The organism is Acinetobacter halobius (assembly GCF_044130335.1).
Lineage (GTDB): Bacteria > Pseudomonadota > Gammaproteobacteria > Pseudomonadales > Moraxellaceae > Acinetobacter.
Genome location: NZ_JBIQOD010000015.1, coordinates 1 through 82,334, shown reverse-complemented (window position 1 = coordinate 82,334; position 82,334 = coordinate 1). Strand labels below are relative to the sequence as shown.

The following is an 82,334-nucleotide window of genomic DNA, read 5'->3' as shown; positions in this document are numbered from 1 at the left end:
TTCTTCGCACATACAGTTGCAATTGCAGCTGTTAAAGTTGTTTTACCATGGTCAACGTGACCGATTGTGCCCACGTTAACGTGTGGCTTATTACGTTCAAACTTAGCCTTAGCCATGTTCATCTTCCTCGTTTACGTCGAACACAGGTATAAACAACTCAGTATCGACACATCGCCTAAAAAAATCAGACACCAAATACTTGAAAAGCAGACTAATAAGCCTGCTTTCTTAAAACTTGTAGATAATCTACTAAACTGTAATCTGGAGCTCTTATCGAGATTTGAACTCGAGACCTCTCCCTTACCAAGGGAGTGCTCTACCACTGAGCTATAAGAGCAAATATAAAACTTCAAATGGAGCGGGAGACGAGGGTCGAACTCGCGACATGTAGCTTGGAAGGCTACCGCTCTACCAACTGAGCTACTCCCGCACGATGTTGGTACAAAGACCACTTTTTGAAGTCTTAAAATTGGTGGTGAGGGAAGGATTCGAACCTTCGAAACTTTCGTAGCGGAGTTACAGTCCGCCCCCTTTGACCGCTCGGGAACCTCACCATTTTACACTTACTTCAGTGTCGCTCTTTACTTAACTTACTCAACTCTCTAAGATGGTGCCGGCACACGGATTCGAACTGTGGACCTACTGATTACAAGTCAGTTGCTCTACCAACTGAGCTATGCCGGCGTTTCTTAGTGTTTCGTACGTTTCGTATCGGAACGGTGTGCAGTTTAGCAAAACTCAAAATCCTTGCAAGTGTTTTTTTCAAAAAAAACGTCAAAAACTCACAAAATCAATCCGTTTGATGATAATTCAACCGCTTTGATCACTGCGCGAGCTTTTATTTGGGTTTCATTCCACTCAGATTCAGGATTTGAGTCATAAACAAGCCCTGCTCCTGCTTGTACATAGACCTTATTTTCACGAATCACGCAGGTACGAATCGCAATCGACATGTCCATTTCACCATGCCAGCCCAAATAACCAACAGCACCACCAAAAATTCCACGTTTTACGGGCTCAACTTGGTCAATAATTTCCATTGCTCGAATTTTAGGTGCACCTGAAAGAGTGCCTGCAGGGAAAGTTGCTTTAAAAACATCCAATGCATCCACATCATCACGGACTTCGCCTTGAACATTGGACACAATATGCATGACATGTGAATAACGTTCGATCACCATTTGATCTGTCACTTGCACTTTTCCAATTTTTGAGACGCGACCGACATCATTTCGCCCCAAGTCAATCAACATCAAATGTTCTGCAATCTCTTTTTCATCCGATAATAAGTCTTGCTCAAGAGCTAAGTCTTCTTCTTTGGTTTTACCACGTGGGCGTGTTCCTGCCAGCGGACGTACCGTTGCAATGCCATTTTCAAGACGCGATAAAATTTCAGGGGACGAGCCGACAATATGAAAAGGCTGATTATTTTCCAAAGTTTGCCCTTGCACCAAGAACAAGTAAGGCGATGGATTCAAATGACGTAGTGCGCGATATACTTGCAGAGGTTCTCCATCAAAGTCAGAAACCATGCGATGCCCTGGTACGACCTGCATCACATCACCCGCACGAATATACTCTTTCACCGTCTCAATGGATTCTAAGAATTTCTGTTTTCCAGTGAGTGACTCAAAATGTGGTGCAGTATGTGGAGTCGCTTTAAGACTAATTGGTGTTGCCAACAAATCCTCTAGAACATCTAGTTGCTGCTGTGCTTGCTGATAAGCCTCCGCATTATTGACATCAGCATGCACGATCAGGAATAAAGTATCTTTTAAATTATCAAACACAATTACTGTTTTAGACAGCATCATCCAAATATCTGGTAAGCCTACAGGATCCGCTTCTGGCACGTTATTTAAACGTGGTTCAATATAACGTACTGCATCATAACCAAAGTAACCCACCAAGCCCCCTGTAAAGCTTGGTAAAGCAGGTAAATCTGCTTGGGTTGGAACTTTATATTGAGCTTGAAAATCACGGATATATTGAAAAGGATCTACGCAAGGCTGCTTTTCTATCGCTCCATCGGCTTGTTGAATGGTGAGCTCACCTGCGTTGCACGAGAAAACTGTCGATTCACCTAAACCAATAATCGAGTAGCGCGCCCAGTTTTCACCACCCTCCACGGATTCAAACAAATAGGCTTGCTTATGCTCTTTTAGGCGAGCAAAAACAGATAATGGCGTCTCGGTATCGGCTAAACGCTGACGATAGACAGGAATTAGGTTATAACCTGAGTTTTTGAGTTGATCGAATTGAGCTTGTGTTGTCATGAGTGTTTCTCTATTTTTTCAATATGGCGATATCAGTTTTTAAAATTAGCAGGTTGAGTTTCGCCATCGAAAAGCCATATGTTTACTCATGTTCATTCCTTCGTTTACAAAGTTACCCAATCAGCTCACACAGATTATCTACCACTTGTTGTGGCTGACAGTCTAAAATATTTTCACCATGATTATAGCCATAGCTGACCACAACACAATCAATACCCGCACGGCGTGCAGCCTCAACGTCATTGGATGAGTCCCCAATCATTAAGACCTGGTCTTTGTTTTGCGCATATTGTTCAACACAGTGTAACAACTGACGCGGATGAGGTTTGCGCTCTTCAAAACGATCTCCACCGATGACATCAGCAAAATAATGACTCATCCCCAAATGATCGACAATGGCGCGAGCAGGTTGTTCAGGCTTATTGGTCACACAAATCATGGTTTTCTTTTGCGCCAAGCCCCATTCCAAAAATGGCACAATGCCATCAAAAGGTAGCGTTTCCGCACATGGGTCAGCATTATAAATCTTTAAAAACGTATCCAATAATTGTTGTTGCTGGGCTGGATCAACTTCACCAGTCAAATGCTTCAAGGTACTTTGACAAAACAGAGCCGTTCCTTTTCCTATCCAGATCCGCACCTGTTCTTCCGTCACGGTTGGTAGTTGCATGGCATTGAGACTCATGTTCATGGCACGATGTAAATCTGTTGCAGAATCCACCAAGGTTCCATCTAAATCAAAAAGTAAAACTTCTCGTTGCGCCAAGTTAGCAATATTCATTCACCCTCACCCATTTTTATCATGTGCTGCCCAAAAACAATCAAGGCATGCTGTTGCATGCCTTGATTGTAGTGTGATCTGAATCTTATTTGAACATCAGCCACGCAATAATGGCTAAAATAATCAAGACAATGATCGAGATCAGCCCAACAGAGGCATTCTTTTGCGTCTCAGCCGCTTGAGCAACGGGTGTTGAAACTTCACTAACCTCAGTTGGGGGCTCATTTGAAGCAGTAACATCTACACCTTCAGGAATAGGCGCAGGTTTAGGAATACCGACATTTTGCGGCATACCATCACGTGTTAGGCTTACATTAGCATCGCGCTCTTTCAGCTCAGGCATTCCCTGATCATTCATTTGCTGTGCTACTGTTTTGGGTTGCTCAGGTTCTGCTTGTGCTGTTTCCGAAGTAGCAACAGCTTCCGATGGCTGAGCAATCGTCTCTTCTACCACAGTCGCACCCAACGTCGCATCATCTACTGACTCAACCACCTGCTCAAGTGGCTTTGCAGGCTCAAGTACTGAAAACTTTAAGCTGGCAAACTGGACAATATCACCCTGCTTTAACAAGGTCTCTACAGCAATTTGCACATCATTGACAAACGTGCCATTTGACGAACCGAGATCTTGTAACCAGAGTGCTTGCTCTTTCAGTAAAAAGGCTGCGTGCTTACGCGAAATTTCAGATTGTTGTAATAAGATATCTGCAGTCTGATGACGACCCACCAACATATCACGATCAATATTAATTTCTTGACCAGTTAACTCACCAGAAATTGCTTGTATTTTCCAAGTCATGACTTATCTCTCTATGTGCTGATTTATCATAACACAGTGAATATTCTTTACCATTTTGCCTTTTATGCAGATGAAGTAAAATCATCTATGCTGTATTTAACTGTAAATCCTCAGATTTTAAAGTAAGTTGTCGAGACCGAATTTTGTGTCATCTGCCCAAGCATGGCACCTTGCATCCGATCAACACTTAAATTCTTCCATACAGACTCAGGTTGCTGCACTTGTGGCAACTGACTTGACGTGGTCTTCTGAGGCACTTTAGCAATGGGTTGTTTTTGAATCACAGGTTCAATCGCAACAGGTGTTGTTTCTACCTTAGGTTGAGTTGCTGTCGGGCTGCTCGGTACACGCTGATAAGATTGTGGCAAGCTTGGTTTCGTTGAGCTAACAGGCAAACGTTGCTGGAAGACATCATCGACATTTTCTGGTAATTTTGAAAAACTACCATCTTTATCCATAGCCAACTGCAAACTGTATAACTGACTATAGCGCTGTTGGGAAAGGCGACGTGCTGACTCAGCATCACCAACAATCGTTGGATGAATGAAAACCAACAAATTGCGTTTCTGATCCGTCTTACCATCTGAACGAAATAAGCGCCCCAAACCAGGAATTGCACCTAGACCAGGAATTGACTGGCGTGAATAGGCTGTATTATCAGAAATCAAACCACCTAGAACAATGGTATTACCATGTTCTGCCAAGACTGAAGTCTTGATCGCACGCTTACTGGTAACCAAATCTTGCGCTTCACCCTTATTGGTTTTGACATCTGAGACTTCTTGTTCAATCTCTAAACGGATCGTTCCGCCTTCCCCAATATGTGGCACCACCTTAAGCGTTACACCCACATCTTTACGTTCAATCGTTGTATAGGGATTGGCTGTGCCTGAAGATGTGGTAGAAACCGAACCCGTCACAAACGGTACATTCTCCCCCACAACGATATAGGCTTCTTCATTATCCATAGTCACAATAGACGGTGTGGAAAGCAGATTCGACTTGGTTTTACTCTTTAAAGCCTGAATCATGGCACCATATAATTGGCGAGAACCATCACTGCCTTCTTTGTAATCACCCAAAATGAGTGAAGCACCAGCTCCAATTGCACTGGCTGCCCCTGCACCACCACTGGCTAAATAACCCGCCGCAATACTTTGTAAACTTGAACCAATATTGTCAAAGTTAATAATTCCCACACCACTGCTTAAATCACCCATCGCCCATTGTACGCCCAGTTGATCTGCATCATTTCCTTCCACTTCAAGAATAGTTGCTTCAATCAGGACCTGCTGACGACGAGTATCCAATTGCTGAATAGCAGACTCAATTTCACGCATGAGCTGTGGATCGGCTTTAACAACCAACGCATTTTGTGAGCTATCAGCAATAATACTCACTCCATTACTATTAAAACTGGTGATGTTGTTTTGATTGCGATTAGACTGGCTATTTAAGTTAATACTGGGTGTAGAAATCTGTGAAGACGAACCCTCACTGTTATTATTTTGACTAAAGGCCGCATTAGTGTTGCCACTATTATCAGCAGACTCGTTACTATTGACTGCTTGTCCCGAAACTAAGCCTTGTAAAATCTCAGATAAGTTTTTGGCGCTGGCATATTTTAAACGAAAAACCTTCAAGCCACCCAGACGTTCCGCAGCAGGCACATCGAGCATCTCGATCATTTGGCGAATACGTTTACGTGTAGCGGTATCCCCTTTTAAAATAATCCGATTGGTGCGGTTATCTGCAATAATACGTATTCTTGAGCCTTTTAAGTCCTTGATGGAACCTGTGCCGCTCATACTCTCCAACAACCCTATCATCTCTTCAGCTTGACTCGACTGTAACGACACCGCTTCAATGTCATTTTGTCCCGTACCATCCAAATTACGGATAATGGTTTCAAGCTGATAAATATTGCTAGCACGATCGGAAACAATCAGTGCATTGGTTCCATTCACTGCCGATAAATGTGCAAATTGTGGCATCAGCGGGCGTAATGCTGGAATTAAATCATTGGCATTGGTATTTTCCAGCCAAATCACCCGCGTCACAATCTGATCACCTGTGGCGCGGTGACGTGCATCATAGGGAATGCCTGAGCTTTTTACATTGCTATCAGGCACAATTTTAATGGTTCTTCCAGATGGTATTGCCACTACACCATTCACATTCAGCACCCCTAAGAACAAATCATAAACTTCTTCTTTGTTAAGTGCTTTGTTTGAAATGACCGTAACATTGCCACGAACCCTTGGATCCACCGCAAAATTTTTCCCAGTGATATCTGCAACTTCATTAATAAATGCAGTTAAATCTGCATCGCGTAGATTAATTTTCCATGTTTGCGCATAACTGGCTGTGCTCACCGTGGCAAGCAAAGGTGCTGCAATTGTTAGTGCCCATGCTGAGCGGTGATTCAATAAAGCCATAAATCCAAATCATTCCTAACTGATACTGGTGATGCTTGATCACTGAAAATTTTGTTGTACCGTAATGATACGATCACCACGTTTCACTTCTATTTTTACTTGTCCTTCACGACGCGCACGCTCCAACAACTGCGCATCATTTTGCCCCTGTCCGATCGCTTGACCGTTTAAAGACATAATCTGATCTCCCGCCTGCAAGCCTAAACGACTACGTAGTGCAGCAGGGGTTTGTTCCGTCACTTGATAACCTTGGCCAGCATTATTGTTGGTACCGACACCCAAATCCTTTAAATATTGCTCGCGATCTTGTTGTAAGCCCTGTACTGCCTGGCCTAATGCTTGCTGCTCTTGACTCACAGGAGGAACTGCAACAGGTGCAGTCGTCGGAGCCACAATTTGCTGATCTAGATTATCAATTCCTTGGAACAACAATTCTCGGGTTTGCCCACTGTTATTTTTGAGAATCGCGCGGTCCCAATAGACCTCAGCCAAATAATATGAACTGCCTTCTATGCTTTCCCCCACCCGATAACGATCTGCTACATTATTTGACTTAATCACAGCAGATGAAAACTGACTAGGTTGCCCAACCACCACACCTTGTAGCTGTAGATTGAGCTGATCATCTGCAGGATTCTTACTTTGCTCTGCAAATAACGCAAAATTGGTAATATTCGGGACTTGGGGTTGCTGTGAACCCAATTCAACACGTGGCATTTGCATAACTTGTGGTGGCGCTACCCAGAGCCAAAATAAGCCAGCCAACTTCCAGCATAGTGCCAAGATCAAAAGCATTAAACACAGTGGTGCTAGGCGCTCAAACTGTTTAAGGTTCAGCTCTGGTAATTTCTGTAGATCAAAACCCATTAAAAGCCCCCATTCAGCAGAGGCTGACGCGAACTCACCACATAACTATCTAGACCTGCTTTACCTTGATAAGATGGCACATTTAACATTAAACGTTGGGTTAATTGCACATCCAGCATCAAGTCTGGATCAACCGTTAAATTCATGAGTTTTTGTTGACGTTGATCCTGCAAATTAATCATGAGTTTATTTTGATCTTGCGATAACTTTCCTGCCAACGATGGAATTTGCATTTGCTGTGGACGTTGCGCAAAGATATACATCAATTCCCCTCCAGCCCACTGCATGCCACCACCTACCTGACTAAAACCTTGCTCTTTTTTATAATTAAAATCAATTTCTTGCAACTGGATTGCATTGCTAGGCCATTGCCAATTGGCGATCGACTTTAAAGTTTCTGGAGCAATTTGTCCGTTCAAATCCCGCACGATGACTTTTTTCCCGAAACCATAGGCCAACACACCATCCAGTTTGGTATTGGCACTATAAATCTCAACATTGGCGCCTGCACGCAGTAACAGTAAATCTAAAGGTCGGGTTGTCCAAACAACGGTTCCACGTAATTTTCCAGTTTGCCAATCGGCCTGTCCATGCCAAAGATTACCGCTGACATTCTGCAAAATCTGATTGTTTTTATAAAATTTTGCAATGAGCCATGCTGCCGGTATTTGCAGCAAAACGAAGATTAAAAATACTACAACTGTAAACATCCACCACGTGACGTATTTAGGTTTTGTGATTCTCCCACCACGAACTTTCAATTATTCTTCCTTGCTTCATTTTTTGTCTTTCTTTGATAGACATTATGCATAATTTTACAACAACACCAAACGTTAACTACAAAAAAAACCAAGCATATAATGCTTGGTTTTCGCAGTTTATGTCACGTCTGTGACAAGGCGATGACTTAGATTAGAAAATCTTCTAGCTTCGCACCTTTTTCCAACTGAGCCACTAACCAGCGTGGTTGCTTACCACGACCTGTCCATGTTTCAGCAGCATTACTTTTGTTACGGTAACGTGGCTCGACAGACTTACGCGTGCCTTTCTTACGCTTCGTTGCACCAAACTCTAAAATTTGTTCGATGCTTAAACCTACATTTTCTGCAATTGCAATAATTTGGGTATATGCATCTTCAACTGCTTGATCTTTTTTAGATGCAATTAAAGCTTCCGCTTCGATTTGTAGACGCTTTAACTCTTCTACGGATAAATTACTAATATCTGGCATACATTAACTCCATTAACCAACATTTTATTTACTGAGCCTATTTAATAATATTTTGATTAGACCAAAGACTCAACTCATCCATGACTTAAACAACAATACTTAGACAGTATTTATATAGTCTAGCGACTTTTAAAATAAATAAAAAGACATTTATATTTTATGTCCGATGGTTAACTCGAATTCTTTGAGTTTATGACGCGTCAGTTCAGGGATTAATGTTTTCTGCATATTCACCTTATCGACACAAACAATAACCGCTTCCGCTTCTGCAACGATAGATTGTTGTTGCTCGCTCCAGAGTAAATAATGCATACGAAATGCACTATTTCTAAGTTCTTCAATCCGTGCACCGATGCTTAATTGATCTGGATAAAATACAGGTTTTAAATACTTGCACTGATTTGATGCGACCACAGTCAGTATGTCCGAAGATAAAATACCTGTCCGCTCAATATAGGCCAAACGAGCACTTTCCACATAACGGTAATACATGACGTTATTAACATGACCAAAGGCATCCATATCTCCCCAAGCCACCTGTTGGGTATAAACCAATGGGTAATCTAACAGGCTCCGCATTATCCACCTATATTTTCATTTCGACAAAATTTGCATTATTTTCAAAAATTAAATTTAACTGTTTAATTAAATCCTCATCTCCGTTTAAGGTCGACTTGATTCTTAAATAGTTCATTAATACATTATCTGGATATAAATTTAATAACTCATCGGCTTGGTCTTTGTTCCCTAAAGCCGTATAAATATGCCATTTTGCAAAACTCAAAACGGGCACACTCATATACTTCGCTTCCCATGCTTCGATATGCTGTTGTAAATCGACATAATCAGGTAGCTGTTTCAAAAGTTGCTGTTGAAACCACAAATAAAATACTTCTGCATTAAACTGTTGATTGAGCAAATGAATCGACAGAATTTCATGTTGTGCACTCAAATCAGGCATGCGCGCTAATAATTTAAGCCATAAAAGTTGAATATCATAACTGCGGGTAAAAATCTGATCCGATAGATCTAAATAGCGCTGTTTTAAATCTTCTAAATTGTCATAGCTGGCTTGATCAAATTTAATCAACAAACGTTTCAACCATGCTTTCTTCACATCCTGATCCAAATGACCATATTGGGTTGAACGCAAATACAGCCATGGAAACTGAACCGCGAAACGCCCCCACAACTCTTTTAAACAGGATTCATAAGCTGTTTGTACATCCTTTAGCCATGGTGAAAGTTCATGTTGATTAAGAAACTCAAGATGAGTGAGTGCTTGTTCCGCATCCTCTTTCGCTAAAAAGAGTTCAATACGCTGAAGTTCAGCCAGTTCAAAAGCCATTGCATTGCTTTGACTTAGTGCACTGAGTGCTTCTGGAAACTGCGCCTTCATCAAGTATAAGCGCGCATCAATAATACTTTTGAGCAAGCCCGACTGAGCAAACGCATTTTGAATAAAGGCCTGCTGATCTCGACCTGCATCTAACAACCAGATCACAGCCAATTGCTCGTAGGGATGTAAATTTTTAAAATCAAAAACCGTTTCTGCTTTACGTTTTTCCCGACTAAGATAACGTTTCAGCCCGAGCCAACATAGGTGCAAACCAAGACTCAGTACGGCTAATGCAAGAAACATCACCCAAAGATTGGTTTGCAATTGCCAGTCATGCCAAAATACATAGACATAGCCTGCACCATGTCCGTAACTCAAAACACTCAGTACAGCAATCGCAATTAAACTCACCAAGCCATAAGCAGTCAGTATTTGTTTCATCTCATTACCCCAGCAACGCACGTGTGCCTAAAATCGGGGTGGGCACGACCATCAAAGTCTTTAATTTATTCAATTGTTTTAGCAGTTCTTTAGCTTTAGGATCTGGTAGCTGCTGAATGAGCAACATAACCTCAGTCAAATCTTTTTGGTATTCGGTGTATTGTCCTGAAATTAAGGCTTGGCGGGCCAATAACAAACGCAATTGGGCCTCTTTCAAAATAATCTGGCGTTGCATTAACGCTGTTGCGGGTGCTTGAGCAGGTTCAAGCTTAAACCATTGTTTCCAAAAGGGTTCAGACGAATCACGTACGGTGCTTAACTGTGGTTGCTGTATTTCACGATTTAAAGCCAGATCAATCTGTTGCAGTTGACGGTTAATTTGTGCTTGCTGTTCATTGCGCTCAGCCACAAATTTCTGAATGGTTTGCATATCTCGCGCGATGACCTGATGCAGACTTTGCTTCAACGCCACAGCCAAGTTATATTTTTCTAGTTGCATATCTAAAAAGGCCAATTTATCGGTGGCCACCACATACTGCTGTTGCTTTAAGGCAAACTCCACCAAGTCCAGTTGTTGTTTGATAAACAAAATTGGATCAATACCCTCAACCACTTCTTCAGTGAGCTGACTACTCGTCGCATTCGCTACTGCAGGACTCTGCTTCAAAGTTTCTTTTTGACGTTGCATGGCGACAACTTGATCGTTCAAATTAGCACTGCGCTGCTCGATTTGGTGCATCTCACTCAACAAAGCAGTTTGCTGTGTACTCAGCCCCCACACGTCATAACTCAGCTTCGCAACCCACGCCAACGCAGCCATTAACACCACTATAAGAATCTTCTTCATGCGTTCCCTTGCCCACTGCATAACAACTGTACAATCGTGGCTGTCTTTAAGTCTTTCAGTACACTCACTTTAAACTGTACATACATTTGCTGTTGAGACTGTTTCAAGATGTGAGCCAAACGTTCACCTAATACCAAAAAGTGTCCTTTTTGCAAAAGTTGAATGTTTGTGTCTAGCAGAGCTAACCAATTCAGCCAACTAGCCTCACTACTGATCAGCGCAACATAATCATTATGTTCTGATAAACATTGAACCAATTCAGCCTGTTGCTGCAAAGTTTGATGAGGACAACGGCGTTCATATAGCACAAAGTTCAGTATAAAACGCCCGTGTTGCATTAAGGTGTCCATCATAAACTGACGCCCACCCTCGCCACGCCAAAATGCAATGCTCGCATCACCAGCCAAGTTCTGCAAAACAGGTAATTGTAACATCCCTTCTGAGCTTTCCACCTCAGGCACCACACTGTCCAAACCATATTCAGCCAAAGCCTGCGCTGTTTTTTGTCCAACAGCAATCCACTGAAGATGCTTTAAGTCAGACAGAGCTAACCCACTGTGCACCAATTGATCCATACCAAACTGTACAGCACTTGGACTAACCACGACCACAACCTGTACCTGAGGCAACTGATCATACAAATGTGCCAAGTCTGTATCCCATTGCCTTGGAATGAGTTCCAATAAAGGCAGAGAGTAGACCTCAACCGCCTGTTGCTCTAGCACTTGAGTCAGGCTTTTCGCCCGATCGACTGGACGCGTATTAATAAACAACATCGTAACCAATATTAATGATAAAAAGCTTTGAGCAAGTCACCAGCGCCTTGTGCCAATAGCTCTTGCGCCAGTACAACCCCTAAATGCTCTGCTTCAGCAACATCACCTGTCACTTGTGCTTTCAGTAAGGTTTGCCCATCGACACTGCCCACGCGGCCTTCAAGCTGAATGCGGTTATCTGCTAAAGTGGCATAACCTGCAATCGGTACCTGACAGCCACCTTCAAGATAAGCATTGAAAGCGCGTTCAGCACGTACACAAGTATCTGTTTCTAGATGTAGTAAGGGATGAATCAGGTCCAAGACTACTTGATCATTTCCACGACACTCTAGCCCTAAAGCCCCCTGACCCACAGCAGGTAAACTCAACTCTGGTTGAATGGTATGGCGGATACGCTCTGCCAAACCCAAACGTTTTAATCCTGCACTGGCCAAAATGATGGCATCATACTGACCCGCATCCAGTTTAGATAAACGTGTTCCCACATTGCCGCGTAAGTCGATAATGTCTAGGTCTGGTCGTTGTTTTAAGATTTGGCATTTACGGCGCAAACTCGAAGTACCAACCTTTGCCCCTTGTGGCAATGCATCAAAACTCGCATAACTATTCGACACAAAGGCATCTAAAGGATCTTCACGCTCACAGATGACCGCCAGTGATAAGCCTTCAGGCAAAGCCATTGGAACATCTTTCATCGAATGCACTGCCAAATCAGCACGACCATCCAATAACGCTGCTTCAAGCTCTTTGACAAATAAACCTTTGCCACCAATTTTTGCCAATGGCGTATCTAAAATTTTGTCCCCTTGAGTAACAAAAGTTACCAACTCTACGGTGAGCCCCTCATGCAATGCTTCTAAACGAGCACGAATATGTTCAGCCTGCCAAAGAGCAAGTGGGCTTTGTCGAGTAGCGATCTTTAGGGTTTTCATAAATTTTAGTATGTGCCAATAAGAATGAAACTATCTTAAACTGAATTTCCCCCATTGGAAATGTATTCAGCCTAAAGCACTGAGTCTCATTTCTTGCAGCATTACCGATGGCTTTAAGTTAGAGCTTATGTAAGCGCTCACGCAATCCTGGCAAATGCCGTCGGCTGACTGCCAAACGTTCATCTAGCTCACGGCAACGCACTTGATACTGTCCAGAGTTAACCACCTCTAACCCTTCTAAAAAGTGAACTGAAACCAAAGCATTGCGGTGGATGCGAATAAAGGCATCCCCAAACTCATGTTCTAAGTCTTTTAAGGTTTCATCAATTAAAACACTGCCATTTCTATGACGGACAGTGACGTATTTTTGATCCGCTAAAAAATAATAAATATTTTCAACAGGAACCAACTCCACACCACGATAGGTTTTCGCTGCGATTTGATGTCGCTTTACATTAAATTCGTCCATATTTTCTTTTTGTTTTATCTCGCTCATTTGAGCTTGGGTTAATTTAGTGAGGTGACCAAGCACCTGTTGCAATTCCTGTTGCATCACTGGTTTTAATAAATAGCCTTCAGCATGTGACTTAAATGCGTCAAGCGCATGTTCATCGTAAGCTGTACAAAACACCAAAGCAGGCATGGGCTCAAGCTGACGCAAAAAATGCGCACAGGTTAAACCATCCATTTCTGGCATTTGAATATCCAAAAGTACAACGTCTGGCTCATATTGTTGAGTGAGTTCTATAGCTTGTTGACCATGCGATGCGGTTGCCACCACCTGATGTCCAAGCTGACTCACCAATCGAGATAAACGTTCAATTGCTAAAGGCTCATCATCACAAATTAGGATGTCCATTTATCTCCCCCCAACAGTCACCTTGTTTATTTTTATAGGTTCACTGTGGCTTATTTATATTGATACTGCACAACAGTGGTATACATTCCTTCCCCTGCATAAGTTTGAAAACTGACACTACGCCCAAAATATGCTTCTAGACGCTGCTTCACATTTTCAATGGCAATACCATGTCCCTGTCGTTTATGAATTGTTTCCTTTGTAAATGGGTTAGTTATCACGATATTAACTTGATTTTGCAATATTTCAATCAGTACACTTATCGTACTCTTAGTTAAAAATTTTTCAACTCCATGAAAAATACTATTTTCAAGTAAAGGTTGTAAAGTTAAGAGTGGAATATGTACCTGCGGACATAACTCGGCATGTTCGATTTTCCATTCAACCTGTAAACGATCTCCCAAACGAATTTGCTCGATTGCCAAATAGCGTTGACATAGCTCAATTTCATCACTTAACTTCACCAACTTCAGCTCTTGAAAGCTGGCTCTAAACAGGCGCGACAAGTTGAGTAACATTTGCTCTGCTTTATCTGGATCAATCGCAATTAAACTGACAACATTATTTAAACTATTAAACAAAAAATGTGGATGAATACGGGCTTGCATAGCTTGTACCCGCGCATTCAGTTCACTATGTTGCTGCCTGAACCACTGCTCTCTTAAATATAGATAACGAAAACAAAAAGTCCCCAACAGCAGACCATAACCCAAATGTAGTGCCACATCCTCGAATAAAACTGGCGAAGTTAAACCTTTGAGACTAAAATTGATGCCAAAGAAGATCAGTATATTAAGACTCAGCGTGGTTGCCAAAACAATGATCTGTAATAAAAAAAAGCCTGACAATAAAGTCATACCTAAACTTAAATTTTGCAACTTTTTTTGAGCATACTGCATCAGTGCGGTAAACGACAGCAACACCCAATTAATGTAAAGCATATAACTCAGCACATGCCCAAACACCAAAGCTGACCAAGACTGTGCTTCGGCCAAAGCCAACAGCATAGCCAACAAATTTCCACCAACAAACAGCTCCAGCAAATGTGGCCATTGCACAATTTTACTAAATAAATAGGAAATATTGGGCTTGGTCATACTGGAAGTTAAACTTTGCGCATCTTGAACTTCGGCAAGTTGTCTTGAATTTGTTATACTCATGCGAGTTCTACCGCTTTTTATCTTATTGAGCCGACATGACCACATCTTCTAATTCCTCAAATCCGTCACAAGCCCAAACTTCGGGTATGTGGGGCGGTCGTTTCTCTGAAGCTACTGATGCCTTTGTTGCTGAATTTACAGCATCTGTACAATTTGACCAACGCTTTTATAAACAAGATATTGCAGGCTCTATTGCCCATGCGACCATGCTTGCAAAAGTTGGCGTTCTGACCGAACAAGAACGTGATGACATCATCAATGGCTTAAACACCATTCAAGCTGAAATCGAAGCGGGTCAGTTCGAATGGCGTATTGACCTAGAAGATGTGCACATGAATATTGAGTCGCGTTTGACTCAACGGATTGGCATCACAGGTAAAAAGCTCCATACAGGTCGTAGCCGTAACGACCAAGTGGCAACCGATATCCGCCTCTATGTTCGCGATGAAATTGATGCCATTTTAGAATTACTAAAAAAATTACAAAAAGGTATTTTGAGTATTGCGGCTCAAAACACGCATACCATTATGCCAGGTTTCACCCACTTACAAACAGCACAGCCTGTGACTTTTGGTCACCACCTATTGGCATGGTTTGAAATGTTAGTCCGTGACTCTGAGCGCCTCATTGACTGTCGTAAACGTACTAACCGTATGCCTTTAGGTTCAGCAGCACTGGCAGGTACCACTTACCCCATCGACCGCGCATTTACAGCAGAGTTATTGGGTTTTGAGGCTGTTTCTGAAAACTCGCTTGATGCAGTATCTGACCGTGACTTCGGTATTGAGTTCAATGCTGCGGCTTCGCTGATCATGATGCACTTATCACGCATGTCAGAAGAACTCATTCTATGGACATCTGCTCAATTTAAGTTTGTAAACATTCCAGACCGTTTCTGTACGGGCTCATCCATCATGCCACAAAAGAAAAACCCAGATGTGCCTGAGTTAGTACGTGGTAAAACAGGCCGTGTCTATGGCGATTTGATGAGTTTGTTAACACTCATGAAAGGTCAACCGTTGGCGTATAACAAAGACAATCAAGAAGACAAAGAACCTTTGTTTGATGCGATTGATACCGTGCGTGGCTCGCTCATGGCTTTTGCAGACATGATTCCTGCTTTGGTGCCAAACATCGACATCATGCGTGAAGCAGCGCTTCGTGGCTTCTCAACCGCAACCGACTTAGCTGATTACCTTGTTAAAAATGGTGTGGCTTTCCGTGATGCACATGAAATTGTGGGTAAAGCTGTTGCTTTAGGTGTTCAAGAGTCCAAAGACCTCTCTGAATTGACTTTAGAACAACTTCAACAGTTCTCTGACTTAATTCAAGCTGATGTGTTTGAAAAAGCGCTGACCCTTGAAGCGTCAGTCAATGCGCGTAACCACATTGGTGGAACTGCACCTGCGCAAGTAGAAGCTGCCATTGAACGTGCCCATGCGCGTTTAGAAAAACTTTATGCTCAATAAGGACGTCTAGATATGACTCGACAAGTTTTTTGCCGTAAATATCAAACAGAAATGGAAGGTTTAGACTTTGCACCGTTTCCAGGTGTAAAAGGTCAAGAGCTTTTTGAAAGCATCTCCAAGCAAGCTTGGGGAGAATGGTTAAAGCACCAAACCACTTTAATCAATGAAAAGCGCCTAAATGTGTTTGAACCAGATGCAAAAAAGTTTCTTGAAGAACAACGTGAGAAGTTCTTTAACAATGATGAAAGCTTAGAAAAAGCAGAAGGCCTAAAGCCTGAGGCGTAATAAAGCGGAGTACTGCTCCAGCACGCCGTAAGACAAGCGAAGCGCATCGTTTCAAATGCCATGAAAGAGTCTGTAAAAGGACTCTTTTTTTATTTGCATGTCGATTGACTAAATCAATCTCTAAAGTAAAAAAGAAGATAGATGACACGTGGATGACTTAATTACTGTTTAAACCGATTATTTGTATCCAAATGATTGAGTGTAAACATAGCGCTACAGAACCTGTATAAAACTCAACATTACACTACAAGAACCTACATGACGCAGAAAAACATCTTTCCTATAATGACATTCAAGGATAGAGGGAAACCTCTTATCTATAACGATAAATATCCCCGATTTTAGTCTCAGATTTCCCCCAAAATCTGAGATTTTTTTTATCCAAAAATTAAGCAACCATAAAAAAGCACAACCGAAGTTGTGCTTGAAAAATAAAATTCGCTTTTTTATTTTTGGATATGTTTTTCAACTTCTTCAAAACTGGTATGACGCACATCCAAGCCTTTCACCATGTAAATCACTTGCTCAGAAATGTTACGCGCATGGTCGCCAATCCGTTCTAATGAACGTAATACCCACATCACATTAATCACGCGCGCAATATGACGCGGGTCTTCAATCATATACGTCATCAAAGTACGCGTTGCAGACTGATATTCACGGTCAATATCAGCATCGGCCATCATCACCCGTAACGCTTGCTCAGCATCCAAACGCGCGAACGCATCTAAAGCATCATGAATCATGACACGAACTTGGTTACCAATATGACGCGTTTCCATATAACCACGTGGTGATTCGCCATCTTCACATAAACTTTGCGCAATACGAGCAATTTTCGCAGCCTCATCACCAATACGCTCTAGATCAGTATTGGCTTTCGACATTGCAATCACCATACGCAAATCAATCGCAGCAGGATGGCGACGGGCTAAGATCAAGGTCAATGCTTCATCAATTTCACGCTCTAATTGATTCACTGCATTGTCTTTAAACTGTACATCTACCGCTAAGTTGGCATCGGTGTCGAGTAAAGCATGAATTGCATTTGCCACTTGTTGCTCTACCAAACCACCCATGGTCATAAATTTAGTATTCACATCCTGCAAATCTTCATTGAACTGTGAAGAAATGTGATGGTTTAAAACAGGACTATTTGGCAAAGGACGTACTCCACAGCAACATCATGAGGGACTAAAGTTTGAGCGATATTAAAACATATCAATTATGAAGATTTGATGACAAGAGCTCATTCTGAGCTTGTTTTGTCGATCCACAATGCTTTCATTTTTCGCATCTCATAGTCAGTCAACTTACCCACAGATGCCTTTAAATGCAAGATAATGCGCAAATCACCTTTCAAGTATCCGCATTGTATTTTGATTAAAACAGTATGCCTTCCCCATGAATGTCCATTTTTAGCACTAAGCTTTTAACCAAATTGACATGCATCGAATTCAATTACACCTGTCACAACTTAGCTTTCGCCAACATCATCAAAAGCAAAAGTTTATTCAAACGAATTGTTATTAGTTTCGTATATTTTTTATTGCATACATTACACTGACATATCTTAATGCATTCATTATGAAGTAAATATTTTCCAGCGTCATAAACCCTGAACCACATTCATTCACAATACTACACATTAAAAATCTGATTCCTCTATAAAATGAGGCGTGGAGAAACGGAGTGTCTCTATATCTTGTTGTCGCTGAACTGAGTTTTCTAAATCGAGTTGCTGTGAATCATTTTTCTTTCTTTTCACTTAAAACATATACGCTCATATTTTTGTGCGTAATGCTGGCTGCCTGTCAGAAACCAGAGCCAGTGAGTTTTCAGGAACCAGCTAGAATTGAAGCGTTTTCGTCACAAACGATGGATCTCACAGATTTGTGCCAAAAAATTGGCAAAAACATGTCCGAAATAGATGCTCAGCGTACCACTTTTGCTTTAGAACAAATCAACCAAGACTTGAAACTATGTCTACCTTTACTTGATTTCCAACAGCAAAAACATTTATTGAGTTTATCTAATAAAATGTACAGTGACTTCTTAGCCGTCGATCGTACGCCACAGCAACAACGTGCTTTTGAAAGTTATGCTTTAGAAATGGCACAGCACCCGACCATTCAACAGAGTCTTTTTGAACAATTAACGCTTCGTGACCAATACTTAATCAAACATCAAGGCCAATCTTATGTGGAGTTATTCGACGCAGGCGAAGGGGAAGTCCATTACCGCCGCAGCCCTGAATATTTAGCTAAAATTTTTGCACCCTATTTACCTGTTGCAGAGCAAGCGTTTATTGAACATTTAGCAGCACAAAATCAGTACCCTGCCGTGATCGACCATCAAGTTAAAATTGATGCTAAAGAAATTGCAGATCGTGCATTGTATTGGGAAAGTTATTTAAGACAATATCCTCAAAGTAGCTATCATCAAGATGCCCGCCATTTATTGAATCTATATAGCACCTTGCTGTTTATTGGACCAAATACTCAAGCTGTTTATGATGGCTATACCGTACAAAGCAGTTATTTAGAGGAAATTGAGCGTCTTGCTGAACTCAAAAATTCAGTAGTCACCGATCATGCACGTTTATTTTTGAAATTTATTGAACTTAGCCCTGAACAAAGAACAGCTCAAATCATCTTGCCTGCTTCCACTCATCCGCAGCGTTTAGGTGCAGAGCAATTATTACAAACTCAACTCGCTCACTTTATTCAACTCCGTATGGTTCAACCCGACCAAGGCAAAGACTGCTTAAGTGATGCCATTTGCCTGAACCGCTAACATATACGCTCTCAAATTGTGCTCATATTTTGAGTAAAAAGATCGCTGTTTTTGCTTAACATGCATGTTAAGATGATGCATCGCTTGACGGAGCGCGAGTAACAACTCGCTGAGATCATCTAAAGCTTTTTATGAAGTTTTGAAGATGAGTACCGTTGAACCTGATCAGGTTAAGACCTGCGTAGGAATCAAGCCATCTAAAAACTGAACGCCTTTCATTGAACTATTTCCAGTAGAAATACATTCGTTGCATTTGTATCCACAAATCAACAACACATAGAAATAGCTTCAATTGCCATCGTTTTTGGTCGTGCTTGATTCGTTGATGTCATTCATAAGGATCATTGCAATGAACCATTTAACGAATCTTTCCGCTGAAATTTCAGCACAACATGAACAAGATGCCAAAGACCTGACCCGTATCTTGCCTGCCTCTAAAAAAGTCTATATCCAAGGTTCGCGCCCAGACATTCAAGTCCCCATGCGTGAGATTGAACTGACCGAAACTCCAACAGGTTTAGGCGGTGAGTACAATCCGCCTGTCATGGTATATGACACCTCTGGCGTATATACCGATAGCAATGTCAGTATTGATCTGAATAAAGGTCTACCAAATGTTCGTGAAAGTTGGATTGAAGAGCGCGACGATACTGAAATATTAGACTGCCTCAGCTCAAGCTTTGGTCAAGAACGTTTACGGGATATTCGTACCGCTGAGATTCGCTTTGCGCATATTCAAAAACCGCGTCGTGCCAAAGCGGGCCACAATGTCACGCAGATGCATTATGCTAAACAAGGCATCATTACGCCTGAAATGGAATACATCGCTATTCGTGAAAATCAACGTCAACGCGAAGGGGTCGATGCACGTCAGCACGTGGGGCAAAACTTTGGCGCGCATAATTTGATGGAAATCACACCTGAGTTTGTGCGTAAAGAAGTGGCTGAAGGACGTGCGATTATTCCTGCCAATATTAACCACCCTGAAATTGAACCGATGATCATTGGTCGAAACTTCTTGGTGAAAATCAATGCCAATATTGGTAACTCGGCTCTCGGTTCTTCAATTGATGAAGAAGTCGCAAAAATGACGTGGGCAACCCGTTGGGGTGCAGACACCATCATGGACTTATCGACCGGTAAAAATATCCATGAAACCCGTGAGTGGATTATCCGTAACTCACCTGTTCCGATTGGTACCGTGCCTATCTATCAAGCTTTAGAAAAAGTCGATGGCGTGGCGGAAGACCTTACATGGGAAATCTTCAAAGACACGCTGATTGAGCAAGCGGAGCAAGGTGTAGACTATTTCACCATTCATGCGGGTGTCTTATTACGTTATGTACCGATGACTGCAAATCGTCTCACTGGCATTGTCTCTCGTGGCGGTTCGATCATGGCGCAGTGGTGTTTGGCCCATCATCAGGAAAACTTCCTCTATACACATTTCGATGAAATCTGCGAAATCATGAAAGCCTATGACGTGTCATTTAGTCTCGGTGATGGTCTACGTCCAGGTTGTATTCAAGATGCCAATGACGAAGCACAGTTCTCTGAGTTACGCACATTAGGTGAGCTCACTCATCGTGCGTGGAAACATGATGTTCAGGTGATGATTGAAGGGCCAGGGCATGTGCCTATGCATATGATCAAAGAAAACATGGATCTGCAACTTGAAGTTTGCCAAGAAGCGCCCTTCTATACTTTAGGTCCATTGACCACCGATATTGCCCCAGGTTATGACCATATTACTTCTGCGATTGGTGCGGCGATGATTGGTTGGTACGGGACTGCCATGCTGTGTTATGTCACCCCCAAAGAACACTTGGGCCTGCCGAACAAGAAAGATGTCAAAGATGGCATCATCACCTATAAAATTGCAGCGCATGCGGCAGATTTGGCCAAAGGTCATCCGGGTGCGCAAGTCCGTGACAATGCCCTGTCTAAAGCACGTTTTGAATTCCGCTGGGAAGATCAGTTTAATTTAAGCCTTGATCCAGACACGGCGCGTAGCATGCATGATGAGACTATGCCAAAAGAAGCACACAAATCTGCACACTTCTGTTCGATGTGCGGTCCGAAATTTTGTTCGATGAAAATCACCCAAAACGTCAGGGATTATGCACAAAATAAACAGAACACTGAACTGAATAAAATTCAGCAAGAAGAGGTTGAATCAGGCCTCAATAGCATGAAAAAACAGTTCCATGCAACAGGACAAAACTTGTACCAAAAAGTGTAAGTTCATAAAAAACCTTTTGTAATCATGCGATTCTCAGTTAGGATGAGGTGATAAATTTCATCCTGATTGAGCTTTATGAACATAATTAAGCAAGCTACATATCACCGTGAAGATGTCCAAATTGTAGACAGAACCTTTCTGTTTCGGGGTTTTATCCAAGTAGAAAAAGTAAATTTACGTCATCGTCTGTTTAATCAAACTGAGTACACCTCTGTGATTTCACGTGAGCTCATTCAGCGCCCTGAAGCGGCTGGTGTCTTGATTTATGACGATACACAACAAAAATTTGCACTGATTGAACAGTTTCGTATCGGCGCTATGGATGACCAAGATTCAGCTTGGCAGCTAGAAATTATTGCAGGGGTTTTAGATGGAGATGAATCACCCGAAAGTTGTATTCGTCGCGAAGCACTAGAAGAATCAGGTTGTCAGATTGAACAATTACAACATCTGTTCAGCTTCTATCCTTCTGCGGGCGCCTGTGCTGAACTGTTCCATCTGTATAGTGCTGCAGCCAATTTACCTGAACAAGGCGGTGTCTTCGGTATGCCAGATGAAGGTGAGAACATTTTATTGCACCTAATTGATTATGCGCAGATTGGTACATTACTTTCCAATGGTCGGCTCAGAAATGCGCCTGTCATAATGGCCTTGCAATGGCTACAACAACAGATTAAAACGACAAGGAATGTCTAAGGGGTCAGACATGACTTTAAATAATGAAAAAAATTGGATCATTGTCCAAATTTCCGATACGCACTTGATGGATCAAGATCATTTGGAATTTGTACATATGAATCCAGAGCAAAGCTTTCATCATGTGATGCAACACATTGTTGAACGCCATCCAAAAATTGATGCCATCGTCCATACAGGCGACTTGGCACAGGTTCCCGTGCCTCGGACTTATCAGCGCTATCTAGACTTTATGCAAAGTTTAAAGACGCCGTTTTACCAAGTGCCTGGCAATCATGACAATATTGAACACTTCCCTTTTCATGAGCAACAGAATAAAGCTCACGTTATTCACTTTGGTCCGTGGAGCGTAGTCTTACTCAATAGCGCAGTAAAAGGAAAAGTTGATGGATGGGTGGATGAAGCTCAGTTGATTCAGTTGGAACAGATTTTACAAGAGTTTGCACAACAGCATATTCTCATTGCTTGTCATCATCATCCCTTTGAAATGCAGTCCAAATGGATTGATCAGCATAAACTCAAGAATACCCCAGACCTCACTGCTGTGTTGGCACGACATACCAATGTCAAAATTGTCTTATCAGGTCATGTACATCAAGAATCATGGCGTGAATGGCACAATATTCAGTTTTATTCGACACCTTCAACCAGTGTGCAATTTAAGCCTTTAAGTGATCATTTTGCTTTAGATGAGCAAGCACCTGGTTATCGTATTTTACAATTAAATGCAGATGGAACACACGAAACACAGGTACAGCGCGTGTCACACGCGCAACAAAAAATAAATGTTGAAATTTCAGGTTATTAACTTTTCATTTTTCTCGTTTTCAATTACCTTAGTTGCTCTTACGAAAAAGTGATCAATTTAATCCAAACATCAAAGACTATCAAAATACTTAAAAAGTCTATATGATGACGACCCCCGAGGGTGGAATCTACTCGAGGGTGGATAAAAACACTTGCATATCACCATATTTTTTGCGTATTGAATACGTATATGATGAGGATTGCCCTAAATGGCGAATGACAACCAAAATACTGTCTTAGACGAACAAACTGATGTTGTAGATGAAAAATCTACAAAACGCGTGCGCAAAACTAAGCCCAAAGCGACTGACGGTGGTTCTACTGCTAGCTTATTTGGTATTGAACCTTATCAGCCGAAAAAAAATGAAGAATACATGTCTGAAGGTCAGCTGGAGCACTTCCGCCAGATCTTATTGGCTTGGAAAGCAGAGTTGATGTCAGAAGTTGACCGTACACTCAACACCATGCAAGACGAAAACACCGCTTTGCCTGATGTGAATGACCGTGCGACACAAGAAGAAGAGTTTGCAATTGAACTACGTACACGTGACCGTGAACGTAAACTCATCCGCAAAATCGAACAATCAATTGAAGCGATTAAAAACGACGACTATGGTTTCTGTGAAACCTGTGGTATCGAAATTGGTCTGCGCCGTTTAGAGGCTCGCCCAACTGCAACTTTATGTATTGACTGCAAAACGTTAGCAGAAATCAAAGAGAAGCAAAATAACGGTTAATCATGTTATTTAATAATCCTCCCCCAACCCCTCCTTTACAAAAGGAGGGGGACAACAGGATGGCTTATGTGGGTCGGTTTGCGCCATCGCCAACCGGCCCTTTGCATTTTGGTTCACTCATTACAGCCGTTGCCAGTTATTGCGAAGCAAAAGCACATCAGGGCTTATGGTTAGTACGCATTGAAGACACTGACATTCCCCGCATTTATCCTGGCAGTGAAAGCCATATCTTGCGTTGTATCGAAGCTTTCGGCTTTCAACCCGATGCAGAGATCATTTTCCAAAAAGATCGTCTCGATCTATACGAAAACGTCATTCAACAATTGCATCAACTCCAACTGGTCTATGCCTGTCAATGCACCCGCAAAATACTCGGTTCTAATCACATTTATGCAGGTACTTGCCGTGACCTTGCTCTGCCTTTTGAGCAACAAGCCATTCGCGTCAAAGTGGAAGATCTCGAGATTTGTTTTGATGATGCGCTGCAAGGCAGACACTGCTCGCAGCTGGCACATGAGCTCGGTGACTTTGTACTGAAACGCCGTGATGGCATTATCAACTATCAGTTAGCAGTCGTAGTAGATGACTACCTACAAGGTATCACCCATGTGGTTCGTGGTGCAGACCTTTTAGACAATACCGAGCGACAAATTTATTTAGGTCAGCTCTTAAATTACCCGCATCTTAACTATATGCATCTGCCTTTAGCCATGAATGATCAAGGGCAAAAACTATCTAAACAAAACATGGCACATGCACTCGATCTCAACCAAGCACCTGCTCTACTCGCTCAAGCGATACGCGCTTTAAATCAGCCAGCTGTCGAGTTAGACCACCCTGAACAAATGTTGCAACAAGCCATCGCACAATGGGATGTTTCGCTAATTCCGCATTGCACCACCCTGCACGGCACCTATGTATAGCAAAACGATTACGGCAGAAACTCAACACTAGGCATAGCATTCAACGTTTCAATTAAAGCAAATTCAAAACTGATGTAAACCATTACAGTTATATCCATCATAAAAGCATGAGGGATAAATGCACTGATGAAAAACAGAATTTAGGAACAGCTCAAACGCTATTCGCATAACAAAAAACATGTCCAGTATGCAAATAACATGATGAAAGAAGAATCAAGCTTAGAAGCTTGATTCTTCTTTCGTTGGGTTAGTGCTTTGTGTGCTAGCATCAATTTTTAAAATCAAACTAATCATCACTGCGCACATAATCAGAGATGAACCACCATAACTAATGAAAGGCAGGGTTAGACCTTTGGTTGGGAGCATCCCCATATTCATACCTGCATTGACCAAAATTTGCAGTAAGAAAATAATTGACACCCCATAAGCCAAATACCCCGCACGCAGGTACTGGTTTTTCAGTGCACGATGACCAATTTTGATACAACATACCAACATGGTAAAGGACAGAATTAAGACTGTCGTAATTCCGAAAAAACCAAACTCTTCACCTAAAATAGCCAGCATGAAGTCAGTATGAGCTTCTGGTAAATACGCCATTTTCTGCACGCTATGCCCAAGCCCTACACCAAACCACTCCCCACGCCCAAAGGCCATCAAGGCATTGGAAAGCTGATAACCCGTACCTAGTGGGTCTTCCCAAGGGTTAGAAAAGGACATTAAGCGCTCAAAACGGTAAGGCTCAAACACAATCAAAAAGACAAAGGCCGCAAAGATTGCACCAAAAGCCATACCAAACTGAATGAGGGGTGCGCCAGCAAGAAAGAAGATGCCGAGCATCATCAAGCTAATCACTACGGTTGCACCTAAGTCGGGCTCCGCAATAATCAAACCCACCGTCAACAGCATAATGATGCCGAGACGGATCAAGCCTTTGATGTTGTTCCTTACCTCTTCAGCACGGCGTACCACATAGTCCGCCGTGAAAATCGCCATCATTACTTTGGCAACCTCAGAGGCCTGCAAGGTGAAGCCCGCAACACGAATCCAGCGGGTCGAACCATTCACCTCTGTACCAACAACCAATACCGCGGCCAGCAGTAAAATGGTTAAGATCCACAACGGAAAAGTATTGTTAAACCAGACATTGAGTGGTATTCGATAGACGGCGTAGGCTAAAACACCCGCTACAACAATGGAAATCCCATGACGCAATACGTAGTGGAATGAATTCTCATGAAGGCGTTCAGCATACGGCATAGAAGCCGAAGCTACCATGATCGAGCCTAAACACAACAACGCTATCACACAAAAGATCAATACATTACGCGGTGTCACTTCACTGGGTACACGTGGCGCCCAACGGCTATAAAACTGGTTAATTTTATTGATCGTTGTCTGAGCAAACTCAGCCATCTCAATTTCCTTATTATTTTTAGTGGAGTTCTTGCACACAAGCGACAAACTGATGTCCGCGCTGTGGGTAACCACTGAACATATCAAAACTTGCACATGCAGGTGACAATAACACGACATCGTGGGCTTGGGTATGTTGTTGGCAAAGTGCAACCGCCTGCTCTAAAGTGTCAGCATGCAGTAAAGTCGTTGTTCCTGCCACGGCTTTTTCAATCAATACTGCATCTTCACCAATCAATACCGCCACTTTCACATATTTGCTCAAAGCTTCACGTAAGGCACTAAAGTCTTGCCCTTTACCTTGACCACCTAAAATGATCGCAACTTTGCCACCTTTGGCCGCAATTGCTGCACCTAAGCCATCAATTGCCGCTAAAGTTGCGCCGACATTGGTTCCTTTAGAGTCATTATAGTAACGGACCCCCTCAACGTCTTTCACAAACTCACAGCGATGCTCTAAGCCTTTAAAGCTTTTCAGCGTTTCCAACATCGACTCAAGCGGAAGATTAATCGCTTCACCCAAAGCTAAACAGGCTAAAGCATTGGCAACATTGTGTGTGCCTTGAATATACATCTCTGCACTATTCAATAACCGTGTGCGGCCACGAGCCAACCAAATCGTACCATCATCATCTCTTAACACACCGTACTGATTCATATCAGGAGCATTTAAACCAAAGCTTTGCATTGGTGTAGCATCAGGTACCAAAGGACGAGTGAGCGAGTCATCACGGTTATGAACAACTTTTTTCACACCTTGGAAAATACGATGCTTCGCGGTGTGATAACCCATCATATCGCCATGACGGTCAAGATGGTCTTCACTCATATTCAGCACCACCGCAACCTCAGCCTGTAAATTTGATGTGGTTTCTAACTGGAAGCTGGATAACTCCAAAATATATAGGTCTGGATCATCCTTGGTTAAGTCTAAAGCTGGACGGCCAAGATTGCCTCCCACCGCGACTTTCACACCTGCATGTTCAGCCATCAGCCCAATCAAGGTCGTCACGGTACTTTTTGCATTAGAGCCTGTAATCGCCATAATCGGTTTATCGGTTGCACGGCGTAGGATTTGAATCTCACTCACCACAGGAATGCCTTTGGCAATCGCAGCTTGAATTTCAGGTAGTTTCGGATCAAGCCCAGGACTAATAATGATTTCTTCAGCAGACAACAACAGCTCTGCGTCAAACTGACCAAAACTGGTTTGTACCTCTGCTGGAATTTGGTCATGACCGGGCGGGGTCGATCGAGAGTCCGTTACTGCAACGCGGTAGCCTTGGTTATGTAAAAAATTGACCGCTGCAACACCTGAAATACCGAGTCCTGCAACGACCTTAAGTCCACCACGTTGTATTAACATTTTCGCCCCATGCTTGGTCTGAAATTTATCTGCGGAAATGTTAGCACTTTGCTGTTTTGAATGCTTTTTCTGTTTTGACTTTCCCGCACTTTTTTTGTGTCAGTGCGTAAAAAAGCCGTCCCTATCGGACGGCTTTTTTATTTGTGAGTAAAAATCGTTTTATTTCCACTTCACCGCCTGAACTTCAGGCTTTTTTGCACTGCTGTCTTCTGTCGCTGGGCAGGCACAATTTCCACCACACCCACCAGACATCGCAGGTTTTAACCACGCTGCTAAACGCGTCCAACCGCGTGCTTCACATAGCTCCGCCAAGGATGTGAAAACTGAACCTGATGTCTGAGGAAATACTTTCTTAAACACCACCACCGCACTCCAGATCACTAGAGCAGCAACAATTAGAACTTCAATCATCTCAATCTCCTCGCCTATTTACACTGATTAGCCCAAATAGTGCGTTGCAATTTGATAGGTCAGGAATGACATTAAATAAGCCAAACCAAACAAGTAAATGGTCATAAAACTCACGGTTTTCCATGAACCTGTTTCACGTTTGACCGTCGCTAAGGTAGCCAAACAGTGCGGTGCATAAATAAACCACACCAGTAAAGATAGTCCTGTCGCTACCGACCAACCGAGCTCACCACCACTACTGATCAGTGAAGCCAAGCCTTGTGACATGGCATCATCATCGACAGCAGATAAGGCATATACCGTACCTAGAGCTGCCACCACCACTTCACGGGCTGCCATGGCTGGAATCAAAGCAATACAAATCTGCCAGTTGAAGCCCAGTGGCGCAAAAATCGGTTGCAGTAAATGACCAAGCATGCCTGCAAATGAATAATCAATTTCAGGTAAAGTCGCGCCTTCAGGGGCTTGCGGGAAAGTACACAAGAACCACAGCAAAATAGACAAGGCGAAAATGATACCACCTACACGACGTAAGAAGATCTTGGCACGGTCAAGTAAACCAATCCAAATATTCTTCAAGTCAGGGAAACGATAGCTTGGTAACTCCATCATCAACATATGTTGTGACTTGTCTTTCTGGAAAAATTTCAGAACGAAAGATACACACAGTGCACTCACAATCCCTGCCATATATAAAGCGAACAACACCAAGCCTTGTAAGTTAAACAAGCCCCAAACGGTTTGATTGGGGATGAATGCTGCAATCAATAATGCATATACAGGCAACCGTGCTGAGCAAGTCATCAACGGTGCAACAAAAATCGTGGTCAAACGGTCACGGGGATCGCTGATGGTTCGTGAAGCCATGATGCCCGGAATCGCACAAGCAAAACTAGACAAGAGTGGAATAAAGGCACGTCCTGAAAGACCTGCCTTATACATCAGTTTATCCAGCAAGAATGCAGCACGTGGCAAATAACCTGATTCTTCCAACACTAAAATAAAGAAGAATAGAATCAGAATCTGTGGCAAAAATACCACCACACCACCTGCACCTGCGATGATTCCATCCACCACTAAACTGTTGAGTAAAGGTTGACTAATCACCCCACCTGCGGTTTCACCCAACCAGCCAAAGAAAGTTTCAATCCCATCCATAAACGGCGCTGCCCAAGCAAAAACCGCTTGGAAAATAATAAACATCATCACAGCGAGGCTGACTAAACCGAGAACAGGATGCAAGAAAATTTTATCCAGAAAATCTGTTCGTTTGTCTTCTTCATCAACATACTGCACCACATCGTGCAATACATTCTCAACCTTCTGATGCGCCGTATCACCTTTTAAACCTGTCAACTCAGTATAAGGCACAGCATATTTACCCTGCTCTAAAGCACTGAGGAGACTTTCAATACCCGAGTTACGTACTGCAACGGTTTCAACAATGGGCACACCCAAACGCTCAGAAAGCTTTTGGGTATTGATTTGCATCCCACGGCGACGTGCTTCATCCATCATGTTTAAAACGATTAACATTGGACGACCCAATGCAATCAGTTCAATCACTAAACCAAGGTGAAGTTTGAGGTTGGTTGCGTCAACAACGCACAAGAAAGCATCTTGCTGACCTTCATCAGCAATTTTCCCCATCACCACGTCACGGGTAATCATTTCATCAGGGCTGGTCGCATCTAAGCTATACGTCCCTGGCAAGTCCAGAACGCGAACCGCTTGACCTGAAGGCAAACTAAACTGACCAACTTTACGTTCAACCGTTACACCCGCGTAGTTGCCGACTTTTTGACGGGTTCCAGTCAGATGGTTAAATAACGAAGTTTTACCGCAGTTAGGATTACCTACAAGGGCAACACGCAAGGCATCACTCATCTAGGTGCTCCTTCGACTTGAATTTCAATTTTTTCAGCTTCAACTTTTCTTAGGGCGAAACGTGTAAAACCCACTTGGATTAAAATGGGATCGCCTCCAAAAACGCCTTTGGTAATCACCTGTACTTTAGTACCTGCAACAAATCCTAGTGTTTCAAGACGACTAGCCACCAAGTCAGTCTGAGCTTCGCCATCCAAAGTACGATTCACTTTGCTAATGATGGCAGTTTGTTTGACTTTTAAATCAGATAAACGCACCGCATCCAACCCTTTAATATTTTGAACAGTATACAAACAAATGAGAATAATTACCAAATCAGATTCGATAATGATTCGCATCTGTTATAACACATCGACAAGCGAGAATGATTACACTACATTGAATAAACCCCAATCATTGTTTTGTATTTTTTGCTGATGTGCTGAAAAGTTATGCTAAATAAAAAACCGCGTATACCTGCGCCTGTTCAAATTCCAACCCAGCTCAGCTTTTTACATGGCTTTAAAGATTACCTCATTGCACAAACTGTCAGTCCGCATACGCGAAATGCTTATCTTTCCGACTTACTACAATGTAGTGAGTGCTGTGCTGTGAGCATGCCCGAATGGAGCAGTGATGATATCGCTGATGTTTTACTGGCACTTACGAAACAAGGCAAAAGTCCACGTTCAATTGCGCGCTGTCTATCCGCCATGCGTTCTTTTTTTAAGTTTTTACGGGAACAAAAACTACGCTCCGACAACCCCGTCGCACTGCATAAAACGCCCAAAATTGGCCGCGCACTGCCTAAAGATTTATCTGAGCAAGACGTGGATGCCTTAATTCAAGCACCCGATATTGAAACCGCTCTCGGACTGCGTGATCGTGCCATGTTTGAAGTACTGTATGCTTGTGGACTACGTGTATCTGAGCTACTTAACCTCCGCCTAGACTTAATCAATTTAAAACAAGGCTATTTAAGAATTACTGGTAAAGGCAATAAAGAACGACTGGTGCCTTTAGGGCAAATCGCAGTGGAATGGGTCGAGAAATATCTGCAAGAGTCTCGCCCACAGTTATATAAATCTGCAACCGACTATCTGTTTCTCACTCAACATGGGGGCATTATGAGTCGGCAAAATTTTTGGTACGCTATTAAACGCTATGCCTTACAAGCAGGGATTCAAGCAGAACTCTCGCCACACACCTTACGCCACGCTTTTGCAACCCATTTACTCAACCACGGTGCGGACTTGCGTGTGGTACAAATGCTCCTAGGACACAGTGATCTGTCGACAACACAAATTTATACCCATGTCGCACAAGTGCGTATGCAGCAACTGCATGCCATGCATCATCCACGTGCTTAAAGCCATTAACAAATATGCATGGAAGACTATTTTTAGCAGGAAGGCTACGAAGTATTACCGAGTCTTCTGCTTTTTTTGCTATGCTTGGCGCTCTGTTTTTATAAAGTCAAAAGAAAAAGGGTTATCTATGTTATTTACCCGTAAGCCATTGTTCATTGCCTGTGTCCTTGCCTCCTCTGTTCTGGTCACAGCATGTTCAAACAATACTGAAGAAAAAAAACAAGACTCTTTAACAGCAAGCGCTCCGGCCACGGGTGAAGCATCGACATTGTCGGAACGCAATGCGAAACAACGTTTAATTGACACGCTTCAAAAGCATTTCAAAACAGCCAACATCAATGCCAAAATCATTGACATTAAAGCCACCGAAGTACCCAACCTATTTTGGGTGAATCTTGAAGGAATGAGTTCTGTCTATACCACAGCAGACGGCAAATATATTATCCAAGGGGATGTGATTCGCTTAGGCGATAAAACCCTCCACAATGTTAGTGATAACCTACAAGCTGAGGCCAATAAAAAGCTATTAGCAGAACTGAAAACTGAAGATCTACTGGTTTATAAAGCCAAAGGCAAGACCAAACATGTGGTTTATGTCTTTACCGATGCCAGTTGTCCTTACTGCCATAAACTGCATGAGCACATCCCTGAAATCACAGCTCAAGGTGTCGAGGTGCGTTACATTGCATGGCCACGTGGCGAGCAGTTCATGCCTGCTATGGAAAGCGTGTGGTGTAGTGCAGACCGTCAAGCTGCGTTTGATCAAGCCATTTCAGGTGTTCAACTGCCACCTGCAACTTGTAAAAATCCAGTGCGGGATCAATACCAATTAGGTCTAAACATGGGTGTAAATGGTACGCCTGCGATTTATAACGAAGATGGTGAATATCTCGGTGGCTATTTGACACCAAGTGAATTATTAAATCGACTTAAATAACTAATTTTTATTTGTTATTTAACTAATATTTATAGTTAAACATAAAGTTATTTCTTTCCTAGAGTCTCACAGTTTTTTTAGCTATGATCTAAGCTTGATTTAATATTTATAAGTAAATTGGAGTGTGACGTGAAACCAGTTCGTCTGGCAATCCTCGGTCTTGGTACTGTGGGTGGTGGTGCCCTTAAACTACTAAAAGAAAATGCTGCTGAGATTAAACGTCGCACCGGTCGAGAAATTCAAATTACCTATGTCGGCACACGTCGTCCACGTCCAGATTTAGAGCTTGATCCAAGTATTAAACAAAGCTCAGATTTGTTAGATATTGTGCGTCAACCTGATGTCGACGTTGTAGTTGAAGTTATGGGTGGCATCCACCCTGCTTATGAAGTGATTAAGGAAGCCATTCTTCACGGTAAGCAAGTCGTTACAGCAAACAAAGCCTTACTGGCTGAACATGGCAATGAGCTGTTCAAACTGGCAGATGACAATGCGGTGCAAATCGCCTATGAAGCTGCAGTTGCAGGCGGTATTCCGATCATTAAAGTCATGCGTGAAGGTTTAGCTGCCAACCGTATAGACTGGTTAGCAGGTATTATTAACGGGACAGGAAACTTCATCCTGACTGAAATGCGTGAAAAAGGTCGTGCTTTTGCAGATGTGCTCAAAGAAGCGCAGGAACTCGGCTATGCCGAAGCAGATCCAACCTTTGACGTTGAAGGAATTGATGCTGCACACAAACTGACACTATTGGCATCTATTGCCTTTGGTATCCCGCTTCAATTCGATAAAGTCTTTACAGAAGGCATCAGCAAGGTCACTGCGCAAGATGTAAAATATGCTGAAGAACTGGGTTTCCGTATCAAACACTTGGGTATTGCCCGTCGTGCTGAAAACGGCATTGAACTCCGTGTACATCCAACGTTGATTCCTGAAGAGCAATTGATTGCCAATGTGAACGGTGTGAAGAATGCCGTATTGGTTCAAGCACATGCTGTCGGCCCAACATTGTATTACGGTGCAGGTGCAGGTGCAGGCCCAACTGCTTCTGCCGTGGTTGCAGACGTGATTGATATTGTCCGTGACATTTCTTATACCGAAGATGGTGCAGGAACAATTCCGCAATTGGCTTTTGAAGCATTAGCAGACTTACCTATTCTGCCACGTGAAGAAATGACCACAGGCTACTACATCCGTATTAATGCTGAAGATCAAACAGGTGTTTTGGCCGATGTCACCACAATTCTAAGCCGTGCTGGTATTAGTATTGATGCCATCATGCAGCAATCTCGCTTAAAAGACCTGATTCCAATCGTGATTTTGACTGATCCAGTCAAAGAATCAAAAATGGATGAGGCTCTTGCTCAAATTCAAGCCTTACCCGTCATTCATGGCGAAATCGTGCGAATTCGTTTAGAATCGCTTGATAATTAATCGGGTTGAGGGAAAGGCGCTTGTTCTCCCCTCACCAAGCTCTACACACAATTGGAACATCATCATGTCGAATGCCAATCGTTATACTGGTTTAGTTGACCGTTATCGCGACCGTTTACCAGTGTCTGCAACTACTCGCGCTATTTCTTTGGGTGAAGGTAATACGCCACTGATTAAACTTGAGAACATTCCACGTTTAATTGGCAAAAATGTTGAAATTTATGTGAAGTACGAGGGCTTAAACCCGACTGGTTCATTTAAAGACCGTGGTATGACCATGGCAGTCACTAAAGCCGTTGAAGAAGGCTCAAAAGCGATTATTTGTGCATCTACAGGGAATACCTCTGCAGCGGCAGCAGCTTATGCTGCACGTGCTGGCATCAAAGCATTCGTTTTAATCCCTGAAGGCAAAATTGCCATGGGTAAAATGGCACAAGCGATGATGTATGGTGCGATCACCATGCAAATCCGCGGTAACTTTGATGACGGTATGCGTCTGGTTAAAGAAATTGCAGATAAAGCGCCAGTAACCATCGTAAACTCAATCAACCCATACCGTTTGCAAGGTCAAAAAACCATTGCTTATGAAATCGTCGATGAGTTAGGTCGTGCACCAGATTACCACTGCCTACCAGTAGGTAACGCAGGAAACATTACTGCACACTGGATGGGTTATACCGAAGCAGTTGCCAATCAACCTGCAGATCAATTTGAGCAAGTGATTTACAATGCTGAAACTGATCAATTCACAGGTCCAAAACCTGAAGGCCTACCAACCATGGTGGGTTACCAAGCAGCAGGTGCTGCACCTTTCTTACGTGGTGCACCCGTTGAAAACCCTGAAACAGTTGCAACAGCAATTCGTATTGGTAACCCACAAAGCTGGAACCATGCGAAAGCAGTGGTTCGTGACTCTCAAGGTTGGTTTGACGAACTGACTGATGCAGAAATTTTAGAAGCACAGCGTTTACTTTCAATGTATGAAGGTGTCTTTGTAGAACCTGCTTCTGCAGCATCTATTGGTGGCGCAATCCGTGACATCAAAGCCGGTAAAATTGCAGAAGGTTCTGTGATTGTCTGTACCGTGACAGGTAATGGTCTAAAAGATCCTGATACTGCGATCAAGCAATGTTCTGACGCAGTTATGCTTTCAATTGATGCAACTTTAGAACAAGTTCGTGATTCAATTTTGTCGAATATGTAAGCTGAGTTAAAAGAAGAAGCCCTGCATATGCAGGGCTTTTTTGTGACTCAATTTTTGTTGTTGAGTGAACAAAAACAAAGTCAGGTTAAATACGTTTTGGTAATTGACTTGCCCAGTTCATTAGGCGCGTTGCATCATTGGTACGTGCTGCAGAGGAGTCCGCGCCCAATAATACCACCACTGCTGGACGGTTATTTAAAGTGGTATGCATCACCACACAACGACCAGCTTCATTAATGAAACCTGTTTTTGAAATATTAATATTCCAGCCACCATTACGAACTAAGGCATTGGTATTATTTGATTTTAATACACGATAACCCAAGTTAAAATCATAGCTTGCTGTGGTTGAGAACTGACGAATCAGACCATATTGTGATGCGGCATTAACCAAAATACCCAAGTCACGTGCTGAAGCCACATTACCCGGATGTAAACCTGTTGACTCCATATAATGCGTTGAATTCATGCCCAAAGATTTTGCTTTGGCATTCATCGCAGCAACAAAAGCTGAACGTCCACCTGGATAAGTCCGAGCAAGTGCTGATGCTGCAGGATTTTCTGACTTCATTAAAGCAAATAACAAAGCCTCTGCACGGTTCATACTATCACCCGCACGTAGAGATGAACTTGAACTTTTACAGCCTGAACACGAAAAGTCTGCTTGCTGTAAAGTAATGTTCTCAGACATATTTAAACGTGCATCTGAAATCACCACCGCGGTCATCAGTTTGGTAATGGACGCAATTGGCAGAGCGGTATTACTGTTTTTACTGTACAGCACCTCCCCAGTATTGCCATCCATGACTAATGCTGCACGTGCATTGACAGTTGGTTGGTTAGAATATTTCGATGTATCGAAAATTTGTGCAGTTTTAGCTGTGCTATTGGTAACAACACCATTTGAGCTTCGAATACTGGTGGTGACTTTTGTTGAACCCTGCGGAGCGTACTCCTCAGGATCTTCCATCATCTGATCATTAAGAAGCTGTTCTGCATCCGCAGCAGACCAACTCATAGTTGCTTGGCTCGATCCCGAACCCGGGTTGACCACCAAGTCTGCAAAGCTATGGGTACTGCTGGTCATTACAATTGACCATCCCAATAGATGCATTAAAAATTTATTTGATTTTTTCACTTTTATTCACTCAACTTCATAACCCATAAGATACATTTGCGTATCCACGCTCATTGCCTTACATTTGTACACAATGCGAATAGCATTGCCATCAACAGTGCGCATATCTTTTCAAATAAGCCTAAGAATAGGATTGCTAATTTTGTCGTTTCATTGCAAGCTTATTTTGCTTTATGTAACAAAAAATATGGTTTTTATAGTGAGGAAGTGCTAGGTGATCACAGTTTTAGTAGTAGATGACCATGAGTTAGTGCGTACAGGGATTTGTCGAATGCTCGAGGACCATGCCGATGTTCAAGTCATTGGCCAAGCTGAATCTGGTGAAGAAGCCATTAACCTTGTTCGTCAACATCATCCGAATGTCGTTTTATTAGATGTCAACATGCCTGGGATTGGTGGGGTAGAAACGACACGCCGTTTACTACAAACCGCACCTGACACTAAAGTTTTAGCCGTCAGCGGTTTAGCGGAAGAGCCTTATCCATCGTTATTACTCAAAGCTGGGGCTAAAGGTTACATTACCAAAGGTGCACCTGTAACTGAAATGGTTCGTGCCATCAATAAAGTGATGCAAGGCGGTAAATATTTCAGTGCTGATATTGCTGAGCAACTGGCCAGTTCTTATCTATCCGATACACAGACGTCACCTTTTGATGCCTTGTCTGAACGTGAAATGCAGGTCGCGATGATGGTGGTGAATTGCATCAGTGCGCAGGAAATTTCTGATAAACTTTTTGTCAGTGTAAAAACAGTCAATACCTATCGTTATCGCATTTTTGAAAAGCTCAACATCGACAGCGATGTAAAACTTACTCACTTAGCGATTCGTTACGGGCTGATCAAACCCTAATGTCTGCTCGCTAAAGACCGACATGGCTCGACACAATAGCAATATTCAACTCAACCAATACCGCTTAGGCATTTGGTATGCGTCGTATCGACTGTTTATTGGCTGTTGTTTACTGCTGGTATTTTTACTGACCTATGCGCAACTGTTTTCAAACTACCAATATCCAGCACTATATCGCTATGTACTGATTGGCTTTATTTTTATCAGTGCTTTTCAGCTCCTGAGCCTCAAGAATATACGGACACATATTCCGCTTCAGCTTACCTTACTGTTCATTGTCGATGTTGTCAGTCTCAGTTTACTCACCTTCGCCACAGATGGCCCTAACTTACAATTAAGTTTACTATTTGTGATCACGATTTTTGCCTCTTCCTTATTGGTGGATAAACAAAAAGCGCTCATCATTACTTTGATCGCAGTGATTACACTGGTTTATCAGCATTTTATTGGGACATTATTTTCAATTAGTTCACTCAACACCATTGGCAATAGTGCAGTGCTCGCCTTTTTATTTTTTGTGGTGTATGGGTCAGGTCAAATTGCTGTTCGACGCTTCCAATTCCTTGAAAACATAAACTTTTACCAATCTCAAGAATTAGATCAACTGCAAAATATTAACCGTTATATTCTTGAGCAAACCGAGCTGGGCTATTTGGTTCTCGATGAAAACTGCCATATTGTACTCAGTAACCCTGCAGCATGTGCACTCTTGGGTATTTCTCCGATTTATGCCAATGACAAATACCCTTTGTATAAAGCACAACCTGATTTATTCGAGCTACTCAAATTCGACCAACTGAAAAATGGGGAAAAATTCCAATTTAAATCACAGTTGAGTCGCTTTCAAATTCAAATCGAAATTCAAAAACTACAAGTCCCGAATCAAACGCTGACTTTATTTGTGCTGCAAGACGCACAGAAAATTAATCAACGCGTACAACAACTCAAACTGGCTGCACTGGGCCAACTTTCTGCCAGCATTGCACATGAAATTCGCAATCCTTTGGCAGCCATCACTCAAGCCAATGAACTGATGCAAGTCAATGGCCCACAACAAGAACTATTGCATAACATGATTGCCAAACAAGCTTCACGGATTGATAAAATTATTGGCGACACACTGAGCATGGCACGAAGTAAAGAAACCTATCCGACTTTAATTGATGTCGCAGCTTTTTTAGAACGTTTTATCATTGAAGATTTGCCCGATGTCAAAGAGCAAATTGACTGCCGTATTTCAGATCAAGCTTATATTCAGTTCGACGAACAACAACTGAGACAAGTGCTGATCAACCTGATTCGAAATGCCATCCGGCATAATGCAACGGAAGCTGAACATATTCAAATTCGCGTCTATAGCTATAAAAACCTTGTTCACATTGAGGTTTGCGATTTTGGAGACGGGGTCGCCACTCAGGATCAAACGACCTTGTTTCAACCGTTTTTCAGTACCTCAATCAATGGAACTGGTTTAGGATTATATTTATCCCATAGTTTCTGCGAAGCCAACCAAGCTAAGCTATACTATGTAGAACAAAAAATAGGGGCATGCTTTCGGATTGAATGCCCTCGTATAAACAATGACGTGTAATTTTCGGGGTTAAGCGTGGAAAAAAAACCACTTGTCTTATTGGTGGATGATGAACAAGACTTATGTACACTGATGCAAATGTCTTTAAGTCGAATGGGGATTGATACGCATATTGCCTATCGCTTACAGGAGGCTGTTCAAGCACTTAAAACACATCAATATGATGCCTGTCTGACAGATTTGAATTTACCTGATGGTAATGGATTAACGCTGGTGGATTTTATTGCTCAAAATTATCCTAATCTACCTGTAGCTGTATTAACTGCTTATGGCAACATGGATGTCGCGATTGCCGCATTAAAAGCGGGTGCTTTTGATTTTGTCAGTAAACCAATCAACCAAAAGCATTTAGAGCAACTTTTACAAAAGGCCTTTAACCAGCCTATCAGCCAGCTACATATTCAAGAAGATACGCTTGAACACAAACTGTTAATTGGTCAATCCCTTCCTATTCAACAGCTTCGTGTGACCTTGAAAAAAATTGCCCGCTCACAAGCCCCTGTCTTTATTACAGGTGAATCAGGAACTGGCAAAGAAGTGGTGGCCAATTTGGTACATCGCCTGAGTAACCGTAATGAAGGGCCATTTATTGCCATCAACTGTGGTGCTATCCCAACAGAACTGATGGAAAGTGAACTATTTGGACATCGTAAAGGTAGTTTCACAGGGGCAACCCAAGACAAACAAGGCCTGATCCTTTCTGCACATGGTGGCAGTCTATTTTTAGATGAAATTGCAGAACTGCCACTAACCATGCAAGTCAAACTCTTACGTGCAGTACAAGAAAAGCGTATTCGTCCCATTGGTAGCGATACCGAAATTGATGTCGATTTCCGTGTGATTAGTGCCAGCCACCAAGACCTTGAAGCCTTAGTACAACAAGGTAAATTCCGTCAGGACTTATATTTCCGCATCCATGTTATGGACATTGTACTGCCTGCCCTACGTGAGCGCGGTAATGACATTATTCTTTTGGCACAGCATTTCATTCAGAAAATCTGTCAAGAGTGGGACATCCCGGTCAAAACTCTAAGTGAACGTGCACGTGAGTTTTTATTGGCCCAATATTATCCGGGCAATGTGCGTGAACTGCGCAATATGATGGAACGTGCCATCACTTTAAGTGATGAAAGCAGTATTGACTTACTGCACTTGCAAACCGCCCCACTGCGACCGATTGCACAGGCCAACTATACTAATGCCACACAACAGGGTGCGATTGGTACTGATCAACTTAGCCCTGTGCCTTCACGCAAATTACCTGAAGAAGGCTTAGAGCTGTATTTAGAAAAAATTGAAAAAGAAATTTTGATGAATGCACTCAATCTCACCCACTGGAACCGAACACTGGCGGCTAAAAAGCTCGGCATGTCATTCCGTTCTTTACGTTATCGCTTGAAGAAATTCGGACTCGATGGTGAAGACGATTCCGTTTAAAGACTTAACGACGGTTAATTAAAATCTCTGCCACATGTTCAACATAGCTTTCGTCTTTGAGTTCGTGTGGCATTGGATAAACCTGATTTGGCGCAATTCCCACCCCTTCAATCATCTGACCAGTTGGCGTGTAATAGTGAGACACGGTCATTTGCAAAGCTGCACCATTGGACAGTGGAAAAAGTTTCTGCACGACCCCTTTGCCATAACTTTTCTCACCAATCACCCATGCTCGCCCATGTTCCTTGAGCGCCGCAGTAAATACTTCTGCCGCTGATGCAGAGCGATCATTGATTAAAATTCCTACTTTCAAGTTTTGAAACTCAAAGCTTGGTAAGGCCTGAAACTGCTGATCACCCTCAGAGCGGCTTTTCGTTGAAACAATGACGCCTTGATTTAAAAATAGATCAGCAGATTCCACTGCAGCAGACAACAATCCTCCCGGGTTATTCCTGAGATCAATCAACACTGCTTTTAGACGCGACGAATGGTGTTCTTCAATCAACTGTTGAATTTCGTTGGCGGTATCTTGTTGGAAAACACGAACTTTCAGCACCAATACTTGGTTGTTCAATAACTGAGACTGAATATCTGTTTCAACCTTTCGGGTTCTCACCACATTGATTGGAACAGAATTGGCTTTCAATTGAAGGCTCACCGTACTGCCGATGGCACCACTGAGTAAATCATTCACCTGAGTATGGCTGAGCTTATGTAATTCCTGATCATCTATTTTAAAAATGGCATCTGCATTTTTTAAACCCAATTTGCTCGAGTCTGAATCAGGTTTCAGCCCACGTATCAGCCATTGTTGTAAGCGGGAATCAAATACTAAACCAAAATCTACCGAAGCCAAATCTCCTTCAGTATATTGCACCAACTGCTTATATTCTTGCGGTGATAAATAGCGGGAATAACGGTCTAAACCGCCGACCAAGCCTTTAATGGCCTGTTGAAAAAGAGCATCATCACTGCGTTCAGCCACATAATTATCTTTGACTAAACCATAAATTTGCACAAATTGTTGAATGGATTCTATTGGAACCTCAACATAGCCCTGTTCCAATTCATCATCAAAAGCAGGTGCAGTCGCTGTTTTTGCAACAGCACCCACTGAGTGGATCAAAGCAAAACCTAAAGCAATCATTACACCTATTGAAGTCCACGATGCTTTTGCCATTTATCCACCCAAATTGATTTATACGTCTAATGTAATTAAGTTACGACCTTGCATTTCTGTAGGAACAGGAATGTGCATTAAGCTGAGTAGCGTTGGTGCGACATCAGCCAATACGCCACCTTCAGCGATGGTTGCTTGCGTTGGTCCTACATAAATGAACGGCACGAGCTCTGTGGTATGCTGCGTATGTACCTGACCGCTATGATAATCCTGCATTTGTTCAACATTACCATGGTCAGCTGTAATTAACATATGACCTTTTTGTGCCATCACCGCTTCATAGACACGGCCTAAGCATAAATCAACGGCTTCCACTGCTTTCACCGCAGCATTAAACACGCCCGTATGGCCAACCATGTCGCCGTTGGCATAGTTCACCACCAACAGATCAAACTCGCCTGAGTTAATCGCAGCCACCAATTCATCGGTTACTTCATATGCGCTCATTTCTGGCTTGAGGTCATAAGTCGCAACATTCGGTGAAGGAATCAAAATACGTTTTTCACCTGGATATTCATCTTCACGACCACCGCTAAAGAAGAACGTCACATGTGCATATTTCTCAGTTTCAGCAATACGCAATTGGGTTTTGCCAAGGTCTGAAAGATATTCACCAATCGAGTTTTTCAATGCTTCAGGCATATACGCTACAGGCGCATCAATACTAGCTTGGTAACGTGTCAACATGACAAATTTCGATAAGTTGGGTACGACTTTACGTGCAAAACCTGCAAAATCTTTTTCAACAAACGCTTTAGTGATCTCACGTGCACGGTCGGCACGGAAGTTCATAAAGACAATACTGTCACCATCTTCAACTTTCACAGCATCGCCAATACGTGTTGCTTTGACAAACTCATCCGACTCATCAGCCGCATAAGCCAGTTCCAAACCTTCAACTGCCGTAGCCGCAGTACGTGTAGCTTCAGACTCTGTGAGTAAACGATAAGCTTGCTCTACACGGTCCCAACGATTGTCACGATCCATCGCAAAATAACGACCAATCAAGCTGACAATACGTCCTTGATTTGGATATTGAGCAAACAATGCATCTAATTTTTCTAAAGAGGGTTGAGCACTGCGTGGCGGCGTATCACGACCATCTAAGAAGGCATGAAGGTACACGGTTGCACCACGTTTTAACGCAAGTTCAGCCATAGCCACAATATGATCTTCGTGTGAATGTACCCCACCTTCAGACAACAAGCCCATGATGTGTATCACACCACCCGCTGCTTTGGCTTTCTCAACAGCATCGACCAACACTTCATGCTCAAAAAAAGCACCTGTGCGAATGTCTTTGGTGATTCGGGTAAAGTCTTGATAGAGCACACGCCCTGCGCCCAAGTTCATATGACCCACTTCAGAGTTGCCCATTTGACCATCTGGTAAGCCGACGTCTTCACCAGAGCCTGAAATTAAGCTATGCGGATGCTTTGCTTCAATAGCTGTTAAATTTGGTCGATTTGCTGCTAAAAATGCATTGTCTTCGACCGCCTCACGATGACCCACACCATCCATAATCACCAATACGTGAGGAATTTTGCCAGCAGTTGCATCCGCCATAATAAACACTCTTTTTTGTCTACAAATTAATCGCTATATCTTACCGAATTTTCGGTCAAGACTCTATGCAGGCATGATGGTTTAACACCATCATTCGCATTGTTTTCTTCAATATCGTACAGTTAACGCGCACGTTGTAATAAATAACCGCCTGCTGTAAACATCAACAAGATCGGCACAAAAACAAACCACGCAGGTGATGGTGAATACACCAAACTTGCATACCCCAAGAAGTCTTGTAGGTAAAAGAATCCTAAACCTGTAAACAGTGCAATCACCAAACGAAAGCCCATCGACTGTTGGCGAAGTGGACCAAAAATAAAGGAACACGCAATCAACACCAAGGCAATTAAAGCAAATGGAGAGGCCACTTTCTGCCAAAAAGCCAACTGATACGTTTTAGGCACTTGGCTGTATTCATGCATATAACTCATGAAACTGACCAATTGACTCGGTGAGAGATCTTCAGGATCAATAGTCACCATATGTACATATTTCGGTTGTAAAGCTAAGGCCAAAGGCATCTCAGTTGCTTTTTGTAAAGATGCATTCCCCGTTTCTAGCAAATCGACTTGTGCAGTATTCTGTAAAATCCAACGGCCATCTTGTACAAATTGCCCCTGTTCGGCATTCAATACCCCTTTTAAACGGGCATCCCGATCAAAGTCAACCACTTGCACATTTTTCAATTGACCTTGAGAGTTGGCATAATCGACATAAATAAAGCGTTGCCCTTCTCGCGTCCAATAACCACGGACTTCGCCCAACTCAGCAGCCGTTCGATGACTTTTCACACTTTTGGCTTGCTCATTGGTATAGGGAATCACCCATTCACTTAGAGCAAAAGACAGCACCACTAAAATCAATGCCGAACGAATCACCCAACCGACGATCCGCCAAAGACTCACACCAACAGAGCGCATCACTATCAGCTCACTGTTCGATGCCAAAGTGCCCAAGCCCAATACAGAACCAATCAGTGCTGCAATCGGCAGAATTTCATACAAATATTGTGGTGCCCCCCATAGGACGTAGCGTAAAGCATCCAACGCCCCATACCCATCTTTGAGAGAGCCTAACTCACCTAAATAAGTAAACAGAATTTGTAGAACTGATAAAATGGCTGTGGCACCTATCATTGCCATCGCGGTGGTTTTGGTCACATGTTTTGCGACTATACGACGTGCGAACATGATTAAGACCCCGCTCGTTGTAATGTTTTCTTAATTTTGGGTGCAAGCTTTTGTTTACGAGAAAACAGTGCTGCTGCAATCGCATAAATCACCAAAATCAGTGGATAAGCCCAAATGCCCATTTCTTCTTTGCTGACCCGAGTTTTAATGGCCATTAACGCCACAATCAGACTGGCAAAAATCAGTAATGCTGGAAACAGCTTTAAATAACGCCCTTGACGTGGACTCACTTCAGATAAGGCTACAGCAAGCATCAATGCGACCACAATCGCAAAGGGCACAAAAATACGCCAACCCAATTCACTCGCCACGACAGGATCATTACGATTATCCCAAAGTTTCACAGTAGACAGTGCTTCAACATCAGCACTTTCAAACTTCGCTTCTTTATCATTTTCTAAACGTAGACGATAAGACTGAAACTCCGCTTGCGTATAACGCGGCTGTCCTGGATAAATTTCATAACGTCGACCCTGTACCAAGTCCACCACATTGGCAGGATCATTTTTAATTTCAACACGTGTGGCTTCTTTGGCCAAAATCATGACATCAGGCTTACCCTCTTTTTCAGCACGCTGATAAAAGAAAATATCTTTGAGATTCTTGCGGTCTTCCGACAAATCACCTGCATAAATAGTATAAGGGCCAGATGAAATGAACTCTTTAGGGCGAACCAGATCAAACCCTGTTCGAACTGCCTGACTGGTGGTGAGTTGTTCAAATTGACGAACACCCCACGGCGCCATCCACAACATTAAAATTGCTTGGACAGCAAGATAAACCACCGTAAGTGGAATCAGAAGCCGTCCTAACTGATTACGACTAACCCCACTACCATTAAGTACCGCCATTTCATGATCGACATATAAACGACCAAACACCAGCATCAAACCAATGAAGAAGCCTAGAGGAAGTATGAGCGTTAAAAATTCAGGCAAACGATAGCCAATAATGCTAAATAAAATACCTGCATCCAAGCGACCTTGTGCGGCTACACCAAAATACTTGATCAAACGACCGCCCATCATGATCAAGGTCAATAAGGCAATCACAACCAAGGATGTCGACACCACTTGTTTGACCAGATAACGCCGAATAATCAAATTAATGCTTCCAAAAATAGGTGAATAAAAACTAGCGCTAGTTTACCCGAATAGTGAAAATATAAAACCTGTACTCTTGTTGCACTTTGCAACTCTATTCATGTTAATGTTTCAGTGGTTTAATCATTTTCAAACTTTATAAGGCTTAAATAAAACTTATGAAACTCTCTATTAATACGTCATTCGCAGAGAATACGTCTAGCCAATTTTTGTTGATATTAGTAGATTCTGAAAACACTCAACAGCTTACAAATAGTTATCAAATTAATGATTTAAACAACTTAGTTGAGGCAGCTCAGTTTAAAGCCGCTTTCAATGAAACCTTAAGCCTCATTACTCAAATCCCAACAAGCCCAAATGCAGCATTGTTAGGAATTGGTAAAGCTGCTGAATTACAAACAGCAAAACTGGCTAAAGTTGCACAAACTATTATCAAAGCGTCACAAAAAAAATTCAAACACATCAGTATTGATCTTTCAGCCCTCCCGACTGAATTGCATTATTTATTTGCCCTCAGCTTGACGCAAGCAGCGTATGCTTTTGACGAATTCAAATCGAAAAAAACAGAGGCTGTGCTTGAACACATTAGCTTCATTGCAACCAACTCGACACTGAATGATGCACAGCTCAAATTGATTGAAGCAGTGCAATCAGGTCAAAGCTTTGCACGTGATTTAGGTAATCGTCCGGGCAATATCTGCTTCCCTGAATATTTAGCTGAACAAGCTTTAGCTCTAGCAGCCCAATACCCTGACCTGCTCCGCGTTAATGTCCTCGATGAACAGCAAATGGCTGACTTGGGTATGCACTCTTTCCTTGCGGTGAGCAAAGGCTCAGATCGCCCAGGCCGTATCATCACGATTGAATATCAAGCAGACCGCCCTGAGGCACCTGTGGTCTTAGTCGGTAAAGGCATCACTTTCGATACAGGTGGTATTTCACTCAAACCAGGTGCAGGCATGGATGAAATGAAATTCGACATGTGTGGCGCTGCCTCGGTTTTAGGTACCCTCCGGGCTCTTTGTGAATCAGGTTTAGCCATTCATGTCGTAGGTACGATTGCTGCGGCTGAAAATATGCCATCAGGTAAGGCAACGCGCCCAGGTGACATTGTGAGCACCATGAGTGGCCAAACCGTTGAAATTTTAAATACTGATGCTGAAGGTCGTTTGGTGCTGTGCGACACCTTGACCTATGTAAAACGTTTTAATCCCGAACTGGTGATTGATATTGCAACCTTAACAGGTGCTTGTGTCGTTGCACTCGGTTCTGTACTCACAGGAATGTTTACTCCTGATGATGAATTAGCAGCAGAATTATCCAACGCAGGTCAAAACAGCTTTGACCGCGTCTGGCGCATGCCAGTGATTGATGATTATCAAGAACAACTCGACTCCCCATTTGCCGATATTGCCAACATTGGCGGGCCTAAAGCTGGTGCTGTGACGGCGGCTTGCTTCTTGCAACGCTTCACCCGTGATTACCGTTGGGCGCACTTAGACATTGCAGGTACAGCATGGAATTCGGGCGCCAATAAGGGTGCAACAGGGCGTCCAGTGCCTTTACTGATGCAATTCTTAGCCAACCGTGCGCAATCTAATGGCTAATATTAGCTTTTACCTGTTTGAACAAAGTCCTGAACGACAAGTCGAAAGTGCTTGTCGTTTATGCCGAAAAATCTTGCGCCAACCAGAGCGAATCTGGTTGTATGCAAGTGACACTGAACGACAGCAGCAATTAGATGAACGGTTGTGGAGTTTTGATCGTACAAGCTTTATTCCGCATGGCATTGATCAAATTGAGGCTCGAATCTGTATTTCAGGCCAACTGCCCGAACAATCCGATTGGATTGTGTTCAATTTTAACGATCGAGCTATTGAACAGTTCGAAAAATTTAGCCACATTATAGAAATTATTGAAAATAACGAGTCGGCCAAACAACAAGGTCGTGAAAAATTTAAACAGTATCGACGTTTAGGTGTAGAAGCTCGAACCTTCAAGCTCTAAACCTTTCCACCGTTGACATAAGGAGATGCGTAGTGGCATTGAATGTTGGTCCAGATTTTAAACAGCGCTGGTTAAATGTCCCTGATGCTGTTCGTCAGGCCTTTATTGATGACCTGAGTCGCGTCTGTGATGTACTCAAACCTGAAACAGGTTTACACAGTTGGATTGAACAAGACCAACGCGCTCAAGCCGTCTCTACCCAAAAAATTGAGCAAGCCTATGCTGACCTGAAAGCACAGCTGATTGAAGAAGCGCGAATTCGTAAGCAAGAAGCGTTGGAAAAATCACTGGCAGATAAACGTGCTGCACAGGAAGCTTATGCTGAAAGCCTGAAAAAAGATGAAATTCGTCAGTTTAATGAGCAAACGCAAGCGTTGAATGTCATGCGACAAAGCGTTGATCAGGAAATTTCAAACTATACTGCACGCTATGAAAAAACACCTGAGCACGCACTGGATTATGCCAAAGCTAAGCTCAGCATTAACGATGCACAGATTTTATCTGAACTTGAAAGTGTCCGTTTACGCTTGGAACTTGAAGCGGAAACCTTAATTGAGGAATCTGTGACCGCCTACCGCAGCAAGCTGAAAGCTGCGGCACAAGAAGAAATTGATTATATTCTGAAAAACTCAAGTTTCTCAGATGAGGTGGTATCCAACACTGCCGAATAAGTGACCCATTCATGTAAACTCACTTCGGTGAGTTTCTTTATATGTCTGCATCACGCTCTCCATTGTTAGTCGTTAAGCGAACACCCCAACCATGAACGATAAAGTATTACCTACACCATAACCAATCGCCAACAAACTGGTGATCCAAATCAAACCACCTGTGACGTTGTACCACATAAAACTACTCAAACTCATATGTCCTGCACCTGCTGCAAAAGGAGCAAACGAACGGACAAAAGGAATGAAACGTGCTACTAAAATGGTTTTACCACCATGCTTTAGGAAGTACTGATTGGTTTTCACCATATATTCAGGTTTCAACCAACGTGAATGTTGATGTGCAAACTTGAAGCCTAGTTTTTGGCCCGTATAATAATTGACACTATAGCCCAATACCGCAGCAATAATCATCAAAATACCCATAGTATGGATGTGAATTAAATCTGAGCTTGAACACAGTGCGCCAATGGCAATTAATAAACTGTCACCAGGCAAAAAGAACATAAAAACGAAACCCGTTTCTGCAAAAATAATCAGAAAAAGAATCGCATAAATCCAAAGGCCGTATTCTGCAAGCAGTACGGGCAATAATTGTTCTAGATGGAGAAAAAAATCAATCATTGTCACGTATCCGTGCAATAAACTGCGTACTATCTTTCATCATACTCAATTGCTTACCTATTCATTTCAAAAGAAAAACTCCCTCATTTTGGCAAAATAGGGAGCTCATCTTTTGTCTATTCTTGCTGCAATCTAAACGATTTTTCTATTTCAAGAAACCATTTTGTGCCAAAAAGTCTAAACTAATTTTAGATTGTGGGGTAGTTTCAGCTGCTTTATCACCCATCATCAGGCGTTCGATGTAGCGTGCTAACACATCTACTTCAAGGTTCACTTTACTGCCTGACTTCCACGTTGCAATATTGGTTCGTTCCGCCGTATGCGGAATTAAATTGAGACTCAAAATATGCCCACGTAAATGGTTAATGGTCAAACTAATGCCATCAACTGTAATCGAACCCTTTTCTGCCAAATAACGGGCAATTTCAGGCGGTGCTGTGACTTCAAAATACAGCGAGCGTGCATCTTCACGTACAACGGTAATTTCACCCACCGCATCGACATGCCCTGACACAATGTGTCCACCAAAGCGTGTGGTTGGCAACATCGCCTTTTCTACATTGACCCGTTGCCCCACTTTCCAACCACCCAGTGTGGTTCGGTTCAGACTTTCACGCGAAACATCTGCAGCATACCAATGCTCCCCCCAATCAATCACCGTGAGGCAAATACCGTTGGTGGCAATCGAGTCACCTAAATGTACATCTGACATATCGAGGTCAGTACCAATGCGTAAACGCACGTCACCACCGACATTTTGCAGGCTTTCAACAGTGCCTAGACTTTCAATGATCCCTGTAAACATGACTTATTTTTACCTCAATCTTCTTACCACAGTGCCAACTGCGTGGTGACTCCAGATGTATCGACCCCGCCCAATTCTGCATAATGGTATAATTGCCCAAGTAACTGTCGAATTGGTGGCCCTGACTTGGCATGGGTATCGGTGATCACAATAAACTCTAACACACGTGCGCGCTCCGACTGGCGTTGCTTACTCACGCGATAACGAGGTACATCTTGTGTCAATAAAGTCACTCGCCCACGCTCTAGATTCGCCTTGAGCAAATCACCTGCTTCAATATTACCATCGGTTGAATAGCTGGTTAAAATGTAACGTGCATTGATGGTCGAAAGTAACTTCTCATAAGCTTCTTTGGCATACTTAGAAGAGTTATATGGGCTCGGACGTTCTTTACGCCATGCACGGTCGATCCCGCTTTTAAAGCCTTTGGTATCGGGTGTTGGTAAATCAACCTGATCCCATAGCGTTAAAGCATTCAACACATGATAATTACTGCTGTAGGCATGCTGGTTATAAGGTGGGTCTAAATACGCCACATCGACCTCAAAACCACTCATTTGATTGGCCAAATGTTGTGCATCGACACACCACATTTCCGCCGCAGGTTTTTTTGGGTCACCCACTTCACAAAAACGGCTCGGCGTTAACCAAAGCAAGGACTCAATCCGCTCTAACGCTGTTTGAGTTTTACCCCCCCAACCGTGGTGGAAGCTTTTAAAGACGCCTGAAGTATTGCTGACAAAACTGGCAGAGTACAGTAGCGGCGCCAACAGTGCTGACATTTCCACATCATCAATAGCACCCTGTGCTTGCCAAGTCGCAATTTGCTGACGAATCGCATCAATACGCATGCCGTTGCGACGCTTAAAGAACAAACGGTCACGGCTCGGATCATAAATTTCATCATTACGCGGACACAGATTATGCGTCACCCAGCCTTTCACTTCAGGCAGGCGATTTAAATAATCAATGGCTTTTTGATAGCCACCCAACTCTTTAAATGCAGGTGCATCAACGCAAGATAACACGGCATTATTCAGAGCATGGCTATACGGTTCCCAGTCATTGGCAATCACCCGATAACCATTTTGGCGTGCCAAACGTGAGACCACACCTGAGCCTGCAAAGAAGTCTGCAAAAATAGGCGCACGACCATCTGTACGGTTTAACGTTCCAGTACTCTCAAGTGCTTCTAAAATCAGATGCAACAGACGGCGCTTATTCCCCAAATAAGGAACAAGTTGATGAAATAGGTATTCATCTGTAGTACGTGCCGCATGACGACGTTTATGATAAACCGTAGACTCTGAACTCATAATGACTCTTGAGATGGAATAAGCGTTAAGCGCACATCATCACCCAATCGGGTAACATCCAGCAACTTAAAGCGGAGTTGCTCTGCCATCTGAGAAAACTCAGCATTGAACATTGCACGTGCAGACTGACCCAATAAGGTCGGTGCTACATAACTAATCATTTCATCAACCAACTTTTCTTGTAAAAAAGCCGTCGATAACGTTGCACCTGCTTCAACCATGACATCATAAATCTGATGTGATTGAACCAACTGCTTTAATAACTGATCTAAAGGCTGTACAGCAAACTGCAGCACGCCTAAATCGGCTAATGCTTGACGATAAGGCCCCATCACCATCACGGTATCAGGTTGTTGTAGGATCTGAGCAGTCAAAGGTAGACGTCCTTGACGATCTAAGATCAGACGTTTTGGCTGTATCACAGTATTAATATCAGCTACACCCTGAAGCTCTCTCACATTGAGTTGAGGATCATCGGCCAATATCGTTTCAATCCCCGTGATCACGACGCCAGAAATGGCACGAAAATGCTGAACATCTAAACGTGCTGCTGAGCCTGTAATCCATTTTGACTCACCCGACGCCATCGCCGTTCGACCATCTAAACTAGAAGCAACTTTTAAACGCACATAGGGCATGCCTGTTGCCATCGCTTTTAAAAAACCCGAATTCAACTGATGCGCTTCGGCTTGGCAATTACCAACCTCAACCTCAATACCTGCTTCTTCTAAAATTTGAACGCCTTTACCTGCCACTAAGGGATTGGGATCTGGACAGGCAATCACAACACGTGCCACCCCTGCCTCAACCAAACCTTTGGCACATGGCGGTGTACGCCCATAATGCGCGCACGGCTCTAAGGTCACATAAGCGGTTGCACCCCGAGTCTGTTCGCCTGCTTCACGCATGGCAAAAACTTCTGCATGGGGTTGACCTGCTTTAGGATGATAACCTGTGCCTAGTAACTGTCCATTTTTGACAATGACACAGCCTACATTTGGATTTGGTTTAGTGCTGTATTGACCTTGCATTGCTAAAGCAATCGCTTGTTTCATCCAAGCTTGGTCAGCTTGTAAAGAACTGGACTGTAATTCAGACATGGATGAAAACTCGATTAATGTTCACGTTGTTGCATTTGTTCAATTTGATGACGAAATGCATCCACATCTTGGAAATCTTGATAGACTGATGCAAAACGCACATAGGCAACATGATCCAGTGCAAATAAAGCCTGCATCACAATTTCACCAATGGTGCGAGACTTTACATCGCGCTCACCTAAACGGCGAATTTGCAGTTGAATATCACTCAAAACGGTTTCAATCTGCTCTTGGGTCACTGGACGCTTTTGTAAAGCATGCATCAAGGAACGACGCAGTTTTGCTTCATCAAAAGGTTCACTTTTTCCATCAGACTTAAGCACACGAGGCATAACCACTTCATAACTTTCAAAAGTTGTGAATCGTTCACCGCAACCAATACATTCTCGACGACGGCGAATTTGACAACCCTCAGCGGCCAAACGGGAGTCGATCACTTTACTGTCTTCAGCGTTGCAAAATGGACAATGCATAGTGGTTAAATTGAACAAATTTGAATGGATTTAAAGTGTAGCAAAAATTCTGTGTTTTGTAGAGTTTTACGCTAGATATAGAAAAAAAACAGCCCTTTCGGGCTGTTTCACACAATATATTGATTATACTGTTTATTTATTATTCTATTGCTTAGTCAACACGTTCACCATGTTGGCTCAAGTCTAGACCCATGCGCTCATCATCAGATTCAACACGAATTCCAATCACAAGGTCAATCACTTTTAAAATGATGAAAGTTAATACTGCTGAGTACGCAATTGTTGCTAATACGCCTTCAACTTGAACCCAAAGTTGATGCATGATATCCGTCGGTGCTTTATCACCCATGATGAAATCGCTAGCAAAGAAGGCCGTTAAAATTGCACCCACGATACCACCCACACCATGTAGACCAAAGGCATCCAAAGAATCATCTGCTTTTAATATACGTTTCAATCCGCTAATGCCCCAGAAGCACACTACACCACCAATAAGGCCCATAGCTAGCGCGCCACCTACAGTGACAAAACCTGCTGCTGGTGTAATCACCACAAGACCAGCAACTGCACCTGATGCAGCGCCTAAAACAGAACCTTTACCACGCGCAACTTTTTCAGTAATTAACCAAGAAATTGCTGCTGCAGCCGCTGCCACTTGAGTCACAAGTAATGCATAACCTGCAGAACCGTTTGCACCCAATGCAGAACCACCGTTAAAGCCAAACCAACCTACCCAAAGTAAGCTTGCACCGACCACGGTTAAAGCCAAATTGTGCGGAGCCATTGATTCACGACCCAAGCCCATACGCTTACCGAGCATATACGCTGCAACTAGACCCGCTACACCTGAGTTAATATGAACAACCGTACCGCCTGCAAAGTCTAGAGCACCATCATGACCTAACCAACCGCCACCCCATACCCAGTGGGTAATGGGTGCGTAGACCACCACAACCCAAATCGCAGTGAATGCAACAAATGCGCCGAATTTCATACGTTCAGCAATTGAACCACTGATAATTGCAACCGTGATGATGGCAAAGGTCATTTGGAAAATGACGAATAAAATCTCAGGAATTGTCCCCGTTAACGCATCGGTAGTAATGCCTGTCAACATGAACTTATCTAAACCACCGATAAAGGCATTGCCTTCACCAAATGCTAAAGTATAGCCAATTACAACCCATGCAATACTTACTACAGCTGCAGCTACAAAGCTATGCGCCATCGTACTTAAAACGTTTTTCTTACGAACCATACCGCCGTAGAACAACGCTAAACCAGGAATAGTCATCAGTAAAACGAGTGCCGTAGAAACTAAAATCCACGCTGTATCACCTGTATCTAATTTTGGTTCTTCTTCTGCAGGTGCTGGCGCTTCTACTGAGGCAGTAACGGCTTCTACCGCTTGTGCTGCTGGGGCAGCAACATCCGTTGTTTCAACCACTGTGACTTGTTCTGATGGAGTTGGCGCTGTTGCCGCTTCTTCAGCCCATGCAACAGAGCCACCTAAAAGTGCGCTAGATAAACCCAACGCGAATAGCATCTTTTTCATTCGTATCCCCCAACCTAATTTGTGCGAGTTATGTGTTACTCAGCAAACTTCATGCCAAATTAAACGGCATCAGCACCTGTCTCACCTGTACGAATACGGATGACTTGTTCTAAATTCGTTACGAAAATCTTACCGTCACCAATTTTTCCAGTACTAGCCACACGAGTGATTGATTCAATTACCGCATCAACCATTTCATCGCTGATTGCGATCTCAATTTTTACTTTTGGTAAGAAATCAACGACATATTCAGCACCACGATAAAGTTCAGTATGACCTTTTTGACGACCAAAACCTTTGACTTCAGTCACGGTGATCCCTTGAACACCAATTTCAGATAGTGCTTCACGCACATCATCCAATTTAAACGGTTTTACAATTGCAGTTACGAGCTTCATGTTTGTTTTCCTTCGGCTTATTTCACCAGTAAGGTTTTATGTTCAAATTTCATGCCAAAAATTCTTAGGTTGGGGGAGAAAGAAAGTCTGACATGAGTTTTCTTTATACCCTATTCTATACATTTAAATGCGTTTTGAGCTTCAAAATTCAGGTTTTTTAGTCGAAGATTTAGAATTTTTTACAATCCATGAAATCATATTTCATCTGAAAGGCTATAGAGTCAGAAGCAGCAATGGTACACTGCTGTCACTTCTCCAACCCATGGATATAGAAATGATCGAAACTTTATTACAAGCCATACTGGAACAAGTCGACCAACCTAAAAAAGACTTAGAACACAATCTTCGAGCATTATTAAACGAAGCAGTCACCAAAATGGATTTAGTCTCAAAAGATGAAATTGAACGTCAACGAACTGCACTAAACAATGCAAATTTACGCTTAACTGAATTACTTGCACAGGTTGAAGCATTAGAACTACGCATTCAGAACAAAAAATAAGCACCTGCTTGGTGCAACAGAAGACACTAACGAATTAAAATAATGCACTATAATGGAACAAAATATGTCTTTTGCCAAAATTCACACTCGAGCTTTGCTCGGATTATATGCACCATCCGTTGAAGTTGAAGTTCATCTCAGCCAAGGACTTCCTTCTCTAACCATTGTGGGGCTTCCTGAAGCAGCCGTTCGAGAAAGTAAAGATCGAGTCCGCTCTGCCATCATTAATAGTGCTTATCAATTTCCGACAAAACGCCTCACCATCAATCTTGCTCCCGCAGACTTGCCCAAAGACAGTTCACGACTAGATTTACCTATTGCACTGGGTATTTTAATTGCCTCTGGTCAGCTCCCCGAACACGGGACTGAAAATTTTGAATTTATTGGTGAATTGGCACTCGATGGGCAATTGCGACCCATTTCGGGCACTCTAAGTATTGCGATAGCTTGCCAACAAGCTGGGCATCAACTGATTTTACCTGAAGCCAATGCGCAAGAAGCCTCTCAATTGCCCAACTTCCAAGTGTTTGCAGCGCAACATTTAAAACAAGTCTGTGCGCATCTGTCGCAAAACCATCTTATCCAACAGTTTCAGCCCGCGGCGCTAAAAACCTCTCAGCATTACAAATTTGATTTGGCGGATGTTAAAGGCCAACTACGTCCAAGACGTGCTTTAGAGATTGCGGCAGCAGGTGGACATTCCTTGTTGTTTAAGGGGCCTCCTGGGACAGGAAAAACCCTATTGGCATCACGTTTAGCCAGTATTCTACCGCCCTTAAACACGCAAGAGAATTTGGAAGTGGCGAGTATTTACTCGGTGGCTAATCATCAACATCCTTTTGGGCAACGTCCCTTTCGCGCACCGCACCACACGGCTTCTGCTGTTGCCTTAGTCGGTGGCGGGTCGCAACCCAAACCCGGTGAAATTACATTGGCACATAAAGGCGTGCTGTTTTTAGATGAACTACCTGAATTTGATCGAAAAGTTTTGGAGGTTCTAAGGCAACCCATTGAGTCCAAAGAAATTGTGATTTCTCGTGCTTCGCGGCAAATTACCTTTCCTGCAAATTTTCAATTAATTGCAGCAATGAACCCTTGCCCATGTGGCTATGCTTTTAATCAAGATAGTCGTTGCCAATGTTCAGCAGAAGCCATAAAACGCTATCAAAACCGTATTTCAGGCCCATTATTAGACCGTATTGATTTGCATATTGATGTGCCACCATTGCATGCCTCAGAGCTACAGGATACACAGGTTGTTGAAAACTCAGCGACCGTTCGCGAGCGGGTCATTCAAGCTTATGAAAGACAAATCCAGCGCCAAACCTGTCTCAACATGGCATTATCACCCAAACAACTTGAACAGTTTGCTCTACTAGATACACCAACTGCTCTTATCTTTGAAAAAGCACAGCAACGTCTGAACTTATCTGCCCGTGGTTATCATCGTATTTTAAGAGTAGCTCGAACCATTGCAGACTTGGCTGAGTCAGAGCACATTCAAACAACACATTTAACCGAAGCGCTGTCTTACCGACAGCAAAATGCCTAAGAATCACCCAACTTCATATAAAAAAACCCTCTAGTCCTTAGGACTAGAGGGTTTTTGAAGGGGTTAAAACTTAGAAAGTTTTAGTCAAGGTAAACACTGCACCTGTTTCTACACCACGTGCTGTAGCATGATCTAGATCATCGGTATCAATATTGGTACCTACTGCTGCTAACTCTGCTGTTGCACCAGAGATAGATTTGAATGCATAGGTCACGCCCACTTTCCAATCTACATAGTTATCATCACCATTGAATGAATATTTATCTTCATCACTCACCACGGTATAACCCACATTCGCTACACCACCAAAGCCTGTTGAACCAAATGGAATTGCATAGCCTGCATTGATGTTCCAACTGTCTGTATCTGCTGCAACATAGTCATTGGTATAGTTTACATTGGTGAGTAAGCTATCACCTTCAGTAAAGACACTCGCAAAGGTTAATTTGCCATAAAACTCTAACCAGTTCAGATCATCTGCGCTTGGGTAGTTGTAGTACACCATGCCCACATCAAGTACAGGCTTGCTAGCAAAACTCTCTAAGGTCGTTGCAAAACCAATTGACGGATCGAGTTCTAAGCTCGGTGAACCTTCACCAAAATCAACATTTGAACCCCAAAGGCCCAAATACACGCCTGATTCATGTGCCAAAGTAAAGCCCGCTTGTACCGCTGGATCATTTTGGGTTTGAGTTAAACCACGGAAACGATAGTCGGTTGTTACAGCAGCGCTTCCGCTAAAAGAGAAACCAAACGGTAGTGCTGGCTCGTCATCTGCGAAAGTGAATGTAGAAGCTGAAGCCACTACAGCTAAAGATAATGCTTTAAGTGCAAATTTCATTGTTTAATTCCCCTACATCGTATCCGACGTTTTTTTGGTTATTTCGATAAACTCATGTAGGAATTAGCAATAGCTATGCCAAACTCAAATTAAAACCAGTTACACTCTCATAAAAAATAGAATAATTATTTGTTTTATAAAAATTTATTAAGAATAAAAAAAATTAAACACCATCTGCCTTTTATGGCCAATAACATTCGCTGTTAATTTATGTAATTTAATTTAGCTCAACATAATTGTTTACAATATGCGCTATTTTGAACCCAGCTTTTATACTTGCTCTTTTTAAATGCATAAAAAAAGTGCACCAGCATGATATAAGCTGATGCACTTTTAATCAGAAAATATTAGAAATTATAGGCTAACCCTAACACTACATGATGATCTAAATCATTTCCTGCTCGGTCATATACCCCATAAATATAATCAGCAGACAGCTCAAAACCTGTATTTGCAATAGGTTTAGTCAAACCTAGTCGAATTTCATTTAAAGTTAAGCGTCGCTCAGTGGAGAACATCACATCGTTGCCATGCTGATAAAGCGATACCCCTAAAGAGCTGTTGAAGCTAATGTCGTGTTGAAGTATATAATGGTGCGTCAGATTTAAATAAGTATCTCCTGCATTGGCATAACTTACATTAGCCAATGCTATGCTGACACCTAAAACAAAATCTTGATACGAAAGATTACTCACCCATTCTGCACCTGTAGTGCTTCTGCGCTGTGAGCCATCTTCACTCGAAACAGAGCCACCATCATTATATAAATAAGTGACAATATGTGAACGATAGCTTAGATCAGGACTCAAGCTTCCTGCATAGCCAATATAGAAGTCGTGTTCAAAGCCGTGATCCTTACTGGCATCTGCTGCATCATAATTGAGTGTAGACCCCCAATACCCGACATATACCCCCGAGGCATCTGCATATTCAAGCCCCACTTGTACAGTTGGGTTATCATTCTCAACACCACCGCGATAGATATACTGACTCATCACAGCAAGGCCTCCGCTGACCTTATTTTTTGAACTTTCTTTTTGTTCCTCACTCGCCATTGTCACCGTACTGCTAAAGATCAAACCAAAAAACAGTGCAACTTTATGTGAATCTTTATGCATTTAAACTCTCAAATTTAACTTAAAAAAATCTTTCAAAGATTCGCTATGCATAAATTTTAAAACGGTTTTTTAATAATTGGTAAAATTTATATGAAAAAGAACAACATAAATGCTTACACATTCATTTTTATATTTTCTATCTTTGTAGTATTTGATTGGATGAAAATCAAACAAAGCCTTTGTTTAAAAGGCAAAGCGACTGGACGCTCTATATATTATATTCTTCGATCTATATCAGAATAGAGAATTAAGAAAAGAAAAATAATTAAATGTTTTATAAAGAGTTATTTTAAAAAACAGAGTATTTTAACTAAAAATAAAATATTTAGAACATATCACTTACAAAAAAGTGCATTACTTTAGTTGAATATATTAAAGAAAAATGACAATTTTTCTGCGATTACTTATACAATTATTGCTCTCTTTCCATCCAATTTGTATAAGGTTCGCTCCCCAATGCAAAACACAAAAAAATTAGCATTAGCAGTTTTAGTTCAAACTGCACTTATATCAACAGCTTTTGCAAGTGAGCAAAGCGAATCTAAAGGTTTCGTAGAAGACGCTGAAGGATCAGTTTTATTCCGTACAGGTTACTTAACCCGTGACAAGAAAAATGGTGCAGCTGATACAAGTTCAGCGGCTCAAACAGCGATGGTTAAAATTGAGTCTGGTTATACTCAAGGTCTTGTAGGCTTTGGTGTCGGCATTATTGGCGATACATCATTTAAATTGGGTAAAAATGGTCATACAGCTAACCAAATGATCCCAACCCATCCGCAAGACAATGCTGATGGTACCAAAGATGCGTATGACTACTGGACACGTGGTGGCGGTATTGTAAAAGCGCGCATCTCAAACACAGAAGTGCGTTACGGTACTCAAGTACTCGACCTACCTGTACTCGCAAGCAACACTGCTCGTTTAGTACCTGAATATTTTGAAGGGGTCTTAGCAACAAGCCGTGAAATCAATGGTCTTGAGTTGACTGCTGGTAAATTTACCAAAGATCAAATGTCTGAACAAATTAACAGTGATGGCAACCATTTAGACCGCGCTGTCGTTTGGGGTGCGAAATATAAATTTAATGGTGACCTAAATGCATCTTACTTTGGCTTAGACAGCAAGAATGCTCTTGAACGCCATTATGTAAATGCCAACTATAAGCAAGCTTTGGCAAACAACAGCTCTTTAACCTATGACTTCAGCGGTTACCACACTGAATGGGATAAGGGTGTAGAGGTATCTTCTTCTACTTTGCCTGTTACTTCATCTGAGCGTAGCAACAATATCTGGGCATTGTCTGGTACATATAACCAAGATGCACACAATGTTATGCTTGCATACCAACAAAGTACGGGCAACACAGGCTATGCATACGGTGAAAATGCTGACGGTTTCCAAAGTATCTATCTACCAAACTCATACCTTTCTGACTTTAACGGTCGTGGTGAAAAATCTGTTCAAGTTCAATATAGCCTAGACTTTGCAAATTACGGTGTGCCTGGTCTCAGCTGGACCACTGCGTATGTTTATGGTTGGGATATTGATACAGCAACTGATGACAATGCGAAAGAAAGCGAACTCTTTAACCAAGTGAAATATACAGTTCAATCTGGTTTTGCTAAAGATGCAAGCTTACGTTTACGTTATTCTCACTATCGTAATGACGATGCTTACGCAAAAGATTACTACTTTGGTGACACCAACGAATGGCGTATTTGGTTAGACATTCCTGTGAAATTCTTCTAATTTCTACGGAAAAGCTAGTCTAATAAAAAACCTGCACATTGTGCAGGTTTTTTATTGAAGCCATCAATCAAACACGATTCAATTGAGGCTTCACAGACAGGATTATTTTGCTGCTTCGATTGCTTTAAGCACTTCTTGCTTAGCAACTTCAGAACCTTCCCAACCTGTTAATTTAACCCATTTCCCTGGCTCTAAGTCTTTATAGTGCGCAAAGAAGTGCTCAACTTGTTGAATCAGTAAAGGTGGAAGGTCTGTATATTCTTTCACATCTTTATAAATTGGTGTTAATTTGTCGTGTGGTACTGCAATCAATTTCGCATCAATACCACCATCATCTTCCATATTCAGTTTGCCTACTGGACGGCAACGAATTACAGAACCTGGCTCTACAGGATGAGGAGTCACAACAAGTACGTCTAATGGGTCACCATCTTCAGACAACGTGTTTGGTACATAACCATAGTTCGCAGGGTAGAACATTGCTGTACCCATGAAACGATCTACAAAAAGCGCATCCGAATCTTTATCAATTTCATATTTGATTGGTGCTGCATTTGCAGGAATTTCGATGATCACGTAGATATCGTTCGGTGCATCTTTACCCGCTGGGATATTGCTGTAGCTCATAACATCACTCTTTAACAAGTTAAATCTTTTAAAAACCACATTGATTATAACGGGTTTTCAGAAAAAATATTTCGGCGATTATACATTCACTAGGTGAAAATATGTATGTTTCATACGTTAACCCGTCGTCAACTTAATCACCAAAAGCAATAAACAAATCGGACAAAGCAATGATAATAACCAAATGATCGTACGTAGCGTTGCCCAATTGACCAAATAGCAAATGCCATACAACACACGCAGAACAAGATAAGCGATACCAAAAGTCATAGTGACCACTTGTGGAATTACCATGTATTCAGCCATTAAAATCGCAGCAATAAATAAAGGTAGACCTTCAAAGCTATTTTGCTGTACCGCATTGGCACGCGCGGCTAGACCTGTGGTTTTAGCTAGAAATTCGCGAGGGTGTTGGTTATCTTTAGCACGAAATCCTGCCGACTTTTTAGCAATAACGGTAAATACATATGGCAGTAAACAAGCAACTAAAATGAGATAAATAATCCCGCTAATGCTTTGCATTGGTTTTTTCTCATCAAGATCATTTCGAAGGCTATCATAGCATGGCATTCCAAAGATAAATTTGGTTAAATTATAGTGTTTTTATAATTTCCCGATGAGACCCACTATGGCTAGCCCAGATCAAAAAGAAATGTTCGACGTACTCGACATTCAGCGTCAACATCAACGCCAAGTGGATCGTGTTTTAAAAATTGTTCTCCCCATCACAGCTTTTCTACTGACGGTTATTTGTGCCAATATGAATATCGGCTCAACAATCGGTACATTGATTATGCTGATTATCGCATTTTGGATGGTTGGGATTAGACACCAAACACTTTGGTATTGGCTGATTGCTGTCACTATCTATTGCTTCATCGACAATGTACTTAGCTATGGCACATTTGCATTCCCAGCCTTTAGTCGCCAGTGTGGCACCATGTTGACCTTCATCGGTATTTTGGGTATTGGCCGTCCCTATATCGACCGTTGGCTAATGAAAAACTAAAAATATAAATAGAAAAAAAAAGCGCCATTCGGCGCTTTTTTTAGGACTCAACTTATGCTGTTTTACGCAAATCTTTACGTAAGATTTTACCTACGTTTGATTTTGGCAATTCATCCATAAATTCAACATAACGCGGGCGTTTGTACCCTGTTAAGTTTTCTTTAGCAAATGCCAGAACTTCTTCTGTGGTTAAAGATGGATCTTTTTTCACCACAAATAGTTTTGGCACTTCACCTGATTTTTCATCTGGCACACCAATTGCTGCAACTTCCAAGACTTTAGGATGTTTTGCAACCACTTCTTCAATTTCCGAAGGATAAACGTTGAAGCCTGATACCAAAATCATGTCTTTTTTACGGTCTACAATTTTTATGTAGCCACGAGGATCCATCACACCGATATCACCTGTACGGAAGAAACCATCTTCAGTCATCACTTTAGCGGTTTCATCTGGGCGGTTCCAGTAACCACGCATCACCTGCGGACCACGGATTGAAATTTCACCTTGTTCACCCAGTACAACTTCGTTGCCATCATCATCCAAAATCGCAACTTCAGTTAATGGCAATGGAATACCAATTGTGCCACTGAATTCTTCAGATGCAGGTGGATTTGCCGTTGCAACAGGCGAAGTTTCAGATAGACCATAACCTTCGATAATGTTGGTTCCAGTAATTCGCTTCCATGCTTCAGCGGTAGAAGGAAGAACCGCCATACCACCGCCCATTGCCATTTTTAATTTGCTGTGGTCAAGTTGTTTAAACTCTTCGTTGTTCACCAAAGCATTGAATAAAGTATTCACTGCTGGGAAGAACGATGGTTGATACTTACGTAATTCTTTCATTACCCCAGGTAAATCACGCGGGTTTGGAATGAGAACATTGGCTTGACCTTTGTACATACCGTACATCGCACAAACCATGAACGCAAAAATGTGATAAAGCGGTAAGGCACAGAAAATACGGTCATCGGGCTGACCATCTTGTGCGCCAAATTTACTTTGGAAAATACCATCACATTGCAACATGTTCGCTACAAGGTTGCGATGCGTCAGTTCTGCACCTTTAGACACCCCTGTAGTGCCGCCAGTATACTGAAGCACTGCGGTGTCACTTAACGTTAAGTTCGGACGCTTATAATTGCTTGCACTGACTTTAGACATAGCAGCATTAAAGCGAATATGACCTGGAATATTCCATGCTGGAATTTGCTTACGTACTGAACGTAATACAAAGTTCACCAGTGTGCCTTTTAATGCACCCAACATGTCACCTACAGAGGCAATCACGACATGTTTAACAGGCGTTTTACCATTAATTGTTTGGTAAACAGATGCGAAATTCTCAATAATAACAAGAACTTCTGAGCCTGAGTCATTTAACTGATGTTCAAGCTCACGCGCGGTATACAGTGGGTTGACGTTGACCAGTACTAAGCCCGCACGGAAGACACCCAAAGCAACGATAGGATACTGAAGAACGTTTGGCATCATCACAGCGACACGTGAACCTTTTGCAAGACCTAAACTTTGCAAATAGGTTGCAAATTTACGACTTGCCTCTTCTAACTCACTAAAAGTCAATACTTTATCCATAAAGATAAAGGCATCTCGTGAGCCAAATTTTTGGAAATTTCTTTCAAATACATCAACCAATGACGTATTTTCTGGTGGCAATTCTACAGTCTCTGGAATCCCCGTTTTTTGGTATTCTGCGAACCAAATCTTTTCCATATCGCCCGATTCTCCTATCAGTAATCCTTAAATTCTCAGCTGTTGTTCTCAATATTAAGCGCTCTTTATTTAACTTGTGTTGCTTAATATTGCATCCATTTCCCGCATACATACCATATATAACGTATTTTGATCAATGGATGCTAGTTTTATCTCTGAACTAACAGTTTATTTGCTTTTTGATAACCACGTGGTAATAACTGCCCTTTGGATGCCCGTTTACCCACATATTTTTCTAAATCATCGCCCTTCAATTTTAATTGCTGCTGTCCTGCAACGACTTGCAGTATTTCATCTAGCGTTAATCTTGTCATGAATACAATTTGATCTTTCTCTTCAAGTTGTATCAATTTATTACCTTTACCTTTATTTAAAATAGGCAACTCTGACAACTCTAAAATCAACAAACGACCCGTTGAGGTCAATAACGCCAAATGGGTGGCTTGATCAACACTAGTCAACGGCATGACTGTGGCTTTTTCAGGTAAAGTTAGGAAGGCTTTACCCGCTTTTGCATTGGTATCTAACTGTTTTGCCTGTGTTTTAAAACCGTAGCCTTTACTGCTCAGAGCCACAACTTCAGCTTCATCTTCAGCAATAAAAATTTGCTTAAAACCTACACCACTGGCTGGCGATAATTTTGAACTCAACGGTTCTCCCAGACCCCGTGCGGACGGTAGGCTCGCTATGGCTAGGGCATAACTACGCCCTGACTCATCCAATACATACACGCGCTGATTAGATTTTCCTTGCGCATGACTGAGATATTGATCGCCGGCACGGAAATTTAAGTTCTCTACGTCTACATCATGACCTTTGGCCGAACGAATCCATCCCGCTTCAGACAACACCACCGTCACAGGATCCGCAGGCATAAAGTCCTGCTCACTCATCGCTGTCGCTTCTGCACGATGTACGATTGGCGAACGGCGGTCATCACCAAATTTTTTCGCGTCATCTTTAAGTTCATTGATAATCAAAGCTTTCAAAGACTCAGGATTGGCCAATTGTTCACGAATCAATGCAGCTTTGGCTTCTAACTCTTCTTGCTCACGGCGCATTTCCATTTCTTCAAGTCGGGCCAAATGACGCAACTTGAGTTCTAAAATAGCTTCGGCCTGAATGTCATCAATATTAAAACGTAACATCAACTCTGCTTTGGGATGCTCTTCTTCACGAATAATACGAATCACTTCATCAATATTTAGATAGGCAATAATCAAACCACCCAAAATATGTAAGCGCTTTTCAATTTTATTCAGGTGATATTGCAAACGACGGGTAACCGTTTCCTTTCGAATTTCAATCCATTCCAACAAAATACGACGAATTGATTTCACTTGTGGACGGCCATCCGCACCAATCATGTTCATATTGACACGATAGCTCGACTCTAAATCGGTTGTTGCAAAAAGGTGGCTCATCACCGCTTCAGCATCAATCCGATTTGAGCGCAGTACAATCACCAAGCGGGTTGGGTTTTGATGGTCGGATTCATCACGTACATCACTCACCAAAGGCAATTTTTTCGCCTGCATTTGATCTGCAATTTGCGAAATGACCTTCGAGCCTGAAACTTGATAAGGCAAGTCCGTGATCACAATTTCATTTTTTTCGATGCTATACACCGAACGCATACGGTAACTGCCCCGACCTGTGCTTTGTATTTTTAATAACTCTTCAGGTGGCGTAATAATTTCAGCTTTGGTCGGCAAATCTGGCGCAGGAATGTATTCTGCAACTTTGTCATCGCTTAAATTTGGATTACGAATTAAGGCAATGGTGCCTTTTACGACTTCACGCAGGTTGTGTGGAGGAATGTCCGTAGCCATGCCTACTGCAATACCTGTGGTACCGTTTAACAAAATATTCGGAATACGTGCAGGTAAAGTCACTGGCTCTTTCATCGAACCATCAAAGTTGTCCTGCCAGTCACAAGTCCCCTGTCCCAACTCAGACAACAGCACTTCACTATACTGAGATAATTTGGCTTCGGTATAACGCATCGCTGCGAACGATTTCGGGTCATCCGGCGACCCCCAGTTACCTTGACCTTCAATAAACGGATAACGATAACTAAAAGGCTGTGCCATCAGCACCATCGCTTCATAGCAGGCGGAATCACCATGTGGGTGATACTTACCGAGCACATCACCAACGGTACGCGCAGATTTTTTGGGTTTACCGCTATGTTTTAGCCCCAATTCACTCATGGCATACACAATACGGCGTTGTACAGGTTTTAAACCATCGCTGATATGCGGTAAGGCACGATCCATGATCACGTACATGGCGTAATTGAGATAGGCTTGTTCAGTAAATTCTGCTACGGAACGGTTTTCTGTCGCTTGATGCGCAAGGCTTGTCATAACAACCTGTCATCCTAATTAATCGTTTTTTGTTTAAGTTCTTATGCTATGTCGCAGGCTCAGCCTATACAAGTGAAAGCGTACACCACTACGACAAATTGCGTCTTTAGACGTTCCTAATGTCGTAAAATTATCCATTTTTTTTAAAATGAGCAACTAATTATTTCAAAGTTCCTATCTTGCTCTTATTTAGGATTGAAATAGAGTAACTACACACCCTCTGCGCTTATGTCATGACATTGAATATGATGATCGAGCACATAGCCAATCACACACTTTCAACTTGATATGCGAGCTGTCTTTAACCGGAATTTGATACTCCGCGAGTCCCACATTTCAAAGATATTGTGTTAACAGAAAAGTTTCAATTCTGCTCGCGCACGCGGTTTGATTGTTCCTGAAGATCAAGGGACTAAAACACATCCCTCTATCATCAGTCTGTACAGTTTTACAAACCAATCTCTTCCAATGTTTTACCTTTGGTTTCTTCACCCAAAATCAAAATCACCACCGCCACCGCAAGCAGTACTGCGGTAAACATTATAAAGATTGCACTAAAACCATTGCTCATGACCATCATATGCGTCACCACCATCGGTGCGACAATGCCGCCCATACGACCAATGGCCGATGCCCAGCCCGAACCAAAAGCCCGAATATTGGTTGGATATTGCTCTGGGGTGTAGGTATACAAAACACCCCATGCACCGAGATTAAAGAATGACATCAGACAGCCCCAGAACATGATCATGCTCACAGTGTCAGCTTGACCAAAGAAATAGGCCGAAACTGCACACATGCTAATAAAACCAGCTAAGGTTGCTTTACGTCCAAGTTTTTCGACCAGCCATGCTGCGGCCACATAGCCTGGAAGCTGTGCCAAAATCATCACCAGTACGTATTCAAAAGACTGAACAATGCTATACCCCTGCTTCACCAGCAAACTTGGCAACCACGTAAAAATGCCATAATAAGAGTACACAATGCCAAACCAAATCAGCCATAACATCAAGGTTCTACGTGCAAATGCACCCGACCAAAGCTGAGTAAAAGACACATTCTTTTTTTCTGCCACAGGTTTGACAATGATATGTTCAACGACTTCAACGCCACATTGACGTTCAATCTGCTGCACCAAAGCGTGCGCTTCTACAATTCGACCACGGTTGATAAGATAAGGAATTGACTCAGGCACTTTGAACCAAATGACAATGGCATACAGTGCAGGAATCCCGCCCATCAAAAAAGCCATGTGCCAGCCAAACTTTGGAATCACAAAATACGCCACTAAGGCAGCACAGAGCCAACCTAAGCCCCAAAAACTCTCTAGCAGAACAATAAAACGCCCACGTACCTGTGCAGGAATATACTCACTGACCAAGGTCACTGCTACTGGCAACTGTCCACCTAAACCAAGACCCACAATAAAACGAAACAGCAATAGCCACGTTAAGTTGGGAGCAAAAGCACAGGCTGCCGTCGCCAAACTATAAATCACTAATGTTGCAGCAAAAACCGTTTTACGTCCGATACGGTCGGCCAAGCCCCCTGAACACACCGCACCAATCGCCATTCCGACAAAGCCTATTGAGACGACCCAACCTTTCTCAGTTGGGCTCATGTGCCAGTCTTCAGCCATTTTCGCCAAAATAAAAGAAATCAGCCCCGTGTCCATGGCATCGAACATCCAGCCCAAGCCAATCACCCATAACAAGGTGTAGTGGAATTTACCGATCGGTAAGCGTTGTATACGGGAAACTAAATCCATAGCTTGACCTCTAAAGCGGAAAAAGGATAGCGGGCTGCTTTCTCAACAGGCTTTATCATTATGTGCTTTTTTTGGGGACAAGGGACAGTTTGATATCCCTTGTTTTAGCTAGCATCTTTGGAAGAAGCAGACTGTTCATCATCATCTTGATAAATGAATTTCGGCATTTCTAAACCAAAGTAAATTGCAATTAAACGTAAGCTAAAACCAAAGATCAGAGTCGAAATCACGGTCAGCTCAAGCGACAAACCGAGTTGAATGCAGCCCCAATAGAAAATCACTGCGACAAAAGAAATACTGGCATACAGTTCACGGCGGAACACCAAAGGCACGTCATTACACAAAATATCACGCAAGATACCACCTGAGACTCCTGTAAGGACTCCAGCAACCGCAGACACCACAAAACCATGTCCCATTTCTAAGGCAATTTGACAGCCGATGATGGTAAAACCGATCAGGCCCAGAGCATCGAGCACCAAGAAAATATTGCGTAAATGACGCATCCACTTGGCAATCAAAATCGTCATAAAAGCGGCAAAACACGTCAGCATCAAATATTCAGGATGCTTGACCCAGGTCAGCGGATAATGTCCCAATAACACATCACGAACAGAACCACCGCCCAGTGCTGTGACACAGGCAATAATCACCACACCAAACCAATCCATACTACGCCGACCCGCTGACAGTGCACCAGTCATCGCCTCTGCCGTGATCGCTATAATATAAATAACAGTGAGTAACATCGCCTGGATTCCATGTAGGCTAATTGATGCGCGCTATTCTAAGCCAAATTTTCTGAAAATTATAAAAATTGTGCACAACATTGTTTAAATTTTTTCCCTGAACCGCAAATGCACGCTTGTTTCATGGTGATTTGCATTTCAGTGGTCGGATCTAAAAAATACCATGCCTCAGCATGTTTCACAAAATGTGAAATTTCATGATGTATCTGTGCCGATTTTCCATCATGATAATGCGCTTTAAACTCGACCATGGCGTGGTTTTTATCGAGTTTCTCATTGGCGTTTACGACGTCTAACTTTAACCATTGGTTGCTTCGACTCCACTCCGCTATTGCTACAATATCGAGAGCTTGTTGCTGCCCCAACGCTGTGGTTTGCACAATGTAATCAATTTGTTGTTTGGCAAAAGCACTATAGCGTGAGCGCATCAATTGGACAGCTGTCTGCGCATGACTTTGTCCCAAATGCAAAGGCTGACAGCACTGTACATATTCTCCTTGCCCACACGGACACTCAATATGGCTCATGATTTTCCATAAAAAAATAGCTCGACATTGCGAGCTATTTTAACCTGTTCACCCCAGTTTGAGGACGGGTTTTAAGATGATTCTTTGTGCAGATCTGACTGTGGAATTACATGCACTTTTTCAATTTTGTGCCCATCCATCGTCACCACTTCAAAAATGCAACCATCTGCTACAAGGCTAGAGCCATTTTCAGGTAAACGACCTAAATGAAAGAGGATATAGCCTGACAAGGTTGAGTACTGATCGGACTCATCGACCAAATCACGATCCAACAATAACGACACATGACGAATATCGGTTGAGCCATCGAGCATCAAGCTACCATCTTCTAAACTTTCAGCCACATTGTCTTCGGCATCTTCATCAGGGAACTCCCCTGCAATTGCCTCTAGCACATCAATCGGGGTGGCAATCCCTTCAATCGAGCCGTACTCGTTCAAGACCAAAGCCATTTGTAGTGGGGCTTGACGCAGTTGCTCCATCACCATCAGGACTTGCGCATTTTCATGCACAATCACAGGTTCACGTAAATGTTTATAAAAATCGAGGACACCCGTTTCGATATATTCGTTTAAAACTTTATGGGTCAATACCACACCTGCAATGTTGTCTAGCTCGCCCCGTGCTACGATTAAACGTGAGTGTGTAATACTGAGCAATTGTGATTTGATCGAGGCTTCATCATCCTCTAAATCAATCCATTCCAACTCTGGACGTGGTGTCATCACGGACTTCACAGGACGCTCAGACAAACCCAACACCCCTTGTACTAGAACACTGTGATAGACTCCATTTTCAGGATCAAATACTTCATCCGCATAAGCGCGAGTTGCCAACACATCTTCAGGCTCAGAAGCATGATCACTACTTTTACCGCCCAACATCCGCAGTACCGCAGACGCAGTTTTATAGCGAAGGTCTGTGGTGGTGACCATTTTTTCTTGATTACGGCGCATGGTTTGGTTGATAAATTCAACAATCACCGAGAAACCAATGGCTGCATAGAGGTAACCTTTTGGAATATGGAAACCAAAGCCCTCTACAATCAAAGAGAAACCGATCATCATCAGGAAACCAAGACACAAAATCACCACGGTCGGATGTTTGTTGACGAATTCCATCAAGGCCTTGGATGCCCACAGCATAATGCCCACGGCGATAATCACCGCAATCATCATTACAGACAGGTGCTTGACCATACCGACTGCAGTAATCACTGAGTCTAAAGAAAATACCGCATCCAAAACCACAATTTGGACAATCACCATCCAAAATACGGCGTTGGCAGGATTTTCTTCTTTTTGGATCACTTTGGCGTCGATGCGTTCATGTAACTCCATCGTCCCTTTAAACAGCAAGAACACCCCACCAAACAGCAAAATCAGATCACGCCCTGAGAATGGATGGTCGAAGATATGGAACAATGGTTCAGTCAGCGTCACCACCCAAGCGATAGACGCGAGTAAAACCAAGCGCATGAGCAGCGCTAACATCAGACCAACGATACGGGCTGTATTACGTTGTTCAGGAGGAAGTTTTTCTGCCAAAATCGCAATAAAAACGAGGTTATCAATCCCGAGCACAATTTCCAGCACCACCAAGGTGAGTAAGCCCACCCATGCAGAAGGATCAGACATCCATTCAAATATCATGTGATCTGCCCCCGTCGAAGGAATGTATAACGCGCATAATGATTAGGCGAATAAAAATGAAGATTCAGCACTGCTCGCTGTAAATTATTTTCGGAAAACTGAAGATGTCTTGAGTGACAACTACCACTACCCATGTTCGTTCTTGTGTTGTGAAACAAGAGCTCAGTATAGGCAAGATCTACATAAAATTCATCTTTTTTAAAAATGTCGTTTTTTTAGAGATTTAACAAATTATTACCTGATTGTTCGATTAGATACAGTGATTTGTCACATTTCTTGCTTAAACTAAGAGAGAAAAAGTAGATAAAGAAAAGGTAAAAACATACGCCATGAATAGTGAATTAAAAATATCATCTCTCAACACTGAATCAAACGTTCAAACCACTCAACCCTTGATCGCACTTTACTGTGGCTCTCGGTCAGGCAACAAACCGATTTATCAAGAAAAAGCAATTGCGCTAGCCCAAGGCCTAGCAAACCATGGTTTCGGACTGGTCTATGGAGGCGCGAGTATTGGTCTGATGGGACAAGTGGCAGATGCCATGATTGCTCATGGGGGGGAAGCTGTTGGCGTCATCCCTGAGTTTATGCTGGATTATGAAATTGCACACAACCAATTGACTGAATTACATATTGTACAAACCATGCATGAACGCAAAGCATTGATGGCTGAACGTGCAAGTGCTTTTGTCGCACTACCCGGTGGCTTAGGCACTTTTGAAGAAATTTTAGAAGTGGCAACATGGGGACAACTCAATCAACACCAAAAACCCATGATGCTCTATAACGTCAATGGTTTCTATAATGCACTGATTGCCCAACTTGATCATGCCGTTCAAGAAGGTTTTCTGCCTCCACAGCACCGTGCCAAACTCATTGTGTGTAACCATGCTGAACAGATTTATTCAGCAATTGCAAACTTAGGGAGCCCAAAGCGCTTTGTGGTTTAAAGTTGTTTAAACACCTCAAAACTCTCCATACATAAAGAAGCGAGCTCAAGGCTCGCTTTTTTAACAACTTCGTCTATTGACCATAATTCGTGACAAAGTTGTAGAACCACGGCAAAGTGGTCGCCAAAATCACCGACATGGCTAAACCAAACATCAACTTCATGGCATCTTTACTGACATTGCGCGAAGTACGGTGCTTATTCACCTCATCAAAAATCATCGACATAGCAAACTCACGACCAGCAAGTAAACCTAAGAATACCCATGTAGTACTCATTGGAATGTTGCTCCACTCCTTGAAGACCAACAAAATCAGGGCATACATAAAGTCAATAATCGTTGCAGCACGAATATCCGTTACACCTGTTTTAGTATCAACAATTTTTTGAATCGCCCCACCACGTTGGTACAAAATCAGCGCCAATAACACCACAAAGATGGTGATAGCAAACAGCAAAAATGCCAACGGAACTTGGCGTGGCACGTATACAAAAATATTGGCCAAATCTTGAATCAGCCATTGGCTCCACAAAAAAGCGGTCGATACCCACTGTAACCCAATCCAAATATGGGAAGGTTCTTCATGACGGGTTTTGGCAAAGTACTTTGCCACTTGTCGCATCACAAAACGATAGACAATAATCGCAACCACAAAAGCCACGGCATAGCCCATCATTGACTTCACCATCATCGACCCCAAACTTGCAGGCGAGAAAATGGTTAAAACCAAAAAAGTGGTACTCACAGGAATGCCGTATTTGGTCAAAAACAAAAGTAAAATTGGCGGTACGATATACAGCCACGTAATCCCATTATCTGGAAATGGAATCGTCTCTAAGCGACCGTAAGAGGCATCTCCCACACCTGATGCATACCAACCATAGATCAGAACCACAACTAAAATGGTGCTGATAAAGAGCCAAAGCACCCACCATGGGCGGTGTGCATTCGATGAAATAAAGGTACCTAATGTCTGTGGCACATCATTTCCGACGATAGAATAAGCTGCTAAACAGAAGCCAATCACCATCAAGATTTCGATTGTCATAAAACAAACCTTTTGCAGAATCTTTCCAACAGCCTGCCATTGAAGCTTTGGCAGAGATTATGACGGTTTTATTTCATTTTCATGACATTATTGTCATATATTTTTTGTAGCGCCATAAAAAAGAGCACCACTGTGCTCTTTATTTAAACTAAGCTATTAATTTAGCTTCACTTCATAAACTGACGTCGTACCACTGACTTCATTCCCCACTACCAATAAAGGTCGAGCATTTGGTGAATTTTTCGCCGCGATAAAGATCAAACCTTCTGGGCCAAGGTCTCCTTGCTTCGTGACTTCTGTTTCGGTGGTGTTGCGATGGTTCAGGTACTGAACAAATTTAGCCTGATTCGGGTTGCTAATGTCATAGACCATGATGCCACTGGCACGCTCAAGTCCAATAAAGGCAAAGGTCTTTTCACCAATTTTACCCAGAGTCACTCCTTCAGGTTCAGGGCCTTTGTTGTCACTACGGTCATCAAATTTAAATGCTTCATGATTGCTATTAAATTGATGTGGAAACAACTCCGCAATTTTTCGCTCAAACTCACTGCCCGAGTCCCACACAATCTGCTTGGTTTCAGGGTCGACAATACTTACCGAACGACCACCATAAGCATATAATTTGTCATACGTCAGACGACCATTTTCATCCAACTTCGGCAGACCTGTCAGTGGATCTTTTTGATAACCTTGAGTCCAACTAATAGTCAAACGTCCAATTTGTGCGTCTTTAATTAAATTGTCCGCACAGACTTCTGTTGCGTCAGCCGTTTGACAAGGTTTAAACACCTCTGGGTTTAATTTTGCCCCTTTCACACCTGGCGCAAGCTGACGTAAATGTGCGGCATAATCGCCTTTGGCATCAAAACCTGCTTTTTTAAACAAGTGTTTGATACGTATCTCTTCTGCATAACCAGCATTTAAGTCCGCGCCTTCAAAGTATTTGGCTTCATCCTTTAACCATTCACGGGCATCCCCTTCATTGGCCGTGACCAAATAGGTTTTACCCTTGGCTTGATATTGTGCAATGGCATCGGGCATATACATGCCATATAGTCCCGGCCAAGAGCGGATATTGATCATGCCTGCATCTTTTGCACATTCCGTAATACTACGCCCCAACGAGTCTTGACCAATAGCACAGTCACGGTCACTGCCATCTAAGGCATTTTCAGGCAAGCTATGGTCTTTGTAGCCCATCGGGAAAAGATCAACAAATTGATTTTTTTCTAAGTCTAAAACCCCAATCGCATTGTTTTCCTGCAAACTGACCCACGCCTTTTTGCCATCAGCACTGACTGCGATGTACTCAGGCTCCAAATCCTGTGCTACAGAGGTGGTTTGAATACCTACGGTCGCGACATTTGAGTATTGGCTGATGTCTGGACCAAAAATACGAATCCCTGCATCCAATAATTCTTGTTTACGGTCATTCCATGCTTGGAAGCCTGCTATGCTTGCTGTTGGTTTTTGAATGTCAGAAACATCAATAATACTAACCGAACCCTCAGGATCAATTTGATAACCCTCATTCGGTTCCGCTTCATTGGCGACCAACACCTTTCGACCATCAGGTGTAAAGGTTAGCATATCGGGTAAAGCACCGACCTTGACTTGGCTAATATAAGACAAATCTTGTGCTTTAAAGAAAGCCACGATACCAGTTTGGGTTTTATCCTCAGCCTGAACCGCAAGCGCAACGATACCATTATGCACCGCGACACTATTCACTTCGGAATTGGCTAAATAAGTTTTGGCATCCAAAGACTGAATATATGTCGGCTGCGCTGGTTTGGAGAAATCCAAAACATCGACCATGCCTTTTTGAGCATTTACCACGAATAGGCGCTGACTCGCAGCATCATAAGCGGGTATCTCCGCTGCACTCTGCCCAAATACCCCCGACGCATAACTTGCAAGCTTGACCAGTTCAATATTATTCGGCGTAACTTCCTCAACAACAGGTGGGGATGTAATGGTTTGTTCATCATCACTGCCATTACATCCCACTAAACCCAGCCCCATCCAAGCTAAAAATACGGCACTATATGTTTTGTTCATCATGATCTAAATATCGGTTCAAATTTGACCAATGTATGACGCAAGCGTTGCAGTTCAATGTCGTATAGATGTCAATTTGATGGCAGGTGATAAATGCACTTTCACAACATCAGTTCTATATAAATTGAGCTAAACTGTTTAAAAATTTCACTTTGTTGTATCTATGAATCAAACGCCAACCCATCAAGCGCTCGCTCCTGAGTACCGTCTTTTGGTACTTCTGGTTTCGATTGGCTTTTTTATGCAAGGCTTAGATACCACCATTGTGAATACCGCTCTACCTGCTATGGCCATCAGCCTAAATGAGGACCCGCTCCAAATGCATAGCGTGGTGGTGGCCTATGTGCTTGCCGTGGCTGCCTGTATTCCCTTGAGTGGTTGGCTTGCAGACCGTTTTGGGGTGCGCAATACCTATTTCAGTGCCATTATCATTTTTACTCTTGCTTCACTGGGCTGTGGTTTTTCTGAAAGCTTAAATGAATTATTGTTCTATCGCGTACTCCAAGGCGTAGGCGGTGCATTATTGCTCCCTGTTGGCCGTTTAGCCATGCTCAAGGTCATCCCGCGGACGCAGTTCTTATCCGCAATGAGCTTAATGAGCCTCGCGGGACTGATTGGCCCACTCATTGGTCCAACACTTGGTGGCTGGCTGGTCGAAGTCAGCACATGGCATTGGATTTTCCTGATTAACCTCCCCATGGGGCTGTTAGGGGTCCTGATTAGTTTTAAAGCCATGCCGAATGTCACAGAACAAAACGTTCCTCGTTTTGACTTTTGGGGTTTTATCCTACTGGTCATTACCATGGCAGGACTCTCTTTAGGCATTGAAAATTTTGCTAGCCCACATCTAACTTTATGGTGGAGCCTCGGATTAGTTGGATTGAGTTTGGTCACTGCACTTTGGTATGCCTATCATGCGCATACGCATCAAAATGCCTTATTTCGTAGCAAGCTGTTTGGTAACCGCATCTATGCCGTGGGTATTTTAGGCAATTTCTTTGCTCGCCTCGGTGGCAATGCCATGCCCTTTCTCATGCCTTTGATGTTACAACTGGCCTTTGGCTTTGAACCCTTAATTACAGGGCTATTAATGATTCCCACAGTGCTAGGTTCATTGGCATCCAAACCCATCATTCGTCAACTGATACAACGCTTTGGTTATCGCCACGTCCTTTTAGTAAATACCCTATTGGTTGGTGCATGTATTGCCAGCTTCGCACTCAACACCGCAGATACCCCAACCTGGCTGCGCGCGCTGCATTTCTTTGTTTTTGGCATGCTGAACTCACTGCAATTTGTATCTATGAATACCCTTACCCTGAAAGATCTGCCACAACAAGATGCCAGCAGTGGTAACAGTTTCTTGTCGATGATCATGATGGTGTCGATGAGTATTGGTGTAGCCTTGGCGGGTACTTTGGTCAATGTCTTTACGGCGTATTTGGGCACAGAGCATATCGTCATGGCATTCCATAATACCTTGATTGTATTGGGCTGTATTAACCTGATTACCGCAGCCATTTTCTGGCACATCCCCAAAGACACCGCAGATTAACAACAGATACAAAGTACGGCCATTCACCGACCATAATCATCATGGTCAGTTCAGTGAATTCAAGCTATGATGATGAGCTAAAAATCAACACCTGCAAAAGCATGCCTGCAAGAAAAAAAGCCACCGCTTCTCGAAAAACATCATTAGCCTATTACGCAGTCGCCTGTGTAATAGTGCTCTGTATCGGTCTCGGAATCACCTATTTTTTCTTGCAGAACAATGTCGCATCTGCTCAAGAGTATCCCGTAAAAGGCTTTGATGTGTCTCATCATCAGGGCGATATTCAATGGCAATCCATTTCTCCCAAAGAGTTTAAATTCGTCTATTTAAAAGCTACCGAAGGTGGCGATTTTAAAGATCGAAAGTTTCAGGACAACTGGCTTAAAGCACGTGAGCACGGCTTCTTAGTCGGAGCCTATCATTTTTATCGTTTATGTCGTGATGGGCAGATTCAAGCGCAAAACTTTATTGAAACCGTGCCAAAGAAAAAAGATAGCTTGCCACCTGTGATTGATTTGGAATATGACAGTAACTGTATTAATACCTACACCAAAGAACAGCTGCTCAAAGAAATTCAGGTCATGCACGATAAACTGCACGAACACTATGGTTTACAGCCGATCTTTTATACCTCTAAGGCATTTTATAATATTGTTTTAGTCGATAAGTTTAAGAATACACCGCTTTGGATTCGTGAATATCAAGGTCAACCTGAACTCAAGGGCAATCCAAAATGGACCTTTTGGCAACACACTAGCCAAGGACAAATTAAAGGTGTTCCTACCTTGGTTGATCTCAATGTATTTCATGGTTCAGAACAAGAGTGGATACACTTTTTAGAACGCCAAGGACTTTATCAACTGCCACAAAATTTACCCATTAAATAAGTCACCCACCTTCATCTTTAACAAAAAATAAGAACATGAAGACAAACCATGTCGCGCATAGCGGATGAAAGGCTTCGCAATCGAGATAGATAGTGCCATACTTTAGCTGAACCTCCACATCAAAACCGAGTATGCGAAAAATCATTCACATCGACATGGATGCCTTCTACGCATCTGTAGAGTTGCTTGAACGTCCAGATTTAAAGCACTTGCCTGTGGTCATTTCTTCGCACCATCCTCGTGCCGTTATTGCAGCCGCATCCTACCCTGCACGTCAATATGGTCTCCGTTCAGCGATGTCGATGACTCAAGCCAAAAAACGCTGCCCGCAAGTGGTCGTGATTGAACCCAACTTTTCTAAATATCGGGCAGTTTCAGAACAGATTCATACTATTTTCCAGCGTTATACGACCCTCATTGAACCCCTTTCTTTGGATGAAGCGTATTTAGATGTCACTGAAAATTTACAACAACTGGCCAGTGCTACAGAAGTGGCTGAGCGCATTCGCGCTGATATTTTTCAAAGCACAGGACTGACCGCCTCTGCGGGTGTTGCGCCCAATAAATTTCTCGCCAAAGTTGCTTCGGACTGGAATAAACCCAATGGGATCTGTGTGATTAAACCCTCACACGTTCAGCAGTTTATTCAGCACTTAGCGCTTAAAAAAATCCCTGGTGTCGGTAAAGTCATGCAAGAAAAGTTAAAAAGCTTAAATCTTGAGACTTTAGGCGATCTACAAAAATTAGATGAAAATGTACTCATTCACCATTTTGGCAAATACGGCAAACAACTGTTTTTATATGCGCAAGGGATAGATGAACGTCCTGTACAAGCAGAACGTGAACGTCAGCAAATCTCAAAAGAAACGACCTTTGATGATGACTTAAGCATTGAACAATGCATGCCATTTTGGCCCCAGTTGATTGAACAAGTTTGGCGAAGTCTCGAGAAAAAACAACTGTATGCTCGTGGCGTCACCGTCAAACTTAAACTGAAGAATTTTCAGACTTTACAGCATAGCAAAAGCTTTAAAATACCTCTTAAACATCAGGCAGAACTACAACTCATCTTAGACAGCCTGCTCAAAGACATGCATATTAGGCCAGAGCAATGCTTTCGATTAGTGGGTGTTGGTGTTTATGCGCTTTCTCACAAAGAAGTACTTCCTCAACTCTCCTTATGGGAAGATGAAATACCCAAATGAGCTATTTTTTAACCAAAAGAACAAAAATAATGCAATTTAGCATTCACAATATCCTTTTTTAGAGTAATCTAATGGCGCGCTACATTTATCCATGTAAGTGCTGAGATGCTAAAACTCACCTTTACTTTTAGCATAACGTCCTGTGATTGGTGTGACGATCAAATCCAAAGATTACAGGGCATCTCTGATGCTCATCACGACACACTGCTTTTACATTGTGTAGCATTTTAGCCTTATCAAAATAACAATAACTATCTACAAGTAATTTTCATCCCTCATTCCAACTCAGACTAAACACTTCTTTTTATTTTTACACCACACTTTTCAAATCATCACCATATACTCTCAAAGTCAGTACCACTCTCTTCTGAGTCATTTTAGAACCCCAAAAAACCTTAATACTGTAAATAACGGGATTGCGAGCGAGTGATCATCTGTCGCACTTGACTTTGTGATAGGCTATCGAGGTATATATCATGATCTTTAATTCTACGCGCACAGGGCTCTCACATGGCTGTTCAACGTTTGCATGTCTCAAATCGCTTTTCTGAAGTGGCAATTGCTGGAAACCTCATTCATTTAGCAGGACAATTAGCTTCTGACTTTGATTTAGATATTAAAGGACAAACTCAACAGACTTTCGACATGATCGACCAATTTCTTGCAGATGCAGGCACAGACAAAAGCCATATTTTATCTGTGACAATTTATTTAAAAGATATTGAACAAGATTATGCTGCGTTTAATGAAGTATGGGATGCATGGGTTACCGATATTGATGCATTACCTCGTACTTGTGTTGAAGCAAAACTCTATGATCCACGTGTCTTGGTCGAGTTAACAGTTGTTGCGGTTAAACCTGAATAAATAAATTATTCATCATAAAAGACATGGATCGCATGTTTTTTATGATGAACTTCAAAGCTCAACTAGCCAAGCACACGTAATTTTCGTGTTTGTGCATCATTATAATAGTCGTACTTTTTTGAGGTTTTCTTATCTTTGTTTAAACGTGTTGGGAGATAGACATCTCCATAAAAATCTTCACGTAACTGATGATATTCAGGTATTTCTTCATAGCGGATGACTTTATAGCCCGCCATATCGAGTATCGCATCCTGAAATTGGGACTTTTGTGGACGTTTCAAGGAAAGTGGGTCATCTAAAGCCACGACAGCAACCACTTGCTGCATCGCATCTACCACCACAAAATCGGCCACCAAGTTACGATATTTACTTCGTGTACGTGAAAATTTAGTTGTCAATAAAGCATCATAAGACACATGTGCAAGTATCGTATGATGAGGTAAAATTTCTTTCAATCGTGTATAGGTTAATTGTTCATTTACATTGAAAATAGCGCGCTGCCTTAATGCACTATCCTGTTGTTTTGTTTTTGGAATTAAACCCTTACTCGCCAAAATCATGGACAGTAGTAGTATCACACTACCAATTACTATATAAGTTGTCATATTCGTATCCTTCTCATATTTATTATAATTTCCGGTCTCACACCTATTTTTATGCGATCAGTATAGCGTGCTGATCATTTTCCCAAACCACGAAATAAAAAATTACAGCTAAATTTGACCAAATGGTTATAAAACTAAACAAATCTTTTCAATGTCATTTGATGTAACATTTATTGCAACTGTGCAAACAACGACATCATTTATTTAGCTAGTTCATACTGTAATAGACTCAATCCTTAGGGTGCAATACTATTTTAGTCTATGCCAAATTTTTCCCGACAAATGACAAAATCCCTAGAGTAAAGTCTTTTAACTGCTTATAAAAATAATATCGCATAAAAAAGGATGCCAAGGCACCCTTCTTAGTTTCAGTTCCGATTAAGCACGCGACTTAGACTTCGGTTTTGATTTTGAATGTCCAAATGGCTTCTTGGCATCACCTGTTTCACGCGGTGGTAAACCTGTATGTTGCGTCAAAATCTGACCACGCTCAGGACGCTTCTTGGTATTTGACGGACGAGATTGATTTTTCGCTTGTTGGTTACGATTCTCACCATTACGTTTTTGCGAATCACCATCCACGGTTGAGTTCTTTTTACGCGCAGATTGATACTGCCCCTCTGTCCCTTGCGGTTGATAGGTTGGAATCAAATGCTGTTTCGAGTTACCAATCAAGTCTTGGCGGCCCATCTCTTTTAAAGCATCACGCAGCAAAGGCCAGTTGTTTGGATCATGATAACGCAAGAATGCTTTGTGCAAACGACGACGCTTCTCACCTTTCACAATATCCACATCTTCAGTATACCGCGCCACTTTAGCTAATGGGTTCTTACCCGTGTGATACATGGTGGTCGCTGTTGCCATTGGCGATGGATAGAAAGTCTGTACCTGATCGGCACGGAAACCATTTTTCTTCAGCCAAATCGCCAAATTCATCATGTCATATTCAGTCGTACCCGGATGTGCAGCAATAAAGTACGGAATGAGATACTGCTCTTTACCCGCTTCCTTACTGAATCGATCAAACATTTGTTTAAAACGATCATAGGTCCCGATGCCCGGTTTCATCATCTTCGACAATGGACCTTTTTCGGTATGTTCCGGGGCAATTTTTAAATAACCACCAACGTGATGTTGTACCAATTCTTTGACATATTCAGGGTTGAGTACCGCCAAGTCATAACGTAAACCTGAGCCAATCAGGATCTTTTTGATGCCTTTAATGGCGCGTGCTTTACGATATAACTGCGTTAAAGGTGCATGATCGGTATGTAAGTTTTGACACACCCCTGGATAAACACAGGATGGTTTACGACAATTCTTTTCAATTTCAGGGTCTTTACAGTGCAAACGATACATGTTTGCTGTAGGTCCACCCAAGTCAGAAATGATGCCAGTAAAACCTGGTGCGGTATCACGAATCTTTTCCACTTCACGCAAAATTGATTCTTCTGAACGGTTTTGAATAATACGCCCTTCATGTTCTGTAATTGAACAGAAGGTACACCCCCCAAAACAACCCCGCATGATGTTCACAGAGAACTTAATCATGTCAAATGCAGGGAAACGCGCATCCCCATACACAGGATGGGGTAGACGTGCATAAGGTAAATCAAACACATAGTCCATTTCTTCCGTGGTTAGCGGAATCGGTGGCGCATTTAACCAAACATCACGCTCACCATGCTTTTGTACCAAAGCACGTGCATTTCCTGGATTGGTTTCAAGATGTAAAATACGGTTGGCATGTGCATATAAAACTGGATCATCTGCCACTGCTTCAAATGCAGGCAAACGAATCACAGCCAGTTCACGTGGCGGTAATTTATGTTTAATTGCCTTTGAAGACGGCTGTAATTGCACAATTTGTGTATCAGGATCAAGTTGATCCCCTTCACGAACAATTTGATTTGTCACAATTTCTTTTTGGAAATTTTGGTATTGGGTTAAAGAATTACCCTTATCTTTTTCAATTTCACAGCCATCTAAATCTTCAGTCATCACATAAGGATTGATAATCGGATCAACGCGACCAACGGTATCTACATCATTTGATGCAATTTCCACAAACTTGGCTTTAGATGGGCGGTTTAACTTATTCACAATAAATGCCGTGCCACGAACATCGGTAATTTCGTGAATTTTTTCGCCTTTGGCTAAACGATGCATCACCTCAGTAATCGAACGCTCGCCATTACCATACATCAAGAGATCGGCTTTTGAGTCCATCAACACTGAACGACGAACTTTATCTGACCAATAGTCATAATGTGCAATACGACGTAAAGACGCTTCAATTCCACCTAGCAATACAGGCACATCTGGAAATGCTTCACGCACACGCTGGCAATACACGGTTGCTGCACGGTCTGGACGTTTATTGGGTAAGTTATCTGGCGAATAGGCATCATCAGAACGAATTTTACGATCAGCCGTATAACGGTTGATCATCGAATCCATATTCCCAGCAGTCACCCCCCAAGCAATATTGGGCTTACCTAAAACACGAAAAGCTTCAACATTAGTCCAATCTGGTTGCGCAATAATTCCGACACGGAAACCTTGTGCTTCTAACGTACGACCAATAATGCCCGAACAAAATGATGGATGATCAATATAAGCATCACCGCAGACCAAAATAAAGTCGCAACTATCCCAACCGAGTTGATCCATTTCCTCGCGCGACATCGGCAAAAATGGCGCAGGTTCAAAGCATGACGCCCAATATTTGTCGTAATCAAACAACGCTGTAGGCGCGGTCTGCATAGTATAAGCAGTAGACATGGCTAGCAATCTCGGCTGGCAGATGAAAGATCTCAAATAGAGATCAAAGATGAAAGCCGATCATTTTACCATGAATTATATTCACCTTGCTTGATTATAATTTATGCAATCTAGCTTAATTCATAATCAACTTATTAGAAGAATTATTCCAAGCAAACCTATCTCTTTTATGAAAACCACAATAAAACAGATAAAACGCTTAATAAATGAAATATATAGATTAAGAAAGCCGTTCTAAACTTTCAGATTGAGCAGAATGCAGACAAAGATATGGAATCACATGATCACGCATGAATATAAATTTTTTATACTATATGGTTTCTGATCTCTTCTTCTTTCCTCTATATTTCGCTAACCACATAATAAAAAAAGCCCCCTAACTTAATCGTTAGGGGGCTTTTGAATAATGAGCTGGCGATGACTTACTCTCACATGGCAAACGCCACACTACCATCAGCGCTAAGAGGT

General features: G+C 42.4%; 74 protein-coding genes, 4 tRNA genes and 1 riboswitch. Of the genes, 27 read left to right on the top strand and 51 right to left on the bottom strand.

What is annotated here, in order from left to right:
- The 19 genes from ACE01U_RS13095 to ACE01U_RS13005 form a co-directional block, all read right to left on the bottom strand.
- Nucleotides 1-116, bottom strand: a 116-nt coding sequence (locus ACE01U_RS13095; RefSeq protein WP_244782822.1) for a GTP-binding protein, incomplete at its 3' end; no start/stop codon positions are given.
- Between the two features lie 146 nt (nucleotides 117-262).
- Nucleotides 263-337, bottom strand: a tRNA-Thr gene (locus ACE01U_RS13090).
- A 17-nt stretch (nucleotides 338-354) separates the two neighbouring features.
- Nucleotides 355-430: transfer RNA gene (locus ACE01U_RS13085), tRNA-Gly, on the bottom strand.
- 40 nt (nucleotides 431-470) lie between these two features.
- Nucleotides 471-554: transfer RNA gene (locus tag ACE01U_RS13080), tRNA-Tyr, on the bottom strand.
- A 54-nt stretch (nucleotides 555-608) separates the two neighbouring features.
- Nucleotides 609-684, bottom strand: a tRNA-Thr gene (locus tag ACE01U_RS13075).
- A 98-nt stretch (nucleotides 685-782) separates the two neighbouring features.
- Nucleotides 783-2,276 carry an anthranilate synthase component I gene (gene trpE, locus ACE01U_RS13070; protein WP_110974797.1) on the bottom strand — a complete coding sequence of 498 codons (1,494 nt, stop codon included), beginning with the start codon at nucleotides 2,274-2,276 and terminating at the stop codon, nucleotides 783-785.
- A 112-nt stretch (nucleotides 2,277-2,388) separates the two neighbouring features.
- Complete coding sequence (gph, locus tag ACE01U_RS13065; protein ID WP_395579653.1) at nucleotides 2,389-3,057, bottom strand: phosphoglycolate phosphatase; 669 nt, start codon at nucleotides 3,055-3,057, stop codon at nucleotides 2,389-2,391.
- An 85-nt stretch (nucleotides 3,058-3,142) separates the two neighbouring features.
- Nucleotides 3,143-3,856 (bottom strand): FHA domain-containing protein, encoded by a 714-nt coding sequence (locus ACE01U_RS13060; protein ID WP_395579652.1) that lies wholly within the window; start codon nucleotides 3,854-3,856, stop codon nucleotides 3,143-3,145.
- Nucleotides 3,857-3,966: 110 nt separating this feature from the next.
- On the bottom strand, nucleotides 3,967-6,294 hold the full coding sequence (gspD, locus tag ACE01U_RS13055; RefSeq protein ID WP_395579651.1) for a type II secretion system secretin GspD: 2,328 nt from the start codon (nucleotides 6,292-6,294) through the stop codon (nucleotides 3,967-3,969).
- A gap of 39 nt (nucleotides 6,295-6,333) precedes the next feature.
- Nucleotides 6,334-7,161 carry a type II secretion system protein N gene (locus tag ACE01U_RS13050; RefSeq protein WP_110974800.1) on the bottom strand — a complete coding sequence of 276 codons (828 nt, stop codon included), beginning with the start codon at nucleotides 7,159-7,161 and terminating at the stop codon, nucleotides 6,334-6,336.
- A complete protein-coding gene (gspN, locus tag ACE01U_RS13045; RefSeq protein ID WP_119064884.1) occupies nucleotides 7,161-7,871 on the bottom strand; it encodes a type II secretion system protein N in 711 nt (236 codons plus the stop codon). Before gspN ends, ACE01U_RS13050 begins: the two co-directional genes overlap by 1 nt.
- 197 nt (nucleotides 7,872-8,068) lie before the next feature.
- A complete protein-coding gene (locus ACE01U_RS13040) occupies nucleotides 8,069-8,392 on the bottom strand; it encodes an H-NS histone family protein (RefSeq protein WP_086209750.1) in 324 nt (107 codons plus the stop codon).
- 150 nt (nucleotides 8,393-8,542) lie between these two features.
- Nucleotides 8,543-8,971: an acyl-CoA thioesterase gene (locus ACE01U_RS13035; protein ID WP_086209751.1), complete on the bottom strand. Its 429-nt coding sequence runs from the start codon at nucleotides 8,969-8,971 to the stop codon at nucleotides 8,543-8,545.
- 7 nt (nucleotides 8,972-8,978) lie between these two features.
- The gene (locus tag ACE01U_RS13030; protein WP_110974803.1) at nucleotides 8,979-10,172 is read right to left on the bottom strand and encodes a heme biosynthesis protein HemY; all 1,194 of its coding nucleotides are present in this window, start codon (nucleotides 10,170-10,172) and stop codon (nucleotides 8,979-8,981) included.
- Nucleotides 10,173-10,176: 4 nt separating this feature from the next.
- The gene (locus ACE01U_RS13025) at nucleotides 10,177-11,019 is read right to left on the bottom strand and encodes a hypothetical protein (RefSeq protein ID WP_110974804.1); all 843 of its coding nucleotides are present in this window, start codon (nucleotides 11,017-11,019) and stop codon (nucleotides 10,177-10,179) included.
- Entirely contained in the window at nucleotides 11,016-11,795 is a 780-nt protein-coding gene (locus ACE01U_RS13020) for a uroporphyrinogen-III synthase (protein WP_395579650.1), read from the bottom strand. Before ACE01U_RS13020 ends, ACE01U_RS13025 begins: the two co-directional genes overlap by 4 nt.
- A gap of 11 nt (nucleotides 11,796-11,806) precedes the next feature.
- Complete coding sequence (hemC, locus tag ACE01U_RS13015; protein WP_395579648.1) at nucleotides 11,807-12,727, bottom strand: hydroxymethylbilane synthase; 921 nt, start codon at nucleotides 12,725-12,727, stop codon at nucleotides 11,807-11,809.
- 118 nt (nucleotides 12,728-12,845) lie between these two features.
- On the bottom strand, nucleotides 12,846-13,586 hold the full coding sequence (locus ACE01U_RS13010; RefSeq protein ID WP_086209756.1) for a LytR/AlgR family response regulator transcription factor: 741 nt from the start codon (nucleotides 13,584-13,586) through the stop codon (nucleotides 12,846-12,848).
- Nucleotides 13,587-13,636: 50 nt separating this feature from the next.
- Nucleotides 13,637-14,791, bottom strand: a complete 1,155-nt coding sequence (locus ACE01U_RS13005) for a sensor histidine kinase (protein ID WP_162900308.1) — start codon at nucleotides 14,789-14,791, stop codon at nucleotides 13,637-13,639.
- On the opposite strand from ACE01U_RS13005, the gene argH reads away from it, so the two are divergent.
- Entirely contained in the window at nucleotides 14,782-16,215 is a 1,434-nt protein-coding gene (gene argH / locus ACE01U_RS13000; RefSeq protein ID WP_004692796.1) for an argininosuccinate lyase, read from the top strand. The genes ACE01U_RS13005 and argH overlap by 10 nt on opposite strands.
- 12 nt (nucleotides 16,216-16,227) lie before the next feature.
- Nucleotides 16,228-16,500, top strand: a complete 273-nt coding sequence (locus ACE01U_RS12995; RefSeq protein ID WP_087528582.1) for an oxidative damage protection protein — start codon at nucleotides 16,228-16,230, stop codon at nucleotides 16,498-16,500.
- A 446-nt stretch (nucleotides 16,501-16,946) separates the two neighbouring features.
- On the opposite strand, the gene phoU is transcribed toward ACE01U_RS12995, so the two are convergent.
- Nucleotides 16,947-17,663 carry a phosphate signaling complex protein PhoU gene (phoU, locus tag ACE01U_RS12990; protein WP_004692799.1) on the bottom strand — a complete coding sequence of 239 codons (717 nt, stop codon included), beginning with the start codon at nucleotides 17,661-17,663 and terminating at the stop codon, nucleotides 16,947-16,949.
- 580 nt (nucleotides 17,664-18,243) lie between these two features.
- Here phoU and ACE01U_RS12985 point away from each other — a divergent pair.
- The 6 genes from ACE01U_RS12985 to gluQRS all read left to right on the top strand — a co-directional run bounded on the left by ACE01U_RS12985 (nucleotide 18,244) and on the right by gluQRS (nucleotide 24,701).
- Entirely contained in the window at nucleotides 18,244-19,296 is a 1,053-nt protein-coding gene (locus tag ACE01U_RS12985; RefSeq protein ID WP_395579655.1) for a hypothetical protein, read from the top strand.
- 78 nt (nucleotides 19,297-19,374) lie between these two features.
- Nucleotides 19,375-19,501: riboswitch (TPP riboswitch) on the top strand.
- A gap of 144 nt (nucleotides 19,502-19,645) precedes the next feature.
- Nucleotides 19,646-21,538, top strand: coding sequence for a phosphomethylpyrimidine synthase ThiC (gene thiC / locus ACE01U_RS12980; protein WP_395579647.1), 1,893 nt, complete (start codon nucleotides 19,646-19,648; stop codon nucleotides 21,536-21,538).
- 75 nt (nucleotides 21,539-21,613) lie between these two features.
- Nucleotides 21,614-22,234, top strand: a complete 621-nt coding sequence (locus ACE01U_RS12975; protein WP_086209759.1) for an NUDIX domain-containing protein — start codon at nucleotides 21,614-21,616, stop codon at nucleotides 22,232-22,234.
- 10 nt (nucleotides 22,235-22,244) lie between these two features.
- Complete coding sequence (cpdA, locus tag ACE01U_RS12970) at nucleotides 22,245-23,042, top strand: 3',5'-cyclic-AMP phosphodiesterase (protein WP_110974809.1); 798 nt, start codon at nucleotides 22,245-22,247, stop codon at nucleotides 23,040-23,042.
- Nucleotides 23,043-23,250: 208 nt separating this feature from the next.
- Nucleotides 23,251-23,778, top strand: a complete 528-nt coding sequence (gene dksA / locus ACE01U_RS12965; protein WP_004692816.1) for an RNA polymerase-binding protein DksA — start codon at nucleotides 23,251-23,253, stop codon at nucleotides 23,776-23,778.
- Between the two features lie 2 nt (nucleotides 23,779-23,780).
- Complete coding sequence (gene gluQRS / locus ACE01U_RS12960; RefSeq protein ID WP_395579645.1) at nucleotides 23,781-24,701, top strand: tRNA glutamyl-Q(34) synthetase GluQRS; 921 nt, start codon at nucleotides 23,781-23,783, stop codon at nucleotides 24,699-24,701.
- Nucleotides 24,702-24,920: 219 nt separating this feature from the next.
- Here gluQRS and ftsW read toward each other — a convergent pair whose 3' ends face one another.
- The 5 genes from ftsW to ACE01U_RS12935 all read right to left on the bottom strand — a co-directional run bounded on the left by ftsW (nucleotide 24,921) and on the right by ACE01U_RS12935 (nucleotide 30,038).
- Entirely contained in the window at nucleotides 24,921-26,117 is a 1,197-nt protein-coding gene (gene ftsW, locus ACE01U_RS12955) for a putative lipid II flippase FtsW (RefSeq protein WP_086209762.1), read from the bottom strand.
- A 19-nt stretch (nucleotides 26,118-26,136) separates the two neighbouring features.
- Nucleotides 26,137-27,483: a UDP-N-acetylmuramoyl-L-alanine--D-glutamate ligase gene (gene murD, locus ACE01U_RS12950; protein ID WP_395579644.1), complete on the bottom strand. Its 1,347-nt coding sequence runs from the start codon at nucleotides 27,481-27,483 to the stop codon at nucleotides 26,137-26,139.
- Between the two features lie 159 nt (nucleotides 27,484-27,642).
- Complete coding sequence (locus tag ACE01U_RS12945; protein WP_086209764.1) at nucleotides 27,643-27,894, bottom strand: DUF6587 family protein; 252 nt, start codon at nucleotides 27,892-27,894, stop codon at nucleotides 27,643-27,645.
- A 27-nt stretch (nucleotides 27,895-27,921) separates the two neighbouring features.
- On the bottom strand, nucleotides 27,922-29,781 hold the full coding sequence (gene feoB, locus ACE01U_RS12940; protein ID WP_086209765.1) for a ferrous iron transporter B: 1,860 nt from the start codon (nucleotides 29,779-29,781) through the stop codon (nucleotides 27,922-27,924).
- Complete coding sequence (locus tag ACE01U_RS12935) at nucleotides 29,778-30,038, bottom strand: FeoA family protein (protein WP_213033328.1); 261 nt, start codon at nucleotides 30,036-30,038, stop codon at nucleotides 29,778-29,780. The genes feoB and ACE01U_RS12935 overlap by 4 nt, the downstream gene beginning before the upstream one ends.
- A gap of 174 nt (nucleotides 30,039-30,212) precedes the next feature.
- On the opposite strand from ACE01U_RS12935, the gene xerD reads away from it, so the two are divergent.
- The 4 genes from xerD to thrC all read left to right on the top strand — a co-directional run bounded on the left by xerD (nucleotide 30,213) and on the right by thrC (nucleotide 34,705).
- Nucleotides 30,213-31,130: a site-specific tyrosine recombinase XerD gene (gene xerD / locus ACE01U_RS12930; protein WP_086209767.1), complete on the top strand. Its 918-nt coding sequence runs from the start codon at nucleotides 30,213-30,215 to the stop codon at nucleotides 31,128-31,130.
- A gap of 127 nt (nucleotides 31,131-31,257) precedes the next feature.
- Nucleotides 31,258-32,067, top strand: a complete 810-nt coding sequence (locus tag ACE01U_RS12925) for a DsbC family protein (protein ID WP_086209768.1) — start codon at nucleotides 31,258-31,260, stop codon at nucleotides 32,065-32,067.
- Between the two features lie 129 nt (nucleotides 32,068-32,196).
- Nucleotides 32,197-33,501, top strand: coding sequence for a homoserine dehydrogenase (locus ACE01U_RS12920; protein WP_086209769.1), 1,305 nt, complete (start codon nucleotides 32,197-32,199; stop codon nucleotides 33,499-33,501).
- A 64-nt stretch (nucleotides 33,502-33,565) separates the two neighbouring features.
- Complete coding sequence (thrC, locus tag ACE01U_RS12915; protein WP_058868731.1) at nucleotides 33,566-34,705, top strand: threonine synthase; 1,140 nt, start codon at nucleotides 33,566-33,568, stop codon at nucleotides 34,703-34,705.
- 85 nt (nucleotides 34,706-34,790) lie between these two features.
- On the opposite strand, the gene ACE01U_RS12910 is transcribed toward thrC, so the two are convergent.
- On the bottom strand, nucleotides 34,791-35,843 hold the full coding sequence (locus ACE01U_RS12910; protein WP_139841364.1) for a serine hydrolase family protein: 1,053 nt from the start codon (nucleotides 35,841-35,843) through the stop codon (nucleotides 34,791-34,793).
- 214 nt (nucleotides 35,844-36,057) lie between these two features.
- On the opposite strand from ACE01U_RS12910, the gene gacA reads away from it, so the two are divergent.
- The 3 genes from gacA (at nucleotide 36,058) to ACE01U_RS12895 (ending at nucleotide 39,721) form a co-directional block, all read left to right on the top strand.
- Nucleotides 36,058-36,693 (top strand): response regulator transcription factor GacA, encoded by a 636-nt coding sequence (gene gacA / locus ACE01U_RS12905; protein WP_086209771.1) that lies wholly within the window; start codon nucleotides 36,058-36,060, stop codon nucleotides 36,691-36,693.
- 22 nt (nucleotides 36,694-36,715) lie between these two features.
- Nucleotides 36,716-38,284, top strand: a complete 1,569-nt coding sequence (locus ACE01U_RS12900) for a sensor histidine kinase (protein ID WP_086209772.1) — start codon at nucleotides 36,716-36,718, stop codon at nucleotides 38,282-38,284.
- A 72-nt stretch (nucleotides 38,285-38,356) separates the two neighbouring features.
- Nucleotides 38,357-39,721, top strand: coding sequence for a sigma-54-dependent transcriptional regulator (locus tag ACE01U_RS12895; protein WP_395579654.1), 1,365 nt, complete (start codon nucleotides 38,357-38,359; stop codon nucleotides 39,719-39,721).
- Nucleotides 39,722-39,725: 4 nt separating this feature from the next.
- On the opposite strand, the gene ACE01U_RS12890 is transcribed toward ACE01U_RS12895, so the two are convergent.
- The 4 genes from ACE01U_RS12890 to lptF form a co-directional block, all read right to left on the bottom strand.
- Nucleotides 39,726-40,901: a S41 family peptidase gene (locus ACE01U_RS12890; RefSeq protein ID WP_086209774.1), complete on the bottom strand. Its 1,176-nt coding sequence runs from the start codon at nucleotides 40,899-40,901 to the stop codon at nucleotides 39,726-39,728.
- An 18-nt stretch (nucleotides 40,902-40,919) separates the two neighbouring features.
- Nucleotides 40,920-42,467 (bottom strand): 2,3-bisphosphoglycerate-independent phosphoglycerate mutase, encoded by a 1,548-nt coding sequence (gpmI, locus tag ACE01U_RS12885; RefSeq protein WP_395579643.1) that lies wholly within the window; start codon nucleotides 42,465-42,467, stop codon nucleotides 40,920-40,922.
- A 122-nt stretch (nucleotides 42,468-42,589) separates the two neighbouring features.
- Nucleotides 42,590-43,660, bottom strand: coding sequence for an LPS export ABC transporter permease LptG (gene lptG, locus ACE01U_RS12880; RefSeq protein ID WP_110974815.1), 1,071 nt, complete (start codon nucleotides 43,658-43,660; stop codon nucleotides 42,590-42,592).
- 2 nt (nucleotides 43,661-43,662) lie between these two features.
- Nucleotides 43,663-44,763: an LPS export ABC transporter permease LptF gene (gene lptF, locus ACE01U_RS12875; RefSeq protein ID WP_086209777.1), complete on the bottom strand. Its 1,101-nt coding sequence runs from the start codon at nucleotides 44,761-44,763 to the stop codon at nucleotides 43,663-43,665.
- A gap of 158 nt (nucleotides 44,764-44,921) precedes the next feature.
- Here lptF and ACE01U_RS12870 point away from each other — a divergent pair, with 158 nt between their 5' ends.
- The 3 genes from ACE01U_RS12870 to blhA are packed head-to-tail and all read left to right on the top strand — an operon-like array spanning nucleotide 44,922 to nucleotide 47,441.
- Complete coding sequence (locus tag ACE01U_RS12870; RefSeq protein WP_395579642.1) at nucleotides 44,922-46,370, top strand: leucyl aminopeptidase; 1,449 nt, start codon at nucleotides 44,922-44,924, stop codon at nucleotides 46,368-46,370.
- On the top strand, nucleotides 46,363-46,770 hold the full coding sequence (locus ACE01U_RS12865) for a DNA polymerase III subunit chi (protein ID WP_110974817.1): 408 nt from the start codon (nucleotides 46,363-46,365) through the stop codon (nucleotides 46,768-46,770). The genes ACE01U_RS12870 and ACE01U_RS12865 overlap by 8 nt, the downstream gene beginning before the upstream one ends.
- A 32-nt stretch (nucleotides 46,771-46,802) precedes the next feature.
- Nucleotides 46,803-47,441 carry a cell division protein BlhA gene (blhA, locus tag ACE01U_RS12860; protein ID WP_395579641.1) on the top strand — a complete coding sequence of 213 codons (639 nt, stop codon included), beginning with the start codon at nucleotides 46,803-46,805 and terminating at the stop codon, nucleotides 47,439-47,441.
- A 72-nt stretch (nucleotides 47,442-47,513) separates the two neighbouring features.
- Here blhA and ACE01U_RS12855 read toward each other — a convergent pair whose 3' ends face one another.
- From ACE01U_RS12855 to glnK, 7 genes are all read right to left on the bottom strand, one after another.
- Nucleotides 47,514-48,062: a VTT domain-containing protein gene (locus ACE01U_RS12855; RefSeq protein ID WP_086209781.1), complete on the bottom strand. Its 549-nt coding sequence runs from the start codon at nucleotides 48,060-48,062 to the stop codon at nucleotides 47,514-47,516.
- 145 nt (nucleotides 48,063-48,207) lie between these two features.
- Nucleotides 48,208-48,867, bottom strand: a complete 660-nt coding sequence (locus tag ACE01U_RS12850; protein WP_151706536.1) for a riboflavin synthase — start codon at nucleotides 48,865-48,867, stop codon at nucleotides 48,208-48,210.
- A gap of 23 nt (nucleotides 48,868-48,890) precedes the next feature.
- The gene (locus ACE01U_RS12845) at nucleotides 48,891-50,183 is read right to left on the bottom strand and encodes a DNA adenine methylase (protein WP_086209783.1); all 1,293 of its coding nucleotides are present in this window, start codon (nucleotides 50,181-50,183) and stop codon (nucleotides 48,891-48,893) included.
- Nucleotides 50,180-51,283, bottom strand: coding sequence for a bifunctional diaminohydroxyphosphoribosylaminopyrimidine deaminase/5-amino-6-(5-phosphoribosylamino)uracil reductase RibD (gene ribD / locus ACE01U_RS12840; protein ID WP_395579640.1), 1,104 nt, complete (start codon nucleotides 51,281-51,283; stop codon nucleotides 50,180-50,182). Before ribD ends, ACE01U_RS12845 begins: the two co-directional genes overlap by 4 nt.
- A gap of 14 nt (nucleotides 51,284-51,297) precedes the next feature.
- A complete protein-coding gene (gene nrdR, locus ACE01U_RS12835; RefSeq protein ID WP_086209785.1) occupies nucleotides 51,298-51,756 on the bottom strand; it encodes a transcriptional regulator NrdR in 459 nt (152 codons plus the stop codon).
- A 151-nt stretch (nucleotides 51,757-51,907) separates the two neighbouring features.
- Nucleotides 51,908-53,311 carry an ammonium transporter gene (locus ACE01U_RS12830; protein ID WP_086209786.1) on the bottom strand — a complete coding sequence of 468 codons (1,404 nt, stop codon included), beginning with the start codon at nucleotides 53,309-53,311 and terminating at the stop codon, nucleotides 51,908-51,910.
- A 59-nt stretch (nucleotides 53,312-53,370) separates the two neighbouring features.
- A complete protein-coding gene (glnK, locus tag ACE01U_RS12825) occupies nucleotides 53,371-53,709 on the bottom strand; it encodes a P-II family nitrogen regulator (RefSeq protein ID WP_004281042.1) in 339 nt (112 codons plus the stop codon).
- A 274-nt stretch (nucleotides 53,710-53,983) separates the two neighbouring features.
- Here glnK and ACE01U_RS12820 point away from each other — a divergent pair, with 274 nt between their 5' ends.
- Together ACE01U_RS12820 and ACE01U_RS12815 are read left to right on the top strand one after the other, a co-directional pair.
- Complete coding sequence (locus tag ACE01U_RS12820) at nucleotides 53,984-54,211, top strand: accessory factor UbiK family protein (RefSeq protein WP_119064890.1); 228 nt, start codon at nucleotides 53,984-53,986, stop codon at nucleotides 54,209-54,211.
- A gap of 64 nt (nucleotides 54,212-54,275) precedes the next feature.
- Complete coding sequence (locus ACE01U_RS12815; protein WP_395579639.1) at nucleotides 54,276-55,763, top strand: YifB family Mg chelatase-like AAA ATPase; 1,488 nt, start codon at nucleotides 54,276-54,278, stop codon at nucleotides 55,761-55,763.
- Between the two features lie 70 nt (nucleotides 55,764-55,833).
- On the opposite strand, the gene ACE01U_RS12810 is transcribed toward ACE01U_RS12815, so the two are convergent.
- Nucleotides 55,834-56,604: a TorF family putative porin gene (locus ACE01U_RS12810; protein WP_110974822.1), complete on the bottom strand. Its 771-nt coding sequence runs from the start codon at nucleotides 56,602-56,604 to the stop codon at nucleotides 55,834-55,836.
- Nucleotides 56,605-56,951: 347 nt separating this feature from the next.
- Complete coding sequence (locus ACE01U_RS12805) at nucleotides 56,952-57,722, bottom strand: TorF family putative porin (protein ID WP_395579638.1); 771 nt, start codon at nucleotides 57,720-57,722, stop codon at nucleotides 56,952-56,954.
- Between the two features lie 456 nt (nucleotides 57,723-58,178).
- Here ACE01U_RS12805 and ACE01U_RS12800 point away from each other — a divergent pair, with 456 nt between their 5' ends.
- Nucleotides 58,179-59,471 (top strand): OprD family outer membrane porin, encoded by a 1,293-nt coding sequence (locus tag ACE01U_RS12800; RefSeq protein WP_395579637.1) that lies wholly within the window; start codon nucleotides 58,179-58,181, stop codon nucleotides 59,469-59,471.
- 102 nt (nucleotides 59,472-59,573) lie between these two features.
- Here the strand turns inward: ACE01U_RS12800 and ppa are convergent, their stop codons facing one another.
- Both ppa and ACE01U_RS12790 read right to left on the bottom strand, forming a co-directional pair.
- Nucleotides 59,574-60,098: an inorganic diphosphatase gene (gene ppa / locus ACE01U_RS12795; protein ID WP_004692877.1), complete on the bottom strand. Its 525-nt coding sequence runs from the start codon at nucleotides 60,096-60,098 to the stop codon at nucleotides 59,574-59,576.
- Between the two features lie 117 nt (nucleotides 60,099-60,215).
- Complete coding sequence (locus ACE01U_RS12790) at nucleotides 60,216-60,620, bottom strand: MAPEG family protein (protein ID WP_110974824.1); 405 nt, start codon at nucleotides 60,618-60,620, stop codon at nucleotides 60,216-60,218.
- Between the two features lie 106 nt (nucleotides 60,621-60,726).
- Between ACE01U_RS12790 and ACE01U_RS12785 the strand changes: the two genes are divergently transcribed.
- On the top strand, nucleotides 60,727-61,107 hold the full coding sequence (locus tag ACE01U_RS12785) for a hypothetical protein (protein ID WP_395579636.1): 381 nt from the start codon (nucleotides 60,727-60,729) through the stop codon (nucleotides 61,105-61,107).
- Between the two features lie 52 nt (nucleotides 61,108-61,159).
- Here the strand turns inward: ACE01U_RS12785 and ACE01U_RS12780 are convergent, their stop codons facing one another.
- The 6 genes from ACE01U_RS12780 to ACE01U_RS12755 all read right to left on the bottom strand — a co-directional run bounded on the left by ACE01U_RS12780 (nucleotide 61,160) and on the right by ACE01U_RS12755 (nucleotide 69,904).
- Complete coding sequence (locus tag ACE01U_RS12780) at nucleotides 61,160-62,839, bottom strand: AMP-binding protein (RefSeq protein ID WP_086209793.1); 1,680 nt, start codon at nucleotides 62,837-62,839, stop codon at nucleotides 61,160-61,162.
- A 149-nt stretch (nucleotides 62,840-62,988) separates the two neighbouring features.
- Nucleotides 62,989-65,208 carry a DNA topoisomerase IV subunit A gene (parC, locus tag ACE01U_RS12775; protein WP_395579635.1) on the bottom strand — a complete coding sequence of 740 codons (2,220 nt, stop codon included), beginning with the start codon at nucleotides 65,206-65,208 and terminating at the stop codon, nucleotides 62,989-62,991.
- A gap of 448 nt (nucleotides 65,209-65,656) precedes the next feature.
- Entirely contained in the window at nucleotides 65,657-66,976 is a 1,320-nt protein-coding gene (gene niaP / locus ACE01U_RS12770) for a niacin transporter NiaP (RefSeq protein ID WP_395579634.1), read from the bottom strand.
- A 104-nt stretch (nucleotides 66,977-67,080) separates the two neighbouring features.
- The gene (locus tag ACE01U_RS12765) at nucleotides 67,081-67,725 is read right to left on the bottom strand and encodes a trimeric intracellular cation channel family protein (protein ID WP_086209796.1); all 645 of its coding nucleotides are present in this window, start codon (nucleotides 67,723-67,725) and stop codon (nucleotides 67,081-67,083) included.
- Between the two features lie 59 nt (nucleotides 67,726-67,784).
- Entirely contained in the window at nucleotides 67,785-68,252 is a 468-nt protein-coding gene (locus ACE01U_RS12760; protein WP_086209797.1) for a YchJ family protein, read from the bottom strand.
- Between the two features lie 71 nt (nucleotides 68,253-68,323).
- Nucleotides 68,324-69,904 carry a TerC family protein gene (locus tag ACE01U_RS12755; protein ID WP_395579633.1) on the bottom strand — a complete coding sequence of 527 codons (1,581 nt, stop codon included), beginning with the start codon at nucleotides 69,902-69,904 and terminating at the stop codon, nucleotides 68,324-68,326.
- Between the two features lie 329 nt (nucleotides 69,905-70,233).
- Here ACE01U_RS12755 and ACE01U_RS12750 point away from each other — a divergent pair, with 329 nt between their 5' ends.
- Complete coding sequence (locus ACE01U_RS12750; protein ID WP_086209799.1) at nucleotides 70,234-70,854, top strand: LOG family protein; 621 nt, start codon at nucleotides 70,234-70,236, stop codon at nucleotides 70,852-70,854.
- Nucleotides 70,855-70,927: 73 nt separating this feature from the next.
- Here ACE01U_RS12750 and ACE01U_RS12745 read toward each other — a convergent pair whose 3' ends face one another.
- Both ACE01U_RS12745 and ACE01U_RS12740 read right to left on the bottom strand, forming a co-directional pair.
- Entirely contained in the window at nucleotides 70,928-71,902 is a 975-nt protein-coding gene (locus ACE01U_RS12745; protein WP_086209800.1) for a hypothetical protein, read from the bottom strand.
- A gap of 156 nt (nucleotides 71,903-72,058) precedes the next feature.
- The gene (locus ACE01U_RS12740; protein WP_395579632.1) at nucleotides 72,059-73,966 is read right to left on the bottom strand and encodes a choice-of-anchor I family protein; all 1,908 of its coding nucleotides are present in this window, start codon (nucleotides 73,964-73,966) and stop codon (nucleotides 72,059-72,061) included.
- 160 nt (nucleotides 73,967-74,126) lie between these two features.
- Here ACE01U_RS12740 and mdtD point away from each other — a divergent pair, with 160 nt between their 5' ends.
- The 4 genes from mdtD to ACE01U_RS12720 all read left to right on the top strand — a co-directional run bounded on the left by mdtD (nucleotide 74,127) and on the right by ACE01U_RS12720 (nucleotide 78,477).
- A complete protein-coding gene (gene mdtD, locus ACE01U_RS12735) occupies nucleotides 74,127-75,518 on the top strand; it encodes a multidrug transporter subunit MdtD (protein ID WP_395579631.1) in 1,392 nt (463 codons plus the stop codon).
- A 41-nt stretch (nucleotides 75,519-75,559) separates the two neighbouring features.
- Complete coding sequence (locus ACE01U_RS12730; protein WP_395579630.1) at nucleotides 75,560-76,405, top strand: glycoside hydrolase family 25 protein; 846 nt, start codon at nucleotides 75,560-75,562, stop codon at nucleotides 76,403-76,405.
- A 131-nt stretch (nucleotides 76,406-76,536) separates the two neighbouring features.
- Nucleotides 76,537-77,610 carry a DNA polymerase IV gene (gene dinB, locus ACE01U_RS12725; protein ID WP_086209803.1) on the top strand — a complete coding sequence of 358 codons (1,074 nt, stop codon included), beginning with the start codon at nucleotides 76,537-76,539 and terminating at the stop codon, nucleotides 77,608-77,610.
- Between the two features lie 510 nt (nucleotides 77,611-78,120).
- On the top strand, nucleotides 78,121-78,477 hold the full coding sequence (locus tag ACE01U_RS12720) for a RidA family protein (protein WP_395579629.1): 357 nt from the start codon (nucleotides 78,121-78,123) through the stop codon (nucleotides 78,475-78,477).
- Nucleotides 78,478-78,539: 62 nt separating this feature from the next.
- Here the strand turns inward: ACE01U_RS12720 and ACE01U_RS12715 are convergent, their stop codons facing one another.
- Nucleotides 78,540-79,082: a DUF2726 domain-containing protein gene (locus tag ACE01U_RS12715; RefSeq protein WP_395579627.1), complete on the bottom strand. Its 543-nt coding sequence runs from the start codon at nucleotides 79,080-79,082 to the stop codon at nucleotides 78,540-78,542.
- Nucleotides 79,083-79,460: 378 nt separating this feature from the next.
- Complete coding sequence (locus ACE01U_RS12710; RefSeq protein ID WP_086209806.1) at nucleotides 79,461-81,866, bottom strand: YgiQ family radical SAM protein; 2,406 nt, start codon at nucleotides 81,864-81,866, stop codon at nucleotides 79,461-79,463.
- Between the last annotated feature and the right edge of the window lie 468 nt (nucleotides 81,867-82,334).

Bases quoted from the DNA above. Each gene is read 5' to 3' on its own strand.
- ACE01U_RS12790 (WP_110974824.1), bottom strand. From the start codon at position 60,620: ATGCAAAGCATTAGCGGGATTATTTATCTCATTTTAGTTGCTTGTTTA.
- dinB (WP_086209803.1), top strand. From the start codon at position 76,537: ATGCGAAAAATCATTCACATCGACATGGATGCCTTCTACGCATCTGTA.
- ACE01U_RS12755 (WP_395579633.1), bottom strand. From the start codon at position 69,904: ATGATATTTGAATGGATGTCTGATCCTTCTGCATGGGTGGGCTTACTC.
- feoB (WP_086209765.1), bottom strand. From the start codon at position 29,781: ATGAGTGATGCCTTGCGTGTTGCCCTTGTAGGTAATCCTAACTGCGGT.
- ACE01U_RS13035 (WP_086209751.1), bottom strand. From the start codon at position 8,971: ATGCGGAGCCTGTTAGATTACCCATTGGTTTATACCCAACAGGTGGCT.
- murD (WP_395579644.1), bottom strand. From the start codon at position 27,483: ATGTTAATACAACGTGGTGGACTTAAGGTCGTTGCAGGACTCGGTATT.
- ACE01U_RS12890 (WP_086209774.1), bottom strand. From the start codon at position 40,901: ATGGCAAAAGCATCGTGGACTTCAATAGGTGTAATGATTGCTTTAGGT.
- ACE01U_RS13060 (WP_395579652.1), bottom strand. From the start codon at position 3,856: ATGACTTGGAAAATACAAGCAATTTCTGGTGAGTTAACTGGTCAAGAA.
- ppa (WP_004692877.1), bottom strand. From the start codon at position 60,098: ATGAGCTACAGCAATATCCCAGCGGGTAAAGATGCACCGAACGATATC.
- ACE01U_RS12995 (WP_087528582.1), top strand. From the start codon at position 16,228: ATGACTCGACAAGTTTTTTGCCGTAAATATCAAACAGAAATGGAAGGT.
- ACE01U_RS12750 (WP_086209799.1), top strand. From the start codon at position 70,234: ATGAATAGTGAATTAAAAATATCATCTCTCAACACTGAATCAAACGTT.
- ACE01U_RS12800 (WP_395579637.1), top strand. From the start codon at position 58,179: ATGCAAAACACAAAAAAATTAGCATTAGCAGTTTTAGTTCAAACTGCA.
- lptG (WP_110974815.1), bottom strand. From the start codon at position 43,660: ATGTTCGCACGTCGTATAGTCGCAAAACATGTGACCAAAACCACCGCG.
- niaP (WP_395579634.1), bottom strand. From the start codon at position 66,976: ATGGATTTAGTTTCCCGTATACAACGCTTACCGATCGGTAAATTCCAC.
- cpdA (WP_110974809.1), top strand. From the start codon at position 22,245: ATGACTTTAAATAATGAAAAAAATTGGATCATTGTCCAAATTTCCGAT.
- ACE01U_RS12765 (WP_086209796.1), bottom strand. From the start codon at position 67,725: ATGTTACTCACTGTTATTTATATTATAGCGATCACGGCAGAGGCGATG.
- ACE01U_RS13020 (WP_395579650.1), bottom strand. From the start codon at position 11,795: ATGTTGTTTATTAATACGCGTCCAGTCGATCGGGCGAAAAGCCTGACT.
- ACE01U_RS12820 (WP_119064890.1), top strand. From the start codon at position 53,984: ATGATCGAAACTTTATTACAAGCCATACTGGAACAAGTCGACCAACCT.
- gspD (WP_395579651.1), bottom strand. From the start codon at position 6,294: ATGGCTTTATTGAATCACCGCTCAGCATGGGCACTAACAATTGCAGCA.
- xerD (WP_086209767.1), top strand. From the start codon at position 30,213: ATGCTAAATAAAAAACCGCGTATACCTGCGCCTGTTCAAATTCCAACC.
- argH (WP_004692796.1), top strand. From the start codon at position 14,782: ATGACCACATCTTCTAATTCCTCAAATCCGTCACAAGCCCAAACTTCG.
- ACE01U_RS12740 (WP_395579632.1), bottom strand. From the start codon at position 73,966: ATGATGAACAAAACATATAGTGCCGTATTTTTAGCTTGGATGGGGCTG.
- ACE01U_RS12710 (WP_086209806.1), bottom strand. From the start codon at position 81,866: ATGTCTACTGCTTATACTATGCAGACCGCGCCTACAGCGTTGTTTGAT.
- ACE01U_RS12870 (WP_395579642.1), top strand. From the start codon at position 44,922: ATGAAACTCTCTATTAATACGTCATTCGCAGAGAATACGTCTAGCCAA.
- gspN (WP_119064884.1), bottom strand. From the start codon at position 7,871: ATGTTTACAGTTGTAGTATTTTTAATCTTCGTTTTGCTGCAAATACCG.
- gpmI (WP_395579643.1), bottom strand. From the start codon at position 42,467: ATGGCGGATGCAACTGCTGGCAAAATTCCTCACGTATTGGTGATTATG.
- ftsW (WP_086209762.1), bottom strand. From the start codon at position 26,117: ATGGCTGAGTTTGCTCAGACAACGATCAATAAAATTAACCAGTTTTAT.
- ACE01U_RS12925 (WP_086209768.1), top strand. From the start codon at position 31,258: ATGTTATTTACCCGTAAGCCATTGTTCATTGCCTGTGTCCTTGCCTCC.
- mdtD (WP_395579631.1), top strand. From the start codon at position 74,127: ATGAATCAAACGCCAACCCATCAAGCGCTCGCTCCTGAGTACCGTCTT.
- ACE01U_RS12865 (WP_110974817.1), top strand. From the start codon at position 46,363: ATGGCTAATATTAGCTTTTACCTGTTTGAACAAAGTCCTGAACGACAA.
- trpE (WP_110974797.1), bottom strand. From the start codon at position 2,276: ATGACAACACAAGCTCAATTCGATCAACTCAAAAACTCAGGTTATAAC.
- ribD (WP_395579640.1), bottom strand. From the start codon at position 51,283: ATGTCTGAATTACAGTCCAGTTCTTTACAAGCTGACCAAGCTTGGATG.
- ACE01U_RS12850 (WP_151706536.1), bottom strand. From the start codon at position 48,867: ATGTTTACAGGGATCATTGAAAGTCTAGGCACTGTTGAAAGCCTGCAA.
- dksA (WP_004692816.1), top strand. From the start codon at position 23,251: ATGGCGAATGACAACCAAAATACTGTCTTAGACGAACAAACTGATGTT.
- ACE01U_RS12855 (WP_086209781.1), bottom strand. From the start codon at position 48,062: ATGATTGATTTTTTTCTCCATCTAGAACAATTATTGCCCGTACTGCTT.
- ACE01U_RS12730 (WP_395579630.1), top strand. From the start codon at position 75,560: ATGGTCAGTTCAGTGAATTCAAGCTATGATGATGAGCTAAAAATCAAC.
- ACE01U_RS12720 (WP_395579629.1), top strand. From the start codon at position 78,121: ATGGCTGTTCAACGTTTGCATGTCTCAAATCGCTTTTCTGAAGTGGCA.
- parC (WP_395579635.1), bottom strand. From the start codon at position 65,208: ATGACAAGCCTTGCGCATCAAGCGACAGAAAACCGTTCCGTAGCAGAA.
- thrC (WP_058868731.1), top strand. From the start codon at position 33,566: ATGTCGAATGCCAATCGTTATACTGGTTTAGTTGACCGTTATCGCGAC.
- gluQRS (WP_395579645.1), top strand. From the start codon at position 23,781: ATGTTATTTAATAATCCTCCCCCAACCCCTCCTTTACAAAAGGAGGGG.
- ACE01U_RS12760 (WP_086209797.1), bottom strand. From the start codon at position 68,252: ATGAGCCATATTGAGTGTCCGTGTGGGCAAGGAGAATATGTACAGTGC.
- ACE01U_RS12785 (WP_395579636.1), top strand. From the start codon at position 60,727: ATGGCTAGCCCAGATCAAAAAGAAATGTTCGACGTACTCGACATTCAG.
- nrdR (WP_086209785.1), bottom strand. From the start codon at position 51,756: ATGCATTGTCCATTTTGCAACGCTGAAGACAGTAAAGTGATCGACTCC.
- glnK (WP_004281042.1), bottom strand. From the start codon at position 53,709: ATGAAGCTCGTAACTGCAATTGTAAAACCGTTTAAATTGGATGATGTG.
- ACE01U_RS13005 (WP_162900308.1), bottom strand. From the start codon at position 14,791: ATGTGGTCATGTCGGCTCAATAAGATAAAAAGCGGTAGAACTCGCATG.
- ACE01U_RS12780 (WP_086209793.1), bottom strand. From the start codon at position 62,839: ATGGAAAAGATTTGGTTCGCAGAATACCAAAAAACGGGGATTCCAGAG.
- ACE01U_RS13050 (WP_110974800.1), bottom strand. From the start codon at position 7,161: ATGGGTTTTGATCTACAGAAATTACCAGAGCTGAACCTTAAACAGTTT.
- ACE01U_RS12745 (WP_086209800.1), bottom strand. From the start codon at position 71,902: ATGACAATCGAAATCTTGATGGTGATTGGCTTCTGTTTAGCAGCTTAT.
- ACE01U_RS12810 (WP_110974822.1), bottom strand. From the start codon at position 56,604: ATGAAATTTGCACTTAAAGCATTATCTTTAGCTGTAGTGGCTTCAGCT.
- ACE01U_RS12895 (WP_395579654.1), top strand. From the start codon at position 38,357: ATGCAAATGTCTTTAAGTCGAATGGGGATTGATACGCATATTGCCTAT.
- ACE01U_RS12945 (WP_086209764.1), bottom strand. From the start codon at position 27,894: ATGATTGAAGTTCTAATTGTTGCTGCTCTAGTGATCTGGAGTGCGGTG.
- ACE01U_RS13040 (WP_086209750.1), bottom strand. From the start codon at position 8,392: ATGCCAGATATTAGTAATTTATCCGTAGAAGAGTTAAAGCGTCTACAA.
- ACE01U_RS12975 (WP_086209759.1), top strand. From the start codon at position 21,614: ATGAACATAATTAAGCAAGCTACATATCACCGTGAAGATGTCCAAATT.
- ACE01U_RS12900 (WP_086209772.1), top strand. From the start codon at position 36,716: ATGGCTCGACACAATAGCAATATTCAACTCAACCAATACCGCTTAGGC.
- ACE01U_RS12805 (WP_395579638.1), bottom strand. From the start codon at position 57,722: ATGCATAAAGATTCACATAAAGTTGCACTGTTTTTTGGTTTGATCTTT.
- gph (WP_395579653.1), bottom strand. From the start codon at position 3,057: ATGAATATTGCTAACTTGGCGCAACGAGAAGTTTTACTTTTTGATTTA.
- ACE01U_RS13025 (WP_110974804.1), bottom strand. From the start codon at position 11,019: ATGAAGAAGATTCTTATAGTGGTGTTAATGGCTGCGTTGGCGTGGGTT.
- ACE01U_RS12715 (WP_395579627.1), bottom strand. From the start codon at position 79,082: ATGACAACTTATATAGTAATTGGTAGTGTGATACTACTACTGTCCATG.
- ACE01U_RS12815 (WP_395579639.1), top strand. From the start codon at position 54,276: ATGTCTTTTGCCAAAATTCACACTCGAGCTTTGCTCGGATTATATGCA.
- thiC (WP_395579647.1), top strand. From the start codon at position 19,646: ATGAACCATTTAACGAATCTTTCCGCTGAAATTTCAGCACAACATGAA.
- ACE01U_RS12830 (WP_086209786.1), bottom strand. From the start codon at position 53,311: ATGAAAAAGATGCTATTCGCGTTGGGTTTATCTAGCGCACTTTTAGGT.
- ACE01U_RS13030 (WP_110974803.1), bottom strand. From the start codon at position 10,172: ATGAAACAAATACTGACTGCTTATGGCTTGGTGAGTTTAATTGCGATT.
- ACE01U_RS13010 (WP_086209756.1), bottom strand. From the start codon at position 13,586: ATGGACATCCTAATTTGTGATGATGAGCCTTTAGCAATTGAACGTTTA.
- ACE01U_RS12845 (WP_086209783.1), bottom strand. From the start codon at position 50,183: ATGAGTTCAGAGTCTACGGTTTATCATAAACGTCGTCATGCGGCACGT.
- hemC (WP_395579648.1), bottom strand. From the start codon at position 12,727: ATGAAAACCCTAAAGATCGCTACTCGACAAAGCCCACTTGCTCTTTGG.